The organism is Rhodococcus tibetensis (assembly GCF_024438035.1).
GTDB lineage: Bacteria > Actinomycetota > Actinomycetes > Mycobacteriales > Mycobacteriaceae > Rhodococcus_F > Rhodococcus_F tibetensis.
The window spans coordinates 115344-222581 of sequence record NZ_JANFQF010000009.1 but is presented as its reverse complement, the minus strand read 5'-3'; the positions used below and the strand labels follow the sequence as shown (position 1 = coordinate 222581).

Annotated in this window: 99 protein-coding genes, 2 tRNA genes, 1 rRNA gene and 1 riboswitch (1 of these 103 cut by a window edge); of the genes, 67 read left to right on the top strand and 35 right to left on the bottom strand. The window is 66.6% G+C overall.

Annotated features, from left to right (window positions below; translation table 11 throughout):
• The 19 genes from rrf to NOF53_RS13310 form a co-directional block, all read left to right on the top strand.
• Positions 1-108: ribosomal RNA gene (gene rrf, locus NOF53_RS13400) — 5S ribosomal RNA — on the top strand; the annotation flags it as partial.
• Positions 109-168: 60 nt separating this feature from the next.
• The gene (locus NOF53_RS13395) at positions 169-1152 is read left to right on the top strand and encodes a tetratricopeptide repeat protein (RefSeq protein WP_255968992.1); all 984 of its coding nucleotides are present in this window, start codon (positions 169-171) and stop codon (positions 1150-1152) included.
• A complete protein-coding gene (locus NOF53_RS13390; RefSeq protein WP_255968990.1) occupies positions 1149-2165 on the top strand; it encodes an HAD-IIA family hydrolase in 1017 nt (338 codons plus the stop codon). Before NOF53_RS13395 ends, NOF53_RS13390 begins: the two co-directional genes overlap by 4 nt.
• Positions 2166-2256: 91 nt before the next feature.
• Positions 2257-2484, top strand: a complete 228-nt coding sequence (locus tag NOF53_RS13385; protein WP_255968988.1) for a hypothetical protein — start codon at positions 2257-2259, stop codon at positions 2482-2484.
• A gap of 1 nt (position 2485) precedes the next feature.
• Entirely contained in the window at positions 2486-3346 is an 861-nt protein-coding gene (locus NOF53_RS13380; protein WP_255968986.1) for a TlyA family RNA methyltransferase, read from the top strand.
• Positions 3343-4305 (top strand): NAD kinase, encoded by a 963-nt coding sequence (locus NOF53_RS13375; protein ID WP_255968984.1) that lies wholly within the window; start codon positions 3343-3345, stop codon positions 4303-4305. The genes NOF53_RS13380 and NOF53_RS13375 overlap by 4 nt, the downstream gene beginning before the upstream one ends.
• A 2-nt stretch (positions 4306-4307) precedes the next feature.
• A complete protein-coding gene (gene recN / locus NOF53_RS13370) occupies positions 4308-6080 on the top strand; it encodes a DNA repair protein RecN (protein WP_255968983.1) in 1773 nt (590 codons plus the stop codon).
• A 91-nt stretch (positions 6081-6171) separates the two neighbouring features.
• Positions 6172-7356 carry a putative cytokinetic ring protein SteA gene (steA, locus tag NOF53_RS13365; RefSeq protein ID WP_255968981.1) on the top strand — a complete coding sequence of 395 codons (1185 nt, stop codon included), beginning with the start codon at positions 6172-6174 and terminating at the stop codon, positions 7354-7356.
• On the top strand, positions 7353-8303 hold the full coding sequence (locus tag NOF53_RS13360; protein WP_255968972.1) for a copper transporter: 951 nt from the start codon (positions 7353-7355) through the stop codon (positions 8301-8303). The genes steA and NOF53_RS13360 overlap by 4 nt, the downstream gene beginning before the upstream one ends.
• Before the next feature lie 144 nt (positions 8304-8447).
• Entirely contained in the window at positions 8448-10220 is a 1773-nt protein-coding gene (gene pyrG, locus NOF53_RS13355; protein ID WP_255968970.1) for a CTP synthase, read from the top strand.
• A gap of 13 nt (positions 10221-10233) precedes the next feature.
• On the top strand, positions 10234-10893 hold the full coding sequence (locus NOF53_RS13350) for an NUDIX domain-containing protein (RefSeq protein WP_255968969.1): 660 nt from the start codon (positions 10234-10236) through the stop codon (positions 10891-10893).
• A 4-nt stretch (positions 10894-10897) separates the two neighbouring features.
• Positions 10898-11821: a site-specific tyrosine recombinase XerD gene (xerD, locus tag NOF53_RS13345; RefSeq protein WP_255968967.1), complete on the top strand. Its 924-nt coding sequence runs from the start codon at positions 10898-10900 to the stop codon at positions 11819-11821.
• Between the two features lie 160 nt (positions 11822-11981).
• Entirely contained in the window at positions 11982-12881 is a 900-nt protein-coding gene (locus NOF53_RS13340) for a ParA family protein (protein ID WP_374212609.1), read from the top strand.
• Positions 12882-13763 carry a segregation and condensation protein A gene (locus NOF53_RS13335; RefSeq protein ID WP_255968965.1) on the top strand — a complete coding sequence of 294 codons (882 nt, stop codon included), beginning with the start codon at positions 12882-12884 and terminating at the stop codon, positions 13761-13763. It begins immediately after the preceding gene.
• Positions 13760-14494 (top strand): SMC-Scp complex subunit ScpB, encoded by a 735-nt coding sequence (gene scpB / locus NOF53_RS13330; protein ID WP_255968963.1) that lies wholly within the window; start codon positions 13760-13762, stop codon positions 14492-14494. The genes NOF53_RS13335 and scpB overlap by 4 nt, the downstream gene beginning before the upstream one ends.
• An 18-nt stretch (positions 14495-14512) precedes the next feature.
• Positions 14513-15607, top strand: coding sequence for a pseudouridine synthase (locus tag NOF53_RS13325; RefSeq protein WP_255968960.1), 1095 nt, complete (start codon positions 14513-14515; stop codon positions 15605-15607).
• Positions 15604-16293: a (d)CMP kinase gene (gene cmk / locus NOF53_RS13320; protein WP_255968958.1), complete on the top strand. Its 690-nt coding sequence runs from the start codon at positions 15604-15606 to the stop codon at positions 16291-16293. The genes NOF53_RS13325 and cmk overlap by 4 nt, the downstream gene beginning before the upstream one ends.
• Positions 16290-17717 (top strand): ribosome biogenesis GTPase Der, encoded by a 1428-nt coding sequence (gene der / locus NOF53_RS13315; protein WP_255968956.1) that lies wholly within the window; start codon positions 16290-16292, stop codon positions 17715-17717. Before cmk ends, der begins: the two co-directional genes overlap by 4 nt.
• An 85-nt stretch (positions 17718-17802) precedes the next feature.
• A tRNA-Pro gene (locus NOF53_RS13310) sits at positions 17803-17879 on the top strand.
• A 101-nt stretch (positions 17880-17980) separates the two neighbouring features.
• Here the strand turns inward: NOF53_RS13310 and NOF53_RS13305 are convergent.
• Positions 17981-18745: a L,D-transpeptidase gene (locus NOF53_RS13305; RefSeq protein WP_255968954.1), complete on the bottom strand. Its 765-nt coding sequence runs from the start codon at positions 18743-18745 to the stop codon at positions 17981-17983.
• Between the two features lie 150 nt (positions 18746-18895).
• On the opposite strand from NOF53_RS13305, the gene NOF53_RS13300 reads away from it, so the two are divergent.
• The 13 genes from NOF53_RS13300 to gcvP all read left to right on the top strand — a co-directional run bounded on the left by NOF53_RS13300 (position 18896) and on the right by gcvP (position 30639).
• Entirely contained in the window at positions 18896-19336 is a 441-nt protein-coding gene (locus NOF53_RS13300; RefSeq protein WP_308213816.1) for an SRPBCC family protein, read from the top strand.
• A gap of 85 nt (positions 19337-19421) precedes the next feature.
• Positions 19422-20039, top strand: a complete 618-nt coding sequence (locus NOF53_RS13295; protein ID WP_255968950.1) for an NUDIX hydrolase — start codon at positions 19422-19424, stop codon at positions 20037-20039.
• A gap of 40 nt (positions 20040-20079) precedes the next feature.
• Positions 20080-21114, top strand: coding sequence for an SMP-30/gluconolactonase/LRE family protein (locus tag NOF53_RS13290; RefSeq protein ID WP_255968948.1), 1035 nt, complete (start codon positions 20080-20082; stop codon positions 21112-21114).
• Between the two features lie 145 nt (positions 21115-21259).
• The gene (locus tag NOF53_RS13285; RefSeq protein WP_255968946.1) at positions 21260-21883 is read left to right on the top strand and encodes a CDP-alcohol phosphatidyltransferase family protein; all 624 of its coding nucleotides are present in this window, start codon (positions 21260-21262) and stop codon (positions 21881-21883) included.
• Complete coding sequence (locus tag NOF53_RS13280; RefSeq protein WP_255968944.1) at positions 21883-22746, top strand: DUF881 domain-containing protein; 864 nt, start codon at positions 21883-21885, stop codon at positions 22744-22746. Before NOF53_RS13285 ends, NOF53_RS13280 begins: the two co-directional genes overlap by 1 nt.
• Positions 22747-22777: 31 nt before the next feature.
• Entirely contained in the window at positions 22778-23140 is a 363-nt protein-coding gene (locus NOF53_RS13275) for a small basic family protein (protein WP_255968942.1), read from the top strand.
• A complete protein-coding gene (locus NOF53_RS13270) occupies positions 23103-23891 on the top strand; it encodes a DUF881 domain-containing protein (RefSeq protein ID WP_305086838.1) in 789 nt (262 codons plus the stop codon). Before NOF53_RS13275 ends, NOF53_RS13270 begins: the two co-directional genes overlap by 38 nt.
• A gap of 42 nt (positions 23892-23933) precedes the next feature.
• Complete coding sequence (gene gcvH, locus NOF53_RS13265; protein ID WP_255968938.1) at positions 23934-24338, top strand: glycine cleavage system protein GcvH; 405 nt, start codon at positions 23934-23936, stop codon at positions 24336-24338.
• Positions 24339-24649: 311 nt separating this feature from the next.
• On the top strand, positions 24650-25150 hold the full coding sequence (gene garA / locus NOF53_RS13260) for a glycogen accumulation regulator GarA (protein ID WP_255968937.1): 501 nt from the start codon (positions 24650-24652) through the stop codon (positions 25148-25150).
• Complete coding sequence (gene ftsR, locus NOF53_RS13255; RefSeq protein WP_255968935.1) at positions 25147-25887, top strand: transcriptional regulator FtsR; 741 nt, start codon at positions 25147-25149, stop codon at positions 25885-25887. The genes garA and ftsR overlap by 4 nt, the downstream gene beginning before the upstream one ends.
• A 148-nt stretch (positions 25888-26035) precedes the next feature.
• Positions 26036-26509: a bifunctional nuclease family protein gene (locus tag NOF53_RS13250; RefSeq protein ID WP_255968933.1), complete on the top strand. Its 474-nt coding sequence runs from the start codon at positions 26036-26038 to the stop codon at positions 26507-26509.
• A 272-nt stretch (positions 26510-26781) separates the two neighbouring features.
• On the top strand, positions 26782-27402 hold the full coding sequence (locus tag NOF53_RS13245) for a MerR family transcriptional regulator (protein WP_374212608.1): 621 nt from the start codon (positions 26782-26784) through the stop codon (positions 27400-27402).
• Positions 27403-27490: 88 nt separating this feature from the next.
• Positions 27491-27613, top strand: a riboswitch (glycine riboswitch).
• Positions 27614-27786: 173 nt separating this feature from the next.
• Positions 27787-30639, top strand: coding sequence for an aminomethyl-transferring glycine dehydrogenase (gene gcvP / locus NOF53_RS13240; protein ID WP_255968931.1), 2853 nt, complete (start codon positions 27787-27789; stop codon positions 30637-30639).
• A 41-nt stretch (positions 30640-30680) separates the two neighbouring features.
• Here the strand turns inward: gcvP and NOF53_RS13235 are convergent, their stop codons facing one another.
• The 9 genes from NOF53_RS13235 to NOF53_RS13195 all read right to left on the bottom strand — a co-directional run bounded on the left by NOF53_RS13235 (position 30681) and on the right by NOF53_RS13195 (position 41364).
• Positions 30681-31835, bottom strand: coding sequence for a metallophosphoesterase (locus NOF53_RS13235; RefSeq protein WP_255968929.1), 1155 nt, complete (start codon positions 31833-31835; stop codon positions 30681-30683).
• Positions 31836-32024: 189 nt separating this feature from the next.
• A complete protein-coding gene (locus NOF53_RS13230; protein ID WP_255968927.1) occupies positions 32025-33812 on the bottom strand; it encodes a substrate-binding domain-containing protein in 1788 nt (595 codons plus the stop codon).
• A gap of 131 nt (positions 33813-33943) precedes the next feature.
• Complete coding sequence (locus NOF53_RS13225) at positions 33944-36127, bottom strand: malate synthase G (protein ID WP_255968925.1); 2184 nt, start codon at positions 36125-36127, stop codon at positions 33944-33946.
• A gap of 111 nt (positions 36128-36238) precedes the next feature.
• Positions 36239-37198: a sulfite exporter TauE/SafE family protein gene (locus NOF53_RS13220; protein WP_255968924.1), complete on the bottom strand. Its 960-nt coding sequence runs from the start codon at positions 37196-37198 to the stop codon at positions 36239-36241.
• 264 nt (positions 37199-37462) lie between these two features.
• Complete coding sequence (locus tag NOF53_RS13215; protein ID WP_255968922.1) at positions 37463-38707, bottom strand: saccharopine dehydrogenase family protein; 1245 nt, start codon at positions 38705-38707, stop codon at positions 37463-37465.
• 37 nt (positions 38708-38744) lie between these two features.
• Complete coding sequence (locus NOF53_RS13210; protein ID WP_255968920.1) at positions 38745-39155, bottom strand: DUF2784 domain-containing protein; 411 nt, start codon at positions 39153-39155, stop codon at positions 38745-38747.
• Positions 39156-39229: 74 nt separating this feature from the next.
• On the bottom strand, positions 39230-39646 hold the full coding sequence (locus tag NOF53_RS13205) for a universal stress protein (protein ID WP_255968918.1): 417 nt from the start codon (positions 39644-39646) through the stop codon (positions 39230-39232).
• A 105-nt stretch (positions 39647-39751) separates the two neighbouring features.
• Positions 39752-41206 (bottom strand): SDR family NAD(P)-dependent oxidoreductase, encoded by a 1455-nt coding sequence (locus tag NOF53_RS13200; RefSeq protein ID WP_255968917.1) that lies wholly within the window; start codon positions 41204-41206, stop codon positions 39752-39754.
• A 72-nt stretch (positions 41207-41278) separates the two neighbouring features.
• Positions 41279-41364, bottom strand: a tRNA-Leu gene (locus tag NOF53_RS13195).
• Positions 41365-41471: 107 nt separating this feature from the next.
• On the opposite strand from NOF53_RS13195, the gene NOF53_RS13190 reads away from it, so the two are divergent.
• Together NOF53_RS13190 and NOF53_RS13185 are read left to right on the top strand one after the other, a co-directional pair.
• Positions 41472-42824 (top strand): M20/M25/M40 family metallo-hydrolase, encoded by a 1353-nt coding sequence (locus NOF53_RS13190; protein ID WP_255968915.1) that lies wholly within the window; start codon positions 41472-41474, stop codon positions 42822-42824.
• Positions 42825-42859: 35 nt separating this feature from the next.
• Complete coding sequence (locus NOF53_RS13185; RefSeq protein WP_255968913.1) at positions 42860-43390, top strand: YbhB/YbcL family Raf kinase inhibitor-like protein; 531 nt, start codon at positions 42860-42862, stop codon at positions 43388-43390.
• A 67-nt stretch (positions 43391-43457) separates the two neighbouring features.
• Here the strand turns inward: NOF53_RS13185 and NOF53_RS13180 are convergent, their stop codons facing one another.
• Genes NOF53_RS13180 through NOF53_RS13170 form a run of 3 tightly spaced genes read right to left on the bottom strand, consistent with a single transcriptional unit; the run spans position 43458 to position 45789 of the window.
• Complete coding sequence (locus NOF53_RS13180; RefSeq protein WP_255968911.1) at positions 43458-44528, bottom strand: quinone-dependent dihydroorotate dehydrogenase; 1071 nt, start codon at positions 44526-44528, stop codon at positions 43458-43460.
• 10 nt (positions 44529-44538) lie between these two features.
• A complete protein-coding gene (locus NOF53_RS13175) occupies positions 44539-44778 on the bottom strand; it encodes a DUF5703 family protein (RefSeq protein ID WP_255968909.1) in 240 nt (79 codons plus the stop codon).
• Positions 44779-45789 carry a YncE family protein gene (locus tag NOF53_RS13170; RefSeq protein ID WP_255968908.1) on the bottom strand — a complete coding sequence of 337 codons (1011 nt, stop codon included), beginning with the start codon at positions 45787-45789 and terminating at the stop codon, positions 44779-44781.
• A 181-nt stretch (positions 45790-45970) separates the two neighbouring features.
• Between NOF53_RS13170 and NOF53_RS13165 the strand changes: the two genes are divergently transcribed.
• Positions 45971-46324 carry a hypothetical protein gene (locus NOF53_RS13165; RefSeq protein WP_255968906.1) on the top strand — a complete coding sequence of 118 codons (354 nt, stop codon included), beginning with the start codon at positions 45971-45973 and terminating at the stop codon, positions 46322-46324.
• A gap of 15 nt (positions 46325-46339) precedes the next feature.
• Here NOF53_RS13165 and NOF53_RS13160 read toward each other — a convergent pair whose 3' ends face one another.
• The 5 genes from NOF53_RS13160 to NOF53_RS13140 all read right to left on the bottom strand — a co-directional run bounded on the left by NOF53_RS13160 (position 46340) and on the right by NOF53_RS13140 (position 51027).
• Entirely contained in the window at positions 46340-47212 is an 873-nt protein-coding gene (locus NOF53_RS13160) for a heme ABC transporter ATP-binding protein (protein WP_255968904.1), read from the bottom strand.
• Positions 47209-48279 (bottom strand): FecCD family ABC transporter permease, encoded by a 1071-nt coding sequence (locus tag NOF53_RS13155; RefSeq protein WP_255968902.1) that lies wholly within the window; start codon positions 48277-48279, stop codon positions 47209-47211. Before NOF53_RS13155 ends, NOF53_RS13160 begins: the two co-directional genes overlap by 4 nt.
• Positions 48276-49316 (bottom strand): heme/hemin ABC transporter substrate-binding protein, encoded by a 1041-nt coding sequence (locus tag NOF53_RS13150; protein WP_255968900.1) that lies wholly within the window; start codon positions 49314-49316, stop codon positions 48276-48278. The genes NOF53_RS13155 and NOF53_RS13150 overlap by 4 nt, the downstream gene beginning before the upstream one ends.
• Positions 49313-49999, bottom strand: a complete 687-nt coding sequence (locus NOF53_RS13145) for a biliverdin-producing heme oxygenase (RefSeq protein WP_255968898.1) — start codon at positions 49997-49999, stop codon at positions 49313-49315. The genes NOF53_RS13150 and NOF53_RS13145 overlap by 4 nt, the downstream gene beginning before the upstream one ends.
• A 98-nt stretch (positions 50000-50097) precedes the next feature.
• A complete protein-coding gene (locus NOF53_RS13140; protein ID WP_255968896.1) occupies positions 50098-51027 on the bottom strand; it encodes an aldo/keto reductase in 930 nt (309 codons plus the stop codon).
• A 241-nt stretch (positions 51028-51268) separates the two neighbouring features.
• Between NOF53_RS13140 and NOF53_RS13135 the strand changes: the two genes are divergently transcribed.
• The 5 genes from NOF53_RS13135 (at position 51269) to mshC (ending at position 55690) form a co-directional block, all read left to right on the top strand.
• Positions 51269-52114 (top strand): undecaprenyl-diphosphate phosphatase, encoded by an 846-nt coding sequence (locus tag NOF53_RS13135; RefSeq protein ID WP_255969008.1) that lies wholly within the window; start codon positions 51269-51271, stop codon positions 52112-52114.
• Between the two features lie 40 nt (positions 52115-52154).
• Positions 52155-52853 (top strand): histidine phosphatase family protein, encoded by a 699-nt coding sequence (locus tag NOF53_RS13130; protein ID WP_255968895.1) that lies wholly within the window; start codon positions 52155-52157, stop codon positions 52851-52853.
• A 104-nt stretch (positions 52854-52957) separates the two neighbouring features.
• On the top strand, positions 52958-53551 hold the full coding sequence (locus NOF53_RS13125; protein WP_255968893.1) for a DUF3090 domain-containing protein: 594 nt from the start codon (positions 52958-52960) through the stop codon (positions 53549-53551).
• Positions 53552-53554: 3 nt separating this feature from the next.
• Entirely contained in the window at positions 53555-54358 is an 804-nt protein-coding gene (locus tag NOF53_RS13120) for an SCO1664 family protein (protein ID WP_255968891.1), read from the top strand.
• Positions 54359-54448: 90 nt separating this feature from the next.
• Complete coding sequence (gene mshC / locus NOF53_RS13115) at positions 54449-55690, top strand: cysteine--1-D-myo-inosityl 2-amino-2-deoxy-alpha-D-glucopyranoside ligase (RefSeq protein WP_255968889.1); 1242 nt, start codon at positions 54449-54451, stop codon at positions 55688-55690.
• Positions 55691-55720: 30 nt separating this feature from the next.
• Here mshC and NOF53_RS13110 read toward each other — a convergent pair whose 3' ends face one another.
• The 6 genes from NOF53_RS13110 to NOF53_RS13085 form a co-directional block, all read right to left on the bottom strand.
• Positions 55721-56917 carry a TIGR02679 family protein gene (locus NOF53_RS13110; protein WP_255968887.1) on the bottom strand — a complete coding sequence of 399 codons (1197 nt, stop codon included), beginning with the start codon at positions 56915-56917 and terminating at the stop codon, positions 55721-55723.
• 3 nt (positions 56918-56920) lie between these two features.
• Positions 56921-61093, bottom strand: coding sequence for a TIGR02680 family protein (locus NOF53_RS13105; RefSeq protein WP_255968885.1), 4173 nt, complete (start codon positions 61091-61093; stop codon positions 56921-56923).
• Entirely contained in the window at positions 61090-62475 is a 1386-nt protein-coding gene (locus NOF53_RS13100) for a DUF2398 family protein (RefSeq protein WP_255968882.1), read from the bottom strand. The genes NOF53_RS13105 and NOF53_RS13100 overlap by 4 nt, the downstream gene beginning before the upstream one ends.
• Positions 62472-63923 carry a TIGR02677 family protein gene (locus tag NOF53_RS13095; RefSeq protein WP_255969005.1) on the bottom strand — a complete coding sequence of 484 codons (1452 nt, stop codon included), beginning with the start codon at positions 63921-63923 and terminating at the stop codon, positions 62472-62474. Before NOF53_RS13095 ends, NOF53_RS13100 begins: the two co-directional genes overlap by 4 nt.
• A 296-nt stretch (positions 63924-64219) precedes the next feature.
• Positions 64220-65371, bottom strand: a complete 1152-nt coding sequence (locus NOF53_RS13090; RefSeq protein WP_255968880.1) for a hypothetical protein — start codon at positions 65369-65371, stop codon at positions 64220-64222.
• A gap of 182 nt (positions 65372-65553) precedes the next feature.
• The gene (locus NOF53_RS13085) at positions 65554-66675 is read right to left on the bottom strand and encodes a helix-turn-helix domain-containing protein (RefSeq protein WP_255968878.1); all 1122 of its coding nucleotides are present in this window, start codon (positions 66673-66675) and stop codon (positions 65554-65556) included.
• 481 nt (positions 66676-67156) lie between these two features.
• Here NOF53_RS13085 and NOF53_RS13080 point away from each other — a divergent pair, with 481 nt between their 5' ends.
• Together NOF53_RS13080 and NOF53_RS13075 are read left to right on the top strand one after the other, a co-directional pair.
• Positions 67157-67465 carry a hypothetical protein gene (locus NOF53_RS13080; RefSeq protein WP_255968875.1) on the top strand — a complete coding sequence of 103 codons (309 nt, stop codon included), beginning with the start codon at positions 67157-67159 and terminating at the stop codon, positions 67463-67465.
• A 212-nt stretch (positions 67466-67677) separates the two neighbouring features.
• The gene (locus tag NOF53_RS13075; RefSeq protein WP_255968874.1) at positions 67678-68289 is read left to right on the top strand and encodes a class I SAM-dependent methyltransferase; all 612 of its coding nucleotides are present in this window, start codon (positions 67678-67680) and stop codon (positions 68287-68289) included.
• A gap of 108 nt (positions 68290-68397) precedes the next feature.
• Here the strand turns inward: NOF53_RS13075 and NOF53_RS13070 are convergent, their stop codons facing one another.
• From NOF53_RS13070 to NOF53_RS13055, 4 genes are all read right to left on the bottom strand, one after another.
• A complete protein-coding gene (locus NOF53_RS13070; protein WP_255968872.1) occupies positions 68398-68724 on the bottom strand; it encodes a Rieske (2Fe-2S) protein in 327 nt (108 codons plus the stop codon).
• On the bottom strand, positions 68721-71216 hold the full coding sequence (gene nirB / locus NOF53_RS13065; protein WP_255968870.1) for a nitrite reductase large subunit NirB: 2496 nt from the start codon (positions 71214-71216) through the stop codon (positions 68721-68723). Before nirB ends, NOF53_RS13070 begins: the two co-directional genes overlap by 4 nt.
• A gap of 90 nt (positions 71217-71306) precedes the next feature.
• On the bottom strand, positions 71307-72458 hold the full coding sequence (locus tag NOF53_RS13060; RefSeq protein WP_255968868.1) for an MFS transporter: 1152 nt from the start codon (positions 72456-72458) through the stop codon (positions 71307-71309).
• Complete coding sequence (locus NOF53_RS13055; protein ID WP_308213814.1) at positions 72455-73396, bottom strand: PAC2 family protein; 942 nt, start codon at positions 73394-73396, stop codon at positions 72455-72457. Before NOF53_RS13055 ends, NOF53_RS13060 begins: the two co-directional genes overlap by 4 nt.
• Positions 73397-73447: 51 nt before the next feature.
• Here NOF53_RS13055 and metH point away from each other — a divergent pair, with 51 nt between their 5' ends.
• The 6 genes from metH to hisG are packed head-to-tail and all read left to right on the top strand — an operon-like array spanning position 73448 to position 80696.
• Positions 73448-77017 carry a methionine synthase gene (metH, locus tag NOF53_RS13050; protein WP_255968866.1) on the top strand — a complete coding sequence of 1190 codons (3570 nt, stop codon included), beginning with the start codon at positions 73448-73450 and terminating at the stop codon, positions 77015-77017.
• Positions 77010-77714 carry an HAD family hydrolase gene (locus NOF53_RS13045; RefSeq protein WP_255968864.1) on the top strand — a complete coding sequence of 235 codons (705 nt, stop codon included), beginning with the start codon at positions 77010-77012 and terminating at the stop codon, positions 77712-77714. The genes metH and NOF53_RS13045 overlap by 8 nt, the downstream gene beginning before the upstream one ends.
• 15 nt (positions 77715-77729) lie before the next feature.
• Entirely contained in the window at positions 77730-78590 is an 861-nt protein-coding gene (trhO, locus tag NOF53_RS13040) for an oxygen-dependent tRNA uridine(34) hydroxylase TrhO (RefSeq protein WP_255968862.1), read from the top strand.
• A gap of 1 nt (position 78591) precedes the next feature.
• Positions 78592-79485, top strand: a complete 894-nt coding sequence (locus NOF53_RS13035; protein WP_255968860.1) for a pseudouridine synthase — start codon at positions 78592-78594, stop codon at positions 79483-79485.
• Positions 79486-79510: 25 nt separating this feature from the next.
• Positions 79511-79792, top strand: a complete 282-nt coding sequence (locus NOF53_RS13030) for a phosphoribosyl-ATP diphosphatase (RefSeq protein WP_201453570.1) — start codon at positions 79511-79513, stop codon at positions 79790-79792.
• A 52-nt stretch (positions 79793-79844) separates the two neighbouring features.
• Positions 79845-80696 carry an ATP phosphoribosyltransferase gene (gene hisG, locus NOF53_RS13025; RefSeq protein WP_255968857.1) on the top strand — a complete coding sequence of 284 codons (852 nt, stop codon included), beginning with the start codon at positions 79845-79847 and terminating at the stop codon, positions 80694-80696.
• A gap of 38 nt (positions 80697-80734) precedes the next feature.
• On the opposite strand, the gene NOF53_RS13020 is transcribed toward hisG, so the two are convergent.
• Together NOF53_RS13020 and NOF53_RS13015 are read right to left on the bottom strand one after the other, a co-directional pair.
• Positions 80735-81577 (bottom strand): thioesterase family protein, encoded by an 843-nt coding sequence (locus NOF53_RS13020; RefSeq protein WP_255968855.1) that lies wholly within the window; start codon positions 81575-81577, stop codon positions 80735-80737.
• Positions 81574-82479: a RecB family exonuclease gene (locus NOF53_RS13015; protein ID WP_255968853.1), complete on the bottom strand. Its 906-nt coding sequence runs from the start codon at positions 82477-82479 to the stop codon at positions 81574-81576. Before NOF53_RS13015 ends, NOF53_RS13020 begins: the two co-directional genes overlap by 4 nt.
• Positions 82480-82572: 93 nt before the next feature.
• Here NOF53_RS13015 and NOF53_RS13010 point away from each other — a divergent pair, with 93 nt between their 5' ends.
• Positions 82573-83427 (top strand): tRNA (adenine-N1)-methyltransferase, encoded by an 855-nt coding sequence (locus NOF53_RS13010; RefSeq protein ID WP_255968852.1) that lies wholly within the window; start codon positions 82573-82575, stop codon positions 83425-83427.
• Positions 83428-83488: 61 nt separating this feature from the next.
• Here the strand turns inward: NOF53_RS13010 and NOF53_RS13005 are convergent, their stop codons facing one another.
• On the bottom strand, positions 83489-83998 hold the full coding sequence (locus NOF53_RS13005; protein WP_255968850.1) for a WKL family lipoprotein: 510 nt from the start codon (positions 83996-83998) through the stop codon (positions 83489-83491).
• 184 nt (positions 83999-84182) lie between these two features.
• Here NOF53_RS13005 and arc point away from each other — a divergent pair, with 184 nt between their 5' ends.
• A complete protein-coding gene (arc, locus tag NOF53_RS13000; RefSeq protein ID WP_255968849.1) occupies positions 84183-85958 on the top strand; it encodes a proteasome ATPase in 1776 nt (591 codons plus the stop codon).
• A gap of 30 nt (positions 85959-85988) precedes the next feature.
• Here arc and NOF53_RS12995 read toward each other — a convergent pair whose 3' ends face one another.
• On the bottom strand, positions 85989-86573 hold the full coding sequence (locus tag NOF53_RS12995; RefSeq protein WP_255968847.1) for an NUDIX hydrolase: 585 nt from the start codon (positions 86571-86573) through the stop codon (positions 85989-85991).
• Positions 86574-86655: 82 nt separating this feature from the next.
• Between NOF53_RS12995 and NOF53_RS12990 the strand changes: the two genes are divergently transcribed.
• The 5 genes from NOF53_RS12990 to prcA all read left to right on the top strand — a co-directional run bounded on the left by NOF53_RS12990 (position 86656) and on the right by prcA (position 90596).
• Positions 86656-87033 (top strand): nitroreductase family deazaflavin-dependent oxidoreductase, encoded by a 378-nt coding sequence (locus tag NOF53_RS12990; RefSeq protein ID WP_255968845.1) that lies wholly within the window; start codon positions 86656-86658, stop codon positions 87031-87033.
• A gap of 36 nt (positions 87034-87069) precedes the next feature.
• Positions 87070-88569: a depupylase/deamidase Dop gene (gene dop / locus NOF53_RS12985; protein WP_255968843.1), complete on the top strand. Its 1500-nt coding sequence runs from the start codon at positions 87070-87072 to the stop codon at positions 88567-88569.
• A 169-nt stretch (positions 88570-88738) separates the two neighbouring features.
• Positions 88739-88933 (top strand): ubiquitin-like protein Pup, encoded by a 195-nt coding sequence (locus NOF53_RS12980; RefSeq protein ID WP_005242990.1) that lies wholly within the window; start codon positions 88739-88741, stop codon positions 88931-88933.
• Entirely contained in the window at positions 88930-89817 is an 888-nt protein-coding gene (prcB, locus tag NOF53_RS12975; RefSeq protein WP_255968840.1) for a proteasome subunit beta, read from the top strand. The genes NOF53_RS12980 and prcB overlap by 4 nt, the downstream gene beginning before the upstream one ends.
• Positions 89814-90596 carry a proteasome subunit alpha gene (gene prcA / locus NOF53_RS12970; protein WP_255968838.1) on the top strand — a complete coding sequence of 261 codons (783 nt, stop codon included), beginning with the start codon at positions 89814-89816 and terminating at the stop codon, positions 90594-90596. Before prcB ends, prcA begins: the two co-directional genes overlap by 4 nt.
• Here the strand turns inward: prcA and NOF53_RS12965 are convergent.
• Positions 90587-91960 carry a bifunctional phosphatase PAP2/diacylglycerol kinase family protein gene (locus tag NOF53_RS12965; protein ID WP_305086856.1) on the bottom strand — a complete coding sequence of 458 codons (1374 nt, stop codon included), beginning with the start codon at positions 91958-91960 and terminating at the stop codon, positions 90587-90589. The two genes, prcA and NOF53_RS12965, sit on opposite strands and share 10 nt — an antisense overlap.
• Before the next feature lie 164 nt (positions 91961-92124).
• On the opposite strand from NOF53_RS12965, the gene pafA reads away from it, so the two are divergent.
• From pafA to NOF53_RS12925, 8 genes are all read left to right on the top strand, one after another.
• Positions 92125-93483 (top strand): Pup--protein ligase, encoded by a 1359-nt coding sequence (gene pafA / locus NOF53_RS12960; RefSeq protein ID WP_255968834.1) that lies wholly within the window; start codon positions 92125-92127, stop codon positions 93481-93483.
• Positions 93484-93530: 47 nt separating this feature from the next.
• Positions 93531-94523 (top strand): helix-turn-helix transcriptional regulator, encoded by a 993-nt coding sequence (locus NOF53_RS12955; protein ID WP_255968832.1) that lies wholly within the window; start codon positions 93531-93533, stop codon positions 94521-94523.
• Entirely contained in the window at positions 94520-95500 is a 981-nt protein-coding gene (locus NOF53_RS12950) for a helix-turn-helix transcriptional regulator (RefSeq protein WP_255968830.1), read from the top strand. The genes NOF53_RS12955 and NOF53_RS12950 overlap by 4 nt, the downstream gene beginning before the upstream one ends.
• A 334-nt stretch (positions 95501-95834) precedes the next feature.
• Positions 95835-96896 (top strand): alpha/beta fold hydrolase, encoded by a 1062-nt coding sequence (locus tag NOF53_RS12945; protein ID WP_255968828.1) that lies wholly within the window; start codon positions 95835-95837, stop codon positions 96894-96896.
• A 175-nt stretch (positions 96897-97071) separates the two neighbouring features.
• Positions 97072-97347 (top strand): Sec-independent protein translocase subunit TatA, encoded by a 276-nt coding sequence (tatA, locus tag NOF53_RS12940; protein ID WP_255968826.1) that lies wholly within the window; start codon positions 97072-97074, stop codon positions 97345-97347.
• Between the two features lie 91 nt (positions 97348-97438).
• Entirely contained in the window at positions 97439-98479 is a 1041-nt protein-coding gene (gene tatC / locus NOF53_RS12935; RefSeq protein WP_255968824.1) for a twin-arginine translocase subunit TatC, read from the top strand.
• A gap of 18 nt (positions 98480-98497) precedes the next feature.
• Positions 98498-101230, top strand: a complete 2733-nt coding sequence (locus tag NOF53_RS12930) for a DEAD/DEAH box helicase (protein WP_255969001.1) — start codon at positions 98498-98500, stop codon at positions 101228-101230.
• A 101-nt stretch (positions 101231-101331) separates the two neighbouring features.
• Positions 101332-102015 carry a DUF4333 domain-containing protein gene (locus NOF53_RS12925; protein WP_255968999.1) on the top strand — a complete coding sequence of 228 codons (684 nt, stop codon included), beginning with the start codon at positions 101332-101334 and terminating at the stop codon, positions 102013-102015.
• Between the two features lie 26 nt (positions 102016-102041).
• On the opposite strand, the gene NOF53_RS12920 is transcribed toward NOF53_RS12925, so the two are convergent.
• The gene (locus NOF53_RS12920) at positions 102042-102998 is read right to left on the bottom strand and encodes a 5'-3' exonuclease (RefSeq protein WP_255968822.1); all 957 of its coding nucleotides are present in this window, start codon (positions 102996-102998) and stop codon (positions 102042-102044) included.
• A 36-nt stretch (positions 102999-103034) separates the two neighbouring features.
• On the opposite strand from NOF53_RS12920, the gene NOF53_RS12915 reads away from it, so the two are divergent.
• Together NOF53_RS12915 and NOF53_RS12910 are read left to right on the top strand one after the other, a co-directional pair.
• Positions 103035-104174 (top strand): M24 family metallopeptidase, encoded by a 1140-nt coding sequence (locus NOF53_RS12915; RefSeq protein WP_255968820.1) that lies wholly within the window; start codon positions 103035-103037, stop codon positions 104172-104174.
• Positions 104175-104304: 130 nt separating this feature from the next.
• Positions 104305-105063 carry a polyprenol monophosphomannose synthase gene (locus NOF53_RS12910; protein ID WP_255968818.1) on the top strand — a complete coding sequence of 253 codons (759 nt, stop codon included), beginning with the start codon at positions 104305-104307 and terminating at the stop codon, positions 105061-105063.
• On the opposite strand, the gene NOF53_RS12905 is transcribed toward NOF53_RS12910, so the two are convergent.
• Positions 105023-105436: a TIGR03618 family F420-dependent PPOX class oxidoreductase gene (locus NOF53_RS12905; protein ID WP_255968816.1), complete on the bottom strand. Its 414-nt coding sequence runs from the start codon at positions 105434-105436 to the stop codon at positions 105023-105025. The genes NOF53_RS12910 and NOF53_RS12905 overlap by 41 nt on opposite strands.
• A 30-nt stretch (positions 105437-105466) precedes the next feature.
• On the opposite strand from NOF53_RS12905, the gene dprE2 reads away from it, so the two are divergent.
• Positions 105467-106243: a decaprenylphospho-beta-D-erythro-pentofuranosid-2-ulose 2-reductase gene (dprE2, locus tag NOF53_RS12900; RefSeq protein WP_255968814.1), complete on the top strand. Its 777-nt coding sequence runs from the start codon at positions 105467-105469 to the stop codon at positions 106241-106243.
• On the top strand, positions 106240-107238 hold the 5' portion of the coding sequence (cbiE, locus tag NOF53_RS12895) for a precorrin-6y C5,15-methyltransferase (decarboxylating) subunit CbiE (RefSeq protein WP_255968812.1). The gene runs 240 nt beyond the window's last position; 999 of the gene's 1239 nt are visible here — the first part of the coding sequence; the start codon lies at positions 106240-106242; its stop codon lies beyond the right edge, outside the window. The genes dprE2 and cbiE overlap by 4 nt, the downstream gene beginning before the upstream one ends.

Genomic DNA, 107238 nt, shown 5'->3' with positions numbered 1-107238 from the left:
CATAGCGGAGGGGAAACGCCCGGACCCATTCCGAACCCGGAAGCTAAGCCCTCCAGCGCCGATGGTACTGCACTCGACAGGGTGTGGGAGAGTAGGACACCGCCGAACATCCGTTACCGAAAGGGGACCCAACATACTGGGTCCCCTTTCGTCGTTTGTGTGAAAGGAATGACAGTGTCGGAGAGCGACGACGGACGTCGATCCTTCCGCGGAGGCGGTGCCTCCAATACAGGACGAGGCGGTGCCTCCAATTCGGACCGGGGCGGTGCCTCCAATTCGGACCGGGGCGGTGCCTCCGGTTCGAACAGAGGTGGCGCGTCGGACGGTGGCCGTGGTGGTTCGTTCGGCGGTCCGCGGCGCGATTCTCGCGGCGGCGGCCCCGGCAATGACCGTCGAGGCGGCCAGCGCCGTGGGGGCGAGGGCGGATTCACGCCGCGTGGCCGTGATGGCGACCGTCCGCAGCGGCAGGATGCCCGTCCCGACGAACCTGATCTGCCTGACAATGTCGAGGCCGGGGAACTGGATCCTACTGTCCGGCGGGACCTGCTGAGCTTGGACAAAACGAACGCGAATACCGTTGCGCGGCATCTGGTGATGGCAGGCAAGCTGGTCGACGACGATCCCAGGCTCGCCCTGGCGCACGCGCGTGCGGCGCGTCAGCGGGCCGGCCGTATCGCCGTGGTTCGTGAGGCCGCGGGCATCACCGCCTACCACGCTGGTGAGTGGGCCGAAGCACTGTCCGAGTTGCGTGCCGCACGTCGGATGGCGGGTGGTCCTGGACTTCTCGCCGTGATGGCGGATTGCGAACGTGGCCTGGGTCGACCGGAGCGGGCGATCGAGCTGGGTCGGAGTGAAGAAGCAGCGGCTCTGTCGGGTGACGACGCCGCTGAGCTGCGCATGGTGGTCGCAGGTGCTCGCATGGACTTGGGGCAGTTCGATCAGGCCGTGGTCACGTTGCAGACGCCGGACCTCGACGCGTCCCGAACCGGTTCGGGTGCCGCCCGCCTCTTCTACGCCTATGCCGACGCCCTGGTGGCAGCCGGCCGTATCGAAGACGGACTGAAGTGGTTCCTCAATTCGGCGGCCGCAGACCTCGAAGGCGATACCGACGCGGAGGAGCGTGTGGCGGAGCTGACCGGAGACGATCAGTGACCGTGAAGCACGGCGGGGCGTCGTCGCTGCGTGAACGCTACGACGCTCTGCTTCTCGACCTGGACGGCACCCTGTACCAGGGACCGCAGGCGATTCCCGGTGCCCGCGAGGCTCTGGCGACAGGGACGCAATCTCTGTACTACGTGACCAACAATGCGAGCCGTAGCCCGAGTGAGGTCGCAGCGCACCTGACCGAGCTCGGCTTCGACGCCTCGGAGGCGAGGGTGGTCACGAGTTCGCAGTCTGCAGCGCGACTCCTAGCCGAGAAGATCGACCCCGCCACTGCTGTACTGGTCGTCGGGACGGAGGCCTTGGCGGACGAAGTTGCGCGGGTCGGATTGCGTCCGGTGCGTTCGTTTACGGATTTCCCGGTGGCGGTGGTTCAGGGCCATTCGCCGAAAACGGATTGGGCGATTCTCGCGGAAGCGACTCTCGCGATCCGGTCGGGCGCTCTCTGGGTGGCAGCCAACGTCGATTCGACCCTCCCCACCGAGCGTGGACTGGTTCTGGGCAATGGATCGATGGTTGCGGCTCTGCGCACTGCGACGTCCCGTGAACCTCTGGTCGCCGGTAAACCGGCCGCGCCTCTGATGGAGGATGCGATGCGCCGCAGCAAGTGCTCTCGGCCGCTGGTCGTGGGCGACAGGCTCGACACCGACATCGAGGGCGCCAACGCCGTGGGCGTCGAGTCGTTGTTGGTACTTACCGGCGTCAGCACCGCCATCGATGTCCTGCGGGCCACCGAGGAACAACGCCCCACCTACGTCGCCTCCGAACTGGACGCCCTCAACCGGCCTGGTGAGGAATCGACAGTAGGCGAGGACCGCCGGTACTCCGTCGAGTTCGACGGCACAGATCTGGTGATCGAACCGAAGGGCGGATCGATCGGCACGGTCGATTCGGCGACGCTGCTCCGGCACGTGGCTGTGTCGGCGTGGAAGTACCCCGAGTTCGGCCGCGTCACCTCCACCGACCCGGCGGTCAACGCGCTCGTGTCTGGTTGGGGTGCCTGACCGCGCATCCTCGAGCGCCCGCAGATCCTTTGTCGGCGGCGCGCGGTTCGCTGTATGCGTATCCGAAAGGGATCGACTAGCGTTGTGCCCGATGAGCACGCCAATACCGCGCCCGGGAGCCCATCTAGCTGGGCCTACGCCGAGTGTTGACCCCGAAAAGATTTCCGCCGAGGTAAACGGATTGCTGTCGCGGCTCGACGCCGTCGAACCCGATCCCGACGACCGGCACGGAGTCGGTGTCATCCCGAAGAAGGCGCATCTCCTCGAGAAGGCCCACGACGTTCTGGTGGAAGCGCTCGCCGCCGTGGACAAGAGCTGAGGTGGCCCGACGCGCACGGGTGGATGCCGAACTCGTTCGGCGGGGACTGGCCCGGTCTCGTGAGCATGCACAGGAACTCATCTCGTCCGGCAGGGTGCTGATCTCCGGCGTAACCGCAACGAAACCTGCGACCGCCGTCGAGGCGGGCACGCCGCTGCGGGTGGTCGAGGTGGACGACGAGGTGTCCTGGGCCTCGCGAGGCGCACACAAGTTACTCGGAGCTCTCGAAGCGTTCGGGCCCAGCGGGCTCGCGGTCGAGGGAAAACGGTGTCTCGACGCCGGAGCCTCGACCGGAGGCTTCACAGATGTACTTCTCCACCACGGCGCCCGGGAGGTGGTCGCGGTGGATGTCGGCTACGGGCAATTGGTGTGGCGGTTGCAATCCGACGACCGGGTTCATGTGGTCGATCGCACCAATGTGCGATCGATCGACGCCGAGCGCATCGGCGGACCGGTCGAACTGGTGGTCGCGGACCTGTCGTTCATTTCCCTCAAACTCGTGCTGCCGGCCTTCGTCGCGTGTGTGGCGACCGGAGCAGATCTCGTTCCGATGGTGAAGCCGCAGTTCGAGGTCGGTAGGGACCATGTGGGGTCGGGCGGAGTGGTTCGCGACCCCGAACTGAGGGTGGCTGCCGTGCACGATGTCGCGAAGGCCGCAGAATCGCTCGGACTGCGTACGCTGGGAGCCGTCGCGAGCCCGTTGCCGGGACCGTCCGGAAATGTGGAGTACTTTCTGTGGCTCCGCTCGGGTGCCGGTGCCGGTGCTGCGCCGGAGCCGGGTGTCGTACCCGGGATGGATGATGAACCGGCCGACTCGATCGAAGAGTTGATTCGCACCGCGGTGCAGGAAGGACCACAGTGAGGGGCGGAAGCAGCGGCACGGCACGCGACAGCCGGGAGATTCTGCTGGTGGCGCACCCGGGCCGTGCTGAGATCACGGAGACGGCGCGGCGCGTCGGCGAAATCTTCAAGAGTGCCGGAATCGGTATGCGCGTTCTCGTCGACGAGGTCGACAACACACGCATCGAACCGATGGACGGCATGGCACCCGACGAGTTCCTGGTGCCCGGATTCGAGGTGTCGATCGTCCAGGCCGGTCCTGATGCAGCGCTCGGTTGTGAGATGGTGCTGGTACTGGGGGGCGATGGCACGTTCCTTCGGGCAGCGGAACTTGCTCAGGCGGCGTCCATTCCGGTCCTGGGAATCAATCTCGGCCGTATCGGATTCCTCGCCGAAACGGAAGCCGAACATCTCGACGAGGCACTCGGCCAGGTGGTGCGCCGCGAGTACCGGGTGGAGCATCGTATGACGCTGGACGTCGTCGTCCGGGTGGACGACGAGATCATCGAGCGGGGGTGGGCGCTCAACGAGGCGAGCATCGAGAACCGGTCCAGGCTCGGCGTTCTCGAGGTGGTACTCGAAGTCGACGGCCGCCCAGTGTCGGCGTTCGGGTGCGACGGAGTACTCATCTCGACACCGACGGGGTCGACGGCCTACGCCTTCTCCGCGGGCGGTCCCGTAGTGTGGCCCGAACTCGAAGCCCTGCTGGTGGTTCCGAGCAATGCGCACGCACTGTTCGCGCGGCCGCTCGTGACCAGCCCGGAGTCGATCATCGCTGTCGAGACGGTGGCCGGCAGTCACGACGGTCTGGTGTTCTGTGACGGTAGGAGAACGCTCGAACTTCCGGCGGGTGCACGGGTGGAAGTGGTGCGCGGTAAGGAACCAGTTCGCTGGGTGCGACTCGACTCGGCACCGTTCGCCGATCGCATGGTGCGAAAGTTCGAGCTGCCCGTCACCGGGTGGCGAGGAAGGAAACCCTAGACGTGCTCGCAGAGATCAGGATCGACAACCTCGGTGTGATCTCCGAGGCGTCGGCGCAGTTCCACGAAGGTTTGACAGTACTCACCGGTGAGACCGGTGCCGGAAAGACGATGGTGGTGACGAGCCTCCATCTGCTCAGCGGTGCTCGGGCGGATGCCGGCCGGGTGCGTCTCGGCGCGCCGCGGGCCGTCGTCGAAGGTCGTTTCGTGACAGACGAGAATTCGGACCACGTCGAGCGCGCCGTCACCGAGCTGCTCGAGTCGACGGGTGCCGAACGGGACGAGGACGGCACCATCATCGCCGTGCGAACCGTCAGCAGCGACGGCCGCTCACGCGCGCACCTCGGTGGCCGCAGTGTCCCAGCGGGAGTGCTCTCCGAATTCACCGATCCGCTGCTCACCGTGCACGGACAGAACGACCAACTGCGGTTGCTGCGCCCCGACCAGCAGCGTGCTGCGCTCGACCGGTTCGCGGAAAAGACCGTCGGCCCCTTGCTGGCGCGATACCGCAAACACCGTGACGAGTGGATGACCGCGCGATCGGAGTTGATCGAACGAACGGGACGTACGCGCGAGCTCGCGCAGGAGGCCGACCAGTTGACGTTCGCGCTCAACGAAATCGACGGCATCGCCCCCACCCCCGGTGAAGACGAGTCGATCGTCGCCGAGGTGCGCCGACTCAGCGAACTCGACTCCCTGCGGTCGGCAGCGCAAGAAGCGCAGACCGCGCTTGCCGGCGGTGACGAGATGGATGGTGACGATGCGTCGCCGCCCGCACTCGACCTGTTGTCCGAAGCCCGTGCCCGCATCGAGTCCGCCACCGATCCCGACCTCGACGGGCTGGGCCCGCGTCTTGCGGACGCCATCGCCGTGGTGACAGACGTGTCTGCCGACCTCACCACCTACCTGACCGGACTGCCCGCAGACCCCGGGGCACTGGATTCGCTGCTGTCGAGGCAGGCCGAACTCAAGAACCTCACTCGCAAGTACGCAGCGGACGTCGATGGTGTGCTCGAGTGGGCTGAGAACGCACGGGCGCGGCTCGAGAAGATCGACGTGTCGTCCGATGCGCTGTCCGCGCTGACGAAGCAGGTTGAGGAGTCGGCGGCGGCGACGTCGGAGGCGGCATCGAAACTCACCGCCGCCCGCGTGAAGGCTGCGGCCAAGCTCGCCAAGGCAGTGAGTTCGGAGCTGTCCGGTCTCGCGATGGGTCGCGCGGCCCTCGATGTGTCGGTACGCGCGCGTGCGGCGGGGCCGCAGGACACCGCTCCGCTCACCGTCGACGGCGCGCAGGTGCATGCCGGGTCGTCGGGCGTCGACGAAGTCGAATTCCGTTTGTCGGCCCATAGCGGTGCACAGTCGCTGCCGATCAGCAAAAGCGCCTCGGGCGGTGAGCTTTCCCGGGTGATGCTTGCCCTCGAGGTGGTGCTGGCCGGATCCGATTCGGGTGCGACGATGGTGTTCGACGAGGTCGACGCCGGGGTCGGCGGCCGCGCTGCAGTCGAGATCGGCAGGCGACTGGCCAGGCTGGCGAGAACCCACCAGGTGATCGTCGTGACCCACCTGCCGCAGGTGGCCGCCTTTGCCGATACCCATCTGGTGGTCGACAAGGTCGACGACGCCGACGGGGTCGTCAGTAGCGGTGTGCGCACCCTCACCGACGACGAGCGGGTGGTGGAACTGGCCAGGATGCTCGCCGGGCTCGACGACACCGAAACCGGTCGCGCGCACGCGGAGGAACTGCTGGCCACGGCAAACGCGGAACGGACCTCCTGAAAGAAAACTCTTGGTGGTGGTGGTACCGATGTGGTAGTTGGTTCGGCGCGCCTCCGCAGGTGCACCGTGTATCCGCGTCATCATCGAAGCCATGAAGATGCCGGCACTGCTGTCACGAAGCACCGAAACTTTGCCTGGGGTCAGCGGCATCGCCAGGGTGGACCGCAACACAGCCAAACTGCTGAGGCGTGTCGGGCCCGGCGACGTCGTCGTTCTCGACGAGCTCGACCTCGACCGCGGTACCGCGGACGCCTTGGTCAAGGCCGGCGTTCTCGCAGTGGTCAACGCGTCTCCATCGATTTCGGGGCGCTATCCGAATCTCGGACCGGAGGTGATCGTCGCCAACGGGATCCTGCTGATCGATTCGGCAGGAACCGAGGTCTTCAAAAGCATCAAGGACGGAAGCAAGGTACGGATCGACGGCGGTTGCCTCTATTCGGGCGAGCGGCGCATTGCCAAGGGTGACGAGCAGACCGAGGCCGAGATCTCCGATCGGATGATCGAGGCGAAGACTGGACTGGTCGATCACCTGGAAGCGTTCTCCGGCAACACGATCGAGTTCATTCGCACCGAAAGTCCGCTGCTCATCGACGGGGTCGGAGTGCCGGATGTCGACGTCGACATGAAGGAACGGCACGTGGTGATCGTGTCCGACGGACCGGATCACGCGTCGGATCTGAAGAATCTCAAACCGTTCATCAAGGAGTACTCGCCGATCCTGATCGGGGTGGGGGCAGGCGCCGATGTTCTCAGATCGGCCGGTTACCGGCCCGACCTCATCGTCGGCGACCCCGAGGACATCAGCAGCGCGACGCTGAAGTCGGGTGCCGAGGTAGTGCTCCCGGCTGATCAGGACGGGCATGCCTCGGGCCTGTCCCGCATCCAGGACCTCGGAATAGGGGCAATGACGTTTCCGGCTTCCGGGTCTCCGTCCGACCTGGCGTTGCTCCTCGCCGATCACCACGGTGCCTCGCTGATCGTGACCGTGGGCAACACGGTTTCGCTCGACGAATTCTTCGACCGCGGCCGCCGTGACAGCAATCCGTCGGCGTTCATGACCCGCTTGAAGGTCGGACCCAAGTTGGTCGACGCCAAGGCCGTGGCGACCCTCTACCGGAGCAGGGTATCGGGCGGTGCCATCGCGCTGCTCGTGCTGGCCGCACTGGTCGCGGTGATCGTGGCTCTCGTGGTGTCGAATGTCGGTGGGGAAGCGCTGGACTGGGCTATCGCGACATGGAACAGCTTTGCGCTGTGGGTGCAGGGGTTCTTCAAGTGATTTCTCTGCGTCAACATGCCATCTCCATCGCGGCAATCTTCCTGGCGCTGGCAATCGGGGTGGTGCTGGGATCCGGCCTGCTGTCGAGCGGTCTCGTGTCCGGTCTCCGCGACGACAAGGTCGATCTACAGAACGACATCGAGAAGGCGAACGAACGCAACAACCAACTCACCGAGCAGTTGAACTCGGCCGACGGTTTCGACTCGGCAGTGGGTGGCCGCGTCGTGGCCGACGCCCTGGCGGGACGAACTGTCGTCGTGGTGACCACCCCCGACGCCGACCCCGCCGACCTCGACGGAGTGAACCGGATGATCGGGGTGGCTGGGGGCAGCGTCACCGGACGGGTGTCCCTGACGGACTCGTTTGTCGACGCCACTGGCGGCGACCGGCTGCGTACGGTCGTCAACAACGTGATCCCGGCCGGAGTCACCTTGAAGACGGGCGCCGTCGACCAGGGGAGCCTGGCGGGTGACCTCCTGGGCTCGGTCCTCACACTCGGCAAGGAGTCCGGTCAGCCGCAGAGTTCCCCGCAGGAGAGGGCGCTCGCCCTCGAGACGCTGCGGGGTGCGGGTTTCATCACCTACGACGACGGCGGGGTCGAGCCAGCGCAGCTCGCAGTAGTGCTCACCGGAGACCGTGACGTGGAGGACGGCGCCAGCGGTAACCGCGGTGCGGTGGTGGCCCGGTTCGCCGGAGCGTTGGACTCGCGCGGCGGCGGAGCCGTCCTCGCCGGCCGGCCGGCTTCAGCGCAGGGAAACGGTGCGGTCGCTGTCGCCCGTGCCGATGCCGCACTCTCGGCGGCTCTCACGACGATCGACAACATCGATCGCGAAGCGGGGAAGATCACCCTTCCGCTGGCACTGCAGGAACAGATCGGCGGCGGCGCCGGCCGCTACGGAACCGGACCCGGTACCACCGGAGTCACGGTCGGGGCCAAGCCCGCGTAGTGCACGTCACACCCGGAGGGAGCACAATCCCGGCGCGTTGTTTCCGGGAGGTCCGCGAAGGTGTTACCGTGAAGTCCCGTGGGTCGGCAGGCCCCAGCATTGCTCGAACAGACCAAGCCCTGCACAGTCGTCACGGGAGCCCCTTTGCCACAGTCACGCACTCACTCGCGTACCGCCACCAAGCACATCTTCGTCAGCGGCGGCGTCGCCTCCTCGCTCGGCAAGGGCCTTACAGCCTCGAGTCTGGGGCAATTGCTCACCGCGCGAGGGATGCGCGTGACCATGCAGAAACTGGATCCGTACCTCAACGTCGATCCAGGAACCATGAATCCGTTCCAACACGGTGAAGTATTCGTGACGGAAGACGGTGCCGAAACCGATCTCGACGTCGGCCACTATGAGCGCTTCCTCGATCGTGACCTCTCCGGTCAAGCGAATGTGACCACGGGCCAGGTGTATTCGACGGTCATCGCGAAGGAACGGCGCGGGGAATACCTCGGCGACACCGTTCAGGTCATTCCGCACATCACGGACGAGATCAAGAGCCGCATCCTTGCCATGAGCGGACCGGACCTCCAGGGTCAGCGTCCGGATGTCGTGATCACCGAGATCGGCGGCACCGTCGGCGACATCGAGTCGCAGCCCTTCCTCGAGGCCGCCCGTCAGGTGCGACACGATGTCGGCCGCGACAACGTCTTCTTCCTCCACGTCTCTCTGGTTCCGTACCTGGCGCCGTCGGGTGAACTGAAGACGAAGCCCACGCAGCACTCGGTTGCCGCGCTGCGGAACATCGGTATTCAGCCCGACGCGCTGATCCTGCGCTGTGACCGCGAGGTCCCGCCTGCGCTGAAGAACAAGATTGCCCTGATGTGCGACGTCGACGTCGACGGATGTATCTCGACTCCGGACGCGCCGTCGATCTACGACATTCCGAAGGTCCTCCACAGCGAGGGTCTCGATGCGTACGTGGTGCGCCAGTTGGGTCTGCCGTTCCGGGACGTGGACTGGACGGTGTGGGGAAATCTTCTCGAGCGCGTACACCAGCCGCGCGAGACGGTGCGCATCGCGCTCGTCGGCAAGTACGTCGACCTTCCGGACGCGTACCTGTCGGTTACCGAGGCGCTACGAGCGGGTGGCTTCGCGCACCGATCCAAGGTGGAGATCTCGTGGGTGCCTTCGGATGCCTGTGAGACCGAAGCCGGGGCGCAGGCCGCGCTGGGTGATGTCGACGGCGTGCTGATTCCCGGCGGTTTCGGGATCCGCGGTATCGAGGGCAAGCTCGGCGCCATCCGGTACGCGCGCCACCGCAAGATTCCGCTGCTCGGACTGTGCCTCGGATTGCAGTGCGTCGTGATCGAGGCCGCCCGCAGCGTGGGGCTCCAGGATGCCAACTCTGCGGAGTTCGAGCCGGAGACGACGCATCCCGTCATCTCCACGATGGCCGATCAGGAGGACGTAGTGGCCGGTGAAGCGGACCTCGGTGGAACGATGCGCCTCGGCGCGTACCCCGCCGTCCTGGCCAAGGGCTCGGTCGTCGCGCGCGCGTACGGCAGCGAGCAGGTTTCCGAGCGCCACCGGCACCGCTACGAGGTCAACAACGCCTACCGCGACCGCATCGCCAAGAGTGGTCTCCTCTTCAGTGGAACCTCTCCGGACGGACACCTCGTCGAGTTCGTCGAGTACCCGGCGAACCAGCACCCGTTCTTCGTCGCGACACAGGCACATCCGGAGCTCAAGAGCCGTCCCACTCGTCCGCATCCCCTGTTCGCAGCTTTCGTTGCAGCGGGGTTGACGTACAAACTCGAAGAGCGTCTGCCGGTCGACGTCCACGGTGAGGAGCGCACGGTCGAGGTCGCGGTGGCCGACGACGAGGTGGCCGCAGCCACCGACCGGGCATCGATCGACAGCGCCGGATAAGTCGAGACGGCGCATGACCGATTCCGATCGGCACGAATTCGACATTCTCGACTCGCGAATCGTCTACAGCGGGGCCATCCTGGCGCTGCGTCTCGACGAGGTGGCGATGCCGAATGGGCGGACAGCTGAACGAGAGGTTGTCGAGCATCACGGCGCAGTTGCCGTCGTGGTGCTCGACGACGAGAACCGGCTCGTCCTCATCCACCAGTACCGGCACCCGGTGGGCCGCCGGTTGTGGGAGATCCCGGCGGGTTTGCTCGACGACCCGGACGAGGATCCGCTCGAGGCTGCGAAGCGGGAGTTGGCCGAGGAGACAGGACTCGGAGCGAAACAGTGGTCGGTTCTCGTGGATGTGGCTGTCTCGCCCGGATTCACGGACGAATCGGTGCGGGTGTATTTCGCGCGGGACCTCTACACCGTCGACCGGCCCGAACCCGAACATGAAGAGGCCGACCTCGAGATAGCGCGGTTTCCGCTCGACGAGGTGGTGGCGATGGTGCTGCGTGGTGAGATCGTCAACGCCACTGCGGTGTCGGGGATCATGTCGCTGGCTGCCGTTCGGTCGCAGCCGGACACCCAGCTGCGCGACCGGCATGCACCGTGGGTCGACCGTCCCGTGACGTTCAGTGACAGAAAGCGGTCACCCGTCGGGGACGAAACCGCGGAAGCATGATCCGGTGATTGCGCGGCAGGTCGACACGTATCTCGACCACATGGCAGTCGAGCGCGGCGCTGCCCGCAACACCATCGGCTCCTATCGGCGTGACCTGTCCCGGTACACCCAGTTTCTTGCGGATCGGGGGATCACGGACATTGCACGGGTCCGCGAGCGGGACGTCAGTGAGTTCGTGATCGCGTTGCGAAGCGGTGACCCCGACCGCGACTTGCCGGCACTCGCAGCGAGTTCGGCCGCCCGCGCGTTGATCGCAGTGCGTGGGTTGCACCGTTTCGCTGCCGCGGAAGGTATGGCGGCGGTGGACGTGGCCCGTGAAGTCCGGCCGCCCTCGCCCGCCAAACGGCTTCCGAAGTCGTTGCCCGTCCGCGAGGTGCTGTCGCTACTCGAGGCAGTCGGTGGCGGGGGACCTTCGGACGGCCCACGGACGGTACGCGACCGCGCGCTTCTCGAGTTGCTGTACTCCACCGGTGCACGTATCTCCGAAGCGGTCGGCCTCGACGTAGACGATATCGACACCGAGAACCGCTCCGTTCTACTCAGGGGCAAGGGCGGCAAGCACCGGGTCGTCCCGGTGGGCAGACCCGCGGTCGAATCGCTCGACGCCTACCTCATCCGCGGCCGGCCGGCGCTGCTGTCGCGGGGCACGCCCGCACTCTTCCTCAACGTCCGCGGTGGTCGACTGTCCCGGCAGAGCGCCTGGAAGGTGCTGCAGACGGCCGCGGAGGCGGCCGGGATCACCGTGGCGGTGTCGCCGCACACGCTGCGGCACTCGTTCGCCACCCACCTTCTCGACGGGGGTGCGGACGTACGCGTCGTCCAAGAGTTGCTCGGGCACGCCTCCGTCACGACGACGCAGATATACACCCTGGTGACGGTGGGTGCCCTGCGTGAAGTGTGGGCGGAAGCGCATCCGAGGGCACGGTAGGGGAACGCGTGTCGAGAGGAATATTCGCGGTACGAAGCGGTAGCGTTCGTATAACGATGTGTGATCGACAGCGAGCATCGAGAGAACAGGGGATCATCGGACCGTGGTGACACCGCAGCCGCCAGCAGCGGAGTCAGAGCACTCGCAATCGGAGGGCGACATGTTCGACATGCGGCAGACCGACCCCGCAGCTCTGTTCGACGACACTGCTGTCGAACCGCGCGAGCTCGGCCCCACCGGGAGACCGACCCGTGAGGTGCCGGAACCCACTCCGCTGCCGTCCCACGGTCCGGCGAAGATCGTCGCGATGTGCAACCAGAAGGGTGGAGTCGGGAAGACGACGTCCACCATCAACCTGGGCGCGTCGCTGGCCGAGTACGGCCGTCGCGTACTGCTCGTCGATCTCGATCCGCAGGGTGCGCTGTCGGCAGGTCTCGGCGTGGCGCACCACGATCTCGACCTCACCGTGCACAACCTGCTCGTCGAACCCCGCGTGTCGATCGACGACGTGCTGATGCGGACGCGGGTCGAAGGTCTCGACCTGTTGCCGAGCAACATCGACCTCTCAGCCGCAGAGATCCAGCTCGTCACCGAGGTCGGCCGTGAGCAGACCCTCGGGCGGGTGTTGCATCCTGTGCTGGACCGGTACGACTACGTCCTCATCGATTGCCAGCCGTCTCTCGGGCTGCTGACCGTCAACGCCCTCGCCTGCGCGGACTCGGTGATCATCCCGATGGAATGCGAGTACTTCAGTCTGCGTGGTCTGGCCCTGCTCAACGACACGGTCGAAAAGGTGCACGACCGTCTGAACCCGAGGCTCGAACTCGCTGGGATCGTGGTGACCATGTTCGACGCACGCACGCTGCACGCCCGGGAGGTGATGGCCCGGGTGGTCGAGGTGTTCGGCGACCTGGTGTATGACACGGTGATCAACCGGACCGTGCGATTCCCGGAGACTTCGGTGGCCGGTGAGCCGATCACCACCTGGGCCCCGAAATCGACCGGTGCCGAGGCATACCGTGCGTTGGCCCGCGAGGTCATCCACCGTTCCGGCCGGTAAGTGGTGAACACTCAGGACATCGTGGCTCCACCTCAGACCGAGGACCCCGGCACGGCATCGGTGACGGACGAGCCGCACGGCGAGCAGACGCCCACCGTCAAGGCAGGATTCCGGGTAACCCTCCGGAACTTCGAAGGACCGTTCGATCTGCTGCTCACGCTCATCAATCAGCGTGAACTGGACGTGACGGAAGTCGCGCTCCATCAGGTGACCGACGACTTCATCGTCTACACCCGCGAACTCGGGGCGGAGATGGGCCTCGACCAGACCACAGAGTTCCTTGTCGTCGCCGCGACACTTCTCGACCTCAAGGCGGCGCGACTTCTGCCTGCCGGACAGGTGGAGGATGCCGAGGACCTGGCGCTGCTCGAAGCCCGTGACCTGCTGTTTGCCCGCCTGCTCCAGTATCGCGCGTACAAGCAGGCAGCCCAGCTGTTCGGCGAACTCGAAGCCGCGGCACTACGGCGGTACCCGCGATCGGTCGCATTGGAAGACCAGTTCACGAGGCTGCTGCCCGAGGTGTTGCTGGGCGTCGACCCGCAGCGGTTCGCCGAGATCGCCGCGACCGTGTTCACCCCCCGCCCGACGCCGACAGTGGGACTCGACCACCTGCACGACATGCACGCGGTGTCGGTGCCCGAGCAGGCGGCTCGGGTGCTGGATCTGCTCCGTGAACGTGGCGCCGGCGAATGGGCGAGCTTCGGCGATCTGGTGGCGGAGTGCGAGGTAGCTGTAGAGATCGTCGCCCGATTCCTGGCGCTGCTCGAGCTGTACCGCGAGCAGTCGGTGCTGTTCGAGCAGCCCGTGCCTCTCGGTGAATTGATGGTGAGCTGGACCGGGGACGACGTCCGTCTCCCGGTGACCGAGGAGGATTACGGATGAGCTCGGCCCCGCACGACGAGCCCGACGCCATCAGTGAAGAGGAGCCGGATGCCACCGGCGGTGACGATGGGCCGGATGCCACCGGCGGTGACGATGAGCTGTCGGACCCCGAACTCGAGGCCGTTCTGGAGTCGCTGCTCCTGATCGTCGATTCACCGGCAGGGGTCGATCTGCTCTCCTCCGTGACCGGTGCTTCTGTGAAACGCATCACGGAGACCCTGAACCGGATGTCTGCCGAGCTCACGGCCCGCAGTAGTGGCATGGACCTCCGATATGCCGGTGACGGTTGGCGTCTCTACACCCGCACCGTCTACGCGCCCTACGTCGAGCGACTACTGCTGGACGGGGCGCGCTCGAAGTTGACGAGGGCTGCTTTGGAGACTCTCGCTGTCGTGGCATACCGTCAACCGTTGACCCGCGCACGGATCAGTGCGGTGCGCGGCGTCAATGTGGATGGGGTGGTGCGCACGCTTCTCGCTCGCGGATTGATCGCCGAAGCCGGCGTCGATCCCGATACCAACGCCACGCAGTACTCGACGACGGAGCTTTTCCTGGAACGGCTCGGCTTGGCCTCTCTGGCCGATCTGCCCGCCCTGGCACCGTTGCTTCCGGACGTGGACCTGATAGACGACATCAGCGACAGTCTGGAATCTGACCCACGATTTGCGAGAATGAATAAAGCCACGGTGTCCACGGACAAGTTGGACACTGGGCTCGACACCGAAGACTGACAGGGATCGTAGAAAAAAGTGAAGAAACCCGCTCGCCGAGATGGCACACCGGATCGCAACAACAACAAGAAGCATCGCACCGACAGGTCGGAGACCGGACACCGGTCAGGCAGGTCGGAGACCTCCGAGCGCTCAGGTCGGCCGGACGCCGCGAAGAGTCGCTCTGGCAGGCCGGACGCCGCGAAGGGTCGCTCGGGTCCGCCGGACGCCGCGAAGAGTCGCTCTGGCAGGCCGGACGCCGCGGTCGCCACGAACAAGCGCGGCAAGCCGAAGTCGGCCAAACCGCAGCGCGCGCAGACGCAGGCGCCCAAGGTCAGCAATGCCAAGCCCGCCCGGCATCAGCACGCAGACACCGAACGACCCGTGGGTCCCCCGCAGGGCGACGGTGTGCGGTTGCAGAAGGTGCTCGCCCAGGCCGGAGTCGCGTCGCGGCGCGCCGCCGAGGAACTGATCTCCCGGGGGCGAGTCGAAGTCGACGGTCGCATCGTGATCGAGCAAGGATTGCGTATCGACCCCGAGAACGCTGTCGTTCGCGTGGACGGTGTGCGCGTCGTCGTCCAGAAAGATCTGGTTCATCTCGCGCTGAACAAGCCTCGCGGTTGGCAGTCGACTATGTCCGACGACCTCGGTCGTCCGTGCGTGGGTGACATCGTTTCGGAGCGGGTCGCCGCCGGTCAGCGGCTGTTCCACGTGGGCCGCCTCGACGCCGACACCGAGGGTCTGCTTTTGCTGACGAACGACGGCGATCTGGCTCATCGGCTCATGCACCCGTCGTTCGAGGTGTCGAAGACCTATCTGGCAACGGTGTCCGGCGCCCTCGAGCGCGGTGTCGGAAAGAAGCTCAAAGAGGGCGTCGAACTCGACGACGGACCGGCGAAAGTCGACACCTTCACCCTCCTCGACATCAACGAGGGCAAATCCCTGGTCCGGGTCACGCTCCACGAAGGCCGCAAGCACATCGTGCGCCGGCTGTTCGACGCAGTCGGGCACCCGGTGATCCGGCTCGTCCGCACGGACATCGGCCCCGTAGCACTCGGCGAACAGCGCCCGGGAACGCTGCGGGTACTCGGCCGCGGCGAGGTCGGCGGCCTGTACGGGGCGGTGGGCCTGTGAGCGCCTCGTCGCTGGTCGTCGCAATGGACGGCCCGTCCGGAACCGGGAAGTCGAGTGTGTCGCGTCAGCTCGCGCAACAGCTCGGTGCCCGCTACCTCGACACCGGTGCCATGTACCGGATCGCGACCTTGCACGTGCTCCGCAAGGGAGTGGACCTCGGGGATCCCGATGCGATCGCCGACGCCACCGCCGGTCTGCCGTGGTCGATCGGCACCGACCCCACGCGTGAGCAGGTTCTGCTCGACGGTGAGGACGTCGCCCAGGAGATTCGTGGTGACGCGGTCACCAAGGCTGTCTCCGCCGTCTCGGCCGTCCCCGCAGTACGCGCTCGCCTCGTCGACGCGCAGCGACGTCTGACGGGTGAGGCGAGCCGGATCGTCGTGGAAGGCAGGGACATCGGAACCGTCGTCCTGCCCGACGCCGACGTGAAGATCTTCCTCACCGCTTCGGCGGCCGCCCGCGCTCAACGCAGGAACGCGCAGAACCTCGCGGAGGGACGAGGTGACGATTACGCCGAGGTCCTCGCCGACGTCGAGCGTCGCGACCACCTCGACTCCACGCGTGCCGTGTCGCCGTTGCGACCGGCCGACGATTCTGTGCTGGTCGACACCAGCGAACTCGGAATCGACGACGTGATCGGCAGGTTGCTGCTGGTGGTAAGCGAGAGAACTGGAGCAGTGCAGTGACCGAACAATTCACAACCGAGTTCGCGGGCGACGGAACGTGGAGCGAAGAGTCCGACTGGGAAGTCGTCGATCTGGAGGACGGAACCGACGGCGAAGCCCATGTCCCTGTTCCCACCGTTGCGGTCGTAGGCCGGCCGAACGTGGGTAAGTCCACCCTGGTCAACCGCATCATCGGTCGTCGCGAGGCGGTCGTCGAGGACATTCCCGGCGTGACCCGCGACCGCGTTTCCTATGAGGCCAACTGGAGCGGGCGCCGATTCCTGGTGCAGGACACGGGTGGTTGGGAGCCCGATGCGAAGGGGCTCCAGCAGTCGGTGGCGCGGCAGGCGGAGCTGGCGATGCAGACCGCGGACGCGATTCTCCTCGTGGTCGACGCCGTCGTCGGCGCCACCGCCACGGATGAGGCTGTCGCCAAGGTGTTGCGCCGATCCAAGACTCCGGTCTTGCTCGTAGCCAACAAGGTTGATGACGGTCGCACCGAATCCGAAGTTGCAGCATTGTGGTCGCTGGGCCTCGGGCAGCCGCATTCGGTGAGCGCGACACACGGCCGCGGTACCGGCGATCTCCTCGACGAGGTTCTCGCCGCACTGCCCGAAACCCCTCGCGAAGGGATTCCGGGTGGCGGTCCGAGGCGTGTCGCTCTGGTCGGGAAACCGAACGTCGGCAAGTCGAGTCTGCTGAACAAGTTGTCGGGTGACGAGCGTTCCGTCGTCCACAACGTCGCGGGCACGACCGTCGACCCGGTCGACTCCATCGTCGAGCTCGGCGGCCGGCCGTGGCGTTTCGTCGACACGGCCGGTCTGCGCAAGCGCGTCAGTCATGCGAGTGGCGCCGAGTTCTACGCCTCGCTGCGCACGAAGAGTGCCATCGAGGCGGCCGAGGTCGCAATTCTGCTCATCGACGCGTCGGAGCCGATCTCGGAACAGGACCTCCGGGTGCTCAGCATGGTGGCCGACGCGGGCCGGGCGCTCGTGATCGCCTTCAACAAGTGGGATCTTGTCGACGAGGATCGCCGCCTGCAGCTCGATCGGGAAGTCGACCGGGACCTGGTCCGGGTGCCGTGGGCTCAGCGGGTCAACATCTCGGCGCACACGGGTCGGGCGGTGCAGAAGTTGGTACCCGCGCTGGATACGGCGCTCGAGTCCTGGGACAAGCGCATCCCGACCGGCCGGCTCAACAACTGGCTCAAGGAGGTCGTGGCTGCCACCCCGCCGCCGATGCGTGGTGGGCGTCTCCCGCGGGTGATGTTCGCCACCCAAGCCGGGACCCGGCCGCCGACATTCGTCTTGTTCACCACCGGGTTCCTCGAGGCCGGATACCGACGCTTCCTCGAGCGGCGACTGCGTGAGGAGTTCAACTTCGACGGCAGCCCCGTCCGAATCTCTGTTCGTGTCCGGGAGAAGCGGGACCGACGCGGGCGTTAAGTTGCGAGATCGCCCTTGACCAGGCGATTAGCGTTCAGGACTGCCACTGATGTAATCTCATCGAGCACCTGAACGCGGGTGTGGACGGGCTGTGGCGCAGCTTGGTAGCGCACTTGACTGGGGGTCAAGTGGTCGCAGGTTCAAATCCTGTCAGCCCGACCATAGAGAAGGTGAGAGGGTGTTTCCGCGGAGGCGGAGACACCCTCTCTTCGTTTCGAATCTGATCGTCCCTGCTTCGTGCACACCGCTCGATCTCGGCGTAGTCAGTCCGTGACGATGACCGGGTCGCCGATCTTGGCGTTGTCGTAGAACCATCGTGCGTTCTCGATGCTGAGATTGATGCATCCGTGGCTGACGTTCTCGTGCCCCTGCGAGGCGACCGACCACGGGGCGCCATGGATGAAGATCCCGCCCCACGTGATGCGGGTGGCGTACTCCACGTAGAGCCGGTATCCCTCCGGCGAGTCGATCGGGACACCGTACGTCGACGAGTCCATCACCATGTCGCGGAACTTCTCGAGGACGGGGAACGTGCCGAGCGGTGTTTCGTAGCCGGGTTTACCCATCGACGTGGGCATGGTCTGCACCACCCGGTCGTTGATGCTGACGGTGAACTGGTGCGTCGTCGTGTTCGCCACGGCAACCAGCGCGTCTCCTACCTGGAACTGCGTCTTCGATCCCGCGAATTCGACGGTGACTGCGGTGTTCGCCGGCCAGAAACCGTCCGGGGCCCAACGCAACTCGGTGTCGTCGATCCAGGAAAAGTGTCCGGTCGCAGGCTTAGACGGTGAAATCGCGACGGCGCGCTCGGTGCTCGCGCGGTCGGCAACCGGTGATGGGAACCGGATAGTGACCGGATGAGCGACGCCGACGACCTGGCCGCTCGCAGGGGCGATGGCCGGTGCGAAAACTGCTGCCGTGACGGTCGGCGGCGCGGCGGAGCCGGGGCCACTTACTCCGCACAAGGCCAGGGCGGCGAGAAACGCCACGAGAAACAGGCGTGCACCGTGCTGCTGCGCTTTCCGCATGGCCGTCAGCCCTTCGCATCACTGTGAGCTCATTTCAGTCAAACACAGCGCTGTCCGAGAGCGGAACCGAAGAGATGTCACGACTTCATGACTGCACTGCGGTCGCACGAGTACCGTCAGTTCCGGGAAGTCAGCGAGACGGAGGCGCACATGTCCGGACGATTCGAAGGCACCGTGGTGATCGACCGCCCCATCGAGTACGTGTTCGCCTACCTCGCGGCAGGCATCAACGACCCTGACTTCAGTCCCCGCGTGCAGAAGATTACGAAGTCCACCGACGGACCTCCCGGAGTCGGGACGGTGTTCGTGAGCACCGTCAAGGATGCAGGAATGACCACCACTCGGGAGATCGAGCTGACCGAGTTCGAGGCACCGCGAACGATCCGGTGGACCGAGCGTTCCCAGAACATCGTGACCGCGAAGAATGGCGGCTACGACCTCGAGTCGGCCGGAGCCGGCACGAAACTCACGATTTTCAACGAGTTGGAAGGACATGGAATCGGCAAGCTGATCGCGCCCCTCGCCGTCCGAGCCGCGCGAAAGGACGCGCCGGACTTCGCTCGGCGAATCAAGGCCGCTGCGGAGAAATGATCTTCCGGGCGCTCAGCCGTCGGCGGGGCGCACCGAGCGAGCGAAACGACAGGAAAACCCGACGACGGGCCGATAGTGTCGGGTGATGGATGATGCGCCCGCACTCGACATGAATACTCTCGCCGACGCGCTCGCACATTTCGAACCGCGGATAGTGGACCCGGCCAATCGTCGCTCGGCAGCAGTCGTGATCGCCGTGATGAACGACGGCGCAGGCGGGCAGGCCGTCCCACTCACCATGCGTCCCACCAAGATGCGAGCGCACCCAGGGCAGTTCGCGTTGCCCGGGGGAGGCATCGACTCGGGCGAGACCGGTGAGGACGCCGCGCGCCGCGAACTGCACGAAGAACTCGGTCTCGACGTGGAGCCGTCCGCAGTCCTCGGCAGACTCGACGACTACGTCACCCGCTCCGGGTACGTCATCACGCCGTTCGTCGTATGGTCGGATCGATCGATCACCTCTCTCGTTCCCCATCTCGAAGAAGTCGCGGACGTCTTCGCAGTGGGACTCTCCGAAATCGACACCGAACCGCGGTTCGTCGAAATACCCGAATCGTCGAAACCGGTGATCCAATGGCCGTTCCGACGACACCTGGTGCACGCGCCGACAGGTGCCGTGGTGTACCAGTTCCGGGAAGTCGCGCTACACGGTCGCCACACGCGGATCGACGGGTTCGACCAACCCGTGTTCGCCTGGCGTTAGCAACATCACGACCGAGCCCTGCGCGACTAGGGTTCACCCTGTGACCATTTTCGCGTCAGTGGCCCGCAAGCTCGACCGCACCGGCGTCGACCCCGTTGCCTGGCACGCTCCCGCGCCACCGGCTCGCACAGGCCTTCTCGCGCCCAACGGACTACTGGACGACGCCCAGCGATGGAGCTTGCCGTCCGGTGAAGGTCCCGAAGACGTCGCCGTCGATGCCGAGGGGCGCGTGATCACCGGCGGAAACGACGGTCGGATCTGGCGGTTCGACATTTCGGGAAAGGCCACCCCGATCGCCGACACCGGCGGACGTCCACTCGGCATCGAGGTGCTGGACGACGGCCGATTCCTCGTGTGTGACGCCGAGCGCGGGGTTCTTCGGGTAGACGACAAGGGACGCGTCGACGTGCTGGCCGAGTTCGCGGTGGGGCGGACGATCCTGGCGTGCAACAACTCTGCGGTCGGTCGTGACGGCATCGTGTATTTCACCGACTCCTCGGCCCGCTTCACCATCCCCGATCACCGTTACGACCTTCTCGAGCATCGGGGGACCGGCCGACTGCTCCGGCTGGATCCGAAGACAGGCGAGACCGATCTGCTCGCCGAGGGGTTGCAGTTCGCCAACGGCGTCGGATTGGCTGCGGACGAATCATTCGTCCTCGTCGCCGAGACCGGGGCGTATCGCATTTCCCGCGTCGAGTTGGCGGGTCCGTCTCAGGGCAGCGTGTCGGTGTGGGCGGAGAACCTGCCCGGTATCCCCGACAACATGACCTCCCAGACGTCGGCCGGCCTGTTCTGGGTTGCGCTCTACAGTCCGCGCATGAGAGTTCTCGACATGCTCGCGCCGTACCCGACGTTGCGAATCCTTGCAGCCAACCTGCCCGAAGCAGTGCAGCCGGCGCCGCAGCGCGTGGGCTGGGTGATCGCCCTCGACTCCAACGGCACGATCGTGCACAGCCTGCGCGGTGATAAAGGAAGCTACTCGCCCGTCACCGGCGTCCGCGAGCACGACGGGTGGTTGTATCTGGGCAGCCTGACCGCAGACTCCGTAGCCCGCGTCCGAGCGCCGCGATGATCGACACGTCCACGCAATCGGGCGAGTGACACGTGGCAAAGGGGGCCTACGGTCGCCTGAAGCCCGCACCTGTTGTGAAAGAGTGGCGAGAGCGGTGCGATGAGCAGCGCGGAACACTGCGCAATCGAGGGCTGGGGAGACTGTGGTGGATTCGGTGGACCGGGACATCGTGCGGTCGGACCGGATCGTGACCGTCCCCAACGTTCTCAGTGTCATCCGGTTGATCGGCGTGCCACTGTTCGTCTACCTCTTGCTCGTCACCCACGCCGACGGGTGGGCACTGGCCATCCTCATGATCAGTGGATTCACCGACTGGCTCGACGGCAAACTGGCGCGGGTACTGAACCAGTCGTCGAAGCTGGGGGCGCTCCTCGACCCGTTCGTCGACCGCCTCTACGTCGTGACCACCTTGGTGACGTTCGTGGTACGCGGGTTCATCCCGTGGTGGGTGGCTGCCATCCTCATCGGTCGTGACGCCGTTCTGGCTCTGACCTTGTTGATCTACCGGCGCCGCGGACTGCCGCCGCCGGAGGTGATCTACCTGGGCAAAGGTGCAACCTTCCTACTCATGTTCGCGCTTCCGATGATTCTCGCCGCGCACGTCGACTGGGATCTCGTCCCTTTGGCGAAGCCTGCGGGTGCCGCACTCCTGATCTGGGGCACAGTGTTGTACGTCTGGACGGGTCTGCTGTACACGGCCAGTGCGCTCGCCGTGGCGCGCACCGTTCCCGTGCGACCGCCGAGTGGCGACGGCCGCGAGGTTCGCTGATGAAACGTACCGACACCGGCGTCCGCAGGAACCCGGTGCCGTCCCTTCTCCGTTCCCTGATGAACGATCACCTGGATCCCGGCTACGAGGGCGCCGCCGAGGATCGCGAACAGGGTCACGTGCGACAGACCCGGGTGGGGAACCGAGTGTGGATTTCGCTCGGTGCGCTGCTGATCGGCCTGGTGCTCTCAGTCGCTTACCGCGAGGCCACCGAACGCCTCCCGGGTACCGAGCAGGTACGGGCAGAACTACTGGGCAAGGTGCACGACGCCGAAGCCCGTGTCGGAAGCCTCGAGGACACCCGCGACGTCCTGTCGGTTCGTGCCGATGACGCCCGCGCCGCAGCCTTGGCGGGCGATGCCCGGGGATCCGCCGTACTCGAGGAGCTGCGTGCGCTCGAGGGTGACGCCGCAGTCGAGGCCGTCCGCGGTCCGGGCCTGGTCGTGACGCTGACCGATCCCGCGGCACGGCCGAACCTCTCTGACTCTTCGCAGCGCTCCGTGGGCGGCAAGGCTGTGGTGCTCGACCGCGACCTTCAGTCGGTCGTCAATTCGTTGTGGGCGAGCGGTGCGGAAGCCGTCGCGGTCGGCGATGTGCGGATCGGTCCGACGGTGACGATCCGGCAGGCGGGCGGCGCGATGCTCGTGGACAATCAGCCCGTGTTCTCGCCATACGTGGTGTCCGCGATCGGACCGCAGGGGCCGATGCAGACCGGGTTCGTGGTGAGCGATGCGTATTTGCGGATGTCGAGCGTCGCTCAGTTGTACGGGATCGGCTTCTCGGTGGCAGAAGCAGACGAACTCGACCTTCCTGCCGCCCCCGCCCGCGAGGTACGGGCGGCGCAGGTGGCAGGAATTCGATGAGAGGGCGGAGTGAAATGGAGGCGGCACCGGAATGAAGGCAGCGCTCAAGGGCGGATCGGCCGTATACGGGGTTCTCGCCCTGATGGTGGGCATCGTGCTCGGAGTGGTGTTCAGCCCACAGGTTCCCGACGCCGTGCAGCCGTACCTGCCCATCGCCGTGGTCGCGGCACTCGACGCCGTGTTCGGCGGACTTCGTGCCTACCTGGACGAGATTTTCGATTCCAAGGTGTTCGTGGTCTCGTTCGTGTTCAACGTTCTGGTGGCCGCGCTGATCGTGTGGCTGGGGGACCAACTCGGAGTGGGCACCCAGTTGTCGACCGCGATCGTGGTGGTCCTCGGTATCCGGATCTTCGGCAATGCGGCGGCGCTCCGGCGACGCCTCTTCGGAGCGTGATCGGCCGGTGAGTGGTCACGAGGGCAGACACGAACTCCACCAGGACGAACCGGCGTCGCGCCGGTCCCACGTCGTCTTCGCCGTGCTGGCCGCCCTTCTCCTCGGTGGGCTGGGAATCGCGATCGTGACTCAGGTGAAGAACACCGGCTCCGGTGACACCCTCGACTCGGCGAGTCCGGCGGACCTCCTGGTCGTGCTCGATACGTTGAACCAGCGTGAGGCGGCCTTGCGGCAAGAGATCGCCTCCCTCGAGCAGACGCTGGCCACATTGCGGCAAAGCGGCAGCTCCGGTGCTGCTCTCGACGAGGCCCGCGCGCGATTGACTGCCTTGTCGATCCAGGTCGGAAGCGCACCGGCCGCGGGACCGGGAGTGACGATGAGCATCACCGACCCCGGCAAGGGAGTGGGCTCCGAAGTCCTCCTCGACCTCGTCCAAGAATTGCGGGCGGCAGGTGCCGAGGCCATCTCGTTGCAAGGTGCGCAGGGTGCACCCATCCGGATCGGCGTCGACTCCTGGGTGTCGGGGTCGGCGGGGGATCTCTCGGTGGACGGTCAGCGGATCACCGCGCCGTACAGCGTGGTCGCGATCGGGGATCCGCCGACCCTGGCGGCTGCACTCAACATTCCCGGCGGCGTGGTCGACACCGTCGCGCGCAGCGGTGGACAGCTGAAGATCGAACAATCACAGCAGGTCACGATCTCCGCCTTGCGGGAGTCGAAACCTCGCCAATACGCTCAGCCCGGAAATTGATCTTCGCATCCGCCCGCGGATTGCCATCGAAAGGACGCCACTGTGAGTGAGCTCGAAATTCCCGCCGATCGTCGGTACACAGCCGAACACGAGTGGGTCGAGCGGACCGGGGCCACGACGGTACGGATCGGCATCACCGATTTCGCACAGTCCCAGCTCGGTGACGTCGTGTTCGTCCAGCTGCCCGCAGTCGACGACGAGGTCACCGCGGGCGAATCGCTCGGTGAGGTGGAATCCACCAAGAGCGTGTCCGATATCTTCGCCCCGTTGACGGCGAAAGTCGTTGCCGCAAATGCTGATCTGGACGGCAACCCGGAACTCGTGAACTCGGCGCCTTACGCGCAGGGCTGGCTCGTCGATCTCGGGGTCGAGGACGAGGCGACGCTCGACGCCGCCCTCGCGGAGATGCTGGATGCGGCTGCCTATGCGGACATCACCGCAGGCTGATTTCGGCACGGACGCGGCGATCCGCCGATACCCGGAGTCCTCGACTGCCCGCCCGTCGGGCGTGACGGGTCGCTTCGGCCGCGTATTACCGGTTCGTAATGTGCTGGCGGCCTGTCTTACTACACGCACCGGCGCGCGCAGGGTACGGTCGAGATGAACGCATGTGCCGTGTCGGGGCGCAGGTCCGTAGTGTGAGTGTGGTCGTGGCTGTGCACGGAAGATAATGTGCACAAATATCGAATTATGTAGCACCGAGTGGCATTGCGTAGTCCAGCGAATCTTGCTGGATGATCGAACTAGGAGGAGAAACGGTGAGCGAGAACGGCAATGACGCGGTTTATGGGGAGTCCCCGGCGGAAACGACGTCGGTCTTCCGCGCGGACTTCCTCAACGAGCTCGACAACTCCTCGGCAACCCAGGCGCCTGAGGCTCCGGTGTCGGGTGTGGAGGGACTGCCCGCAGGTTCTGCTCTGCTCGTCGTCAAGCGCGGGCCCAACGCAGGTTCACGCTTCCTGCTCGACCAGCCGACGACCTCGGCGGGGCGGCATCCCGACAGTGACATCTTCCTCGACGACGTGACGGTCAGCCGCCGTCATGCGGAGTTCCGCCAGGAGGACGACGAATTCCAGGTCGTCGACGTGGGAAGTCTCAACGGCACGTATGTCAACCGGGAACCGGTCGACTCGGCAGTACTGGCCAACGGTGACGAGGTCCAGATCGGAAAGTTCCGACTGGTGTTCCTGACGGGTCCGCGTACCACCGCCGGTGGCTCACAGATCGGTGAGACGTCAGCTGGTGCGGGTAGCCAATGACCGCGGTGCGGCAGCAGCAGGCGCAATCGGGGATGTCGATCGGCTCTGTGCTGGATCGGCTGCGGCCCGATTTTCCTGATGTGACGATCTCGAAGATTCGATTCCTCGAAGCTGAGGGCCTCATCAGCCCCCAGCGGACTCCGTCGGGTTATCGGCGCTTCTCGATCGCCGACTGTGAACGTCTGCGCTACGTCCTCACCGCGCAGCGAGACCAGTATCTGCCGCTGAAGGTCATCAAAGAGCAGCTCGAGGCCATAGATAGTGGTGTCGCCACGGTCGGCGCCGGCGATTCGTCGCCGCGCCGGCCGCGCGCCCTCACCGTCGCGCCGGGCGAGGTCTCACCAGAAGAGTTTCTCACTGATCGGGAAGTCCGGATCAGCCGCGACGACCTGATCGCGCGGGCCGGCATCGACGAGAAGTTCCTTGTGGAACTCACCCGGGGTGGACTCGTCGTACCGGGGCCCGCCGGCTTCTTCGACGAGGACGCCGTGACGCTCGCACGTACTGCGCGGGCGATGTCCGAATTCGGCCTCGAGGTGCGGCATCTGCGGGCATTCAAACTCGCTGCCGATCGCGAGGCGGGTCTGGTCGCCCAAATCGCCGGGCCGGTGGCCAAGGGGCGTGACGCGGGTGCCCGCGACCGCGCCGAGGAAATGGTCCGGGAACTGGCAGCCCTGTCGCTGACCCTGCACACTTGTCTGGTGAAGTCCGCCGTGCGCGGTGCACTCGACCGGTGAGCTGATTTCCGAAGAACGTCCTGACTGGGAACTTCTGAGCGGCGCTGCGCTCGAACGACTGTACGGTCGACAGCGGACACGAATCGAATAGAATCCTGGTAGGCACGGTGTGCCGCGTACGGACCATTGCAGGGTGGAGGCAGACGCGATGAGCGAAATGCACGTGATCGGAGTTCGTGTCGAGCAGCCTCAGAATCAACCTGTTCTGCTGTTGCGTGAAACTGACGGAGACCGTTACCTCCCCATCTGGATCGGGCAAACCGAAGCGACTGCGATTGCACTCGAACAACAGGGTGTCGAGCCCGCGCGGCCTCTCACGCACGATCTGATCAAGACTTTGATCGAGGCCTTCGGCCGCACTCTCAAGGAAGTGCGCATAGTCGAACTTCGCGAGGGCACGTTCTACGCGGATCTGGTGTTCGATCAGAACACCCGCGTCTCCGCCCGGCCCTCCGACTCGATCGCCATCGCGTTGCGCATCGGAGTCCCTATCTTCGCCGAGGAGTCGGTTCTCACGGAGGCGGGACTCGTCATGCCGGACGAGCGTGAAGACGAGGTAGAGAAGTTCAAGGAGTTCCTCGAATCCGTCTCGCCGGACGACTTCAAGGCCACCGACGGCTGAGCCTCCCGCTCCCTCCAGTAACGGTTGAGGTTCTTCCGGCGCGTTGCGTTGACCCTGACCCGCCGGAGTCATAGCGTTCGGTGCAGTGATTTTCTGCCTAGCAGATTCGATCGGGCGTACGCTGAGTGGGTTCAGGGTATGGATTTGCTCGATGTCACTGGTGGCGACTACGCCGCCCGAGTGCTGTGGTGCATGCGCCGCGGCTACTGGCGACGCGTGTCACAGGCGCACTGATCGTCGGGTTCAGTGCAACATGCGAGAGGGAGTAGTCAGTGGGAGATCGGCCGCAGGAGAATCCGCTGAATCTTGCGCCCGGCGACAATGTTGCCGAGCCCGAGTTCAGCTCCGAAGAGATCCAGCCGGGCCTCTTCCCAGACGATTCCGTCCCTGACGACCTCGTCGGATACCGCGTTCCCAGCGCCTGCCAGATCGCAGGAATCACCTACCGGCAACTCGACTACTGGGCTCGGACGTCTCTGGTGGTGCCGTCCATTCGTGGCGCGGCCGGCTCGGGGAGCCAGCGCCTGTATTCGTTCAAGGACATCCTCGTTCTCAAGATCGTCAAGCGCCTGCTCGACACCGGAATATCGTTGCAGAACATCCGCGTGGCCGTCGACCACCTCCGTAAGCGCGGAGTGCGAGACTTGGCCAAGATCACACTCTTCTCCGACGGCACCACTGTCTACGAGTGCACGTCCGCCGAAGAGGTCGTCGATTTACTGCAGGGCGGCCAGGGTGTTTTCGGTATCGCGGTCAGCGGTGCCATGCGTGAGCTCACCGGCACCATCGCGGATTTCCCGGCCGAGCGTGCCGACGGCGGCGCGCTCGAGCAGAGTCCCGAAGACGAACTGGCGTCGCGGCGGAAGAACCGCGCAAGCCGCAAGACCGGCTAGATCTCTTACCGGCATCGTTACCAGGCGCTTCGGCGTGCCCTGTGGGTGTGCATGGCATGGGCGTGCGTGACATAGACTGAACGTGCGTCGACGCCGTGCGGGAGAGTTCCGGGCACTGCATGCACAGAAGATCGTGTGTGGAGGAGTCCGGGCGCCGAAGGAGCAGCACCTCCCCGTCAATCTCTCAGGCAGACAGGACCGTGCGGGCTCCGACGTCTCTGGAAAGCGGTGGGAGCACCCACCCGCCCACGGGGAAAGGACCCGTCCGCACCGGACGCCGGTACCGAATCTCTCAGGCGCTCGAATGCGAGCAGGCGACAGAGGGGGAGGAACGCACCGCTGCGCGGGGCGCGTCCTGGTCCTCCGAACTGCTTGGGAGTTGTCGTGATCGACGCTGGAAGCCGTACATTCGCCGACCGTCATGTGGGCCCGAACGCGGCGGAACTCGCGCACATCCTCGACGTGGTGGGTGCCGAATCCCTCGACGACCTGGCATCGAAGGCGGTGCCGGCCGTCATTCTCGACGATGTCGCGGATGGTGTCGCCGAAGGTCTCGACGCTTTGCCTGCCCCGGTGTCCGAGCAAGAGGCTCTTGCCGAGCTCGCTGAGCTCGCCGCCCAGAACACGGTGGCGACCACCATGATCGGACTCGGGTACTACGACACCCTCACACCCCCGGTTCTGCTCCGGAACATCATTGAGAATCCCGCCTGGTACACCGCCTACACGCCGTACCAGCCGGAAATCAGTCAGGGTCGTCTCGAAGCTCTCCTGAATTTCCAGACGATGGTGGCCGATCTCACCGGTATGGAAGTCGCGAACTCGTCGATGCTCGACGAGGCGACCGCAGCCGCCGAGGCGATGACTCTCCTCCGGCGCGCGAGCAAGTCGAAGTCGCCGCGGTTCGTGGTGGATGCCGACCTGTACCCGCAGACCCTGGCCGTGGTCGAGACCCGGGCCGAGCCGCTCGGCATCGACATCGTCGTGGCTGATCTGTCCTCCGGGCTGCCCGAAGGTGACTTCTTCGGCGTCCTCGCTCAACTTCCGGGCGCGTCCGGCCGGATCGTCGACTACACCGAGGTCATCGCCGAGGCCCACGAGCGCGGCGCCCTCGTCGCGGTCGGCGCCGACCTCCTGGCCCTCACCTTGATCACACCGCCCGGGGAAATCGGTGCGGACGCCTGCTTCGGCACGACTCAGCGGTTCGGTGTTCCCATGGGCTTCGGCGGTCCGCACGCCGGTTACCTTGCCGTGCACACCAAGCACGCCCGTCAGCTACCCGGCCGCCTCGTCGGTGTGTCTGTCGACGCCGATGGTGACAAGGCGTACCGACTGGCGCTGCAAACCCGGGAGCAGCACATCCGCCGTGAGAAGGCGACCTCGAACATCTGCACCGCCCAGGTGCTGCTGGCCGTTCTCGCGGCCATGTATGCGAGCTACCACGGCGCCGAAGGCTTGAAGGCGATCGCGGAGCGCGTCGCGAATACGGCGCACTCGCTCGCCGGCGCCCTGCGCAAGGCCGGCGTGACCGTGATGCACGAGCACTTCTTCGACACGGTCCTCGTCCGGGTCGAGGGGCAGGCGGCGGCCGTCGTGGCGAAGGCCAAGGAGTCGGGAATCAACCTCCGCCTGGTCGACGCCGATCACGTCGGCATCGCCTGTGACGAGGCGACCACCCCAGCACACATCGACAGCGTGCTTGCCGCATTCGGCGGCGCCGGTGCCGTCGACATCGGGCCGGGCACCGCGGTTCCCAGCCGTCAGGCGCGTAGCTCCGACTACCTCCAGCACGAGGTCTTCACCCGGTATCGCACCGAGACCGGCATGCTGCGCTATCTGCGGGCCCTGTCGGACAAGGACATTGCGCTCGATCGCAGCATGATCCCGTTGGGGTCGTGCACTATGAAGCTCAACGCGACCGCCGAAATGGAAGCGATCACGTGGCCCGCGTTCGCTCGACTGCACCCGTTCGCACCCACCGCGGACGCGCCCGGAATTCTCCGCGTCATCGAGGACCTCGCGAACTGGCTCGTGGCGGTGACCGGTTACGACGCGGTCAGCCTGCAGCCGAACGCGGGCAGCCAAGGCGAGTACGCGGGACTGCTGGCGATCCGCCACTATCACCTCAGCCGCGGCGACGACCACCGCGACACCTGCCTGATTCCCTCGAGCGCCCACGGCACCAACGCGGCGTCCGCGGTCATGGCGGGTATGCGCGTGGAAGTGGTGGCCTGCCGCCCCAATGGCGATGTGGACGTCGACGATCTGCGGGCGAAGATTGCAGATCATGCCGAGCGCCTCGCCGCGATCATGATCACCTACCCCTCCACCCACGGCGTGTACGAGCACGAGATCGCCGACATCTGCGCTGCCGTCCACGACGCCGGCGGTCAGGTCTACGTGGACGGCGCCAACCTCAACGCCCTCGTCGGGCTGGCCCGACCCGGTCGATTCGGCGGCGACGTCAGTCACCTGAATCTGCACAAGACGTTCTGCATCCCGCACGGCGGCGGCGGCCCCGGTGTCGGACCCATCGGGGTGCGCTCCCACCTGACGCCGTTCCTCCCCGGGCACCCGCTGGCTCCCGAACTCGGCACTGCCGGACCGATCTCCGCGGCTCCCTACGGAAGCGCCTCCATTCTCCCCATCACCTGGGCCTACATCCGGATGATGGGCGCGGTCGGATTACGGCGGGCAAGCCTGACGGCGATCGCCTCGGCCAACTACATCGCACGCCGCCTCGACGAGTACTTCCCCGTCCTCTACACGGGCGAGGGTGGAATGGTGGCGCACGAGTGCATTCTCGACCTGCGTCCGATCACCAAGGACACCGGTGTCACCGTGGACGACGTGGCAAAGCGACTCGCGGACTACGGTTTCCATGCACCGACCATGAGCTTCCCGGTGGCGGGCACGCTGATGGTGGAGCCCACCGAGAGTGAGAACCTCGAGGAGATCGACGCCTTCTGTGAGGCGATGATCGCGATCCGCGCCGAAATCGACCGCGTGGGAGCGGGGGAGTGGCCGGTGGATGACAACCCGCTGCGCGGTGCCCCGCACACCGCCGGTTGCCTGGTTGCCGAGTGGAACCACCCCTACACCCGGGAGGCAGCGGTGTTTCCCCTCGGCAAAGGCAGGCCGAAGGTGTGGCCTGCCGTTCGTCGCATCGACGGTGCGCACGGCGACCGCAACCTCGTGTGCTCCTGCCCACCGATCTCGGCGTTCGAAGGAGCCTGACAGCCGGCCCGCCCTGCTCACCCGGGGCGGGCCGGACCGGGTCAGTCCTCGCGAATCAGTTCGAGGATCGTGATCTCCGGCGGTGCGCCCACCCGCACAGGCGGACCCCAGGCTCCGACTCCGCGCGTGGTGTAGAGGACGGTGTTCCCGATCCGGTCCAGACCCGTCACCGACGGCTGCTGCAGCGGCACGAGATAGCGCAGCGGCCACATCTGCCCGCCGTGCGTGTGCCCCGACAGTTGCAGGTCCACCCCCAGATCCGAGGCCTCCAGCGCCTGCCGGGGTTCGTGGGCGAGCAGCATCACGAACGTCGACTGATCACGTCCCGCGAGCGCGGCAGACAAGTCGGGTTCGTAGGGCGGCGGCGACGAGTAGTCGTGAATGCCTGCGATATCGATCGTGGCTCCGCCGCGGCGGAGAGCCACACGTTGGTTCCGGAGAGTGGCGATACCCAGACGGTCCCACACGTCGAGCCACCGGCCGCCGTCGTCGGCGTAGAACTCGTGATTACCGCTGACACCGAATATCCCCATCGGCGCCCGAAGATCCGCGAGGGGTTCGAGGTCGGGCGAGACCCTCGACACCGTGCCGTCCACCAGATCGCCCGCAATCGCCACCAGGTCGGGTTGCTCCGCGTTGATCACATTCACGATCTCCCGAGTGAAGCTCACACCGCGGGCCGGGCCGACATGGAGATCGGACAGGAGAGCTACGCGGACACCAGTGAACTCGGGCGGAAGGCGTCGCAGGGGAACACGAACACGCACCACCTTCGGGCGGGCGGCCTCGGCCACCCCGTATCCGGCAGCCGCGATGGCCCCGACCACGACAACCGACGTCGCAACGCGCAGGGTGCGGCGCCGGGAGAGATCGACCTGCTCGGTGCTCTCAGCCCTGCGCAACCGCGCGACCACGCGAGCGGCCAGCGACCCGACTGCCACCAAGAGCAGGCCCAGGACCAGATACAGCATTGCTCCGAGCCATACCCATCCCGCGAAACCAGGAGGACGGGCCCAGCCGGTGTCGAAAACCTCACCGCTGCCGACGCCGATGACCGCAAGTACCCACAGGGCGACAAGGAGGGCATCGACCACGACGGACCACGGTCGGGACAGGCCGGTTGCCCGCACGAGCCGCCGGTGAAGCCACCAGGTGAGGAGGGCGAGGACGACGGCGAAGACAACGATCCTCGTCATCGGGCGACCGCCCCGGAAACGGACTGCTGCGTCAGCGGCGTGAGTCGGGGAGGGAGTCGAATCTCCGAATGCATGGGAGCGCTTTCTGTTCCGGCGGCGTCGCAGGTGTCGCCGACGCCAGCGAGGTCTTCGCAAGGTGGATTCCGGTGAGGTCGGGGCGTCGCTTCCCCGCCCCCGGTCTGGGAACTGTCAAGACAACAACTTGCTGATGGCGGTGGCCAACGCGGGACCGTCCGAGGACGCGACCTTCTCCAGCGACCCACCGGTGCGATCGGCGACGGCCTGAAGGGTGTTGAGATCCGGGTTCTCTCCGATGGTCACGACGTCGATACGAACAGGTTTCGACGGATCACCGGCGGCGGCGAGAGACGCCAGCAGATCGGCACGAGTGAGCGAGCCGTCGTCGTTGGCGCCGTCGGTCAGAAGCAGCACCGAGTTGGTGCGTCCCGCAGTGAACCCTGCGACCGCGCTCTCGTACGCCGCCTCGAGTGACGCGTAGGTGGCTGTGCCGGCGGCAGGTGCGGCCTTCGCCAGCCTTGCGTCGAGGGCTTGCCTGCGGGTTCCCTCGGTGAATCCACCCGCTGAGAGCGGGCCGGTGGCAACGACGGTCGTGTAGGGACGGGTTCCGTCGAGATTGGTGCTGTACTCCCACAATCCCAGGCTCGACGCGTCGGGCGAGCGGCCGATCTGGGCCGCGAGAGCCGTCGTCGTATTCGCCAGGCGGGAGGCGACTCCCTCGACGGCACCCATCGACCTCGATACGTCGAGCAGGATTGTCGACGTCCGTTCGGTCACGGGATTGCGGACGACGCGCATCATCTCTGCGGCGGCACCGGAATCGGCGGGTACCAGCCTGGCTTCGAAGCCGGGAAACGTCAATGCGGTGTCATCCGGGCGGCCCAGCCCTTCGATCCGGAAGCCCGCATCAGCCAGCACCTGACCCTGCTCGGGTTCGCGGACGAACTCCGTGAACTGGGCGGCCGCCCGGCTCTGTGTCTCGTCGACTGCGGGCCCCGACAGGATGGCCGCCGGATGATCCGCAACCGGTGTGGCACCATTCGGCATGAATGCGGTGACATCGGAGCCCGGCGCGTCGCGCAGCGCCAGGTATAGCTGCTGTTCGGTGACCGGCACCGCGTGGATGCCTTCCGTGGACGGGTCGTCCGCATCGGTGAGGAGGGTGAGGGCCTCCCGCGTCGTCTCCGGCTTTGCGCCGGGTAAGGCCTCATATCCGAGTGCCAGTCCGGTGAGCGCGGAGGTGACCTGGGGTGAGTGGGCCTGCTCGGCGGTGACCGGACCGGCAGAGTCGCCCGCAACGGAGGCGGCGACGGCCTCGATCGCCAGTTCCGTAACCGCCGAACCGGACCCGACCGGTAGCGCCAAACCAAGACTTCCCCAATTGGGCAGCCCGAGCGCCGCCAGTGACCCCCGCCCGCTCTGCAGCGACGGCAGATCCTTCCAGTCGACGGCAGCGGTGTTCAGAGCGCTCTCGAACTCGGACCTGACGGCGAGGACCACCGGACTGGCGGCAAGGGGACGGGCCTCCCCGCTGACGGCGCCGGCCGGCGCCTGGCGGATCGACTGCGAGCTGGACGGAATCCACAATGCAGGACGCGGGCCGAGAAGGTTGTCGTCCCACCCGACTTCCGGGCCCGCGATCAGGGCGTCGCGCACCGCGTCGGAGGCTACCGGCGTGACAGTGACGGAGATGCAGTGATCGCGGATGACGGGGGAGGTGGCCGTGAAGCGGTCCGCGAGAGTGCGGATGTCGGAGGCGATGTCGGGGTCCGCGGCGATTGAGAGCACGCTGTCACCCTCGACGCACGCGCCTGCCGCGGCGGCACCCTGATCGTCGATCCGATCAGCCAGCTGGAACCAGCCGAACACTCCCAGCACGATCACCACGACGAGACCGAGCACGATCAGAGGTCCCTTACTGATACCCCTGGCACCCTTTCCGCCGCGATGATTCCCCACGTGTTACCTGCTCCTGTTCGACGAGTCGATGGAAGTCGACTCTCGCAGTGTAGTGATGCGCGGAACGGAACCCTGAAAAGCGACCCTCGTCACCGGGAGCATGACGAGGGCCGCTCACCATAACGCGTTACTCAGGCGTTGGCGGCCTTGTACTCGCGACGACGGCGGTGCAGGATCGGCTCCGTGTAACCGCTGGGCTGCTTGCCGCCTTCGAGGATCAGTTCCTTCGCCGCCTGGAATGCAATGCTGGCGTCGAAATTCGGTGCCATCGGGCGATAGGTGACGTCGGCCTCGTTCTGGCGGTCGACGACCGGTGCCATCCGCTCGAGGCTGGCGACGACGTCGGCCTCGGAGACGATGTCGTGCCGCAGCCAGTTCGCGAGGAGCTGGCTGGAAATCCGCAGCGTGGCACGGTCTTCCATCAGTGCGACGTCGTGAATGTCGGGCACCTTCGAGCAGCCGACGCCGGCGGTGACCCAGCGGACGACGTAACCGAGGATGGACTGGCAGTTGTTGTCCAGCTCCTCCTTCTTCTCGGCGTCGGACCAGTCGGTGCTCGGGGCCAGGGGAATGGTCAGGATGTCGTCGAGGGTCGCGCGAGGCTCGCCCTTCAACTCGTCCTGAACCGCGAAGACGTCGACCTGGTGGTAGTGGGTGGCGTGCAAGGTGGCGCCGGTGGGGGACGGAACCCATGCGGTGTTCGCGCCGGCCTGCGGGTGACCGATCTTCTGCTCGAGCATCTCGGCCATCAACTCGGTCATCGCCCACATGCCCTTACCGATCTGGGCCTTGCCCTGCAGGCCGGTGGCCAGGCCGGTGTCGACGTTCCAGTCCTCGTAGGCGGCGATCCACTTCTGCTTCTTCATCTCGGCCTTGCGCACCATCGGCCCGGCCTCCATCGAGGTGTGGATTTCGTCGCCGGTGCGGTCGAGGAAGCCGGTGTTGATGAACACCACCCGCTCGGACGCCTCCTTGATGCAGGCAGCGAGGTTGACCGTGGTGCGGCGCTCCTCGTCCATGATCCCGACCTTGAGGGTGTTGGCGGGCAGACCGAGAATCTCTTCGACGCGGCTGAAGAGTTCGGTGGTGAACGCGACTTCCTCGGGACCGTGCTGCTTCGGCTTGACGATGTAGATCGACCCGGTACGGCTGTTGTCGAGGGGGCCGTTGGCCTCGCTGATGGACAAGCCGTGCACGGCGCAGAGACTGGTCACGAGGGCGTCGAGGATGCCCTCGGGCACTTCGTTGCCGTCCGAGTCGAGGACTGCCGGGTTGGTCATCAGGTGACCGACGTTGCGGACGAACAGCAGCGACCGTCCGTGCAGTGAGAGTTCACTGCCGTCGGGTGCAGTGTACGTGCGGTCGGCGTTCAGCTTACGCGTGAAGGACTTGCCGCCCTTCGCGATCTCCTCGACCAGGTCGCCGCGGTTGAGGCCGAGCCAGTTCCGGTAGCCGATCACCTTGTCGTCCGCGTCGACGGCGGCAACCGAGTCCTCGAAGTCCATGATCGTAGTGACCGCGGACTCGAGGACGACGTCCTTGACGCCGGCAGCGTCGGTCTTGCCGATCGGGGACTCGGCGTCGATCTGGATTTCGGCGTGCAATCCGTTGTTGCGCAGCAGAACGCTCGTGGGGGCATCCTTCTCGCCGAGGTAGCCGACGAACTTCTCCGGCTGTGCGAGCGTTGTGAGGTCACCGCCGTCGAGTTCGACCTTCAGCTCTGCCCCGTCGACGAAGTACCGGGTGGCGTCGGAGTGCGACCCGGAAGTGAGAGGCGCCGCGGTATCGAGGAACTGGCGAGCCCAGGCGATCACCTTGTCGCCGCGGACCTTGTTGTATCCGCTGCCCTTCTCGGCGCCGCCTTCCTCGGAGATGGCGTTGGTGCCGTAGAGCGCGTCGTACAGCGATCCCCACCGCGCATTCGAGGCGTTGAGAGCGAACCTCGCGTTCAGAACGGGCACGACCAACTGCGGGCCGGCCGTCGACGTGATCTCGGTGTCGACGTTCGCGGTGGACACCTCGAACGGTTCCGGAGCGGGAACAAGGTAGCCGATCTCCTCGAGGAATGCCTTGTACTCCGCTGGGTCGATCTGCTTGCCCGCACGGTCGCGGTGCCACCCGTCGATGCGGGACTGCAGTTCGTCACGCTTCGCGAGGAGGTTCCGGTTCTTCGGCGCGAGGTCGTGAACAACCTTGTCGGCGCCCGCCCAGAAGGCGTCGACATCGACTCCGGTGCCGGGAAGAGCTTCATTCCCGACGAAGTCGTAGAGAACCTTGGCGACCTGAAGACCGCCGACCTGAACACGCTCAGTCATGAATAGCCTCACTCTTCCGCTATCGGAGCACCGGACGGGTGCCATGAATCGCGACCAATGTTACCTGGGAGTAAAGGCGTGCGGCCGAGGACATCCGCCTCTCGGATGCGCTCAGCCCTTCCCGCCGGTGGTGGGCGCGAAGACCGGGCTCTCCGACAGTGCGGACACCGTGATGTCGGAGCCGACACGCTGCAAGTCGCCAGCCGCCTCGGCCGCGCTGAGGCGGCGCCATGCGACCACCAGTAGTCCTGCCCACAGCGCGACGAGTGCGATATAGCCGACCGCGGACACCGCCCCGCTCACGTCGAATGTCGCGAAGAGCTTCTGCGCGTTGGTGATGACGATGATTCCGCCGACACCCGTCCCGAGCAGAGTCGCGGGGACTCGGCTCACCAGCCAGGCTGCCAGGGGGGCGGCGAGGACCCCGCCGAGAGCCAGCCCCGCGATGATCAGCAGGTTGTCGAAAAAAGCGCTACCGAGACCGAAGATGAAGCCGAGACTGGCAGCAGCGGAGACCAGGAACTCCGAGGCGCTGACAGACCCGATGACGGTCCGCGGTGCGGTCCTGCCGCGCGAGAGCAGAGTGCTCGACGTGATCGGACCCCAACCACCTCCACCGCTGGCGTCGATGAACCCACCGAACAGACCCAGCGGCGAGAGGAAAGCGGCCGTGTGGGGTGATGTTCGGGCGCCGTCCACCGTGGGAGGGCGAATCGAGAATCGGAGCAGCACATAGATTCCGATGGCCAGCAGAATGGTGGCCGTCACCGGGACCGCCGCCGCGGTCGACAGGTGAGACAGCAGGACAGCGCCGAAGAAGGACCCGATCGCGCCGGGCACGCCGAGCCGCAGGACGAGCGCCCAGTCGATGTTGCGGAATCGCCAATGCGCCGCCCCCGACGCGAGGGTGGTCCCGACCTCCGCGAAGTGCACAGCAGCGCTCGCGTGCGCCGGTCCGACGCCGCTGAAGACGAGCAGGGTCGTGGCCGTCACACCGAATGCCATCCCGAGCGCTCCGTCAACCAACTGGGCACCCACGCCGACCAGCGTGAAAATCAAGAGCTTGAACATCGGGACTCCGAGCGAGGGAAATGCGAACGTCAGGACAGTGAAAGACCGGCCCGAGGGCCGGTCAGCAACATCCCTGGTCGAAAGCATGACCCCGGCGCGACGGCCAGAACGGCATGAGAGCGAGCGCGACCGCGGGGCCTGACATCGCACTCGAGCCGTTCATGGACACTCCGTATGCCGTAGACGAGGGCGCGGTCGACCCGCGCACGTCGTTCGACATTAGCGGGACGGGTCGAGGCCTGTCATGTCGACCCGCCCAACCGGTCACAGTTTGCGTGCCGAGATTTCCAGGCCCGCGTCGCGGAGACGGGTGACCAGGACATCGCCGAGCGCCGTCGCCGGCGTCAGCACACCGGCCGCGTCGGGGAGCGCATCGCCGCCGAGAACCAGGCTCAGCGCAGATTCACCGAGCATGACCGCGGTGGCACGATAGCCGGGATCGCCTTGAGCCTTCACCCGAGCGGTGTACCGCGTACCTGTTGTGGTGGTCGTGTAGATATCGATCGTGAAGTGGCCTTTGCGTTGCGCATCCTCGCTCGGACCTTCGCCGGGTGCGGGAAGCACCCGATCGAGGAGGTAGCGCGTGGGCGGAACGCTGAGGCCGAGCACCAGACCGCCCAGACCGGCTGCCACGGCACCCGCGATCACGGGTGAGACCGGCGACTTGCCGACGCTCATAACCTCCCGATACTTGAATTCACGGCCGTACGCCCACTTCCTGAGCGCGTTGCTGCGCCGAACCACTCGGGTGTTGTACGACGCCATGACGAACGGGGCTTTCCACCCTTCGAGTTCGGGGGCGATGTCCTTACCGTTCACCACGCTGACATCGGATTGCTTTCCGAGGTCGGGTTCCTGAGACCGGTCCGGGCTCAGTGAGTAGGGCGACGCCGCGAGCCTGCGCAGCGCCGAATCTTTCTTCGACACATCGACCTGGGTGCGGAGGGAATCGATGGTCCCTCCGCTCACGCCGCCTCTGAGTGAGGTGACGACCAAGGTGGTGTCGGTGAGTTCACCGGCCCCGTCCGCCTGAACGGCCTCGTGGAGCACGTGAACTCCGATGTCCGACGGAATGGAGTCGAAACCGCAGGAGTGCACGATTCGTGCGCCGGTTTCCCGGGCTTTGTCATGGTTGGCGTCGATGCTGTCGCGAGCGAACAGGACCTCGCCTGTGAGGTCGGCGTAGTCGGTGCCGGCCTCGGCGCAGGCGGCGACGAGGCCGTGTCCGTACTTGGCGTAGGGACCCACTGTGGTGGCGACAACTCTGGTGCGGGCGGCCAGGTCGGCGAGCGACTGCGGATCGTCCGAGTTCGCGACGATGACCGGCCACTGCGCCGCGCGGGGGCCGAGCGACGATCGCACCGATTCGAGCTTGGCCTGCGAGCGTCCGGCGAGGCCGATTCGTACGTCTTCGGGGGCCGTGCGGGCGAGATAGTCGGCGAGAAGCTTGCCGACGAAGCCGGTAGCCCCGTAGACGACCAGGTCCAGTTCACGTGCGCTGTCTGTCATGGCTCCGACACTACAAGCCGGGGCGGTCGTTCCGTGGCTACGAACCGGCGTGACCGGAAGGGTTGTGCGCGAGTGCCGTGCGGGCCCGGACACGGAGAACTCCGTACCCAGCCCAGGACAGGACGACACCGAGGGCCACCGACGTCTGGATCGCTCCGGCGGCGGACTCCGGGTAGAGAACTCCGGTGAGGTAGTGGTCGATGAAGCCGGAGGACGGCAGCGGATCCTGTCCGGCCTGGACCCGGGCCCAGCTCTCGAGGTGAGTGAGCGGGCAGTCGATGCCCACGAGAAGTCCGGTGAAACCCCAGGCGACTGCAGCGAGGTGGAGGCTGATCGTGCGCGGCAGACGCCAGGCGAGGAAGCCCCCCGCGGTGACATAGACGATGAAGGCCAAATGCACGACGACCGTCGCGTCGGCAATCACCCTGTAGAAAGCCGCACTCCCCATCGGTGTACTCCTGCTCCCTGGACCATCCGCCCTGTCATCCTAGGCGCGGCAAAGGCCGACCGTCGGAAGTGCGGTCAGGCGGATCCGTGCAGTTCTTCCTTGACGACGAGAACTGGAATGTCGACCTCGAGCAGGAGACGTTGCAGCCATCGTTCGAGGAGGAACTTCCCGATCGGGGACATCCGACGGGTACCCACGACGAGGAGGTCGGCACCACTGCGGTCCACCAAGGTATGGAGGGCGCTGGCGTGGTCGCCATCGCCCGCCTGGGTGCGCAACTCCCACGAGGCCTCGCCGACGCCGTTGCCCTCGAGCGTGGCCTGAACTTCGGCGCACAGAGCGGAGCGGTCCGACTCGGCGTCCTGCTCCGGGACCTCGTCCACAACGGAGAGAACCACGAGCTGTTCGTGTCGTTGCACGGCCTCACGGGCGGCGTGGACGATTGCTGCCCGGCCCTCGGGGCTGTCTCGGTGGACAACGGCGATCGCCATGTGTGGTGCCTCCAGTTCAGGATTCGTTACCACCCCATTATCCCCGTGTACCAGTGTGCTTCGGCTGTGTCGATGCTCTCTGGGCGCGCCGGGAGGAGTGCTCGGTCACCAGGGGGAGGGTTCGTAATCCTTCAGGAAGCAGCCGTGCAGGTCGACGCCCTGCTCGCCCTGCACGATCGGGTCGTAGACCCGTGCCGCCCCGTCGACGAGGTCGAGGGGCGCGTGGAAGCCTTCGTCGGCCAGCCGCATCTTTGTGTAGTGCGGTCGCTCGTCGGTGATCCAGCCGGTGTCGACTGCGGTCATCAGGATGCCGTCGTCGAGCATTTCCTTGGAGCTGGTCCGCGTCAGCATGTTCAGCGCGGCCTTCGCCATATTGGTGTGCGGATGCCCCGGTCCCTTGTAGGCCCGGCTGAACTGACCTTCCATTGCCGAGACGTTCACCACGTACTTGCGGCGGGCGGCGGCCGCCGCCATCGCCGGACGCAGCCGGGATACCAGGATGAACGGCGCGACCGAGTTGCACAGTTGCACTTCGAGCAGCTCGATCGGGTCGACCTCCTCGACCGTCTGGACCCAACTGTTGGTGTGCGCGAGATCGGGCAGGAGACCGCCGGCGTCGATCGCGAGGCCCTGCGCGATGCGATCCGGAGAGGCCGACTTGGCCACGAGTGCGAGTGAGCTGACCGACTCGGGCGCCATGGTTGCGCTTGCCATCGCTGACACGTCGGACAAAGAGCCGGCCAGGGCGGCCGGGTGCGCGTCGCTGGTCTTTCCGAACGTCAGGACATCGGGAAGAACGCCTGCGGGCAGTGCCCCGGATTCCGCGTCCGCCAGAGCGCTGTAGGCGCCGGGGGAGCGTCGCACAGTCTGGGCGGCATTGTTGATGAGGATGTCGAGCGGGCCCTGCGCCGCAACGGAATCGGCGAGCGCGACCACCTGCGCAGGGTCGCGCAGGTCGATACCCACGACGCGCAGACGGTGGATCCAGTCGGCACTGTCCTCCATCGCCTTGAATCGGCGGATCGCATCGTTCGGGAATCGCGTGGTGATCGTGGTGTGTGCACCGTCGCGGAGCAAACGCAACGCGATGTACATCCCGATCTTGGCGCGACCACCGGTGAGGAGGGCCCGGCGACCGGAGAGGTCGGTGCGTGCGTCCCGCTTGGCCCGGCTCTTCCCGGCGCAGTCTGGGCACAGTTGGTGATAGAACGCGTCGACCCGCGTGTACCGCTGCTTGCAGATGTAGCACGGGCGAGGGCGGATCAGTGTTCCCGCGGTGGCGCCGTCCGCGTTCGACGTGAGGGGAATACCGGCGGTCTCGTCGTCGATCCGATCGGGCGACCCGGTCGCCGTGGCAGCGACCACCAGACGGTCCGCCTCGGCGACGGCATCACGGGCAGCGAGGCGTCGCCGCTTCTTCAGCTTCTTGAAGAGATGGCCTACGGCGCGCTGGACGGTGACCGAATCAGGGTCGGATTCGTCCAGTCCCGCCGCCTGATCGAGAACCCGCAAACAGATCTCCAGATCTGCCGGATCGATTCCCGTCGCTGTTTCACCCATCGAACTTCGCCCTCTCACGAAGAAGGCCCCGGTTCGATGAACCGGGGCCTTTTCGTCTGTCTCAACTCAGAGTGTCCGAGGGGGGACTTGAACCCCCACGTCCGTTAATAGGACACTAGCACCTCAAGCTAGCGCGTCTGCCATTCCGCCACTCGGACTCGCACCCATTTCCTGGGCGCTGGGAAAGACTATCTGATGAAGCGCCCCGGCCCAAATCGCCCCTCTCACCTGAGCGTTTCCCATGGCGCGGTGGTAGGAAAGTGGAGTGCCGACTACACAGGAAACGCCAGGCCGGGGTCGCGCCGAAGCCGAGGTCGTCGAGCTCGTGAGCTCACTGATCCGCTTCGACACGTCCAACACCGGGGAACTCGCCACGACCAAGGGTGAGCGTGAGTGTGCGGAGTGGGTTGCCGCTCGGCTCCAGGAAGTGGGTTACGAGACGGAATACGTCGAATCAGGGGCGCCGGGACGCGGGAACGTCTTCGCGCGACTGAAAGGATCGGACCCCACCCGCGGTGCGCTGATGTTGCACGGTCACCTCGACGTCGTGCCTGCCGAGCCGGCCGACTGGCGCGTCCACCCGTTCTCCGGCGCCGTCGAGGACGGCTACGTGTGGGGCCGGGGCGCGGTCGACATGAAGGACATGGTCGGCATGATCCTGGCGGTGGCCCGCCAGTTCAAGGCCGAGGGAATCGTTCCGCCGCGCGATCTCGTGTTCGCGTTCGTCGCCGACGAGGAGGCCGGGGGCAAGTACGGCTGCCAGTGGCTCGTACAGAATCGTCCCGATCTGTTCGAGGGTGTCACCGAGGCCGTCGGTGAGGTCGGGGGCTTCTCGCTCACCGTTCCGCGTCCGGATGGCACCGAGCGACGGCTGTATCTGGTGGAGACCGCGGAAAAGGGTCTCGGCTGGATGCGCCTGACAGCCAAGGGCAGGGCCGGTCACGGATCGTTCCTGCACACCGACAATGCCGTCACCATCCTCGCGCAGGCAGTCGCCCGACTGGGTGCGCACACCTTTCCGCTGGTCATTTCGGATTCGGTGGCCGAGTTCCTCGCGGCTGCGGGGGAGGAGACGGGCCTCGACTTCGATGCGCAGTCGCCGGACCTCGACGGCACCTTGGCCAAACTGGGCAGTATCGCCAACATCATCGGCGCCACACTGCGGGACACGGCGAACCCGACCATGCTGTCCGCCGGCTACAAGGCCAACGTCATCCCGCAGACCGCGGAGGCCGTGGTCGACTGCCGGATTCTGCCCGGTCGTCAGGCCGAGTTCGAGGCAACTGTCGACGAGTTGATCGGGCCGGACGTCCAGCGGGAGTGGATCACCAACCTCGACTCCTACGAAACGACATTCGACGGTCACCTGGTAGACGCCATGAGCGAAGCGATTCTCGCGCACGATCCCGGCGCCCGGACCGTGCCGTACATGCTGTCCGGTGGCACCGACGCCAAGGCATTCGCCAAGCTCGGTATCCGGTGCTTCGGCTTCGCGCCCCTGCAGCTGCCGCCCGACCTCGACTTCAGTGCCCTGTTCCACGGCGTCGACGAACGGGTACCCGTGGACGCACTACTGTTCGGAACGCGTGTGCTGGAGCATTTTCTGCTCCACAGCTGATCCCCATCGCCCATTCGCGACAAGAGAGGAACCGCATGTCCTACGACCCGTACGAGGCACTTCCCGACCTGCCGAGTTTCGAGCTGACCTCCGCTGACGTCACCGACGGACGGCCGCTGGAGAAGGACCAGGTCAGCGGGATCTTCGGCGCCGGCGGCTACGACAACTCACCGCAGCTGTCGTGGTCGGGGTTCCCTGCCGAAACCAAGAGTTTCGCGGTGACGGTGTACGACCCAGACGCACCGACGGCGTCCGGATTCTGGCACTGGGCGGTGGCCAACATTCCGGCCGACACGACCACGCTGGTGAACGGCGCAGGCGACGACGACGGAACCGGGCTGCCGAACGGTGCGATCACGCTGAAGAACGACGCCGGACTTCGTCGATTCCTCGGTGCGGCCCCGCCGGAGGGTCACGGCCCCCACCGCTACATCGTTGCCGTCCATGCCCTGGACGTAGATACCCTCGACGGCGTGAACGAGGATTCCACTCCCGCGTTTCTCGGATTCAATCTCTTCTCCCATGCCATCGCACGGGCGAGGATCACCGCCACCTACGAGCAGTAGTTTCGAGACGACGGTGGCCGGCGATCTTCTCAGAAGATCGCCGGCCACCGTCGTCGGAGCGCCCGTGTCAGCGGACGGAGCCTGCGCCCACCGCCTCCGCAATACTGCGGAATCCCGCCTCCCGGACCTTTCGCGCCAATCCCATGTGGATGCGGCGCGCCCAGAACGGTCCGCCGTAGATGAACCCGGTATACCCCTGCACCAGCGAAGCACCGGCGAGGATGCGTTCCCACGCCTGCTCGGCGGTCTCGATCCCGCCCACGGAGATCAGCACCAGTCGATCGCCGACCCGCGCGTGCAGGCGGCGCAGCACCTCCAAGGAACGCTCCGCGACCGGGGCGCCCGACAGCCCGCCCGCACCGAGTGCGATGACCTCCGATTCCGGAGTACGCAGACCGTCGCGTCGAATTGTGGTGTTGGTGGCGACGATTCCGGCGAGGCCCAACTCGACCGCGAGATCAGCGACGGCGTCGACGTCTTCATCCGACAGATCGGGGGCGATCTTCACCAGAACGGGAACGCTGACGGTGTCCTGTACTGCTTGAAGCAACGGCCGCAGCGACTCGACAGCTTGCAGGTCGCGCAGTCCCGGCGTGTTGGGCGAACTGACGTTGACCACCATGAAATCGGCCAGGGGGCCGAGAAGGCGTGCACTCTCGGTGTAATCGGCGGGCGCATCGGCGGCGTCGACGATCTTGGTCTTGCCGATGTTCGCCCCGATCGGAACACCGGGGCGTCGCTGCCGCAGGTGGTTCGCGGCATTGCCTGCGCCGTGGTTGTTGAACCCCATCCGGTTGATCAGAGCGCGGTCGGCGGGCAGCCGGAACAGGCGGGGAGCCGGATTGCCGGGCTGAGCCTGCGCCGTCACGGTGCCCACCTCGGCGAAACCGAATCCCAGCGGTCCCCAGGCGTCCACACCAGTGGCGTCCTTGTCGAAGCCCGCGGCCAGTCCCAGCGGAGCCGGGAATTCCAGGCCGAACACGGTGTTCCGCAGTACCGGATCATCGACCACGAGAACCTTGCCGACCAGCTGTCTCAGCGGGGTCACGCGTGTCGCGAGGCGCATCGCCGTGAATGCCAGATGATGAATCCGCTCCGGGGGAACGAGGAACATCAGCCGCAGGAGCAGGTGATACAACGGGGTCTCCCTAGATTGCCGGGTCGGGGACATGGTGGGTGGTCTTTCTTCGTTTGAGCAGCACGCGGCGGCTGCCGTCGGAGTACAGGCGCACCCGCGACAGCTCCCAGCCACCGAACTCCGCCTGAATAGCGAGCCTCATCGACGCACTGACGCGGGTGACGTCGGGCGGCAACCGCAGCGGCACGTACTCGAAGTCTTCGGACTCGATCTCCCACCCGGAGGGTAGACGGCGTGAATGCAACGACATCTATGGACTCCTCGTCGGTATCTGCTGCAATCCGTCACCCGTGCCGGAACCGATGAGCAGATCACCGCTGACGGTGTCCACGGCGATCGAGTTGGGCTGGCGGACGGTGGGATAGCGCGCGGTTTCCACACCGACACCGCTGGAGAGGTCGTATCCGACCACTTCGTTCGTGCCGGTCGACGTGACCCACGCCCGGTTGGCGTCGTCGTCGTAGGCGACGCCGTAGGGCGCGTCTCCCGCCGGGAACCGCTGGCGGAGCATCAGCGTGTCCGTCGTGTATGCCAGCAGTTCGTCGCCGGCCGTATCGGTCACCAGGATGCGACCGAAGTGATCGGTGGTGAGTTGTGTCGCACCTTCACCAGCCCGGAGAGCGGCGCCGAGCGACGCATTCGGCACGTCGACCTCCGTGACGGACGTCTGACCGCGGTCGAGCGCGGTGAGCGACTCGCCGACCACTGCCAGCGCATCCACGGATGTCAATCCGTCGATCACTTGTGACGCGATCCCCTCGGCGCCGGTGATGTGAATTTCACCATTTCCGAGTCCGATGGCCAGCCGTCCGTCGGGCAGCTGCGCGACCGACCGCACGTCCCCCTCTGCAGGGACGGAGCTGAGCTCGGCGGACCGGAGATCCAGCCGTCCCACCTGGTCGTTCATGGCGAGGAGTGCAGTCCCGCCGGGGGCGAGGGACACCTGGGTGACGGGCTCGTCCACCCGAATCGAACGCGGTGCGCCGGCAAGGTCGAGACCGGCGAACAGAAGGATTTCCCTCCGGTCGGCGAGCAGAACCACGGCGGTGCGAGTCTCGGAGTCGATTGTGACGGACTCGATCGGCTGCCCGAGCGGATGGACGACCCCGGCAGGCGTCGTGGACTGCGCGGGCGACTGGGCTGCGCCGGCCGGCACCATCGTGGGTGCCCTTTCCTCGTCGTTGTTGGACGAGCAGCCTGCGACCAGCAGAAATGCCATTCCGACACACCACGCGACAACGCGCGCTCCCGGTCTACCCATGCGCTGCTCCTCGGGTTTCTCATCTGTTCGTACCTGCACAACTGTCCACCAGCATCCCTGATTCGCGAAACACCGGGCAAAGCGGTCGGTGCCGAGCGCGTCGCGAGGCGATACCGTAGGACGATCGACCCCACGCCCGGCTGTTCCCCGACAACTGGACGAGGTCATCGAGGAGAACACCGTGGAACCACCCGAAACACCGACGTTCACCGTCGAAGACGTCTCGGTCGGCCCGCACGCACACGGTTTCGGCCGTACCGCTGAGGGAAACTCGTACGCCTTCCGCGTGCGGAAGAGCACCCTCTTCGTCGAGGTCTACCGGGCGGATGCCGAGACGGATGTGCCGGCACCGGACGACATCATCGCGACGGCCCGTCGCTCGATTCGCGAGATCGACCTGACCGACGAACGCTCCATCGTCGCGGTGGTGCGGGATGCGGTATCCACCCCCGATTCGGTCGTCGTCGGACAGGAAGACGGACGGACTGTGCGCGCCGTACTGAGCCGCCTCGGCGCCGTCATCGACGGACTGTGACAGCGCCACCCTGCCCTATCGGCGGTCACGTCGAGGAAGTACGAGGGGCGCGCCGGTCAGCGGATGTGCGAAGACCTCGACCGGGTGCCCGTAGACGCGCGTGAGCAGCTCCGGGGACAGCACCTTCCCGGGCGGTCCGTCGGCGGCGACACGGCCGGCTTCGAGAACGACGATCCGGTCGGCGTAGGCGGCGGCGAGCGCAAGATCGTGGAGTACCACCACCACCGCGTTGCCGTCGCGGGCACGGTCGCGCGCGAGCCGCATCACCGTCTCCTGGTGCCCGAGGTCGAGCGCTGCGGTCGGTTCGTCGAGCAGGATCGTCTCGGTGCGCTGAGCTAGCACGCGCGCCAGCGCGACGCGGGCGCGCTCACCGCCGGAGAGAGCGGTGAAAGGTCGATCGGCGAACGCTTCGACGTCGCAGATTCTCATCGCCTCGGCCACTGCGCTGCCGTCCTCGTCCGCCCGCGAGGTTCTGGCCCACGGGGACCGGCCCATCGTGATGACTTGGCGTGCGGTGAACGAGAATCCCACCGTGTTCTGCTGGGGGAGGACGGCGCGACGCTGGGCCATCTCGAGGGGTGTCCACGCGGCGACTTCCCGGTCGTCGAGGTGCACGCTGCCCGACTGCACGCTCTGGTCACCCGACATCGCCGCCAGGAGCGTGGATTTGCCGGCCCCGTTGGGTCCGACAAGAACGAGAACTTCGCCGACGCGCACCTCCACCGAGACCTTGCCCAGTACGGGTCGGCCTCCGCGGAGCACGTCGATGTCTACGGCGCGCAGCGTCACCGCGCCTGCGGGCCGCCGCGGCGGAACCGAATCGGTTCGGCGCAGGAAGTTCTGCGCGAGGACTTCTCGGACCCTCGTCCGCAGGCGGCTGGGCCTCATGCCCAACCGCCCTGGCTGGCCCGGGTGCGGCGGAGTAGCCAGAAGAAGAACGGTCCACCGACCAGCGCCGTCAGCATGCCGAGGGGGAGGTCCGCGTTGGCTACCAGTGACCGGGCGCCCAGGTCGGCGAGGAGGAGCACCAGCGAGCCGCACAGCGCGCTTGCCGGAACGAGCACGCGGTGGCCCGGTCCCACGGCGATGCGCATGAGATGGGGGACCACCAGGCCGACGAACAGAATGATTCCGGTGAAGGCCACGCTCGACGACACCAGCAGGGCGACGATGATGACGGCGATCAGGCGCAGACGCTCGACGTCGAGTCCGAGATGTCGCGCTGCGCTCTCGCCGAGCGAGAGCAGGTCCAACTTCGCCGCGATCACCATGGTGGCGGCGATACCGGCGACGGTCATCGGCGCGACTACCGCGACCGCACTCCACGTGGCGCCGTTGAGGCTGCCCAGTTGCCAGAAGACGATCTGATCACGGGCGGTCGGCGACGCGATGAAGGTGAAGAACGCGATCAGTCCGCCCGCGAACGCATTGACCGCGACTCCGGTGAGTACCAGGGTGACCACCTCGGTGCGACCGTCGTGGCGGGCGAGGACGTACACGGCGACGGTCGTGACCAGGCCGGCGACGAACGCGGCCGCGGCAACGGTCCACCCGGCGGCGAACGCCCCGCCGACGACGATGGCGGCACTCGCACCGACGGCTGCCCCGGCGGAGACCCCGATGACGCCAGGCTCGGCCAGGGGGTTGGCGAAAACGCCTTGCAGTAGAGCACCGGCGCAACCGAGTGCAGCGCCGACGAGAATTGCGAGGACGACCCGGGGGAAACGGACCTCCCACAGCGTCACCTCGCCGCTGGGATGGGCAGGCATCGGGCCGACGTCGAGTCCTACGCGGTGAAGGATGCTGCCGAGCACCTCACCAGGGCCGGTCGGTACCTGGCCGATGCACGCGGAGGACACCGCCGCCACCGCGAGAGCGATCAGCAGCCCGGCCAGGACGATGCCGGTGCGTGTACGAGAAGAAGGCTCAGGGGGTGCGAGGGTGCCGCTACTCATCGATCGGCCGGCTGATAGACGGCGTCTGCCAAGGCGTCCAGCACACGACCGGTGTTGGGTCCGAAGCTGAGGAGCACCCCGTCCTCCATGTCGACGACTCGCTGGTTCTTCCCTGCCGGCGTCTGCGCGACACCAGGAACTTTCGCCAGTCCGTCGATCCCCCCGATCGATTCGAGGCCACCCGTCATCATCAGGATCACATCGGGTGCGGCCGCGATGATGGCCTCGCTGGTGATGGGCGCGAACTGCTGGGTGATGCCGGAAGCCGTGCCTGCGTCGACGGCTCCGAGAGCCTCGATCAACGAGTCGGCTCCGGACCCCCGCCCGCCGATCATGGTGATCGCGGTGCCGCGCAGATAGAGGAACGCGATCTTCAGGGGATCCTCGCCTTCGGGAGCCCGGCCGCGCGCCGCGGCGATCTCGTCGTCGGTGCGGGCAGCGAGTTCGCTTCCGCGCTCGGGCACCCCGAGAGCGTTCGCCACTGCGATGATCTGCGGGGAGACACCGTCGAGGGTGCGAGTCGGGTCGAAGTAGACCACCGGAACGCCCGCCGCCCTTAATTGATCTTGAACGGATTTCGGTCCGATGCTGGTGTCGGTGAGTATGACCGTCGGCGCGAGATCGAGAATCGCCTCGGCGCTGAGTGACTGGCCGCCCGGCGTCACGACCGGTACATCGGCTGCGGCGGGAAACTCGGCGGCGATGTCGCGGCCGACCACGTTGTCGCCGAGCCCGAGAGCGAAGACCGTCTCTGTCAGGGTGCCGTATCGATCTGCGGTCACGATCCGGCTCACGTCGTCGATCGTGACGTCAACGCCGTCGAAGCTGCGGACCGTGACCGGCAGCACCGGTGCGGCCGTCGAGGCGACCGTGTGCGGATCGAGATTGTCCAGCACCGCGGTCGATGCACCGCCGGCGCCAGCCCCGCCGTCACCGGTGGGGGACGTGCATGCGGAAGCACCGACCGCGGCGACGAGCAAGATTGTTACAACGGCGAGAAGCGATCGATGAGTGCGCCCGCGAAACACCCGCCTCACCGCGCGAGGTAGCTGTCGATGTCGGCCTCGAGATCGGCGAACAGAGCACCGTTGAGTCGATACGCGAGGTTCACCTCGTCGATCACCCGCTGCTGATCGGCCGCCGACAACGGGGCGGCGTCGAGTTTCGCGCGGTACTCATCCTTGAACACTTTCGGTTTCGGGATCTCGTCGAAGATGTAGAACCGCAAACCGTCCTCGGTGTATCCGTACGCTCGTTCGAGCATCCGGCGAATGATCTGACCACCCGACAGGTCGCCCAAATACCGAATATAGTGGTGCGCAACAAAACCGGCGGGCCACTCGTACGCCACATCGCGCAACCGCTCGAGGTATCGGGTGGTGGCGGGCAGCGCGGAGACGGTGTCGCGCCAGTGTGAGCCGCGCAGGTAAGCCAGGTCCGCTTCCAAGGCGGGAACGCGGATCAGCTTCGTGGACAGGAACGGTGAGGCCACCGGATCATCCGCGTGGGTGCGTCCGGCGTCTTCCAGTTCGCGGTAGACGAGATAGGTCTGGGCGAGCAGCTCGGCGTAGCCGTCGGGGGTCAGCTCGCCGGCGAGCAACGCTCCGACGAATCGGGACTGTTCGGTCTCGCGGTGAGCGGCGTCCGTGCCGTCCTTGATGCGCTCGGCGAAACCGACCGCTCGGCGATCGGCCGCGTCGGCCTCGTTCAGCGTGGTCATGGGCTCTCCTGCAGATCTAACGACATCGACGGTTGAGCACCAGGTTAGCCTGCCCTGGTTTGCCGCTGCCTTCGTGCGGTGAGCGCCCTCACCGGCCGTCAGGCGCTGACGTCGTCGAGGGCCGCGGAGATCGCGGGCGGCAACTCGAGTTCCTCGGCGACGAGTACACCGGTCAACTGGGCGATGTCCCGGGCACCGACCACCGCGCTTGCGACACCGGGGCGGTCCCGTGCCCACGCGAGCGCGACCGCCAGCGGGGAGGTTCCGAGCCCGTCCGCGGCGGTGACGACCGCATCGACTACGCCGACCGAGGAGTCGGTGAGGTAATTCTGCACGTCCTGCGAGTGCGCGTCGTCGGCACCACGGGAGTCGACGGGAATCCCGTTCCGGTATTTGCCGGTCAAGACGCCGCCCGCAAGCGGCACCGCCGCGAACACCCCGATCCCGTGATGCGCGGCGGCAGGAATGATTTCCTCCTCGACCCCGCGCGCGAGCAGCGAGTACTCCACCTGCGTCGCAACCAGGGTGGTACCGCGGGATGCGCCCGCAGCGGTGGCCAGCTGCCACCCGAGGTAGCCGCGGGCGCCGACATAGCGGACGCGGCCACTCGACACCGCGAAATCCAGTGTCGCGGCCACCTCGTCGACCGGGGTGAACGGATCCCAGGTGGCAACCTGCCACATGTCGAGATAGTCGGTTCCGAGTTCGCGCAGCGTGGCGTCGAGTTGCGCGAGCAGTCCTCGGCGCGAGCAGTCGATGCGCGAGGGACCGTGCGGGTTGATGCCGGAACTCGAACTCAGGACGAGTTCGGTTCTCGGCACCACGTCGTCGAGCAACTCCGCCAGGATGCGCTGCGCCGCACCGTCGCCGTAGGCAGGCGAGGTATCGACAAGGGTGCCTCCCGCATCGACGAAGGCCGCGATCTGCGCGGCGGCTTCGTCGCCGTCGGTGTCGCGTCCCCACGTGAGCGTTCCCAGGCCGAGGCGTGACACCCGTAGACCACTTGCTCCGACCGATCTCTGTTCCATAACCGCCTGCGTCTCGTGCTGTTTCCCCGGAGTGCCACTGCCACCCGGGACGGGCCACCACAGGAGCAGCGTAATGGTGTCGCGCGGAACAGGCCGCCCTGCCACGCCGGATTCTGCCGCGGGCGGGGCCTCCCGGTACCGTGGCGCCGGTGAATGACGAACGCGACATGGGAAATTGGCGTCCGAACAGCAGATTCGAGGCCACGCGGGCCGGGGCCCTGCACCTCGGGACAGGTCAGTGATGGGGGAGGCGATGTCGTGGCTCCAGGCGATCGTCCTCGGAGTCGTCCAGGGCTTGACGGAGTTTCTGCCTATCTCCTCGTCCGGTCACCTGCGAATCGTGTCCGAGGTCTTCTTCGGTGACGACGCGGGTGCCTCCTTCACCGCCGTCACCCAGCTCGGCACCGAAGCCGCCGTTCTCATCTACTTCGCCCGCGACATCGGACGGATCATCGTTGCGTGGTTCCGTGGACTGCTGCACCCCGAACATCGAGGTGACCTCGACTACCGGATGGGCTGGTACGTCATCATCGGCACCCTCCCGGTAGGAATCCTCGGCTTTCTCTTCAAGGATCAGATCCGCACGGGGGCACGCAATCTCTGGTTGATCGCCACCATGTTGATCGTTTTCGCACTCGTCATCGCGGCAGCGGAGTACTACGGGCGCAAGGTTCGTCCGATCGAGGATCTGCGCGCCAAGGACGGGATCATCATGGGTACGGCTCAAGCCCTGGCCCTGATTCCCGGCGTGTCGCGGTCCGGCGGCACGATCAGCGCGGGCTTGTTTCTCGGACTGACCCGCGAGGCCGCGGCCCGGTATTCGTTCCTCCTCGCTATTCCGGCCGTCGTCGCGTCGGGTCTTTTCAGCCTCCCCGACGCGTTCGAACCCTCGGGCGAAGGCCTCAACGCGAGTGGTGCCCAGTTGCTCGTCGCGACGCTGATCGCGTTCGCTATCGGGTATGCGTCGATCGCGTGGCTGCTCCGCTTCGTCGTCGACCACTCGATGTACTGGTTCGTCGGCTACCGCATCATCCTGGGCGCCGTGGTGTTGTCGCTCCTGGCAACCGGCGTCGTGTCGGCAACATGAGATCGGGCGGTCGGCGCATGCGCGACACTAGGCTGGGCCAATGACAGTTGTGCTGCTGCGCCATGGGCGGTCGACCTCCAACACTGCACGCACGCTCGCCGGCCGGTCCCCGGGAGTCGAACTCGACGACCACGGCCGGGAACAGGCGGAGGGAGTCGTCGCCCGGCTTGCGGACGTGGCGATCGAGGAGATCGTGCACTCGCCGCTGTTGCGGTGCGAGCAGACGGTGCAGCCGCTCGCGCGGGCGCGGGGACTGACCCCGGTGGTGGAACACCGGCTCGTGGAGGTCGACTACGGCGACTGGACCGGCCGTGAGCTGAAGGCTCTGCTGGAGGAGCCGCTGTGGAAGGTCGTCCAGCAACACGCCTCTGCGGCGGTGTTTCCTGGCGGTGAGGGCCTCGCGCAGGTGCAGGCCCGGGCGGTCGCAGCCATCCGGGAGCATGATGCGCGGCTCGTGGAACGGCACGGCCGGGACGTGGTCTGGGTGGCATGCTCGCACGGTGACGTCATCAAGGCGGTGCTCGCCGATGCACTCGGCTCGCACCTCGACGGCTTTCAGCGGATCGTCGCCGAGCCCGCATCCATCAGCGTCGTCCGTTACACCTCCACCCGGCCGTACGTGCTGAAGATGAACGACACCGGCCACGACCTGTCGGGGGTCAACACATCACCCGCGTCGGGGGACGGTGCCACCGCCGAAGTTTCGGGGTCGGTCCCCGGCGGGGAGGTCCGCCTGTAACGATTGACGGATAATGAACGGGGCACGCTGCTAGGAAGAGTCCGAGACGGATCAACGAGTGGGCAGCGCCGCAGAAGGGCCCGGCTCCAGCTGAAGGAGGTGCAATGTCACGCGCGATTCACGTATTCCGCACTCCTGACCGGTTCATTGCGGGAACGGTGGGTGAGCCCGGCGACAGGACGTTTTATCTCCAGGCGGTTCACGAGACACGTGTCGTCAGCGTTTTGTTGGAGAAGCAGCAGGTTCAGGTGCTCGCCGATCGGATGGGACTCCTCCTCGAGGAAGTGCACCGCCGGTTCGGTACAGAAGTTCCGCCGCAAGGCGACGAACTCGACGACGCGAGCCCGCTCGTCACCCCCATCGACGCCGAATTCCGGGTGGGGACGATGGGCCTGGGCTGGGACGCGGACGCCGGGGCCGTGGTCGTGGAGCTTCTGGCAGTCACCGAGACGGAATTCGACGAGTCGGTCGTCCTCGACGACTCGGACGACGGACCGGATGCCGTACGGGTCTTCCTCACACCCTTGCAGGCCAGGGACTTCTCGCTTCGATCCGAACGAGTTATCGCGGCCGGCCGGGCACCGTGCCCGCTGTGTGGAGAGCCGCTCATGCCTGAGGGGCACATCTGCATCCGCACCAACGGGTACCGCCGCGGCCACAGCTTCGGACTCACCCCGGAGACGGACGAGGAGGACTGACAGTTGCCCGCCGAGGATTCGGACCCTCTGGAGTTCGGCGAACTGACCCTCATCGGCCAGATCACCCATGCCAGCAACGCCACGCTGGTTTGTGATGCGGTCGTCGGGGAGACGTCGGTCCGGTGCGTGTACAAACCGATTCGCGGGGAGCGGCCGCTGTGGGACTTCCCCGACGGAACCCTCGCCGGCCGGGAGTACGCGTCGTACCTGGTGTCCGAACAGCTCGGGTGGGGTGTGATTCCCCGCACCCTCCTCCGGGACGGTCCCTTCGGGCGGGGCATGGTGCAGCAATGGGTGGACACCGCTGACCGTCACGGAGACGACGGCGGCGGACTCGACCTGGTCGACGTCTGCGCGCCCGGTGCCGTGCCGGAGGGGTGGTTCGAGATCCTGCGCGCCAGCGACATGGATGGAGAGCCGGTGGCCCTCATCCACGCCGACGACCCCAGACTGCAGCGCATGGCCGTCCTCGACATCCTCATCAACAACGCCGACCGCAAAGGTGGTCACGCGCTCGAAGGGCTCGACGGTTCCGTGTACGGCGTCGACCACGGAATCTGCCTGCACAGAGAGAACAAACTGCGGACAGTGCTGTGGGGGTGGGCAGGGACACAGGTGCCCGGTGCCCTGGTGGTCGATATCGCCGAGTTGATTCCGGCGCTCGAGCGCGACTTCGGCGTGAAGCTCGCGGAGCACATCACCTCCGCCGAGGTCGCGGCGCTGTACGAACGGGCGGTCGACCTGCTCGACGCCCCGGTGATGCCACGTCCCAACGGGCACCGGCCGATCCCGTGGCCCGCGTTCTGATAGCTCCGACCAGGGGACTGGAACCCGTTCAAGGCCGTCGGGCGGCGGCTCCATCGAGGGCTCCTACGCCGGTCCACTAGGCTCGCAATCATGCAGTCTTGGTCCGATACCGCTGTCCCGTCCGTCCCTGGCCAGGGGCCCCCGCTGCGGTTGTTCGATACCGCTGACCGGCAGGTTCGCCCGGTCACCCCGGGGCGCACGGCAACCATGTACGTGTGCGGTATCACTCCCTACGACGCCACTCACCTCGGTCACGCTGCGACGTATCTGACGTTCGATCTGGTGAACCGGCTGTGGCGTGACGCCGGGCACGAAGTGCATTACGTCCAGAACGTCACCGATGTCGACGACCCGCTGTTCGAGCGCGCCGCCCGTGACGGCGAGGACTGGGTCGTGCTCGGCATGCGGGAGACGGCACTCTTCCGGGAGGACATGGAGGCCCTGCGAGTCATCCCTCCCCGCGACTACATCGGGGCCGTCGAGTCGGTCAACGAAGTGGTGGAGCTCGTCGAGAAATTCCTCGCCTCCGGCGCCGCCTACATCGTCGACGACGCAGAGTTCCCCGATGTGTACTTCCGTACCAGTGCCACCGAGCAGTTCGGGTACGAGTCCGGATACGACCGGGAGACGATGGAGAAATTCTTCGCGGAGCGCGGCGGCGACCCCGAGCGCCCCGGAAAGGAAGATCCCCTCGACGCCCTGGTGTGGCGCGCCGCCCGTCCCGGCGAGCCGTCGTGGCCGGCGCCGTTCGGCCAGGGCCGTCCCGGCTGGCACATCGAATGTTCTGCCATCGCCCTCAATCGCATCGGCTCGGGCTTCGACGTACAGGGCGGGGGCAGTGACCTGATCTTCCCGCACCACGAGTACTCGGCTGCGCACGCCGAATCAGTCACGGGAGACCGTCGCTTCGCCCGCCACTACGTGCACACCGGGATGATCGGCCTCGACGGCGAGAAGATGTCGAAGAGCCGCGGCAACCTCGTGTTCGTCTCGAAGCTACGCGGCGGCGGCGTCGACCCCGCGGCCATCCGGCTCGGACTGCTCTCGGGGCACTACCGGCAGGACCGCCCGTGGACCGAGCAGGTGCTCGCCGAAGCGCACACCCGGCTGAAGCTGTGGAAGGACGCCGCTGCCCTGGAGTCGGCGCAGTCGGCCACAGACACGATCGCCCGGCTGCGTCAGCATCTCGCCGACGACCTCGACACCCCGAAGGCCCTCGACGCCCTCGACGGCTGGGCCCGCCGCGCGCTCGATCACGGCGGCTCGGACACGAACGCGCCGAGCGACTTCGCCGCTGCCGTGGACGCACTCCTCGGGATCTCTCTGCACTGACGCGCCCGTGATGCTCTGAACCGCCCGCGGTTAAGCAGTGCTCGCGGCACGTAGTGAGGCGAGGAGTTCGGGAATGATCCGTTCTTCCATCACCGCACGCCCGGTTGCTCTCATAAGTGCGGACAGTTCCGTATCCCACGTAGCGTCGTACAGAAGGTCGGATTCCTTGAAGGACTCCGACGGCCCGCGGTTCGAAGCGGTGCGGTAGGTGTCCGCGTCCATGAGCCAGGGAACGGCCAGGTAGCGGTCTATCGCCGCGGCGGTGGTGCGGAGTCCGGTCCAGTCGAAGTCGCCGCGCCAATGTATGTCGGAGCACGCGGCGAGGAGGCGGCGTGCCGTCGCGGACGGCTGGCCTTGTGTGCAGATCAGTGCCGGGCACTGGGCACCGAGCGTGCGGGCTGCCGCGGCGAGCACCGCAGGGTTCTCGCAGACGAACACCGGTCCTTCGAATCCCGTTACCGGAAAGCGCGTGAGTTGATCGAGCGTGATGACGAACGGAAGCCCGGCCTCCGCCGACTCGTTCAGGAACCGGCCGAGCAGGTGTTCGTCGCGTGCCCGCATTCCGAGCACCATCACTTGGCTCGACAGAGTGTCGACGATCACGCCCGCGGCTTCCCACACCGCACGTTCGGCTTCGACCGAGTCCGGCCGGGGGACTCCCTGCTTCAGAGCCAGGGCATGCAGGACAATCGACGCCAATCTGCCGTCGCGCCCTAATGCTTTGGTGTCGCCCGTTGCGCGTTCGGCGAGTTCGGTGAGTGCAATGTCCTCGGCCGGGAGGTACTTCAAAACCTCGGGTGCAGCACGAAGCGCGGGGAAGTAGTTCTGTTGGACGAACTTGCCGCTCGAGCGGAGCCACTCGACCCAAAATTCGTCGGCACCCTCACCGAGTCGGCTCCTTATCTCACGAGGCCAGTGTTCGCGGTAGGCGCTCTTCTCGGCTTCGGCCAGCTTCTTGTTGGTCAGCGGTCCGAGCGTAGCGAGGAGGCCTTGCCCCGTGTTGTCGTGTAACCATCGGTCGATCTCGGTCAGCGGAACAGTGATCTTCTTGGTGAAGCTTTTGGCGCGACCCCCGCGAATGGCAGTGCAGAGCCGCCACAGTTCCGGTGCCAACGGCGACGCAGTGACATCGACCGTGTCCTCGATACGCAACCAGTTCCGCTCGAGCTTTCTGCGCGCCGCGTCGAGGAGCTCCGCGAGTTCGGGCGTTCCGTCCCAGCTACTCACACCTCACACCTCGGCGAATTCGAATCCGCCCTCGGCGGGAGAGGGCACTCGTCTGCGCAAGGGCGATCCGAGAGCGCGCGCCAGATCGGTTCCGTCGTGTTCGGCGAGTAGTTCGCCGTCGGCCCACACCAGCAGCGCGGCGCTGACACTGTGTTCCGCCGTCGAGTGCGCGAGGTCGTAGTGTGCGCACCCCGGGACCCCGGCGTACGTGATCCAGAGGTCGTACCCGGTCATGAACAGATCGAGATCGAACTGGACGCTCAACCCCAGTAGCTCACCGCGACCGTTGTCGTCGACGCCGGCGAAGGCCTCGTCGAGCGCGAGAAGTCGCGGCGCGTGTGGATCGGCGGAGTCGAGCATCACGTGGGCGGCCGCGAAGAGCGGCAGGTGGAGCGACACGGATTGCTCCCCGCCGGAGAGTGCACTGTGCCGGGCGACGGTGAGCCGGTCCTCGCTGCCGTCGCCGCCGACGAGGGTGAAGGAGAACACCCGCCATCTGCGGTAGTCGAGCGCGGAGGCGAGGATCTCGGGGTACGAGCGTTCGGGGTGCGCGGCCCGGGCGGTGCGAATCTGCGCCGCGAAATGTGCTCGCATGGTGGCGAGGTCGTCCGGACTCAGCGCGGACGCATCGCGATCGAGCAGTTTCGAGATGGCGCGTGCGTTGTCGTCGAGGTTGTCGGCGAGAACCCAGTGCACGCCGATCGTGTTGCCCGACGACATCCGCCGCTCCCGCATTTCCGAACCCATCCGGGCGATCAGGTCGCGAGCATCGATGGTGCGTTCGTGGATCTGCTGAGCGAGCCCGGTGAGGAGGGCGTCCTCGAGTATGCGTCGTTCCGATTCGGTGAGGAGGAGTTCCTGATCGGTCCGGGCAGCGGCGATCCGGGACGCGAACGCACCCACCGACGAGTAGCCCTGATCGTCCTGAACCTGAACCACTGTGAGCCCGTCCGGTGCATCCCACTGCACGCGGTAGTCCTGGCCGGCGGACGCGAGGCCGGCGTCGAAGTCCTGCAGGGCTGTGGTGAGCGCGGTGCGAGTGGACTTGCGTGCCGCCTCGCTGACCCGCACCGAGCCGGTGCCAGAATCCAGCGCGCTGTACAGGGCGAGAACCTCACTGGGCAGGACCTGTGCTGTGCTGTCCGCGTTCTGGATTCGGTAGACGAGCTGATCCGCATTCATCCACGCCGCAGGACTCGCGGGCCACACATGTTCGATGTCGACGCCGAGCAGTTCGAGGAGGTCGCGTCGTGCGTACGGGGCGAGGCGCGCCGCATCGTTGTGGGTTTCGGTGAGCGCGATACGCAGGGTGGCGACGGCCGCCGCGTACGCCCCCTCGGCCTTGCCGATCGCCTCTCCGGCATCCTTGTCCGCTTTGCGTGCTTCCCGCTGCCGCTGCTTACACGCCTCGATTCGGGCATGCGCGTCTCCGAGTTGAGCGTCGATCTGCTCCGCGCTGGCACCGAGACTTTCGCGAAGGGTGTCCAGCCGCTGGACCTGAGTTGCGAGGCTCTCTTCGGCGATGGCCGCCTCCTCAGCGAACTCCTCCGCGTTGCCGCGTGCTTCCGCGAGTCGGTCGTGCGTTTCCCGGGTGTGCTCGAGTTCCTTGAGATGCTCACGCCGACAGCGCAATACCAGCTCGCCCTGCTTTTCGAAATGCCGAATGGCCGCGGCCAGTGAGTCGACTTCGCGTGCCAGGTACGGAGTTCGGTGGGCGACGGCTGCGGCGCGCAGCTGCTTCTCCTTGGCCGACAGGTCGGCGATGGCCTGATCGAGATCGCGATCCGCCGCCGCCGACGCCTCGGTGCGAGAGCGGAGCACCCCCGCATTCTCGGTCACCGATTTGAGCGCGCGCAGAACCGCTGCGGTGCGGGGGAGTGACCGGCTGATCGTGGCAACCTGCGCGGACAACGCGACGGCTTCCGCCTCGGCGGTGCGGGCGTCGGTCAGCGCTGCCTCGGACTCGTCGATGGTCCGATCGAGTTCGGCGATTCGCGTCGCCCGCCTGCGCGCGCGGGCCGTGGCGCCGATGTACTCCGCATCACTCTTCGTGTGTGAACCCTGTTGCACGCCTTGCCGGTATCCACCCGAACCATCGACGGCGACCACCGTGCCGGCCACCGAGCCGCTTTCCGGCGCCCAGGCGATCGACTCGAGCACGGCCTGCACACGATCCGCGGGGACGCCGGTATCGGGCTCGACTTCGAGAACCTCCGCCAGAGTTCGGCCGCCCGGGCGATCTCCCTTCGGCAACGCCAGCAGGAACTGCTCGGACTCCGAATCCGGCAGCGGTCCGTCGCCGCCGAAGATCCACCCGTCGAGGAGGTTCGCGGCTTGCAGTGCCGACTCGACGCCAGTCGCCACTGTGGCCTCCACGTTGTCGCGGAACCGCACCAGACGCCACAGCGGCGCGCCGGGCAAGTCCGCTCGCGATCCCGTTCGGGCCGCGAAAGGCGCAGGGGCGTCGTCGTGCTCGGCGGCGACCTCCGCACGGGTGACTCGCAGTTCGCTGATTCGCTCGGTGAGCACCGCGATGTCGGATTCCGCGCGACGACGACGGGATTGCAGCGACTCGAGCGCGTCGGCGGTGTGCGCGGTGAGAACTTCGGCCAAGGTGGGCGAGTCGTCTTCGCCGGCTTTGCGTAACGCGGCGTCGAGGGCGTCGACGAGCGTGGCGGGCACTTCGAGGGCGGTGTACAGCGGCGAATGCTCGATCCACCAGGATCGTAGGGCGGCCGCGGTTTCGCTGCGCGCGAGCTCGACAGCCGCTTCGGCCTCGAGGATCGCGGCGCGGGCCTGTTCGAGTTGTTCACGGCTTCGACGCGCTGCGGCGTCAGCGCGGGCTCGTTCGGTGGCGGCTTTCTCAACCGTGCTCAACGCAGCTCGCACAGCCCGCACGTCACCGTCGCGCTCCTCGGCGTGACCGTGCAGTGCCGCAGTCAGCTGGTCGGTGCGGGCACCCGTGGGCAGCGCGGTCCAGGTGATGCCGGCGTCCTCGGCGGCGACCTGCAGTTCGTCCTCTGCGCGCGCGAGCACCTCCGCCAGTTTCGTGACAGCGGCGTCGGCCCGTCCGGCCTCCTCGGTGCGCTGCACCAGCGTGGCCTGTGCTTTCGCGGCCTTGTCGACTTGTTGCTCGGTGGACTTCTCGAGGGTGGCCACGGCCTGGGCAAGGTCGTCGAGTTGTGTGCGTCCCTCGTAGGCGGTGGAACGCTTGAGGGCGTCGAGATTCTCGGTCGCCTGGTCCAGCGCGCGCTCGGCGTCGATGAAACCCTGCTCGGCCGCTTCGCGGGCCTCCCGGCTCCGCGTTTGTTCGGCTGCGGTCTCGCGCAGTGCGGTGATTCCGGTATCGACGGCCTCGAGTCGTCCGGCGAGTTGGTCGATGTCCGAACGCGCCTGCTGGCGCAGGTACTTGGTGTACACACCGACGAACCGCTGCGTTGCCTCATCAGCGGCCGCGAGACCTTCGAGGGCGCGCCCCACTTCTTCCATGTCGCTGAACGAGCGGGCAGCCTCGAGTACCAGTTGCTCGTCGAGGGGTCGCAGACCGTCGGTCAACGCCTGGGACAACCCCTTCGGGTCGAGGTTCTTGGCGAGCTGTGGACGCCGGAGGGTAAGGATCAGGTTGATCAACTGGTCGTAGCGCTCGGCGCCGAGGCCGAACATGCGGGCATCGATCGCAGCGCGATAGTCCACCGGCCGGTCGGTCAGGCAGTCGGTTCCGATCTGCTCACCCAACTGCTTCTTCGTCAATGGGCGATCGTCTGCGCCGAGCAACGAGAAGTCGACGCCGACGCGGCCGTCGGCGACGAAATACCACCGGGTGACCTTGTCGTTGGACCTGCTCGCGCGCATCCCGATGCCCACGGTGACTGCCTCGGGATCGTCCTTCGGGCCTCGGCAGAACTCCATCCACACATACGAGTACGCGCTGTCCTGGCCACGGTAGAGAAGGTTCGACTTCATCGTCCGCTCCTCACCCGCAAAAGGATTGAGCCGCCGAGGTTCGATGCGGCCGTCGAGGACGAACGGGAACAGGACTTCGAGTGCCTTCGTCTTGCCGGACCCGTTGGGGCCCCGCAGCACCAATCGGCCGTCGGCGAAGGAGAACTCCTGGTCGCGGTAGTCCCAGAGGTTGATGATCCCGGCACGGGTGGGCCGGAAGCGCGCGCTGGTCATGCGAAGGTGTCCTTGCTGTCGTTCGACGAATGAGGGAACAGGTCGATTTCCGGGTTGCGGTCGCGAATGTTGACGACGACACCGCGATATCGGGCAAGCGCCGGAAGTACGAGAATCCCGCCGGGGACGGCGGAGGCCAGACTGAGCCGGTCGAGGAGTGCGACGGCGGCCCGCCCCAATCCCTCGGGGTCTGCCTGCCACCCGGCGGCGAACGTCTTGCCGAAACGATCGACCAGTGACGTCATGGTCAGTCGAATCCAGCTGTCCTCCACGAACGGATACACAGCCGGTTCGGCCGTTGCCGGCGGTGCCGAGATGTCGGGGGCGTCGGTGGCCAGGCTGTCGAAGATTCCGGACAGCGGAACGGCACCGTCCAGCTGCTCTATCAGGGCTGTCGTCTGTTGCGCAGGGACCGACAACTGCACCGATTCGGGTGCGTCGGGATCGAGCACGTGGTCCGCGAGCTCGCCCGCGAGCAGCAACGCGACCTGGGCGACGGTGCCTGTGCCCGGAAATCGGATGTCGGACAGACGTCCCGACGAGTCGATCATGGCGATGCCCTCGCGGCGCCGTTCGGCGACCAGTCCCGTGAGAAGTTCGACGTCTGCGGAGGTTCGGGGGAGGGCGAGCTGCAGTTGTTCGTCTTCGTCGAGGTCGGCAGCGTAGACGACGGGACACTCGACAAGGGCGCGTCGAACCCGCCGAGCGACCTCCTTGTTGTCGGCGGTGCGGTCGAACGCGGCGGAATCTGTGTCGGCACCGCTTCCGGAGAGAAGTTCGCGGATCGAACGCAGGTGCTGGAGAGCCCGGGACGGCCGGAACAGGGCGATGACCACCGAGCGGTCGATATCGTACAGCGCCTCACCCGCATCGGGATTGGCTGCCCAGCCGCCTGCATCACCGTCGGCCAGCGCTATCGCGCCTCGGTTCGCGAGCCAGCTGACCGCGTCGACGAAGGCGTCCCGGTCTGCGGCACGCTCGGTCGCCAGTTCGATGCCCTCGACCTGCGTTGCGGAGGCTGCCACGTGGTCTGCGAGTTCGGAGAGGGTGATTTGGTTGCCCGCCCTTCCGAGCGCGGCCAGTGCCAGCGCGAGGTACGCGTAGCGGTAGCGGTCGAACGTCCGGTCCGTCGCGGTCTTGGCCGGTGTTCCGGCGTCGAGTCGATCGGCGACGGTGAACAGCCGCGCGGTGGTTTCGGTGACCTCGAGTCGATACCCGAACAGTTCGAGTAGGTCGTCACGCAGTTCGGTGGCCCACCGACGGAGCAGCGGCAGCGCGATCCGATCCGGGTAGGTCTGCGTCACCAGATGATTGGACAGAATGATGCGTGCCGCTCGCTGGTACGAATCGAGTGCCAGCGGCGGTATCTCCCTCGCCCTCACTGGACGCTCACCCGCAGTCCGTCGAGGTAGAGGCGGCCGCGGGCAGTGTGGACGACGGTGGATTCCGAGTGGGGAGTCAAGGTGAGTTTCACTCCGTTTCCGGACCCGGACGCGCCGGTGACTTTCCCGCTCACAGGGACACGCGCCGTCAACGCGGCGTCGAGGAGGCTGAGGAGAACGTCGGTTTCGGCGTTGTCGAGTACCCGTTCGTGTACTCCACCCGAGGCGAGAGATCTCGCCGCAGAGGCCCGTGCGCGCTGACCGGCCAACTGTTCTTCACGCAACCGTCTGATGCTGGCGTCGTTTCGTTGAACACGGGCAGGCGCCCCGGGGGTGGGCGCACGTCCCGTCTCGGCGAGCGTGCGCGAGATCTCGACGGGCGGTGCCTCCCACCACGACCGCGAGTCGGGAATGATGTCGGCATCCGGATGCACCATGGACAGATGGCGGGGACGACCGAGGTCGAACACGGCCCGGAACAGCGCGTGCGACGCTTCCTCGGAGGGAGCGGCAGCGAACCACCCCGCGAGGTGCCGGAGCTGACTTTCCCGGCTGACGCCGCCGCGACGCGTCTCGGTGACCCGCCGCAGCAGCGAGAGCACGGCGGCGATGGCACTCATGGTGCCTTCGCGAAGTCGCTCCGACTCACTCGGCCCGGATTCCGGTGGCAGGAACCAGTGCGTAAGGCCGTTCCACCGTGCGCGCCAATCGGCCTCCCGCTCGGCTGGCGAAAGGAACACCCGCTCGTCGCTCGCCGCGGCCCTCCGGAGGAGGTCGTCGATCCCGGTGTCGTCGACCTCTCTGATCGCTTCAGCCAGTTTCGGCGCGTAGCGGGACAAGTCGGAACTGAACTCCCGCATGTGGGTGAGGAGCGCATCCTTGTGGGACAGGAAGGTTTCCGGAGTGATCTCCGTGGTGCGCACCAGATCGCCGAGTGTGAGATAGAAGTGAGCGGCGCGGGTGGCCATATCGGACAACGTGGCGTCGAGGCGACTGAGCTTACGGAAGATCAAGTCGTTGTCGGCCGACTTGTTGGCGGCAGCCAGTTCCTTCATGTCCGACAGCAGTTCGGGCAGGGCGAGCCGGGAGAGTGAGGCGTCGTCGAGGCGGGCGGCAAGGACGTCCTCGACAGCCCGGAACACCTGGTAGCCGGCCTGGCTGAATTGGTAGACGAAATGCCGGTTCCGATATTCGGCGAGGCTGGCGGCTCGCGTTCCGTCGTAGCTGCGTTCGAGGACCTCCCATACGTGCAGTTGCTCGAGCAGGGGGGTGATTTCTGCGGAGGAGAGCTGACCGGACGCGTCGTCGGCGGCGATACGTCCGAGGATGGTGGCCACCTCCGCAGCATGCACTAGCACGACATAGTTGGCACGGGCATGGTCGAACGCCCGAAGCACCCACAGATACTCGACACGCTTCTCGGCGGTGGCGAAGGAGAACAGCTTCAGCCGATCGTCGCGTACGAGGAGATCGGGGAGTGGCCCCTCGGGACGCGACCACTCACGGGAGTTGCCTGATTCGCTCACCGGAACAGGTTATGCGGTCGTCCACCCCATGACCGAACGCCGTGCCGACCTGCGCAATCGCTGCGACGCGCAGAATCGGAGCGGGACGGAAGACCCAAGTTTCCCGAATATCGGGACCGTACTGATATTCGACCGACCTCGCTCCCGCCGAGCGCGAGTCCCGACCGAACACCACCAGTTCGTAACGCCTTTACATCGCCCGTGGGCAAGGCCGGCTGTCACAGGACGAACAGGACGAAGACGATCGCGACCAGCACGAGCGCCAGCCCGACCACTGCTGCGACCAGCCACGAACTTCGGGAGGTCGAGTCGGCGAAGGCTTCGTCCTGCGCGGTGGCACGCGGTTCCGGTGATGTCGCGACGGCCGTTCCACCCGAGACGCGCCCGGGGGAGGCGCCGACCGCCGCGGCAGACGCGGGCGCTGTGGTGCGCTTCGGTCTCGGCGTTTCGGCTGCGTCGGGCAGTGGCTCACCGACGACGGCGTCGATCACCTCGGTGACGTCGTAGGAGGGCGGGAGTCCGATAGGGGTGACCCGGTGCGTCGTCGGGTTGAACCCCGCTGCGCGAATGGCCGCGCCGAGGGCAGCTGTCTGCTCCGGGCCGGGGCCGACGACACACCGCACGTCGAACTTCTCGCTCACCGAGGTCGCGAAGCCGCGAATCGCTGCTGCGTCCCGTGCGATCAGCCCGTCACCGGTGACCACGACGGCGTCGAGGTTGCTCGGCAGCCATCCGAATGCACCCAGCGCGGTGGCGATCTGGGCGGAAGGGGTACCCCCTGATCCGAAGCGGAATGCCTTGCCTGCTTCGACTCCGGAACGGATCAACGCAACCGTCGCACCCGTGTCGTCGACGTGATAGATTCCGACCAATTGCCCAGGCCGCTCGGCAATTTCGGACTCGAACCAGGCGGCTGCCGCCTCGGCGTCCGACACCAGGGACAAATACGACATGTCGGCGTAGTCGAGGGCGTCGCGCAAGGCAGCGACCGCAGTCGAGTCCCAGCGGGTGGGGTACGACGCCATGATGTCGGGGGCACCGCCGGTTCGCCCACCGTGGTCGGGGAGTGGTTCACACTCCCGGAGCAGGCAGCGCATGGCACCTGCGACCAAGTCTTCGGCGCGGTACCGGGCGGTGTCACCCACTGCGACGCCGGCAGGGTCACCGACCCGCGAGAGAAACCCCGACACGGTGTGGGTCTGGCCGAGGGTCTGCGGTGCCGAACCGCCGAGGATCGCGGTGCCGTCCGGGCACATGTGCAGGACGGTGTCCCTGACGATCACGACAGGGTCCGGTGACCCCGGGTCGTTCGACGCGACCACCGCTGTGGACACGACACTGCCGATCCTGAGCCCGACTCCCATGGACATGCAAGTACCCCTATTCGTGTGCGAACGGATGGTGAATTCCGCCTGGCCGTCCGACGCGCTCGGCGCGGCCACAAGATGTACATCCTGCTACCCGGACGGGCGTGTGCCCGCCATCACGCGCGGCGTGGCGGCGTCGTGTCGCTCGCATTCACCACTTTTGATGGATACGTCGCCGGAAATCGTCACGAAGACGGGTGTGCCGCGAGTGGAGTTCGCCATTCGCTCTCGTTGTCCGAGAGCCAGCCGAGGAGATGCTCGGCCTCCTGGGGGTGACGCCCCGTACCGGCGAGCAGGTCGGCGAAGGCCTGAGTCGGGGCCACCAGTCGAACGTTCTCTCGGAACAGGGTGCGCTCGAACACGGCCGCTGATCGGGGGGTGGCGATGAGGACGTTGGCGCCTTCGTCGACGGGTCGCAACTGGAGGGCGGCGGCGAGTGCCTCGCCGTGGTCGGCGTAGATCTGTACCTGATGGGCCGGCGCGTACTCGATGAACGCTGCAGCAGCGACCGAACCCGTGACTGCGTACAGCTGATCTGCATGCTTCGCGAGGCCGGTGAGGACGGACGCGACCCCTTCGGGTGCGAAGTAGCCGACGGTAGGGGCGTCCTTGAAGCTGGCGTCGCTGCTCCAGGCGCGCAACATCTGCTGCCATCGCACGCTGGTGACGGGTCCGCGGGGGAGTCGCGCGAGGAGATCGCGTTCTTCGAGGGTTTCGACAACCCGATAGGTGGCGCCCGTGGAGGCGCCGGAGAGCCGGACGAGCTGCGGAACGGTGAGCTGACCGGAATGGTCGGCGAGCGCCCGCACCACCCGCGCTGCCGGGTCGCCGGTCAACTGAGCAGCGGGCCTGCCGGGGCCTCGCCATGGATCGGCGTCGGCACCACGATCGCGCACCCAGATGGCGGGCCGGTCAGCAGACAGCGAGGTGTTGCCCGTGGCGTCGGCATAGGAGAGGCCGCGTGCATCGAGTTGGCGTCGCACCGGCTCCGAAAGGTAACGCGCGCATACGAAACCGTGATCCGAACTGGATAGGCCGTCCGCGAATCTCGCCGCGTCGCCTGCCAACACACCGCGAGCTGGGATGACCGAGAAGGAGGCCACTTCTCCGTTCGGCGCACCGACGAGTAGGCGTTCCGGGGCATCGGGGAGGGAGCGGGACTTACCGGACGTCAACGTCCAGCCGTGGGGGAGCGCAGCCTGAAGCGTCGCGATCGACCGGCGGTAAAGGTCGATGTCGCGCTCCGGCTTGGGAAACGGCACCTTTTGCTCGCGACCCGCGAATTCAGCATTCTCCTGGCTTGACACGTCCCGACCTTAACATCTGTCACAGACGGAATGAATTGAAAATCCGAATACGCGGCCCCCGTTTCCGACTACCTCGACGGAATCGGGGGAGTGGGCCTGTCGGACGTCGATGCCCGGCGGTGGGAGAGTGCCCGTGCGCCTCTGTGGAAGCTGGAGCTATCAGAAGGGCGCACGGTGGCATCGAACTGTGGCAGAAATCGGTACGACGTCAACCGTGACGCCGCCCTTTCGGGTCGAGACGAGGCGCATTCTGCTCGCCACGGTGAACTCCTGGCGTTCCTTTCGACGCGCATAATCTGTCCTTGACGGAACATATCAGTTTACCGAACTTCACTTGGCCCGCTCAGACCTCGGCCGACTGGCTGAGTCGAGACGAACACTCCACTTCACACACACTCACATTCCCACCCGCAACGGCGGAACGGCCGGCAAGCTGTGGGACCACGGCGGCAGAGCAATTGTGTACATGAAAGGGTCAGGCATGTCGAAAGGGCAGAAGCCGCATCCGAGTCCGCCAGCAGGATGGTCGATACCGCTTTTCACCGTGTTGCCGATTGTCGTTCTCCTCGGGATGCGGTACGACACGCCCAGTTGGCTGTCGGATATGACGGCTCCGGACGAACTGCTCGTCGGCACATTGCTGAGTCTCGTACTGGCCATCGCAGTCCTTCTGTGGATGATTCGCACTCTGCAATTCGTCGGGAGAGACCAGCGATGGTCCTGGTGGGTAGTTGTCTCGCCGACGGTTGTCATCACCGGCGTGGTTCTGTGCATAGTGGTTCCCGCATAGAACCCCCCCCGGTTCCTCTTCGAGGGGGCGGGGTGTGGCGCAGCTTCATGGTTCGCTAAGGCGTTGCAAGCACAGCCCGCGCCCCGTGCGGACTTTCGGGCGTGGCCGCGCGATCCGGGCAGGTGGTCACCTGGGATAGCCTCGGCTCCGAGCGGCAAGTCCGGGAGTGGCACGGTGAGCGGGATGCCGGCCGAAGCGAGGAGAGATCGACGATGAGTGAACGCACCCCCAGCCAGTGGGAGGAACTCGCGGCCGCCGACCCAGCGCATTCCGCGTGGTACGTGGAGCGGTTTCGAACGATGGCGGCGGAGGGGAAAGACATCTTCGGGGAGGCGCGTCTGGTCGACGCGATGCTCGGCCGCGGCGGTCGGATCCTCGATGCGGGGTGCGGCCCGGGTCGCTTGGGTGGCTATCTACACGAGGCCGGTCACGTCGTGGTCGGTGTCGATGTCGATCCGGTATTGATCGCTGCGGCGGAGGAGGACTATCCCGGTCCGACGTGGCTGGTCGGTGATCTCGCCGAGTTGGATCTGCCGGGCCGCGGGGTGGGAGCCGACTTCGATGTCATCGTGTGCGCAGGTAACGTCATGACCTTTCTTGCACCGTCCACGCGGGAAGCGGTGTTGGCAGGCTTCGCGCGCCATCTCGGCCCTGCGGGCCGGGTGGTTGTGGGTTTCGGCGCCGATCGTGGTTACGAGTTCCCACAGTTCCTGACCGACGCCGCCACCGCCGGTCTCGCGGTGGATCTGCGACTGTCGACGTGGGATCTGCGCCCGTTCACCGACGAGTCGCAGTTCCTGGTTGCCGTGTTCTCGCGCGCCTGAGTGATGTCTCCTACGGGGATCGCGGCACCGCCAACTCCATCAGTCGATTCGCCGGAGTAGGTGCGTGTCGGTGATCGGGTGCCTCACAAGCAGCCCTGCGCACCGAGCCTAGACGCGCAGGGTCAGATTCCCCTCCCGCACGGAGGCGGGATAGGCGCGTACCGACGCGACGCCCTCCGACGTGCAGGCTCCGGTGTCGAAGGAGAAGGCGTACTGGTGCAGCGGGCACATCACGACCGCGTCGTCGATTTGTCCGTCGGCGAGCGGACCGCCCTTGTGGGGGCACACGGCGTCCATGGCGCGAACGGTGCCGTCGGACAGCAGGAACACGGCGATCTGACGGCCCTGCACGACGTACGTGCGGCCCTCCCCGGGTGTGAGGTCGCTGACCGGGCCGAGTGCGATCTCCGATGCACCCTCGATGGTCGCGGTCATCGGACCGGCACCTGGGGGAGCGGGAGCAGAGGAAGCGACGGCGCGAACTGTGCCGGCGATTTGGGTGCGCTACGTTCCTTCCACGGATCCCGGTAGCCGTCGACTGCCGTCTGAATGCGCTCGTCCAAGCCTGCCACGATGTCCTCCTCGTCTCGGACCAATACCGCCTGAAGGTGTTCGAGTCCAACCCTCGGCACGAAGTCGTAGGTGCGCTCGAGCCATTTCGCGTTCTCGCGGTAGTACTGGATGAACCGGCCTCCGAGTTCCAGTACGGCCTCGGGTGATTCGACGGTCGCCAAGAGGTCGCCCTTGCGCACATGGGCTCCCGCGGCGCCTCCGATGTAAATTTCCCAGCGGCCGTCACCAACGGCGACGACTCCGAAGTCTTTGCACAACGCCTCGGAACAATTGCGGGGGCAGCCGGCCACCGCCAATTTCAGTTTCGCAGGCGTTTCCAAACCTTGGAAGCGCTCCTCGATCGCGATGCCGAGACTCGTCGAATCGCCCAGGCCGTACCGGCAGAAGTCGGTGCCGACACAGGTCTTGACGGTGCGCATGCTCTTGCCGTAGGCGAATCCGGACGGCATGTCCAGATCACCCCACACCTGGGGAAGGTCTTCCTTCTTGATGCCGAGGAGGTCGATGCGCTGTCCTCCGGTCACTTTCACGAGCGGCACGCCGTACTTGTCGGCCACATCGGCGATCTTGCGGAGTTGTTCCGGCGTGGTGACGCCGCCCTTCATCTGCGGGACCACTGAGAACGTCCCGTCGCGCTGGATGTTGGCGTGCACGCGGTCGTTGATGAACAGCGCGCCGCGCTCGTCCACCCAGTCAGGACCCCAGATCGTGCGAAGCAGTGAGGCCAGTGGCATCTTCGCGGACGCGTCCTCCTTCGCGTCCGTCGCGAGCTCGGCGAACACCTGTGACACGGCGCGGAGATCGCGTTCCCGGATGGTCGCGATGAGTTCGGGCTTGGTCATCGGGATGCAGGGTACGTACCAGTCGGCGGACGGGTCGACTTCGAGCTCGCCACCGGCTGCGGCGGCCACGATATCGGCGACGAGTCCCTTGCACGACCCGCACCCCTTCCCCGCCCGGGTCTGCGCACACACCGCGGACAGGGTCTTCGCGCCGGAGTGCACGCATGCGACCAGATCACCCTTGCTCACGCCGTTGCAGTTGCACACCTGCAGGTCGTCGGGCAGATCCGCGGCGCTGGCCGCAACGCTGGGCGTGCCGAGGTCGAAGAGCATGCTGATGCGTTCCTCGGGCAGGGGAACCTTCCCGTCGAACGCCTGGGTGAGGTAGCCGGCTTTGCTGATATCGCCCATGAGCGTGGCGCCGATCAGCTTTCCGTCGCGGACGACGAGACTCTTGTATGTGCCGCTGCGGGGTTCGTAGTACTGGACGAATTCGTCGTCGACCGTTTCCGGGCCCTTGACACCCATGGCCGCCACGTCGACGCCCGCGACCTTGAGCTGGGTGGTGGTGCGCGAACCGACATACGCGGCTTCGGGATTGGTACCGGTGAGAACTTCCGCGAGGATCACGGACTGCTCCCATACCGGGGCGACGAGGCCGTAAGTTTCACCGCGGTGTTGTGCGCATTCACCGACGGCGTACACCGAACCTTCGTCCTCGCAACGCATCTGGTCATCTACCACGATGCCCCGCTCGACGACCAGTCCGGCCGCCCGGGCCATTTCGGCGTTGGGACGAATGCCGGCAGTGACGACGACCATGTCGGCGTCCAGAGTGCTGCCGTCGACGAAGGAGACGCCCGTGACACGTCCCGCGTCGTCGCGCAGTACCGCAGTGGTACGCATCGACGTGTGGACTCCGACACCGAGTTTCTCGATCTCGGAGCGGAGCATGCTGCCGCCCCGCTCGTCGAGCTGCTGGTTCATGAGGTGCCCCGGGGAGTGCACCACGTTGACGGTGAGGCCTTGGGTGCGGAGCCCGTAGGCGGCCTCGAGTCCGAGAAGCCCGCCACCGATCACGACGGCGGACACGTCGTCGTGGGCCTGCGCCATCTGCAGCATGCCGTTGGTGTCGGCGATGTTCCGGAATCCGAACACCCCGCGGGCGAGCCGCCCGTCGGATTCTCGGAGGCCATCCATGTTGGGGAAGAACGTGTTGCTTCCGGTGGCGATGATCAGCACGTCGTAGTCCACGACGCGGCCACTTTCGCACGTGACGGTCTTCGCGAAGCGGTCGAGCGCCACCGCGCGATCACCGGCGTGGAGGGTGACGCCGTTGGCGGTGTACCAGCCCATCGGGTTGAGGATCAGATCCTCGTCGTCGACGGCCGCCTCGCCCGAGAGGACGTGCGAGAGCATGATGCGGTTGTAGTTGCCGTAGGGCTCGTCGCCGATCATGGTGATCTCGAACCGCTCGCGGCCGCCGCGGTTGATGATTTCCTCGACGGTGCGTGCGCCGGCCATACCGTTGCCGACGACCAGCAGCTTGCTCGAACTCGGTGTGTTGGCCATACGACGAGGTTCCGCTCCCGCCGTGTCGTAACGGCTGCGCGGACGTTACATGGGAATCAGGAACACCTCACAGGGTCCGCGAAGGTTGTGTCAGACGGGGGAGTTGTCCCGTGGCATGAACAGGGGAGCTGCCACCGCGAGCAGCACGGCAGGAACCAGGAAGCCCGCTGCCGGGGATATCGCATAGACGGGGGTGAGGGTAATCGGTGCCAGCGCATTGCCGGTGAACCGCAGTGCCTGCACCACCGAGACCGCCCCGCCCCGATTGGGTCCGGAAGATCCGAGGACTGCTGCGTTGACGCCGACCAGGATGAACTGACCCGCCGTTCCGGCTGCAAACCAGGCCACGGCCACGACGGCGAGGAGGGAGATGGTGCCGGCAGCAGCGATGAGCGCGGCGCCGGCGACTGCGCCGATCACCACGGCGGCGCGTGCGCCGATCTTGTCGATGACGCCGCCCACGAGGCGGGCCGTGAGGATTCCGGCTACTCCGAATCCGGTGAGCAGGAGGCCTCGCTGGGTCGGGCTCAGGCCGAAGTCGTCCTCGGCGCGGAAGGCCACCAGAAAGCTGAGCCCACCCAGGGCTCCCCAGCCGAGCAGTGCGACGACACCCATTCGCAGTACTGGGAGGGTGAGCGCGTCGCGCAGGCGTGGGCGCGCGGCCCCCGGTTCGTCCGGTGCAGCGTCGGGTATTCCGATCAGCCCGAGGGCCGCTGCGACGAGGGCGATGACGAGAAATGACAGCCGCCAGTCGATTTCCGCGGTGAGTCCGCCGACGAGCGGTGCGCTCGACTGACCTGCGGCTTGGAAGGCGCCGAAGATTCCGAGGGAACGTCCGAGGTGCTTCTTCGGTGTGGAGGCGGCGAGCGCAGCCAGTAGCAGGGGCGTGGTGAACGAGTTGGAACATCCCTGCAATACCCGCGCGCCGAGGAACAACGGCAGTGTGGGCGCCACGAAGCACGCCAGCGACGACACCAGGTAGACGGCGTAGGCGGCCCGGACGGTCCGAGTGCGACCCCAGCGGGCCCCTAGCGTTCCTGACACGAGCATGACCAGCGCGAACGGAAGCAGGTACGCCGTCAGGGAACTGGCGGCGGCTGCGGCGTCGACGCCTAGATCGTCACCGATCTCCGGGAGGATCGAGACGACGACGCCGCCGCCGAACGGGCCGAGGAAGCCACCGCCGTAGAGGGCGGTGCGTTGCAGGGCAGAACGAATCGATTCGGGGGAGCGCCGCGTCACAGCCCGAAGCTGCCGGGCCCACGCCGGCGCAGGTACCGCTCGAACTCAGCCGCCAATGCGTCACCGTCGATCTTCGAGATCGCCTCGGAAATGTCGGTCTCGGCATCGCCGCGTTCTTCGAGCGAGCGGACGTAGTCGCCGATTTCCTCGTCGTCGGCGGTCATCTCCGTGACGGCTTCCTGCCAGTCGTCGGCCTGGCTCGGCAGCTCGCCGAGCGGAACCTCGATGTCGAGGACGTCCTCGACACGCTGGAGCAGCGCGACTGTGGCCTTGGGGTTCGGCGGCTGCGAAACGTAATGGGGGACGGCCGCCCAGAACGACACGGCGGGTACACCGGCCCGGACGCAGGCGTCCTGCAGCACCCCGGTGATACCGGTCGGCCCCTCGTACCGCGTCTGCTCGAGTTTGAATCGCTCGGCGGCCTCACTGCTGTACGCGCTACCGGTGACGGGAACGGGACGGGTGTGCGGCGTGTCAGCGAGGAGAGCCCCGAGGATGACGACGGTGTTGATCTCGAGTTGGTCGATCAACTCCAGCAGGTCTTCGCAGAAGCTGCGCCAGCGCATGTTCGGTTCGATTCCGCGCAGCAGGACCACGTCGCGCTCACTGCCGGGCGGAGAACACACGGACAGGCGGGTCGCCGGCCACACGATCTCCCGGGTGACGCCGTCGACCTGCCGGACGGTGGGGCGATTGACCTGGTAGTCGTAATATTCCTCGGAATCGAGCTCGGCCAGCGGCTGGGCGTCCCAGGTCAACTCCAGGTGTTCGACCGCTCCACTCGCGGCGTCGCCGGCGTCGTTCCAGCCTTCGAAGGCGGCGACCATGACAGGGTCACGCAGCACGGGAACGCCACTGTCCTCGGCACCGGCATCGGCGGTGTCGAGGGCGTCGTCGTCGCGGCCCGCGGGCGTGACAGGGAACTCACTGGAACTCACCCACCCAGCCTACGGCCAGCATCCGCCCCGACGCCCATTAGTCTGGACGGCATGTCTGCGCCATTCCACACTGCCCTGCTCGATGCGTTGAACCAGCGCGTTGTGATCGGCGACGGCGCCATGGGCACCATGTTGCAGGCCGCAGATCTCACTCTGGACGACTTCCTGGGCCTCGAGGGCTGCAACGAAATTCTCAACCACACCCGCCCCGACGTGCTGAAAGAGATCCATCGCGCGTACTTCGCGGCCGGGGCAGACGCCGTCGAAACCAACACGTTCGGCTGCAATCTGCCCAACCTGGCGGACTACGACATCCAAGATCGGATTCGCGAGCTGGCCGAAAAGGGTACCCGGCTGGCGCGTGACGTCGCCGACGAGATGGGCCCGGGACGCGATGGCATGGGTCGGTTCGTGCTCGGATCGATGGGCCCGGGAACCAAGCTGCCGACACTCGGCCACGCTTCGTTCGCGAGCCTGCGCGACGCCTACGCCGAGGCCGCGATGGGGATGATCGACGGGGGTGCCGACGCAATCCTCGTCGAGACGTGCCAGGACCTTCTGCAGGTGAAGGCCGCGATCCTCGGCAGTCGGATGGCGATGGAGAAGCTCGGCTCGCGGCTGCCGATCATCACGCACGTCACAGTCGAGACCACCGGAACGATGCTCCTCGGCAGTGAGATCGGTGCCGCGCTGACAGCTCTCGAACCGCTCGGGATCGACATGATCGGCCTCAACTGCGCCACCGGTCCCGCCGAGATGAGCGAGCACCTACGGCACTTGTCGAAGTACACGTCGCTGCCGGTGTCGGTCATGCCCAATGCAGGCCTGCCCACCCTGGGAGCCAACGGGGCGGAGTACCCGCTCACAGCCGAGGAGCTGGCGGAGGCGCTCAGCGGTTTCGTCTCGGAGTACGGGCTCGCGCTGGTGGGTGGTTGCTGCGGCACAACCCCGGAGCACATCCGGCAGGTAGCCGAGGCGGTGCGTTTGGTCGAAAAGGCCGAGCGCAACCCGGTGCGTGAGTCGGGGACGTCCTCTCTCTACACCGCGGTTCCGTTCCATCAGGATGCGAGCATCCTGATGATCGGTGAACGCACCAACTCGAACGGTTCCAAGGCGTTCCGTGAGGCGATGATCGCGGAGGACTACCAAAAGTGCCTCGACATCGCCAAGGACCAGACCCGCGACGGTGCTCACATGCTGGACCTCAACGTCGACTACGTCGGCCGCGACGGCGCCGCCGACATGGCAGCTCTCGCAAGCCGTTTCGCGACGGCGTCGACGTTGCCGATCATGCTCGACTCCACCGAGCCGGCCGTGCTGCAGGCGGGCCTCGAGCATCTCGGAGGTCGCTGCGCCGTCAACTCCGTCAACTACGAGGACGGCGACGGGCCGGACTCGCGGTTCCAGAAGATCATGCGGCTGGTGAAGGAGCACGGCGCCGCCGTGGTCGCCCTGACCATCGACGAGGAGGGTCAGGCACGGACCGCGGAGCACAAGGTCCGCATCGCCGAGCGCCTACTCGAAGACATCACCGTGAACTGGGGTCTCGACGAGTCCGACATCATCATCGACGCGTTGACGTTCCCGATCTCCACTGGTCAGGAGGAGGTGCGCCGGGACGGGATCGAGACCATCGAGGCGATCCGGGAGCTGAAGAAACGGCATCCTCGGGTGCATTTCACCCTCGGTGTGTCGAATATCTCATTCGGTCTCAACCCGGCCGCACGGCAGGTGCTGAACTCGGTGTTTCTACACGAGTGCACCGAGGCGGGTTTGGACACCGCGATCGTCCATGCGTCGAAGATCCTGCCGATGGCACGCATCCCCGACGAGCAGCGGGAAACGGCCCTCGACCTGGTCTACGACCGTCGCAGCGACGGCTACGACCCGTTGCAGAAGCTCATGCAACTCTTCGAGGGTGTCTCGGCGGCGTCGGCGCGCGAATCCCGCGCCCAGGAACTGGCTGCCCTGCCCCTGTTCGAGCGACTCGAGCGGCGCATCGTCGACGGTGAACGCAACGGCCTCGACGAGGACCTCACCGCGGCGATGGAGGAGAAGCCGCCGCTCGCGATCATCAATGAGACCCTGCTGTCCGGCATGAAGACCGTCGGCGAACTCTTCGGGTCCGGGCAGATGCAGCTCCCGTTCGTGCTGCAGTCGGCCGAGGTGATGAAGGCGGCCGTGGCGCACCTCGAACCGCACATGGAGGCCACCGACGAGGACGGCAAGGGCCGCATCGTCATCGCCACCGTAAAGGGCGACGTCCACGACATCGGCAAGAACCTCGTCGACATCATCCTGAGCAACAACGGCTACGACGTGGTGAACCTGGGCATCAAGCAGCCGATCGCGACAATCCTCGATGCCGCGATCGAGCAGAGGGCCGATGTGATCGGCATGTCCGGTCTGCTAGTGAAGTCGACCGTCGTGATGAAGGACAACCTGAAGGAACTCAACGCCAAAGGCGTCGCGGAGAAGTTCCCCGTGCTCCTCGGCGGTGCCGCCCTCACCCGTTCCTATGTGGAGAACGATCTCGCCGAGGTGTACGAGGGTGAGGTCAGTTACGCGCGGGACGCCTTCGAGGGTCTGCACCGGATGGACGAGATCATGGCGTTCAAGCGCGGCGGTGGACCCGATCCGGACAGCCCGGAAGCGATCGCGGCCCGCGAGAAGGCGGCCGAACGCAAGGCTCGCCACGAACGGTCCAAGCGGATCGCCGAGAAGCGGAAGGCTGCCGAGACGCCGATCGAGGTGCCCGAGCGGTCCGACGTGGCTACCGACATCGACGTCCCGAATCCGCCGTTCTGGGGCAACCGGATCGTCAAGGGCGTCTCGTTGTCCGAGTACTCGGGACTTCTCGACGAGCGTGCGCTGTTCCTCGGACAGTGGGGTCTGCGCGGACAGCGGTCCGGCGACGGTCCCACCTACGAGGAGTTGGTGGAGACCGAAGGTCGCCCCCGACTGCGGTATTGGCTCGATCGCCTGAGCACGGAGGGCATCCTCGCGCATGCCGCGGTGGTGTACGGATACTTCCCGGCTGTCTCCGAGGGTGACGACGTGGTGGTGCTCGCCGAGCCGAAGCCCGATGCCGAAGAACGGTTCCGGTTCACGTTCCCTCGTCAGCACCGTGACCGATTCCTCTGCGTCGCCGATTTCGTCCGCTCGCGGACCGAAGCGAAGGAGACCGGACAGGTCGATGTGTTCCCGATGCAGTTGGTCACTATGGGACAGCCGATCGCGGATTTCGCGAACGAGTTGTTCGCCGCCAACGCGTATCGCGATTACCTCGAGGTGCACGGCATCGGCGTGCAGTTGACGGAATCGCTGGCCGAGTACTGGCATCGCCGGGTCCGGGAGGAATTGGTGTTGCCTGGCGGACACAATGTGGCGGAACAGGACCCGTCGGAGGTGTCCGGGTTCTTCGATCTGGCGTACCGGGGTGCCCGCTACTCGTTCGGCTACGGCGCCTGCCCGAACCTGGAGGACCGGGCCAAGATGGTGGCTCTGCTCGAACCCGAGCGGATCGGCGTGAAGCTGTCCGAGGAGTTGCAGTTGCATCCGGAGCAGTCCACGGATGCGTTCGTCCTGCACCATCCCGAGGCGAAGTACTTCAATGTCTGAGCTGGGCAACGATCTCGCAGGTGTTCTGTGGGACATGGACGGAACCCTGCTCGACTCGGAGAAGATGTGGGATGTCGCGGTGCGGGAGTTGTCGCTGCACCTCGGCGGTCCCATGACCGAAGAGACACGGCTGAAGACGATCGGTGCGTCCAGTGCCAATGCGCTCGGCGTCATCTTCGACGCTCTCGGCCTTGCGCAGGATCCGCGAGCGCTGGCCGAGGCCAAGGAATGGATGTTCACCCGGGTCGAAGGGTTGTTCGCCGACGGCATCCCGTGGCGCCCCGGCGCATTGGAGGCCCTGCGCACGGTGCGCGAGCACGGTTTGAGTGCCGCCCTGGTGACCAACACCGAGCGTCGTCTCACCGAACGCGCACTCGAGACCCTCGGGCGTGAACACTTCGACCACTCGGTGTGTGGTGACGAGGTGCCCTTCGGCAAGCCTCACCCCGACCCGTATCTGCGAGGCGCGGAGCTGCTGGGACTGGACCCCGCACAGTGCCTCGCCATCGAGGACTCACCCACCGGCGCCGCGTCGGCACAGGCCGCCGGATGCGTCGTCCTCGTCATCCCCTGCGAGGTCGTCGTACCGGAGGCTCCGGGCCGGGTGTTCCGGGACAGCCTCGAAGGCCTTACGGGCATTGAACTCGGCGAGTTGTGGTCGCGGCCGCGAGCGCAGTCGAGCGCCCTGCGGCTCTAGGTATCCTGGTTTCCCGTGGCCGTACCGAAAATTGTGCTGTTCTATGTGTTCACACCGCTCGCCGACCCGGAGGCGATCCGGCTGTGGCAGCACACCCTCGCCGAGGCCAATGACCTCACCGGCCGGATCCTCATCTCCGAGCACGGCATCAACGCCACAGTGGGCGGCGACATTCGGGACGTCAAGCGGTACGTCAAGGGCACCCGAAGCTACGCACCGTTCCGGGAAGCCGACATCAAATGGTCCGACGGGCTCGGCGACGACTTTCCCCGACTCAGTGTCCGGGTGCGGCCGGAGATCGTGTCCTTCGGTGCGCCCGACGAGTTGAAGGTCGACACGTCCGGGGTGGTGGGCGGCGGCACCCACCTGGCGCCACGTGAGGTACACGACCTGGTCGAGGGACGGGGCGACGACGTCGTGTTCTTCGACGGCCGCAACGCCTTCGAGGCGGAGATAGGCCGATTTCGCGGCGCCGTCGTCCCCGCGGTGTCGACTACCCGAGACTTCGTGCACGAACTCGACAGCGGGAAGTACGACCACCTCAAGGACAAGGCAGTGGTCACGTACTGCACGGGCGGAGTGCGCTGCGAGGTGTTGTCGTCGTTGATGCGCTCGCGCGGTTTCGGCGAGGTGTATCAACTCGACGGCGGCATCGTTCGATACGGCGAAGCCTTCGGTGACACCGGCCTGTGGGAGGGGTCGCTGTACGTCTTCGACAAGCGAATGGCCGTGAACTTCAGTGACCAGGCAAGCATCCTGGGCCGCTGCACCGAATGTGGGGTCCCCACGTCCCGTTACGAGAATCTGCCCGAGGATCAGGGACGCGCGCTCGCTCTCGTGTGTGAGAGCTGCACGGCCGAAGGCCGGGTCGGCTGACATGGCCGGTGCCCCGCTGCCCGTCCGCAACGGCCTCGGACCGGACCGCATTCGGATGCCGGCCGACGTCGACACGAAGACCGTTGCCGATTTTCTCCTGCGGACCTATCCCGACGACAGTGCGCACTGGCTCACGCTGATCGACAGCGGGGGAGTGGTCGACGAACACGGACGGGTGGTCGATCGCCGAACGCGGTACTCGCCGACTCGCTTCGTGTACTTCTACCGTGACCCCGCCCCCGAAATCCCGGTGCCGTTCGACATCGACATCCTCCATCACGACGACCGGCTCGTCGTGGTCGACAAACCGCACTTCCTCGCGACCATTCCGCGTGGCGCCCACATCACCGAGACCGCGGTCGTGCGACTGCGAAAGACCCTCGATCTCCCCGAATTGACGCCGGCGCACCGGCTCGACCGGATGACGGCGGGTGTGCTCGTATTCCTCGTCCGGCGAGAGGACCGTCGACCGTATCAGGAGTTGTTCGCCTCCCGGCAGGTGACGAAAGAGTATGAGGCACTTGCCGACACCGATCCGACGTTGACATTCCCACGCACCCTTCGCAGCCGCATCGTGAAGGAACACGGAGTGATGACGGCGACCGAAGAACCGGGGGAGCCGAACAGTGAAACCGTCATCGACCTGATCGAGTCGAGGAACGGTCGCGGACGCTACCGTCTGCTGCCCAGGACGGGTCGCACACACCAGCTGCGGTTGCACATGTCTTCGCTCGGGTTGCCCATCGAGGGCGACAACTACTACCCGACCTTCCGCCGTTCCGAGCCCGGGAACTTCTCTTCGCCCCTGCAGTTGCTGGCACGGGCCATCGAGTTCACCGACCCGGTGTCGGGTGCGGTCCGCCGGTTCGAGAGTCGCCGCACTCTCGGGCGGTGACCGGTTCCGAGGAGACCGCGGTGGCGTGAAACAATGGGTCCTCGTGAAGACCTTCGAATCCCTGTTCGCCGAGCTGACCGAACGCGCCGCCACCCGTCCCGAGGGCTCCGGCACCGTTGCCGCCCTGGACGCCGGCGTCCATTCGCAGGGAAAGAAGATCCTCGAAGAGGCCGGTGAGGTGTGGATTGCCGCCGAGCACGAGAGCGACGACGCGCTCTCCGAGGAGATTTCTCAGCTGCTCTACTGGGTCCAGGTGCTGATGGTGGGTAAAGGGCTGAAGCTCGAGGACGTCTACCGACATCTGTGATCGGTCGATCGAGCCTCTCTCTTCCCGCGTCTTCTCCGAAAGGACCCCTCTCATGCTGCGCGTTGCAGTTCCGAACAAGGGCTCGCTGTCCGAGTCCGCCGCCGAAATTCTCAGCGAGGCCGGTTACCGCCGCCGCACCGACTCGCGTGACCTGACCGTTCTCGACCCGGCCAACCAGGTCGAGTTCTTCTTCCTGCGCCCCAAGGACATCGCGATCTATGTCGGTTCGGGTGAGCTCGACCTCGGGATCACCGGCCGCGACCTTGCCCGCGATTCGGGTGCATCGGTCTCCGAGCGTCTCTCCCTGGGCTTCGGGCGGTCCACCTTCCGGTACGCCGCCCCTGCGGGGAAGGACTGGTCGGTCGAGGACCTCGCGGGGCTGCGGATCGCCACGTCCTACCCCAATCTCGTGCGCGACGATCTGTCGGCCCGCGGCATCGAGGCCTCGGTCATCCGCCTCGACGGTGCTGTCGAGATCTCGATTCAGCTCGGTGTCGCGGACGCGATCGCCGACGTGGTGGGGTCGGGACGCACACTGCGCCAGCACAACCTGGTCGCGTTCGGGGATACTCTCTGCGACTCCGAGGGTGTGCTCATCGAACGCGCGGGTTCGCCCGCCGACGATTCGGCCCGCAATCAGTTGGTGGAGCGGGTTCGGGGCATCGTGTTCGCGCAACAGAATCTCATGCTCGATTACGACTGCCCCAAGACGATCCTCGACGACGCGTTGAAGATCACCCCGGGTCTGGAATCGCCGACACTGTCCCCTCTGGCCGACGAGAATTGGGTGGCGGTGCGGGCGATGGTGCCGATCAAGGGACACAACGGTGTGATGGACGAGCTCGCCGAACTCGGTGCCAAGGCGATCCTCGCCTCGAACATCCGGTCGTGCCGCGCGCTGTAGACGTCGCGTTCCACTTCCCTTCCGCGCTCGCCTCCAACTCAGGGGCGGGCGCGGACCTGTACGGACTGGGCGATGCGACCGATCGCCCCGGCGTCGTCGTAGAGCACGCCCGCGCACATGCCCACGCCGTCGGGGCCGATGGACGTTTCGGCGCTGACCCCGACCCACTCACCCTCCGGTACCCGGAACACGTGCACCGTGAGGTCCGTGTTCAGGAACGTCCAGTGCGTCGGGTCGAGCTTGGATCCCACACCGTTGGCGATGTCGGCCACCGAGAACAACCGCTCGAGCGGGGTCATCTGCTCGCCGCGGACGAGGGCAGGTTTCGGCTTCGCCCACACCGCGGCGGGGCCATCGCCGCCGATCTCGGCGATCCATCGGTACTCGAGGGTGTCGAGGTACCCGGAACCAGGGAAGGTCCACACGGCGCCTTCGCGGCCGGCGGTCCGTGGTGGGAGGGGTGCGTCGGCGGTGTGGACCGTGTCGCGGGTATCGACGGTCTCCATCCGCCACCCGGTGGCCCTCGCTACCGCCCTCGATCGGCCGGCGGCATCGGCGGCCCACAGTTCCGCGACCACCAACTCCACCCTTCGGCCGGGACGCTGCACCCAGGAGCGGACCTCGAGTTCGGCGATCGGGATGGGGCCCAGGATATCGACGGCGACCCGGGTGACCCGGACGTCGTTCCGGGCGCCGCAACGCTCGAGCGCGCGGACGAGGAGCGCGGACGGGGGCGCGCCGTGTTGCATGGTGTCGGCCCACACGCTGATGGTCAGGTCGGTACTCGCGAACCGCCCGACAGTGACCTTCCGGTCCGGATCGGACGCTGCAGCGCTCAGCGATTCCGAACCGACCGGAACGTAGTAGGACTCCGAACTCATTCGACGATCTCCTCGAATCCTGGCGCGTCCTCGGCCGGACCTTCCGGCCATCCCGGATAGGGCGGCGGTGTTCCGCCGAACGACGGGCACAGGGCTTTATGGTCACACCAGTCGCACAGTCGGCTGGGCTTGGGGCGGAAGTCGCCGGTCGCACCCGCCGTCAGAATCGCCTTCCAGATGGCCGACAGCGTGCGTTCGAACCGCAGCAGTTCGTCCTCGTCGGGCGCGTAGGTGAGCACGATGCCGGAGGCCAGGTACAGCAGACGCAGCTGCGCGGGTACGATGCCCCGGGTCCGGAGCAGCACCAGGGCGTAGAACTTCATCTGGAACAACGCCTTGGACTCGCTCATTTCCCGTGGGGCGCGGCCGGTCTTGTAATCGACCACCCGCACCTCGCCGGTAGGCGCGACGTCGATGCGGTCGACGAAACCGCGCAGCAACACCCCGTCGTCGAGTTCCGTCTCCACCCGCAGCTCGCACGACTCCGCCTCGAACCGCGTCGGGTCTTCGAGACCGTAGTAGGCGACGACCAGAGAGCGGGCCTCGTCGAGGAACGCCTCGCGCTCGTCGAGGGGTACCAGATCGATCAGTTCGGGTGCCTCGGCGAGCATCCGATCCCACGAGGGAGGGATCAGGTCGACGGCGCGCTCCGGGACACGCTCGGCGGCGGGCAACCCGAACAATGTTTCCAGCGCCGCGTGCACCACCGTGCCCTTCACCTGCGCCCGCGAGGGTGCCTCGGGGAGTCGGTCGACGGCCCGGAAGCGATAGAGCAACGGGCACTGCTTGAAGTCACCGGCCCGGGACGGGGAGAGCGCGGGGCGCCTGCGGGTTGCCGGCCCCAGTTCGGTCTGTGATGGGGAACCCGTTGTCACAGGGGCTGACGACTCTGAGATGCTCACACCTGGCAGGGTAGGCGCCTGGTCCGACAGTCTCGTCGTGGCCGCCGGCGAGTACGACGAGCCGGAACGAACAGGTTGAGGAGTCGTTGACACATGGTAGGACGCGAAACGCGACCGAGCGGACCGTTTCGGGTGGGCGATCGCGTCCAACTGACAGACGGCAAAGGCCGGCATTACACGGTCAACTTGGAAGCGGGCAAGGAATTCCACACCCACCGCGGCGGCATCCTGCACGACGACTTGATCGGCACGGACGAAGGCAGTGTCGTCAAGTCCACCAACGGCACTCCCTACCTGGCGTTGCGGCCGCTGCTGGTCGACTACGTCCTGTCGATGCCGCGCGGCGCCCAGGTGATCTACCCGAAGGACGCCGCACAGATCGTGCACGAGGGTGACGTGTTCCCCGGTGCGCGTGTGCTCGAGGCGGGCGCCGGATCCGGGGCACTGACCTGTTCCCTTCTTCGGGCGGTGGGACCACAGGGCCGGGTCATCTCCTACGAGGTGCGCGACGACCACGCCGAGCACGCGGTCCGCAACGTCGAGACCTTCTTCGGGGAACGGCCGGACAACTGGGATCTGACAATCGCCGATGTCGCCGAGTTCGACGCCGAGACGGCGGGTGGCCAGGTGGACCGGGTCGTTCTCGACATGCTGGCGCCGTGGGATGCCCTGCCCGCGGTGTCGAAGGCGCTCGTTCCGGGAGGCGTCCTCGTCGTCTACGTGGCTACTGTGACGCAGCTCTCCAAAGTGGTCGAGGCGATGCGGGAGCAGGAGTGCTGGACCGAGCCGCGTTCGTGGGAGTCGATCGTGCGCGGCTGGCATGTGGTCGGCCTGGCGGTGCGCCCCGAGCACCGGATGCAAGGCCATACCGCGTTCCTCGTCAGTGCCCGGCGCCTCGCCGAGGGCACGGTCACCCCCAAGCCGCAGCGCAGGTCCGGCAAGGGCTGACGGACGGAAAACGGCGGCGCCCGAACGGGCGCCGCCGCAGAAACGGTCCTTCGGGTCTGTTCTAGCTGCAGCCCGTTCGGGCCATGCCCAGCAACGCGCAGGTGCTCTCGTCCGACAGCTTCCAGGTGCCGTCGACGTTCTCCCATGTCCACGGGGTGGGAGCGGCGGTGCCGTGCGGACTCGTCACCGCGACGTTCGCCGTGGCAATATCCCCGTCTACCTGGACGTCTGCGACGGCGAACGACACCGGGTAGTTGGCCGTGGCAGCGGTCATGGCCTCGATGTTGGAGCGGCGCTTCTCACCCTCGACCACCACGACGGTCTTCTCGTTCACGGGGCGCGCGGGATCGACGAGGACCTGGAGCGTCGTGAGCAGTTCCGCCGAACTTGGCGCGGCAACGGAATCCTGGTCCGCGGTTGCGGTCGCGGCGGCGGTGGCCGTCGTGGCGGTGGCCGGCGTGGTGTCGTCGGACGAGCACGCCGACAGTCCGAGCGCGAGGACGACAGCGCCCGCGGCGACCGCGGCCTTGCCGACGAAGGAGGTGCCGATCAGCGGAGTGCGGATTATCACAACGAGCCCTTTCGTTACACCAGAAGAGAGAGAAACTGCTCAGCAGGTAGGTAAGGCTAACATGATGGAAACTGGAGGTTCGGGACTCTCGTTGGCCGATTCGCAATCGGCAGATTCCGTGTCACGGCGCAGAATTCGGGCGGTGCCGGTAGCGTTGATAGATCTTCATTGGGAGGAGACGCACATGAGCTCGACAGAGAACCCCGATTCGGTTGCGGCCGCACGAGAGCTCGAGGCGTTGCGCGCAGAGGCGTCGGCATTGCGGAGGCAGCTCGCGGAGTCGCCGGAACAGCTCCGTGAGATGGAATCACGAGTGGACTCGTTGTCCATTCGTAACACCAAGCTGATGGACACCCTCAAGGAAGCACGCCAGCAGCTCATCGCTCTCCGCGAGGAAGTCGACCGCCTCGGCCAGCCGCCGAGTGGATACGGCGTCCTCCTGGGGGTCCACGACGACCAGACCGTGGACGTGTTCACCTCCGGCCGCAAGATGCGGTTGACGTGTTCGCCGAACGTCGAGTCCGAGACCCTCAAGCTCGGTCAGACCGTGCGCCTCAACGAGGCACTCACCATCGTCGAGGCAGGCGCCTTCGAGAGTGTGGGCGAGATCAGCACCCTGCGCGAGATCCTCGACGACGGCCAGCGCGCCCTCGTGGTCGGTCATGCCGACGAAGAACGCATCGTCTGGCTCGCCGAACCCCTCGCGGCGGTCTTCGCCGACAGTGAGCGGGAGTCGATCGCTTACGATGCGGAATCACCCACCCGCAAGTTGCGGCCCGGTGATTCCCTTCTGGTCGACACCAAGGCGGGGTACGCGTTCGAGCGGATTCCGAAGGCCGAAGTCGAGGACCTCGTCCTCGAAGAGGTCCCGGACGTGCACTACGACGACATCGGCGGGCTCGGACGGCAGATCGAACAGATCCGCGACGCGGTCGAGTTGCCGTTCCTCCACAAGGACCTGTTCCACGAGTACGCGCTCCGCCCGCCCAAAGGTGTCCTCCTTTACGGCCCGCCCGGTTGCGGTAAGACGCTGATCGCAAAGGCCGTCGCGAACTCACTGGCCAAGAAGATCGCCGAGGCCCGCGGTCAGGACAGCAAAGAAGCAAAGTCGTTCTTCCTCAACATCAAGGGCCCCGAGCTGCTCAACAAGTTCGTCGGCGAGACAGAGCGGCACATCCGGCTCATCTTCCAGCGGGCTCGCGAGAAGGCATCCGAGGGTACTCCCGTCATCGTGTTCTTCGACGAGATGGATTCGATCTTCCGTACCCGCGGATCGGGTGTGTCCTCCGATGTCGAGACGACCGTGGTCCCGCAGCTGCTCAGCGAGATCGATGGCGTCGAGGGGCTCGAGAACGTCATTGTGATCGGCGCGTCCAACCGTGAGGACATGATCGACCCCGCGATCCTGCGTCCGGGCCGCCTGGACGTGAAGATCAAGATCGAGCGTCCCGACGCGGAATCGGCACAGGACATTTTCTCCAAGTACCTGACCGAGACACTGCCCGTCCACGCCGACGATCTGGCGGAGTTCGGTGGTGACCGCACGGCCTGCATTGGCGCGATGATCGAACGGGTCGTCGACCGCATGTACGCCGAGAGCGAGGAGAACCGCTTCCTCGAGGTCACCTATGCCAACGGTGACAAGGAGGTTCTGTACTTCAAGGACTTCAACTCCGGCGCGATGATCCAGAACATCGTCGACCGGGCCAAGAAGTACGCCATCAAGTCGGTGCTCGACACCGGAGCGCCGGGCCTGCGGGTCCAGCACCTCTTCGATTCGATCGTCGACGAGTTCTCGGAGAACGAGGACCTGCCGAACACCACGAACCCGGACGACTGGGCCCGGATCTCCGGTAAGAAGGGCGAGCGGATCGTCTACATCCGCACACTGGTCACCGGTAAGAACGCGAGCGCGAGCCGCGCCATCGACACCGAATCCAACACCGGCCAGTACCTGTAGCGGGCTGTCCACGCCGGCACGGCGGGAACGTCATTCGTTTCCCGCCGTGCCGGTGTGTTTTCCGGGCCGATCCTCGTCCGGGGCAACGCGGTTCCCGAGCAGAGCGCGGGTGTCGGGAGCGAACGGCCATGCCGGGTCGCGAAGGTGGGTGGCCAGTTCTTCTGGTGTCCACCACCAGCCGGCGGCAATTTCACTCTCCTGGTGGACGATCGGGCCGTCCCAGTGGGTTTCGTAAGCGTAGAGGTGGCAGCGCAGTCGCAGTCCCTGCCACTGACCGTTCCACGACACCTGTGCGATCGGGGTCAGCTCCGCACCGGTGATGCCCAGTTCCTCAGCCAATTCCCGGCTCGCGGCCTGCTCGGGCGTCTCGCCGGGTTCGACCACTCCACCCGCCAGGCAGTCGTGATGACCGGCGAACACCCTCTTGGTATCGGATCTCCGGTGCACGTAGAGGCGTCTTCCGTCGCCCGACCGCACCAGCACTCCGGCACTCGCGTGCCACAGCCCCTCGTCGTAGACACGCGCGCGTTCGGCGGACCCGATGGCGCGGCCTGCGTCGTCGAACACTGCCACCATTTCGTGCGCCGTTGGTGAAGTGTTCGGTGCGGAGTCCATGCGCCCGATCCTGCCAGCAGCGCGGCGAAGCCCAGTACTGTCGGGTTGGGGTGGGGGAGCGTTCGTCGAAGAGGATGGGTTCATGGCGTTGCCACGCACGGTCGCTCGATTCAACCGTGTCGCGACCAATCGGGTGACGCGTCACGTCGCGACCGTCCTGCCCGGCTTCGCCGTGGTGATGCACCGGGGTCGCAAGTCCGACCGGCTCTACCGCACTCCGGTCAACGTGTTTGTCGTCGACGGCCGGTACCGGTTCGCGCTGACCTACGGAGCGAACAGCGACTGGGTGCGCAATGTACTCGCGGCGGGTGGGTGCACCATCGAGACGCGCGGCAAGACCGTCGCACTCACCGACCCGCGGCTCGTCGAAGACAGTTCCCACCTGTGGGCCCCGCCCGGGGTGCGGACGGTACTCAGGGCTCTTTCCGTCGACAGCTACCTGGAGTGCGCGCAGGCCTGACCGTCTCCGCAACCGGTGATCGCATAGGCTCGCAGCATGCAGCGGATCATCGGTGTCGAAGTCGAGTACGGAATCTCCTCGCCCAGCGAGCCGTCGGCCAATCCGATCCTGACCTCGACTCAGGCAGTACTTGCCTATGCGGCAGCGGCCGGGGTGCCCAGGGCGAAGCGGACCCGCTGGGACTACGAGGTCGAGTCGCCGCTGCGCGACGCCCGCGGATTCGACCTGGGCCGGCTCAGCGGCCCCGCACCGGTCATCGACGCCGACGAGGTCGGCGCCGCCAACATGATCCTTACCAACGGGGCGCGCCTGTACGTCGACCACGCCCATCCGGAGTATTCCGCCCCCGAGGTCACCGACCCGCTCGATGCGGTGATCTGGGACAAGGCGGGCGAACGGGTCATGGAAGCTGCCGCCCGGCACGCGTCGAGTGTTCCCGGTGCCCCGCGACTGCAGCTGTACAAGAACAACGTGGACGGCAAGGGCGCCTCTTACGGCACCCACGAGAACTACCTGATGTCGCGGGCCACCCCGTTCTCTGCGGTGATCAACGGCCTCACCCCATTCTTCGCGTCGCGTCAGGTGATTACGGGCTCCGGGCGGGTGGGCATCGGCCAGTCCGGTGACGAGGCCGGTTTCCAGCTGTCGCAGCGTGCGGATTACATCGAGGTGGAGGTCGGTCTCGAGACCACGCTCAAGCGGGGGATCATCAACACCCGCGACGAGCCCCACGCCGATGCCGACAAGTACCGCCGACTCCACGTGATCATCGGTGACGCCAACCTCGCCGAGATGTCGACGTACCTCAAGGTCGGAACCACCGCCCTGGTCCTCGATCTCATCGAGGCCGGTGTCGATCTCACCGACCTACAACTGGCGCGCCCGGTCACCGCCGTGCATCACATCAGCCACGACCCGACCTTGCGGGCCACGGTGGCGCTGGCCGACGGCCGGGAGCTGACCGGTCTTGCCCTGCAGCGGATCTACCACGACCGGGTCGCGAAGTTCGTCTCCGCCGAGGGCAACGACGACCTCCGCGTCACCGATCTGCTCGAGAAGTGGGCAATGGTGCTCGACCTGCTCGAGCGTGATCCGATGGAGTGCTCGCACCTGCTGGACTGGCCTGCGAAGCTGCGTCTCCTGGAAGGTGCGCGCAGCCGGGAGGGCCTCGGGTGGGCCGCCCCCAAATTGCACCTGATCGACCTGCAGTACTCCGACGTGCGATTGGACAAGGGGCTCTACAACCTTCTGGTCTCGCGTGGGTCGATGGATCGACTCGTCACCGAGCAGCAGGTCCTCGACGCCGTCGATGCTCCACCCACCGACACCCGCGCCTACTTCCGCGGCGAGTGCCTGCGCAAGTTCGGCGCGGACATTGCGGCCGCGAGCTGGGATTCGGTGATCTTCGACCTGGGTGGGGACTCACTGGTCCGGATCCCGACTCTCGAGCCGCTCCGGGGTAGCAAAGCCCACGTGGGAGCGTTGCTGGAGTCGGTGGCCACTGCGAAAGAGCTCGTCGACGAGCTCACGAACTGAGTAGTCTGCTGGTTCCGGACGGATCGGGCCGCGAACTCACCGACGCGTCGGCCCACGTGGGACGTCGGCGCTCGGTAGGGTGAAGGTCCGAGCGGATGATCAGTCAGACTGCTTGGCAGAACAGGACGCTCGGAAGAAGAGCTCCCTTTACACAAGGAGGTCGGCGGCGATGGCACAGGAGCAGACCAAACGTACTGGTGGCGGCGATGAGGACGACACCCCCGGCGGTGACGGAGCTGCAGGTCAGGAACGTCGCGAGAAGCTGGCAGAGGACACCGACGACCTCCTCGACGAGATCGACGACGTGCTCGAGGAGAACGCCGAGGACTTCGTCCGGGCCTACGTCCAGAAGGGCGGCCAGTGACGGCGGATCGACCGGCACTGCGGATACACGACGGTGACACGAGGCTCAGTTTCGGCTCGAACCTGTCCTCGTTCACCGAGTATCTGCGTGGTCACGCACCAGAATTGCTGCCGGAGAATCGGATCGGCCTTCGTTCACACTCGACGACACGGGGTGGTGACGGGATGGACAGCGGTGATCTCGCACCGCACGGCACGACGATCGTGGCCCTCACCTACAAGGGTGGGGTGCTGATCGCCGGTGACCGGCGAGCGACGCAGGGAAACCTGATCGCCAGTCGCGACGTGGAGAAGGTGTACGTCACCGACGAGTACTCGGCCGCCGGAATCGCAGGCACCGCCGGCATCGCGATCGAGTTGGTGCGGCTGTTCGCCGTCGAACTCGAGCATTACGAGAAGATCGAGGGTGTACAGCTCACGTTCGACGGCAAGGCGAATCGCCTGGCGTCGATGGTGCGCGGCAACCTCGGGGCCGCGATGCAGGGCCTCGCCGTGGTTCCACTCCTCGTTGGATACGATCTCGACGCGGACGACGACGCGCGGGCGGGCCGCATCGTGTCCTACGACGTGGTCGGCGGTCGCTACGAGGAACGTTCCGGATACCACGCGGTCGGTTCGGGTTCGCTGTTCGCGAAGTCGTCGCTGAAGAAGCTGTACACACCGGACAGCGACGAGGAGACCGCGCTGCGCGCGGCCATCGAGTCGCTCTACGACGCCGCTGACGACGACTCCGCCACCGGCGGACCGGATGTGACCCGGGGTATCTACCCGACCGCGGTGACGATCACGCAGGCCGGAGCGGTGCACGTGTCAGAGGACACCACGTCGGAGTTGGCGCGGCGCATCGTCGCCGAGCGGACCGAAGAAGGGGGGACGGCGCGATGACCATGCCCTACTACGCATCAGCCGAGCAGATCATGCGCGATCGCTCGGAGCTGGCGCGCAAGGGAATCGCCCGGGGACGCAGCGTCGTGGTGCTCACGTTCCACGACGGCGTGCTGTTCGTCGCCGAGAACCCGTCGACCGCCCTGCACAAGGTGAGCGAGCTGTACGACCGGCTCGGGTTCGCGGCCGTCGGAAAATACAACGAGTTCGAGAACCTGCGGCGGGCCGGAATCGTGCACGCCGACATGCGCGGCTACTCCTACGACCGCCGCGATGTGACGGGCCGGTCGTTGGCCAACGCGTACGCGCAGACACTCGGCACGATTTTCACCGAGCAGCCCAAGCCCTACGAGGTGGAAATCTGCGTGGCCGAGGTCGGGCGCGTGGGCAGCCCCAAGGCGCCTCAGTTGTACCGCATCACCTACGACGGATCCATCGTCGACGAGCAGGACTTCGTCGTGATGGGTGGCACGACCGAACCGATCGCGACTGCGATGCGTGAGTCGTACCGGGCCGATCTGGGCCTCGAGGAAGCGGTCGGGGTCGCGGTCAACGCATTGCGTCAGGGGGGCGGCGCGGGTGACAGTGAACGCCGCAACGTCGATGTGTCTGCTCTCGAGGTGGCGGTGCTCGATCAGTCCCGTCCCCGGCGTGCGTTCCGGCGGATCGTCGGGAGCGCACTCGAGGGATTGCTCCCCGAGGCGCCGGCCGCCACGCCGGAAGCGGCCGCCGAGCCGACCCCGGAAAACGGGACGACGCCGACCGACTCTCAGGACTGAGGGCGGTACATCGCAAGCGCTCCGGGCACGGTCCGGAACTCGAAGGTGCGGGCGTCGGCGACTACTTCGCCGTCGGTCGCCAGAGCAACCGGTGACCCGTCGACCTGCACGGTCAGCCTCGGCACCAGCGACCGGACGTACACCGGTGTGGTGCCGAGGGTGCCGGTCGCCGCGGCGAACAGCAGCCGGGGTCGTGAGGCACGGCGGTCTGCCCGCACGTATCGGACGTCGAGCATGCCGCCGGTGATCGCAGGACGTGACATCGGGACCTGATCGGACGGCGAGTACCGGCCGTTGCCGACGAAAAGCATCCAGACCAGCACCGGCTCGCCGTCGATGGTGACCGGGAGTGGTGCAGCGGCGGACAGGATCCGAATCATCGCGGCGCACGCGGCAGGCCATTTTCCGAGCCGGGGCTGCCACTTCTCCCGTAGTCGCACCGCGTCCGGGTATCCACCCAGGCTGGCCGTGTTGAGAAATGGGGCGGGCTCTGCGACATCGGTGACGACGACCGCCTGGTCGACGTGAACGGCGTGCCCCTCTTCGACAGCCCTCGCGGTTCCGGCGATGTCGGTGACGCCGGCATCGCGGGCGAAGTGGTTGAGAGTGCCGCCGGGGAACACCGCCAGCGGCAGCCTGTGGCGAACCGCTGCCGCCGCGACCGCGACCACCGTGCCGTCGCCGCCACAGACCCCGAGCGCCCGCGGATTTGTCTCACCGATCCAGGTGTCGAGTTGCTGGACGAAGTCCCGGTCGGTGTCGAGGGTGCGCACCAGCGCCTTCGGCAGGGCGGTGGCGATTTCCTCGATCGGCGCGTCGTCGCCGGGTCCGGACCCCGGATTGACCACCACGAGCAGTCCCTCGCCCCCGGGCAGTGCCGGAACATCGGCCGCCGAACCGAGGTCGGCCGGTTCCTCCGAGCGAACCGCCCACCAGCGTCGGGTGCTCGACGCCACGACACCACCGAACGCGAGCCCGACGAGTATGTCGCTCGGCCAGTGCACGCCGTTGTGGACGCGTGAGTAGGCGACCGCCACCGCGATCGGCGCCAGCACGGCCGCGGTGGCGGGCGACTCCAGAGCGACCCCGGTGGTGAAGGCTGCTGCGGATGCGGCGTGCCCGGACGGGAACGACGACGACAGGGGTATCCGCACTCCCCGCAGCACGTTGGCCCATTGCCGGGCGGGGGGTCGCCGCCGAGGGAACAGCGGTTTCAGAATTCCGTTGGCCAGCATGCTCGCCAGTGCGAGGGACAGCAGGCCACGGACACCGCCGCGCCGCGCCCGCCCGCCGACGGCGGTGAGCACAGCCGCGGTGACCCACCACAGCACCCCCTTGTCGGCCGCACGGCTCAGGAAGCGCATCACCCGGTCGGCCTCGGACGGACCTAGATTTGCGCTGTGGTCGAACACGATCTCGTCGGCTCGGTGGATCCGGTGTAACGGGGGCTTCACGACCTCAGCGTATGCGTGCGGTGTCGCCGACGTTTTCTCGCTCCGCCGCGTGGTCGGCGTTGTACTGTCGAGGTGTGCAGCGACGAATCATGGGTATTGAGACTGAGTTCGGTGTGACCTGCACCTTCCATGGTCACAGGCGACTGAGCCCCGACGAAGTTGCGCGCTACCTGTTCCGGCGGGTGGTGTCGTGGGGCCGCAGTTCCAACGTGTTCCTCCGGAACGGTGCCCGCTTGTATCTGGACGTCGGCTCGCACCCCGAGTACGCGACGGCGGAGTGCGACAATCTGATCCAGCTCGTCAACCATGACCGGGCGGGCGAGCGGGTACTCGAGGAACTGCTCATCGACGCGGAGCAGCGGCTCGCAGAAGAAGGTATCGGCGGCGACATCTACCTGTTCAAGAACAACACCGACTCCGCTGGCAACTCCTACGGCTGCCACGAGAACTTCCTGGTGGCGCGGGCGGGGGAGTTCTCCCGGATCTCCGACGTCCTGTTGCCGTTCCTGGTGACGCGACAGCTGATCTGCGGTGCCGGGAAAGTTCTGCAGACTCCCAAGGCGGCCACCTTCTGCCTGTCGCAGCGGGCGGAGCACATCTGGGAGGGCGTGTCCTCGGCGACCACCCGGTCGAGGCCGATCATCAACACGCGTGATGAACCGCACGCGGACGCCGAGAAGTACCGTCGTCTCCACGTGATCGTCGGTGATTCCAACATGTCGGAATCGACCACCATGCTGAAGGTGGGTACCGCGGCTCTCGTCCTGGAGATGATCGAGGCCGGGGTCTCGTTCCGCGATTTCGCGCTCGACAACCCGATCCGTGCCATCCGCGAGGTCAGCCACGATGTCACCGGTCGTCGCCCGGTGCGGTTGGCCGGTGGCAGGCAGGCCAGCGCCCTCGACATACAGCGCGAGTACCACGCACGCGGGGTGGAGCATCTGCAGAATCGTGAGCCCGACCCACAGGTCACGCAGGTGGTGGATCTGTGGGGCCGGATGCTCGATGCGGTGGAGTCGCAGGATTTCGCGAAGGTCGACACGGAGATCGACTGGGTGATCAAGCGTAAGCTGTTCCAGCGCTACCAGGACCGTCACGGTTTCGAGTTGGCCGATCCGAAGATCGCGCAACTGGATTTGGCGTACCACGACATCAAACGCGGCCGCGGTGTGTTCGACCTGCTCCAGCGCAAGGGCCTGGTGAAGCGGATCACCGAGGACGAGACGATCGAAGCTGCCGTGGACACGCCACCGCAAACTACCCGTGCGAAGCTGCGCGGCGAGTTCATCACCGCAGCTCAGGAGGCCGGTCGCGACTTCACCGTGGACTGGGTGCATCTCAAGCTCAACGACCAGGCGCAGCGGACCGTCCTGTGCAAGGATCCGTTCCGGTCGGTCGACGAACGGGTGGAGCGGTTGATTGCCTCGATGTAGCCGCGCTGCGGGAGTCCGGAACTACCTCACCCACTAGGCTTCCGGGCGTGCCGACATCCAAGATCGAGCGCTTGATGAACCTGGTGATCTGTCTCCTGTCCACCAGGCAGTTCCTCACCGCCGAGAAGATTCGCGAGAGCGTAGCCGGGTATGCCGACTCCGCCAGCGACGAGGCCTTCAGTCGCATGTTCGAACGCGACAAGAACGAACTCCGTGATCTCGGCGTGCCCCTCGAGACCGGGCAGGCATCGCGCTTCTCCACGGTCGAGGGTTACCGCATCAATCGCAACGCGTACGAACTCCCCGACATCGACCTCACCCAGGAAGAGTCCGCAGCGGTGGCGGTGGCGGTGCAGCTGTGGGAGTCGCCGGAACTGACATCGGCTGCGCAGGGCGCGTTGCTGAAGTTGCGTGCAGCGGGGGTGCAGGTGGATCCGGACTCCGCGGCCACTCCCGTCACCGCCGTCCCGGCACGCACACGAGGGTCGGAACCGGCGTTGGGCAAGCTGCTGGCCGCGATCGATGCCGGTCGCGGCGTGCACTTTCCGCACCGGGGGGCGCTCAACGAGCCGTACTCCGAACGCACCGTGGAGCCGTGGGGTGTCGTCACCGCACACGGTCGCTGGTATCTCGTCGGCCACGATGTCGACCGCGGCGCCGTGCGGACGTTCCGGCTCTCGCGTATCGGTGACGACGTCACGGCATTCGGACCGGCCGGTGTGGTGCACAAGCCCGACGACGTCGATCTTCGTCAGATCGTGGACCGGGTCACCGGATCGGGTGAGGTCACCGGGACCGCTACCGTGTGGGTGGCCGAGGGGCGCGCTCAGGAGTTGCGCCGACTGGGCACCACCACCGGGGAACGACAGGTCGGTCGGCGCGGCGGTAGCGTCCTGCAGATTCCGGTGCGTTCGCGCGACTGGATCGCCCGACTGGTTGCCGGACACGGGGCGGACGCGTTGGTCCTCAACCCACCGGAATTGCGCGACGACGTGCTGACGAAGCTTCGAGACGCGGCAGGACAGGGGGCTTCCGAGTGAGTAACAGGCTGTCGTCGAGATTGTCGCGGCTGCTCAACCTGGTGCCGTACTTCATCGCGAATCCGGGGATGAGCGCGGCCGAGGCCGCCGCCGAGCTCGGGGTGACGACCACCCAGTTGATGTCCGACCTCAATCAGTTGTGGGTGTGCGGGTTGCCGGGTTACGGCCCCGGTGACCTGATCGACCTCTCGTTCTCCGAGGAGAGCATCGAGGTGACGTTCTCGGCGGGCATCGACCGTCCGCTGCGGCTGACGTCCACCGAAGCGACCGCGCTTCTGATTGCCCTGCGTTCGCTGGTCGAGATGCCCGGCATGGTCGACCCGTCGGCGGCGCACAGCGCGATCGCGAAGATCGAGGATGCCGCCGGCACCGCCGCAGCGCGCACCACGGCAAAGCTGTCGCCGGGCCAGGAGACTGCTGAGGAGGTGGAAGAAGACCCCATCGCGGCGGCGGTCCGCTCTGCCCTCCATCGTCGCCGCGCACTGGATCTCACCTACTATTCCGCCTCGCGGGATCGGGTGAGTGAGCGGACGGTCGACCCGGTTCGCATCGTGCTGGTCGACAACCACAGTTACCTGCAGGCGTGGTGCCGCCAGGCCGAAGGGGTGCGCCTTTTCCGGCTCGATCGGATTGACGCAGCCACCGAGTTGGAGGAGCCTTCCACGCCGCCGGCGCAGGCGCTCGTGCGGGATTCCAACCTGGAACTGTTCAGTGGCGACTCCTCCCTGCCGCACGCCCGGCTGCACATCACCGCGGAGTGCGTGTGGGTGCTTGATTACTACCCGATGGATGTGCTGACCGTCGGTGCGGACGGTTCCGTCGAGGCCAGCATGAGCTACGGGGCGCTCGAGTGGATGGCGCGGCTCGTACTCGGGTTCGGTGGTGGCGTCACCGTCCTCGAACCGGTGGAACTTGTGCATGAGGTGCGGCGCCGGGCGGTCGAGGCCCTCGCGGCGTACGAGGCCGTGGACGCATAGTCATCGACCTACACGCTCGGTCGTCGATGTGGGACGACGTCGAAACCGGTCGGCGCACCGGGCTGACTGGCGGAGACCGTGCGGTGGCGGTCTGGTTTGCCTTCACCTGGTAGGCCACCCCGCTCGCAGGTTGGTTCTGATCTTCGAGTCTGTTCTGAACAGCGAGGTACCGACAGCCTCGGAACTCTGGCCCTGGCATGACCGCGTGCCCCGCTGGACTTGCAACCGGAAACCGCTCGGTTTACCGTTGCTGGAAACCGATCGGTTTCCGGCCCTGGAGGCAGCACGAAGCAGGGGTCACCCAACCGCGTTTCACACATGAGGAGTCGGCGACATGCCAAACAGAGAGATGCGTCCCACGATTACCATTCCAGGGACCAGCAGCCACACCATCGGCCCGCGGGGGAGCCAGCACAGCCAGGAGGGAACGCTGCGCTACCTGAAAGCGGGTTCCGGGGCACCCTTGGTCCTGCTGCACACCGTGCGCACGCAGGCCGAGCACTTCCGCTTTCTCATCCCGTTGATCTCGGACCACTACACCGTGTATGCCCTCGATCTCCCGGGGATGGGCTACTCCGAGATTGTCCCCGGTGCGTCGTACCAGGAACCGGAGATGCGCGCGGGCGTCGAACGGCTCCTCACTGAACTCGACCTCCATGACGTGACGTTGGTCGGGGAGTCCATGGGGGCGGTGCTCGCCCTGACCACCGCAGCCGACCTGCCGGAGCGGGTGCGACGCGTCGTCGCGGTGAACGCGTACGACTACCGTGACGGAATCGCCCGGTCCAGCGTCCTCGCTCGTATGGTGATCGGCGGTGTTCTCGCCCCGGGGGTTGGCTCGGTAATCGCCGGGGTGGAACCCAAGGCCATCCTCCGCCGGGTCCTGCAGGGCGGGCTTGTCGACAAGACCGCCTTACCGGCGGACTACGTGGACGAGCTCCTCCAGGTAGGCAGCCGCCCCGGCTACCCGGCCGTTGCCCGGGCCGTGTACCAGAACATGCCCAGCCTCATGGCGGCCCGCTCACGCTACTCTGACGTCAAGGCCCCGATCCACCTCGTCTACGGGGAGAAAGACTGGTCCCGACGGTCGGACCGGGATGCCAACAAGGCGCTGCTCCCCGCCGCCGATTTCACGGAGCTGCGGGGAGTGGGCCACTTCATCGCACTAGAGAAGCCGGAGACAGTGGCCGACCTGCTGGCCTCATCCGCAACGTCAGGCGCTTCGGTCGTTGAACAAGAATCGGCCACCGAGCTGCTCCGCGCCTCTGAAGGGAGAGGGCGGGCCGGCTGGGCAAGCAGAGCATTCCGTGCCTTCCTCGACAACACCCTTCGCCGCGCTCGCTCCACCCGATGTGATCAGCTCACAGAGCTGCAGGCAAAGCTCTTGTCCAGCTGAACGACTCGAGCGGCACGGTGGCCAACACACGTGGACGGTGCCCGGCGGTGGTCCGCGAGGCCGCCGGTGAGGAAACCGACAGGTAAACCGCAGCGTAACTAGCCGGTTTCGCCCCGGCTGGTCCTGAGGCTGTCCGGTAGCATCGGGGTCACCTGATCTTTTTGGAGGTTTCATCATGGGAGCCATGAGCCCCTGGCACTGGGCCATCGTTGCGTTGGTCGTCGTCATCCTTTTCGGTTCCAAGAAGCTGCCCGACGCAGCTCGTGGACTGGGTCGCTCGCTGCGCATCTTCAAGAGCGAGGTCAAGGAGATGCAGAACGACAACAACGCTCCGGCGCCCACCGCGCAGCAGAGCGCGCCCGCCGAACTGCCCGTCGCGGATACCACCACCACGCCGGTCACGCCTCCGGCGCCGGTGCAGCCGCAGCACACCGAGCACAAGTCGGCGTAGTCCGAGAGGTCTGTCAACCGGGGTGACTCGTCACCCCGGTTGCTTGCTGACCAAGACCGGTTCGCCTGCTGACCGAGACTAGGGCCCCATAGTGCGTATTCCGTTCGATCCGCGACACAGCAAGCGGAGGACCAATCCCGACGGCACCATGTCGTTGGTCGATCACCTCTACGAGCTGCGTACGCGACTGCTCCTGTCGGTGCTGGCGATCCTCGTCACCACCGCAGTCGGCTTCTTCTGGTACTCCCATCAGCTCCTCGGGATCGAGAGTCTGGGCGAGCTTCTGCGCGGGCCGTACTGTTCACTGCCCGACTCGAGCCGGGCGGATCTCAGTAGCGACGGTGCGTGCCGGCTTCTCGCCACCGGACCCTTCGAGCAGTTCATGCTGCGGTTCAAGGTGGCCCTCACCGCGGGCATCGTCCTGGCGTGCCCGATCTGGCTGTACGAGCTGTGGGCATTCATCACGCCCGGCCTGTACGCGAAGGAACGTCGCTATGCCATCGGCTTCGTGGTTTCGGGTGCGCTGCTCTTCGTTGCCGGCGCGGTGCTGGCGTACGTAGTGGTCGCGAAGGCCCTGCACTTCCTGCTGACAATCGGCGACAACGTCCAGATCACGGCACTCGGTGGTGCGGAGTACTTCGGGTTCATCGTCAATCTCCTGATCATCTTCGGTGTCAGTTTCGAGATCCCACTGCTCATCGTCGCGCTCAACTTCGTCGGCATCCTGCCGTACGCCAAGCTCAAGGCATGGCGGCGCGGGTTGATTTTCGGCTTGTTCGTCTTCGCCGCGATTGCCACCCCGGGGCAGGACCCGTTTTCCATGCTCGCGCTCGCGCTGGCCCTGACCGTCCTGTTCGAGATCGCGGTGCAGGTCGCCCGCCTCAACGACCGTCGGAAGGCACGCCGGAGCGAGCAGGAGTGGGGCGCGCTGGACGACGACGAAGCCTCGCCGATCGCTGCCCCGAAAGATCTGGACGAGGCCTTCGACGTCGCGGCGACTCCGGTTCCCGAGCCCGCGGGCCGCTTCCGGCGTAACCGCAAGTCACCCAGGTCGGGCGCGGGAAACACGGGTCAAGGCACCACCGCGACTGGCCCCAACACACCGGGTCAGGACTTTTCCGACACCCTGTGACAATCTGACGGGGTGGCAGTGACAACAGGCGAGACAGCCGGCGGCACCGAACTCGACGTGTTCTCGGCGCTGCTCGGTTTCGTGCTCGACCCTTTCCAGATCAATGCTTGCCGGGCGCTCGAAGCCGGCCACGGTGTCCTCGTGTGTGCGCCGACCGGCGCGGGCAAGACGGTGGTCGGTGAGTTCGCCGTGCACCTTGCCCTCGCGTCGGGGCGCAAATGCTTCTATACCACGCCCATCAAGGCGCTGAGCAACCAGAAGTACGCCGAGTTGGTGCGTAGGTACGGCAAGAATTCGGTCGGGTTGCTGACCGGTGATTCCAGCGTCAACCCCGATGCCCCCGTGGTCGTCATGACCACCGAGGTCCTACGGAACATGCTGTACGCCGACTCGCCGGCGCTGCGCGGTCTCTCTCATGTGGTGATGGACGAGGTGCACTTCCTGGCGGATCGGTTCCGTGGGGCGGTGTGGGAGGAGGTGATCCTGCACCTGTCCGAGGATGTTCGGCTCGTCAGCCTCTCGGCAACGGTCAGCAACGCCGAGGAATTCGGTGGCTGGATGGAAACCGTCCGCGGTGACACCACCGTGGTCGTCGACGAAACCCGACCGATCCCGCTGTGGCAGCACATCATGGTCGGCCGCCGCCTGTTCGACCTCTTCGACACCCGGGCCCGCACCACCGACGGGCGCCGCGACCTGGTGGTCGACCAGGACTTGGTTCGTCACGTCAAGCAGCGTCAGGCGCTCGAGAGGGCCGACCCGTGGGAGTCGCGTGAACGGGGGCGCCGCGGCGGCCGCGGGGGTGTGCCCAGCGACTTCCGTCCGCTGCCGCGTCCGGAGGTCATTTCCCGCCTCGACGACGAGGGGCTGCTGCCCGCCATCACTTTCATCTTCAGCAGGGCCGGCTGCGACGCCGCCCTGGCGCAATGCCTGCGGTCGCGGCTCGATCTCACGACTGCCGAGCAGGTAGCCGAGATCCGCACGATCATCGACGCCCACACCGGGGATCTTCCGAAGGCGGATCTCGAAGTGCTCGGCTATTGGGAGTGGCGGAAGGCGCTCGAGCGGGGACTCGCTGCGCACCACGCCGGCATGCTGCCCGCGTTCCGTCAGACCGTCGAGGAACTGTTCGTCAAGGGTCTGGTCCGCGCGGTCTTCGCTACGGAGACACTGGCACTCGGCATCAATATGCCGGCCCGCACGGTGGTCTTGGAGCGGCTCGTGAAGTACAACGGGGAGGCGCACGCCGAACTGACGCCGGGGGAGTACACCCAGCTCACCGGCCGCGCCGGCCGCCGCGGCATCGATGTCGAGGGGCATGCGGTGGTGCTGTGGCAACCCGGGGTGGAACCGGTCGATGTCGCGGGCCTTGCCTCGACCCGAACCTTCCCCCTGCGCAGTTCGTTCCGCCCCGGCTACAACATGACGATCAACCTGATCGACCGGATGGGCGCCCCCGAATCGCGTGCCCTGCTGGAGAGGTCGTTCGCACAGTTCCAGGCCGACCGTTCCGTCGTCGGGCTGACGCGGGGTATCGAGCGCAACGAGGCGGCGATGGGCACCCTGCGGGAGCGACTCGGTGGGGAAGACGGCGAGTACTTCGAATATGCGCGACTGCGAGAAGAGCTGAGCAGCAGGGAACGGGCACTCGAAAGACAGGGCCGCAGCGAGCGCCGGGACGCCGCCGTCGCATCCCTGACGTCGCTGCGGCGCGGTGACGTGATCGCGATTCCCGTGGGCAGGCATTCGGGTCTGGCTGTGGTGCTGGAACCGGACCGGGACCCGACCGATCCGAAACCCCTGATCCTGACCGAGGGAAAGTGGGCGGGCCGGGTGTCGGCCGGCGACTTCCCCGAGCCCGCACGGTCGCTGGGCTCGATGCGGATGCCTCGCCGCGTCGACCATCACACCGCCCGGGTGCGCCGCGACTTGGCTTCGGCGTTGCGCAGCACCGGCATCGTCGTGCCGGGACGGCGCAAGAAGAGGAAGGCGGGCGCCGCCGACGACGCGGAGATCGCGCGGCTGCGGCGGGCGATCCGTCAGCACCCCTGCCACTCCTGGCCCGACCGTGAACAGTTGAGCCGGATCGGTGAGCGGTACAACCGGCTCGCCCGCGAGACAGAGACCATGCGGCAGAAGGTGGCCGCCACGACCAATTCGCTGGCCCGTACCTTCGATCGCATCCTCTCGCTCCTGACCGAGCGCGGATATGTCACCCCGGGTGAGCATCCGGAGGCCACCGAGGACGGCGCCCGGCTGAGCCGAATCTATTCGGAGAGCGACCTTCTCGTCGCCGAATGTCTGCGCCAGGGCGTGTGGAAGGGGCTGGGGCCCGCCGAACTCGCCGCCGTCGTCTCGTCCGTCGTCTTCGAATCGCGGCGCGAAGGCGACACCGTCGAACAGGGCGGACCCGGAGCATTGCGGTACGCGCTCGACGAAACGGTGCGAGTCTGGCGGGATCTGCGAGCCGAGGAGATCCGGCACAGACTGCCGCCGACCCGTGAGCCCGACCTCGGGTTCGCGTCCGCGATTTTCCAGTGGGCGAGCGAGAATTCGTTGGTCGAGGCGTTGATCGCCGCCGGCGATCAGGGGCGTGCCCTTTCGGCGGGTGACTTCGTCCGCTGGTGCCGGCAGGTGATCGATCTGCTCGAGCAGGTCCGGTCGACATCGCCGGACCCGGGTGTGAGCAAGGCCGCCGGCCGGGCGGTGTCCGCGATCCGTCGTGGTGTCGTCGCGGTGGATGCAGCGTGACCCGGGAACGGTGTGGTTGGATTCGCACGCTGTCCGAGACCCGGATGCGGGTGCGGGGCGCTACGGTATGACGACAAGTGACACGTGAGCGGGAGGCGACGATGAGCGGGCCTTACGGACCGAACGACCCGAACGGACAGTGGGGCCAGGGTCAGGGTAACGCTGACCAGACCGGCGGCCAGTACGGGTCACCCCAGTACGGGCAGCAACCACCTGCCCAGCCGTGGGGACAGCCGGGACCGGGCGGTCAGCCGCAGCAGCCCGGCCAACCCCAGTGGGGCCAGCAACCGCAGCAACCCGGTCAACCCCAGTGGGGCCAGCAGCCGCAACCAGGGCAGCTCGGCCAACCGGGTCAGCCGCAGTGGGGCCAGCAGCCCGGACAGCCCCAGTGGGGCCAGCCGCCCGGTCAACCGCAGTGGGGTCAGCCGCCCGGACAACCTCAGCAGTGGGGTCAGCCGCCGGCGTCGTCCGGCAAGTCGAAGGTGCCGTGGATCATCGGCGGCGTGGTGGTGCTGCTGGTGGTCGTCGGTGTTGCATTGGCGCTCGCGTTGACCGTATTCGGCACGGACACTCTCGACCAGAAGGCCGCCGAGGAGGGTGTCGAGCGCATCGTCACCGAGTCGTACGGTGCCGAGAACGTGTCCGGTGTGTCCTGCCCCGCAGACCAGGAAGTGAAGGAGGGCAGAAGCTTCGAGTGCGATCTCACCGTCGACGGAGAGAAGAAGCAGGTCACTCTCACCTTCACCGACGACAACGGCACTTACGAGGTGAGCCGCCCCAGCTAGACCCGGTAGCTCGCCGCGGTCGGCCCTCAGGGGACCTGAGCGGCGGCCACCGCCTGCATCGCCGTCGTGAGGCGGGCAACGGAACTGCCGATTCCGAGTTCTGCCGCCAGTCCGCCGAGCCGGTCCGCATCGACCGGTTCGGCGGGCAACGTGTCTTCACGGGAGAACACGACGTCGGCGTCGCGTACCACCCGCACCACCGGCAGGGCGGCGTCGAGATAGTCCGCCGCCGCAGCGAATTTCGCGCGCGCACCTTTCGCCATGTCCGAATCCGGATCGAGCGCGGCGGCCCGCAGATTCGCAAGCGATCCGTACTGCATGAGCAGGCTCGATGCGGTCTTCTCGCCGATTCCTTTCACCCCGGGCAATCCGTCCGAGGAGTCACCACGCAACAGGGCCAGTTCGGCGTAGGCGTCGCCGGCGCGGTCCGCCGGCACCCCGTATTTGGCGGCCACCTCGGCCGGACCCATGAGTTCGGCCTTGGCCAGGCCCCGCACCACATACAGGACGCGGACCGGTACCGGGCTCTCGGCAACCACTTGCAGAAGGTCGCGGTCGCCGCTGACCACGATGGTCGGGTCGCGGGTCTCGGTGGCTGCGAGCGTGCCGAGCACGTCGTCCGCTTCGAGACCTTCGGCGCCGGCCGTTGCGATCCCCGCGGCGGCAAGGACATCGAGAATCATGGGCACCTGAGGGGACAGGGTGTCGGGCACTTCTTCCTCGGCCCCGCCGCTCTCCTCGGCGACGCGGTGCGCCTTGTAGGTGGGCACCGCGTCCACCCGGAACGCCGGCCGCCAATCGAGGTCGAGGCACACGGCGAGCCGGGAGGGCCGGTGGGTGGTGATCAACGCGGCCACCATGTCGGTGAATCCGCGTACGGCGTTGACCGGTCGGCCGTCCGGGGACGTGATGGAATCGGGTAACGCGTAGTACGCGCGAAACCACAGGCTGGCACCGTCGAGGAGAAGCAGGGGCTTACTCATGGCTCACATACTGCCAAACGGCATTAACCTGAGCCCATGAGTTCCCTCGGAGCCTCCACGTCCCGCTTCCCCGCAGCCAGTTACGCCGACCGGATCGCCCGGGCCGCCGCGCTCGCCCGCGAGTCCGGACTCGACGGCCTGCTCATCACACCCGGTCCCGATCTGCGGTATCTGCTCGGTTCCCGGGCCGAGTCGTTCGAAAGGCTCACCTGCCTGGTGATTCCGGCGAACGGCGACACCGCGTCGGTGGTCGTGCCGCGACTCGAGTTGGCATCGCTCACCGACTCGGCAGCGGCGGAACTGGGAGTGACGATCCTCGACTGGGTCGACGGGATCGATCCGTATGCCCTGGTCGCCGGGCTGCTTCCGGCGCCGGCTCGAACAGCCGTCACCGACGCCATGCCTGCGTTGCATCTGCTTCCCTCGGCGCAGGCGCTCGGTGCGCTTCCCGTTCTCGCAACCGAGGTGCTGCGCGAGCTGCGAATGGTCAAGGACGATACCGAGATCGACGCCCTCCGGAGGGCTGGTCAGGCGATCGACCGCGTGCATGCCCGGATGGGCGAGTTCTTGAAGGTCGGCCGCACCGAAGCTGAGGTCGCCGCGGACATCACCGCCGCCATTCTCGACGAGGGGCACACGGAGGCCGCCTTCGTGATCGTCGGATCGGGCCCGCACGGCGCCGATCCCCATCACGAGGTGTCGGACCGGGTGATCGAATCGGGTGACGTGGTGGTCATCGACATCGGAGGCCCCGTGGATCCGGGCTACAACTCCGACTCCACCCGCACCTACAGCATGGGCGAACCCGACCCGGTGGTGGCGGCCCGGGTGGCCGTCCTCGAAGCGGCGCAGGCGGCGGCCGTCGACCTGGTTCGTCCCGGAGTCACGGCCGAGGCCGTCGACGCGGCCGCGCGGGATCTGCTGGCGGCGGAGGGCCTGGCCGAGGCCTTCGTCCACCGCACCGGGCACGGGATCGGGCTGTCCGTGCACGAGGAGCCGTACATCGTGTCGGGCAACGCGATCGAGCTGGCGGAAGGAATGGCGTTCAGTGTGGAACCCGGAATCTACTTCCGCGGGCAGTGGGGGGCGCGCATCGAGGACATCGTCGTCGTCACCGCCGACGGGTGCGAATCCCTCAACACCCGGCCGCACGGATTGACGGTGCTCCCCGGCTGATCGTTCCGGGCCGACGGGAATGTGCGGCAGCGTCCGCAGCCACGGGTAGTAACATCTACCCTTTGTTCGCGACCGCACTCGCCGCCGCCCGTTGGCGGCGGGTCGGGATCACAGATCAACCGAAGGTGTCATGGAAAGCGTCGCCCCGAAGGTAACCGTCGTCGTACCGACGTACAACGAACGCGACAACCTGCCCAAGCTCGTCGAATTTCTCGCCGCGTTGCACATTCCGAACATGCACGTCCTCGTGGTCGACGACAACTCGCCGGACGGCACCGGTGACGTCGCCGAGAAGCTGGCGATCGACGCACCCATCCCGGTGGGTGTCCTGCACCGCACCGTCAAGGATGGGCTGGGCCGCGCTTACGTGGCCGGCATGACCCGAGCCCTGGACGAGGGCGCCGACATCGTCATCCAGATGGATGCTGATCTGTCGCATCCGTCCGAGGCAATTCCGCGCATGGTCGAGACCCTGACGCAGACGGACGCCGCGGTGGTGCTCGGCTCTCGCTACGTGGCCGGCGGTGCGGTTGCCAGTGACTGGCCGTGGCACCGCAAGGCGCTGTCGGCGTGGGCCAATTTCTACGTCAACGCGATTCTGCGGCTGCGGGTCAAGGATGCGACTGCAGGGTTCAAGGCCTGGCACGCTGACACTCTCCGGGCGATCGACGTCCACGGGGTGCAGAGCAACGGCTACGCATTCCAGGTCGAGATGAACTACCGGACGGTGCAGCGCGGCATGCGTATCGCCGAGGTGCCCATCCGTTTCGAGGAGCGCACCGACGGTGTGTCGAAGATGAGCCTGGGAGTGCAGATGGAATCCGCGCTGGTGCCGTGGAAACTGCGGTTCAGTGGCCGCGGAGCGAAGCAGAACCGAGCACGCGGCTGACCGCGATCTCGACGACTACCCGGGTCGGATTCTCGCGGGGCTGCCGGTAGCGGGCCGCGTATCGCGCGACCGCATCGGCCACCGCCGCAGGGTCGGTGAGCACCCGCGACGGCCCCTCGAGGGTCATCCACCGTGGCCCGTCCACCTGGCTCACTGCGGCGTACCCGCCACGTTCGGCGTTGAGCGCCTTCTGGGACGAACCGTTGGTGATGACCCGCGCGATGCCGTGCTCCTGATCCCAGGTGAAGCCGACGGCCACCACGTGGGGGGTGCCGTTCTTGCGCAGCGTGGTGAGGGTGCCGAGGTGATATTCGCCGAGGAAGGTGAGCGCTGTGTCGGTGAGGCGAATCGGTGCCTGGGGGGTGCGGTCCATGACCCGACGGTAATCCAGGACACTGGACCGGTGAGCCTGGGATCGAAGAAGAACAGCGGACAGCACGAAGCCGACGGGGCGGTACTCGTGCTGGGCGGGCGCAGCGAGATCGGTCTCGAGATCGCGACCCGGCTGGCGCCCGGCCGCACGATCGTTCTGGCGGCGCGCCGCAGCGGGGACCTCGTCGCGGAACGGCAAGCGTTGCTCGACGCCGGTGCCTCGGGGGTCGAGTGTGTGGAATTCGACGCCGACGACCTCGAGAGCCACGAGGACCTTCTCCGGTCCGTCGTGACGACGCACGGTCCCGTGTCGGTAACGATCCTCGCGTTCGGGATTCTCGGCGATCAGGCGCGCGCCGAGCGAGACGCACGACATGCCGTGGCGGTGGTACACACCGATTACGTCGCACAGATCAACGTGCTGACTCATCTGGCCACCCTGCTCCGCGCCCAGGGGTCGGGACGCATCGTCGTGTTCTCCTCTGTCGCCGGGGTCCGCGTGCGGCGGGCCAACTATGTGTACGGGTCCGCGAAAGCTGGACTCGACGGATTCGCGTCCGGGCTCGGGGATGCGCTCCACGGCAGCGGTGTCGCCCTCATGCTGGTCCGGCCGGGTTTCGTCATCGGCCGGATGACGGAGGGAATGTCCGCGGCACCGATGTCGAGCACACCCGCACAGGTGGCGGACGCCGTCGTCCGCGGACTCCGGCGGGGGTCGGCCCGGGTGTGGGTGCCCGGACGACTGCGGCCGGTGTTCTTCGTCATGCGGCTTCTGCCGCAGGCACTGTGGCGCCGGATGCCGCGATGAGTGATGTCGTCGCCGTGGTCGGTATCGGCGCGGACGGCTGGGACGGGTTGTCGCCGCGCGGGCAACGGGAAATCCGGGAAGCCGACGTGCTCATGGGGTCGGACCGGCAACTCGCGCTGATCCCCGAGTCCACCGCGCTGCGCGTTGCGTGGCCGTCGCCGCTGGTGCCGGCGCTCGGTGGGCTGTTGGCCACGCATGCCGGCCGGAGGGTGTGCGTACTCGCGAGTGGCGACCCGATGTTCCACGGCATCGGGGTGACACTGGTCGAGCTGCTGGGTTCGGAGCGGGTGCGCGTCGTCAGCCATCCGTCGTCGGCGACGCTCGCCTGCGCCCGGATGGGCTGGCCGGCGCACGACACCCCCGTGATCAGCCTGGTGAACCGGGCGCCGGAAACGGTGCTGCCAACCCTGCACGATCACGCGCGGATTCTGGTGCTCAGCCGCGACGAACACACCCCGGCCGTGGTGGCCGCACTGCTGAAAGGACACGGGTTCGGGGACTCGCGTCTCAGCGTGCTCGGCGAGCTGGGCGGGCCCGGCGAGTCCCGGGTCGACGGAACGGCCTCGGCGTGGAACCACGACGCCTGCGCCCGGCTGAACGTGATAGCCGTGGACTGCCGCGCGAGCGCTGGAGGCCCGCGGCTGACCAGGCTTCCCGGCCTCGCCGACTCGGCGTACTCGGGTGACGGGCAGATGACCAAGCACGAGATCCGGGCACTGACGCTGTGTGCCCTGGCGCCTGCTCCCGGAGAAGTTCTCTGGGATGTGGGCGGTGGGTCGGGCACGATCGCGATCGAGTGGATGCGCACCCATCCCCGGTGCCGGGCGGTCACGTTCGAGCGTGACCCCGAGCGCGTCGCCCAGATCGAGACGAACGCCGCGGCACTGGGTGTGCCCGCCCTTGCCGTTCACGGTGCCGCGCCCGGGGCGTTCGGTGACCTAAGGGAACAGGAGGGGCGCGTTCCGGACGCGATCTTCGTCGGAGGCGGGCTCACC

What these genes read in the sequence shown, in the direction of transcription:
- prcA (WP_255968838.1), top strand. Translation starts at nt 89,814, where the DNA reads ATGACCATGCCCTACTACGCATCAGCCGAGCAGATCATGCGCGATCGC.
- NOF53_RS13210 (WP_255968920.1), bottom strand. Translation starts at nt 39,155, where the DNA reads ATGGGGAGTGCGGCTTTCTACAGGGTGATTGCCGACGCGACGGTCGTC.
- NOF53_RS12990 (WP_255968845.1), top strand. Translation starts at nt 86,656, where the DNA reads ATGGCGTTGCCACGCACGGTCGCTCGATTCAACCGTGTCGCGACCAAT.
- hisG (WP_255968857.1), top strand. Translation starts at nt 79,845, where the DNA reads ATGCTGCGCGTTGCAGTTCCGAACAAGGGCTCGCTGTCCGAGTCCGCC.
- NOF53_RS12980 (WP_005242990.1), top strand. Translation starts at nt 88,739, where the DNA reads ATGGCACAGGAGCAGACCAAACGTACTGGTGGCGGCGATGAGGACGAC.
- NOF53_RS13270 (WP_305086838.1), top strand. Translation starts at nt 23,103, where the DNA reads ATGCGGCGGCGCTCCGGCGACGCCTCTTCGGAGCGTGATCGGCCGGTG.
- NOF53_RS13385 (WP_255968988.1), top strand. Translation starts at nt 2,257, where the DNA reads ATGAGCACGCCAATACCGCGCCCGGGAGCCCATCTAGCTGGGCCTACG.
- NOF53_RS13140 (WP_255968896.1), bottom strand. Translation starts at nt 51,027, where the DNA reads ATGGAACAGAGATCGGTCGGAGCAAGTGGTCTACGGGTGTCACGCCTC.
- dop (WP_255968843.1), top strand. Translation starts at nt 87,070, where the DNA reads ATGCAGCGGATCATCGGTGTCGAAGTCGAGTACGGAATCTCCTCGCCC.
- NOF53_RS13225 (WP_255968925.1), bottom strand. Translation starts at nt 36,127, where the DNA reads ATGACTGAGCGTGTTCAGGTCGGCGGTCTTCAGGTCGCCAAGGTTCTC.
- NOF53_RS13105 (WP_255968885.1), bottom strand. Translation starts at nt 61,093, where the DNA reads ATGACCAGCGCGCGCTTCCGGCCCACCCGTGCCGGGATCATCAACCTC.
- NOF53_RS13305 (WP_255968954.1), bottom strand. Translation starts at nt 18,745, where the DNA reads ATGCGGAAAGCGCAGCAGCACGGTGCACGCCTGTTTCTCGTGGCGTTT.
- NOF53_RS13045 (WP_255968864.1), top strand. Translation starts at nt 77,010, where the DNA reads ATGTCTGAGCTGGGCAACGATCTCGCAGGTGTTCTGTGGGACATGGAC.
- NOF53_RS13185 (WP_255968913.1), top strand. Translation starts at nt 42,860, where the DNA reads ATGTCCTACGACCCGTACGAGGCACTTCCCGACCTGCCGAGTTTCGAG.
- NOF53_RS13090 (WP_255968880.1), bottom strand. Translation starts at nt 65,371, where the DNA reads ATGTCCATGGGAGTCGGGCTCAGGATCGGCAGTGTCGTGTCCACAGCG.
- NOF53_RS13070 (WP_255968872.1), bottom strand. Translation starts at nt 68,724, where the DNA reads ATGACCGCGACCATCGAGGGTGCATCGGAGATCGCACTCGGCCCGGTC.
- NOF53_RS13135 (WP_255969008.1), top strand. Translation starts at nt 51,269, where the DNA reads ATGGGGGAGGCGATGTCGTGGCTCCAGGCGATCGTCCTCGGAGTCGTC.
- NOF53_RS13075 (WP_255968874.1), top strand. Translation starts at nt 67,678, where the DNA reads ATGAGTGAACGCACCCCCAGCCAGTGGGAGGAACTCGCGGCCGCCGAC.
- NOF53_RS13200 (WP_255968917.1), bottom strand. Translation starts at nt 41,206, where the DNA reads ATGGGTGAAACAGCGACGGGAATCGATCCGGCAGATCTGGAGATCTGT.
- NOF53_RS12965 (WP_305086856.1), bottom strand. Translation starts at nt 91,960, where the DNA reads ATGCGCTTCCTGAGCCGTGCGGCCGACAAGGGGGTGCTGTGGTGGGTC.
- NOF53_RS13125 (WP_255968893.1), top strand. Translation starts at nt 52,958, where the DNA reads ATGTCACGCGCGATTCACGTATTCCGCACTCCTGACCGGTTCATTGCG.
- tatA (WP_255968826.1), top strand. Translation starts at nt 97,072, where the DNA reads ATGGGAGCCATGAGCCCCTGGCACTGGGCCATCGTTGCGTTGGTCGTC.
- NOF53_RS12910 (WP_255968818.1), top strand. Translation starts at nt 104,305, where the DNA reads ATGGAAAGCGTCGCCCCGAAGGTAACCGTCGTCGTACCGACGTACAAC.
- metH (WP_255968866.1), top strand. Translation starts at nt 73,448, where the DNA reads ATGTCTGCGCCATTCCACACTGCCCTGCTCGATGCGTTGAACCAGCGC.
- NOF53_RS13350 (WP_255968969.1), top strand. Translation starts at nt 10,234, where the DNA reads ATGACCGATTCCGATCGGCACGAATTCGACATTCTCGACTCGCGAATC.
- NOF53_RS13235 (WP_255968929.1), bottom strand. Translation starts at nt 31,835, where the DNA reads ATGACGAGGATCGTTGTCTTCGCCGTCGTCCTCGCCCTCCTCACCTGG.
- NOF53_RS12905 (WP_255968816.1), bottom strand. Translation starts at nt 105,436, where the DNA reads ATGGACCGCACCCCCCAGGCACCGATTCGCCTCACCGACACAGCGCTC.
- NOF53_RS13160 (WP_255968904.1), bottom strand. Translation starts at nt 47,212, where the DNA reads ATGAGGCCCAGCCGCCTGCGGACGAGGGTCCGAGAAGTCCTCGCGCAG.
- NOF53_RS13205 (WP_255968918.1), bottom strand. Translation starts at nt 39,646, where the DNA reads ATGGCGATCGCCGTTGTCCACCGAGACAGCCCCGAGGGCCGGGCAGCA.
- NOF53_RS12920 (WP_255968822.1), bottom strand. Translation starts at nt 102,998, where the DNA reads ATGAGTAAGCCCCTGCTTCTCCTCGACGGTGCCAGCCTGTGGTTTCGC.
- nirB (WP_255968870.1), bottom strand. Translation starts at nt 71,216, where the DNA reads ATGGCCAACACACCGAGTTCGAGCAAGCTGCTGGTCGTCGGCAACGGT.
- NOF53_RS13300 (WP_308213816.1), top strand. Translation starts at nt 18,896, where the DNA reads ATGTCCGGACGATTCGAAGGCACCGTGGTGATCGACCGCCCCATCGAG.
- NOF53_RS13395 (WP_255968992.1), top strand. Translation starts at nt 169, where the DNA reads ATGACAGTGTCGGAGAGCGACGACGGACGTCGATCCTTCCGCGGAGGC.
- NOF53_RS13295 (WP_255968950.1), top strand. Translation starts at nt 19,422, where the DNA reads ATGGATGATGCGCCCGCACTCGACATGAATACTCTCGCCGACGCGCTC.
- NOF53_RS12995 (WP_255968847.1), bottom strand. Translation starts at nt 86,573, where the DNA reads ATGGACTCCGCACCGAACACTTCACCAACGGCGCACGAAATGGTGGCA.
- arc (WP_255968849.1), top strand. Translation starts at nt 84,183, where the DNA reads ATGAGCTCGACAGAGAACCCCGATTCGGTTGCGGCCGCACGAGAGCTC.
- NOF53_RS13035 (WP_255968860.1), top strand. Translation starts at nt 78,592, where the DNA reads ATGGCCGGTGCCCCGCTGCCCGTCCGCAACGGCCTCGGACCGGACCGC.
- NOF53_RS13340 (WP_374212609.1), top strand. Translation starts at nt 11,982, where the DNA reads ATGTTCGACATGCGGCAGACCGACCCCGCAGCTCTGTTCGACGACACT.
- NOF53_RS13215 (WP_255968922.1), bottom strand. Translation starts at nt 38,707, where the DNA reads ATGACAGACAGCGCACGTGAACTGGACCTGGTCGTCTACGGGGCTACC.
- NOF53_RS13020 (WP_255968855.1), bottom strand. Translation starts at nt 81,577, where the DNA reads ATGAGTTCGGAGTCCTACTACGTTCCGGTCGGTTCGGAATCGCTGAGC.
- NOF53_RS13275 (WP_255968942.1), top strand. Translation starts at nt 22,778, where the DNA reads ATGAAGGCAGCGCTCAAGGGCGGATCGGCCGTATACGGGGTTCTCGCC.
- NOF53_RS13175 (WP_255968909.1), bottom strand. Translation starts at nt 44,778, where the DNA reads ATGTCGTTGCATTCACGCCGTCTACCCTCCGGGTGGGAGATCGAGTCC.
- NOF53_RS13080 (WP_255968875.1), top strand. Translation starts at nt 67,157, where the DNA reads ATGTCGAAAGGGCAGAAGCCGCATCCGAGTCCGCCAGCAGGATGGTCG.
- NOF53_RS13155 (WP_255968902.1), bottom strand. Translation starts at nt 48,279, where the DNA reads ATGAGTAGCGGCACCCTCGCACCCCCTGAGCCTTCTTCTCGTACACGC.
- NOF53_RS13220 (WP_255968924.1), bottom strand. Translation starts at nt 37,198, where the DNA reads ATGTTCAAGCTCTTGATTTTCACGCTGGTCGGCGTGGGTGCCCAGTTG.
- ftsR (WP_255968935.1), top strand. Translation starts at nt 25,147, where the DNA reads ATGACCGCGGTGCGGCAGCAGCAGGCGCAATCGGGGATGTCGATCGGC.
- NOF53_RS12925 (WP_255968999.1), top strand. Translation starts at nt 101,332, where the DNA reads ATGAGCGGGCCTTACGGACCGAACGACCCGAACGGACAGTGGGGCCAG.
- NOF53_RS13130 (WP_255968895.1), top strand. Translation starts at nt 52,155, where the DNA reads ATGACAGTTGTGCTGCTGCGCCATGGGCGGTCGACCTCCAACACTGCA.
- NOF53_RS13280 (WP_255968944.1), top strand. Translation starts at nt 21,883, where the DNA reads ATGAAACGTACCGACACCGGCGTCCGCAGGAACCCGGTGCCGTCCCTT.
- mshC (WP_255968889.1), top strand. Translation starts at nt 54,449, where the DNA reads ATGCAGTCTTGGTCCGATACCGCTGTCCCGTCCGTCCCTGGCCAGGGG.
- NOF53_RS13010 (WP_255968852.1), top strand. Translation starts at nt 82,573, where the DNA reads ATGGTAGGACGCGAAACGCGACCGAGCGGACCGTTTCGGGTGGGCGAT.
- NOF53_RS12915 (WP_255968820.1), top strand. Translation starts at nt 103,035, where the DNA reads ATGAGTTCCCTCGGAGCCTCCACGTCCCGCTTCCCCGCAGCCAGTTAC.
- steA (WP_255968981.1), top strand. Translation starts at nt 6,172, where the DNA reads ATGAAGATGCCGGCACTGCTGTCACGAAGCACCGAAACTTTGCCTGGG.
- NOF53_RS12945 (WP_255968828.1), top strand. Translation starts at nt 95,835, where the DNA reads ATGCCAAACAGAGAGATGCGTCCCACGATTACCATTCCAGGGACCAGC.
- NOF53_RS13170 (WP_255968908.1), bottom strand. Translation starts at nt 45,789, where the DNA reads ATGGGTAGACCGGGAGCGCGCGTTGTCGCGTGGTGTGTCGGAATGGCA.
- scpB (WP_255968963.1), top strand. Translation starts at nt 13,760, where the DNA reads ATGAGCTCGGCCCCGCACGACGAGCCCGACGCCATCAGTGAAGAGGAG.
- NOF53_RS13145 (WP_255968898.1), bottom strand. Translation starts at nt 49,999, where the DNA reads ATGACCACGCTGAACGAGGCCGACGCGGCCGATCGCCGAGCGGTCGGT.
- NOF53_RS13250 (WP_255968933.1), top strand. Translation starts at nt 26,036, where the DNA reads ATGAGCGAAATGCACGTGATCGGAGTTCGTGTCGAGCAGCCTCAGAAT.